This is a genomic window from Bordetella genomosp. 6, from assembly GCF_002119705.1.
Taxonomy (GTDB): domain Bacteria; phylum Pseudomonadota; class Gammaproteobacteria; order Burkholderiales; family Burkholderiaceae_B; genus Bordetella; species Bordetella bronchiseptica_F.
The window spans coordinates 4,103,923-4,215,617 of the sequence record NZ_CP021107.1 but is presented as its reverse complement, the minus strand read 5'-3'; the positions used below and the strand labels follow the sequence as shown (position 1 = coordinate 4,215,617).

103 protein-coding genes and 1 tRNA gene (2 of these 104 only partly in view) are annotated in these 111,695 nt (G+C 68.0%); 42 read left to right on the top strand and 62 right to left on the bottom strand.

The window, feature by feature from the left end; all coding sequences use genetic code 11:
- From CAL11_RS19865 to CAL11_RS19820, 10 genes are all read left to right on the top strand, one after another.
- Positions 1–795 carry the 3' portion of a tetratricopeptide repeat protein gene (locus CAL11_RS19865; protein ID WP_033466455.1) on the top strand. It extends 1,092 nt beyond the left edge of the window, so the window shows 795 of its 1,887 coding nt (coding positions 1,093–1,887); the start codon falls outside the window, past its left edge; the stop codon is at positions 793–795.
- A complete protein-coding gene (gene lolB, locus CAL11_RS19860; protein ID WP_033466453.1) occupies positions 792–1,391 on the top strand; it encodes a lipoprotein insertase outer membrane protein LolB in 600 nt (199 codons plus the stop codon). The genes CAL11_RS19865 and lolB overlap by 4 nt, the downstream gene beginning before the upstream one ends.
- A 47-nt stretch (positions 1,392–1,438) precedes the next feature.
- Positions 1,439–2,338 carry a 4-(cytidine 5'-diphospho)-2-C-methyl-D-erythritol kinase gene (ispE, locus tag CAL11_RS19855; protein ID WP_086093971.1) on the top strand — a complete coding sequence of 300 codons (900 nt, stop codon included), beginning with the start codon at positions 1,439–1,441 and terminating at the stop codon, positions 2,336–2,338.
- Between the two features lies 1 nt (position 2,339).
- Positions 2,340–2,416, top strand: a tRNA-Gln gene (locus CAL11_RS19850).
- 130 nt (positions 2,417–2,546) lie between these two features.
- The gene (locus CAL11_RS19845) at positions 2,547–3,497 is read left to right on the top strand and encodes a ribose-phosphate pyrophosphokinase (protein WP_033446928.1); all 951 of its coding nucleotides are present in this window, start codon (positions 2,547–2,549) and stop codon (positions 3,495–3,497) included.
- 122 nt (positions 3,498–3,619) lie between these two features.
- Positions 3,620–4,234, top strand: coding sequence for a 50S ribosomal protein L25/general stress protein Ctc (locus CAL11_RS19840; RefSeq protein ID WP_033456100.1), 615 nt, complete (start codon positions 3,620–3,622; stop codon positions 4,232–4,234).
- 128 nt (positions 4,235–4,362) lie between these two features.
- Entirely contained in the window at positions 4,363–4,959 is a 597-nt protein-coding gene (pth, locus tag CAL11_RS19835; protein WP_167382539.1) for an aminoacyl-tRNA hydrolase, read from the top strand.
- Entirely contained in the window at positions 4,956–5,738 is a 783-nt protein-coding gene (locus CAL11_RS19830; protein ID WP_086093969.1) for a CPBP family glutamic-type intramembrane protease, read from the top strand. Before pth ends, CAL11_RS19830 begins: the two co-directional genes overlap by 4 nt.
- A 72-nt stretch (positions 5,739–5,810) precedes the next feature.
- Positions 5,811–6,902: a redox-regulated ATPase YchF gene (gene ychF / locus CAL11_RS19825; RefSeq protein ID WP_003808511.1), complete on the top strand. Its 1,092-nt coding sequence runs from the start codon at positions 5,811–5,813 to the stop codon at positions 6,900–6,902.
- Positions 6,903–6,913: 11 nt separating this feature from the next.
- Positions 6,914–8,077 carry a transglutaminase-like domain-containing protein gene (locus tag CAL11_RS19820; RefSeq protein ID WP_244172961.1) on the top strand — a complete coding sequence of 388 codons (1,164 nt, stop codon included), beginning with the start codon at positions 6,914–6,916 and terminating at the stop codon, positions 8,075–8,077.
- Between the two features lie 55 nt (positions 8,078–8,132).
- On the opposite strand, the gene CAL11_RS19815 is transcribed toward CAL11_RS19820, so the two are convergent.
- From CAL11_RS19815 to CAL11_RS19805, 3 genes are all read right to left on the bottom strand, one after another.
- Positions 8,133–9,137 carry a tripartite tricarboxylate transporter substrate binding protein gene (locus CAL11_RS19815; RefSeq protein ID WP_086094639.1) on the bottom strand — a complete coding sequence of 335 codons (1,005 nt, stop codon included), beginning with the start codon at positions 9,135–9,137 and terminating at the stop codon, positions 8,133–8,135.
- A gap of 418 nt (positions 9,138–9,555) precedes the next feature.
- Positions 9,556–10,296, bottom strand: coding sequence for a TetR/AcrR family transcriptional regulator (locus tag CAL11_RS19810; RefSeq protein ID WP_086093967.1), 741 nt, complete (start codon positions 10,294–10,296; stop codon positions 9,556–9,558).
- A 228-nt stretch (positions 10,297–10,524) separates the two neighbouring features.
- Positions 10,525–11,472 carry a hypothetical protein gene (locus CAL11_RS19805; RefSeq protein WP_086093966.1) on the bottom strand — a complete coding sequence of 316 codons (948 nt, stop codon included), beginning with the start codon at positions 11,470–11,472 and terminating at the stop codon, positions 10,525–10,527.
- A 214-nt stretch (positions 11,473–11,686) separates the two neighbouring features.
- Between CAL11_RS19805 and CAL11_RS19800 the strand changes: the two genes are divergently transcribed.
- Entirely contained in the window at positions 11,687–12,862 is a 1,176-nt protein-coding gene (locus tag CAL11_RS19800) for an MFS transporter (protein WP_086093965.1), read from the top strand.
- Between the two features lie 54 nt (positions 12,863–12,916).
- Here the strand turns inward: CAL11_RS19800 and CAL11_RS19795 are convergent, their stop codons facing one another.
- The 5 genes from CAL11_RS19795 to CAL11_RS19775 all read right to left on the bottom strand — a co-directional run bounded on the left by CAL11_RS19795 (position 12,917) and on the right by CAL11_RS19775 (position 19,959).
- Positions 12,917–13,627: a GntR family transcriptional regulator gene (locus tag CAL11_RS19795; RefSeq protein ID WP_068925060.1), complete on the bottom strand. Its 711-nt coding sequence runs from the start codon at positions 13,625–13,627 to the stop codon at positions 12,917–12,919.
- A gap of 72 nt (positions 13,628–13,699) precedes the next feature.
- Positions 13,700–15,361, bottom strand: coding sequence for a thiamine pyrophosphate-binding protein (locus CAL11_RS19790; RefSeq protein ID WP_086093963.1), 1,662 nt, complete (start codon positions 15,359–15,361; stop codon positions 13,700–13,702).
- A 76-nt stretch (positions 15,362–15,437) separates the two neighbouring features.
- On the bottom strand, positions 15,438–16,403 hold the full coding sequence (locus CAL11_RS19785; protein WP_068925064.1) for a tripartite tricarboxylate transporter substrate binding protein: 966 nt from the start codon (positions 16,401–16,403) through the stop codon (positions 15,438–15,440).
- A 50-nt stretch (positions 16,404–16,453) separates the two neighbouring features.
- Positions 16,454–17,362 carry a TauD/TfdA dioxygenase family protein gene (locus CAL11_RS19780; RefSeq protein WP_086093962.1) on the bottom strand — a complete coding sequence of 303 codons (909 nt, stop codon included), beginning with the start codon at positions 17,360–17,362 and terminating at the stop codon, positions 16,454–16,456.
- A gap of 308 nt (positions 17,363–17,670) precedes the next feature.
- Entirely contained in the window at positions 17,671–19,959 is a 2,289-nt protein-coding gene (locus tag CAL11_RS19775; protein WP_086093961.1) for an NADP-dependent malic enzyme, read from the bottom strand.
- Between the two features lie 141 nt (positions 19,960–20,100).
- Here CAL11_RS19775 and CAL11_RS19770 point away from each other — a divergent pair, with 141 nt between their 5' ends.
- The 6 genes from CAL11_RS19770 (at position 20,101) to CAL11_RS19745 (ending at position 28,170) form a co-directional block, all read left to right on the top strand.
- Positions 20,101–21,072 (top strand): LysR substrate-binding domain-containing protein, encoded by a 972-nt coding sequence (locus CAL11_RS19770; RefSeq protein ID WP_164872505.1) that lies wholly within the window; start codon positions 20,101–20,103, stop codon positions 21,070–21,072.
- A 251-nt stretch (positions 21,073–21,323) separates the two neighbouring features.
- Complete coding sequence (locus CAL11_RS19765; RefSeq protein ID WP_033464507.1) at positions 21,324–22,265, top strand: ABC transporter permease; 942 nt, start codon at positions 21,324–21,326, stop codon at positions 22,263–22,265.
- Entirely contained in the window at positions 22,265–23,098 is an 834-nt protein-coding gene (locus CAL11_RS19760; protein WP_033464504.1) for an ABC transporter permease, read from the top strand. The genes CAL11_RS19765 and CAL11_RS19760 overlap by 1 nt, the downstream gene beginning before the upstream one ends.
- Positions 23,099–23,101: 3 nt before the next feature.
- Complete coding sequence (locus CAL11_RS19755) at positions 23,102–24,952, top strand: dipeptide ABC transporter ATP-binding protein (RefSeq protein ID WP_086093959.1); 1,851 nt, start codon at positions 23,102–23,104, stop codon at positions 24,950–24,952.
- 68 nt (positions 24,953–25,020) lie between these two features.
- The gene (locus tag CAL11_RS19750) at positions 25,021–26,613 is read left to right on the top strand and encodes an ABC transporter substrate-binding protein (RefSeq protein ID WP_033464496.1); all 1,593 of its coding nucleotides are present in this window, start codon (positions 25,021–25,023) and stop codon (positions 26,611–26,613) included.
- Between the two features lie 18 nt (positions 26,614–26,631).
- Complete coding sequence (locus CAL11_RS19745) at positions 26,632–28,170, top strand: M81 family metallopeptidase (RefSeq protein WP_086093958.1); 1,539 nt, start codon at positions 26,632–26,634, stop codon at positions 28,168–28,170.
- Positions 28,171–28,225: 55 nt separating this feature from the next.
- Here CAL11_RS19745 and CAL11_RS19740 read toward each other — a convergent pair whose 3' ends face one another.
- The gene (locus CAL11_RS19740) at positions 28,226–29,167 is read right to left on the bottom strand and encodes a LysR family transcriptional regulator (protein ID WP_033464491.1); all 942 of its coding nucleotides are present in this window, start codon (positions 29,165–29,167) and stop codon (positions 28,226–28,228) included.
- A gap of 159 nt (positions 29,168–29,326) precedes the next feature.
- On the opposite strand from CAL11_RS19740, the gene CAL11_RS19735 reads away from it, so the two are divergent.
- Positions 29,327–30,082, top strand: coding sequence for a hypothetical protein (locus tag CAL11_RS19735; protein WP_432206078.1), 756 nt, complete (start codon positions 29,327–29,329; stop codon positions 30,080–30,082).
- A 63-nt stretch (positions 30,083–30,145) separates the two neighbouring features.
- Here CAL11_RS19735 and CAL11_RS19730 read toward each other — a convergent pair whose 3' ends face one another.
- Together CAL11_RS19730 and CAL11_RS19725 are read right to left on the bottom strand one after the other, a co-directional pair.
- Positions 30,146–30,640, bottom strand: a complete 495-nt coding sequence (locus tag CAL11_RS19730; RefSeq protein WP_033464488.1) for an SRPBCC family protein — start codon at positions 30,638–30,640, stop codon at positions 30,146–30,148.
- The gene (locus CAL11_RS19725) at positions 30,637–30,975 is read right to left on the bottom strand and encodes an ArsR/SmtB family transcription factor (RefSeq protein ID WP_086093956.1); all 339 of its coding nucleotides are present in this window, start codon (positions 30,973–30,975) and stop codon (positions 30,637–30,639) included. The genes CAL11_RS19730 and CAL11_RS19725 overlap by 4 nt, the downstream gene beginning before the upstream one ends.
- Before the next feature lie 427 nt (positions 30,976–31,402).
- Here CAL11_RS19725 and CAL11_RS19720 point away from each other — a divergent pair, with 427 nt between their 5' ends.
- Positions 31,403–33,916, top strand: coding sequence for an AsmA family protein (locus CAL11_RS19720; protein ID WP_086093955.1), 2,514 nt, complete (start codon positions 31,403–31,405; stop codon positions 33,914–33,916).
- A complete protein-coding gene (locus CAL11_RS19715) occupies positions 33,913–34,299 on the top strand; it encodes an MOSC N-terminal beta barrel domain-containing protein (RefSeq protein WP_086093954.1) in 387 nt (128 codons plus the stop codon). The genes CAL11_RS19720 and CAL11_RS19715 overlap by 4 nt, the downstream gene beginning before the upstream one ends.
- 7 nt (positions 34,300–34,306) lie before the next feature.
- Here the strand turns inward: CAL11_RS19715 and CAL11_RS19710 are convergent, their stop codons facing one another.
- Genes CAL11_RS19710 through rsmD form a run of 4 tightly spaced genes read right to left on the bottom strand, consistent with a single transcriptional unit; the run spans position 34,307 to position 36,970 of the window.
- Entirely contained in the window at positions 34,307–35,518 is a 1,212-nt protein-coding gene (locus CAL11_RS19710) for a benzoate/H(+) symporter BenE family transporter (RefSeq protein ID WP_086093953.1), read from the bottom strand.
- Positions 35,515–35,766 (bottom strand): YfhL family 4Fe-4S dicluster ferredoxin, encoded by a 252-nt coding sequence (locus CAL11_RS19705; RefSeq protein WP_003808570.1) that lies wholly within the window; start codon positions 35,764–35,766, stop codon positions 35,515–35,517. The genes CAL11_RS19710 and CAL11_RS19705 overlap by 4 nt, the downstream gene beginning before the upstream one ends.
- A 53-nt stretch (positions 35,767–35,819) precedes the next feature.
- The gene (gene coaD / locus CAL11_RS19700) at positions 35,820–36,329 is read right to left on the bottom strand and encodes a pantetheine-phosphate adenylyltransferase (RefSeq protein ID WP_086093952.1); all 510 of its coding nucleotides are present in this window, start codon (positions 36,327–36,329) and stop codon (positions 35,820–35,822) included.
- A 20-nt stretch (positions 36,330–36,349) separates the two neighbouring features.
- Complete coding sequence (gene rsmD / locus CAL11_RS19695) at positions 36,350–36,970, bottom strand: 16S rRNA (guanine(966)-N(2))-methyltransferase RsmD (RefSeq protein ID WP_086093951.1); 621 nt, start codon at positions 36,968–36,970, stop codon at positions 36,350–36,352.
- Between the two features lie 69 nt (positions 36,971–37,039).
- On the opposite strand from rsmD, the gene ftsY reads away from it, so the two are divergent.
- On the top strand, positions 37,040–38,245 hold the full coding sequence (ftsY, locus tag CAL11_RS19690; RefSeq protein WP_086093950.1) for a signal recognition particle-docking protein FtsY: 1,206 nt from the start codon (positions 37,040–37,042) through the stop codon (positions 38,243–38,245).
- Positions 38,246–38,291: 46 nt separating this feature from the next.
- On the opposite strand, the gene CAL11_RS19685 is transcribed toward ftsY, so the two are convergent.
- From CAL11_RS19685 to CAL11_RS19655, 7 genes are all read right to left on the bottom strand, one after another.
- Positions 38,292–39,890, bottom strand: a complete 1,599-nt coding sequence (locus CAL11_RS19685; protein WP_086093949.1) for a CYTH and CHAD domain-containing protein — start codon at positions 39,888–39,890, stop codon at positions 38,292–38,294.
- 226 nt (positions 39,891–40,116) lie between these two features.
- On the bottom strand, positions 40,117–40,938 hold the full coding sequence (phnE, locus tag CAL11_RS19680; RefSeq protein ID WP_033464465.1) for a phosphonate ABC transporter, permease protein PhnE: 822 nt from the start codon (positions 40,936–40,938) through the stop codon (positions 40,117–40,119).
- On the bottom strand, positions 40,935–41,804 hold the full coding sequence (gene phnE / locus CAL11_RS19675) for a phosphonate ABC transporter, permease protein PhnE (RefSeq protein WP_167382624.1): 870 nt from the start codon (positions 41,802–41,804) through the stop codon (positions 40,935–40,937). The genes phnE (CAL11_RS19680) and phnE (CAL11_RS19675) overlap by 4 nt, the downstream gene beginning before the upstream one ends.
- A 17-nt stretch (positions 41,805–41,821) precedes the next feature.
- The gene (phnC, locus tag CAL11_RS19670; protein ID WP_086093948.1) at positions 41,822–42,592 is read right to left on the bottom strand and encodes a phosphonate ABC transporter ATP-binding protein; all 771 of its coding nucleotides are present in this window, start codon (positions 42,590–42,592) and stop codon (positions 41,822–41,824) included.
- 2 nt (positions 42,593–42,594) lie between these two features.
- A complete protein-coding gene (gene phnD / locus CAL11_RS19665; protein ID WP_086093947.1) occupies positions 42,595–43,602 on the bottom strand; it encodes a phosphate/phosphite/phosphonate ABC transporter substrate-binding protein in 1,008 nt (335 codons plus the stop codon).
- 148 nt (positions 43,603–43,750) lie between these two features.
- Positions 43,751–44,578, bottom strand: a complete 828-nt coding sequence (locus CAL11_RS19660; RefSeq protein ID WP_086093946.1) for an IclR family transcriptional regulator — start codon at positions 44,576–44,578, stop codon at positions 43,751–43,753.
- 5 nt (positions 44,579–44,583) lie between these two features.
- Entirely contained in the window at positions 44,584–45,381 is a 798-nt protein-coding gene (locus tag CAL11_RS19655; protein ID WP_086093945.1) for an HAD-IIB family hydrolase, read from the bottom strand.
- Positions 45,382–45,526: 145 nt separating this feature from the next.
- Between CAL11_RS19655 and ribBA the strand changes: the two genes are divergently transcribed.
- The 6 genes from ribBA to CAL11_RS19625 are packed head-to-tail and all read left to right on the top strand — an operon-like array spanning position 45,527 to position 49,873.
- Positions 45,527–46,702, top strand: a complete 1,176-nt coding sequence (gene ribBA / locus CAL11_RS19650; protein ID WP_086093944.1) for a bifunctional 3,4-dihydroxy-2-butanone-4-phosphate synthase/GTP cyclohydrolase II — start codon at positions 45,527–45,529, stop codon at positions 46,700–46,702.
- Between the two features lie 13 nt (positions 46,703–46,715).
- Complete coding sequence (gene ribH, locus CAL11_RS19645; RefSeq protein WP_003808598.1) at positions 46,716–47,243, top strand: 6,7-dimethyl-8-ribityllumazine synthase; 528 nt, start codon at positions 46,716–46,718, stop codon at positions 47,241–47,243.
- Positions 47,244–47,250: 7 nt separating this feature from the next.
- Entirely contained in the window at positions 47,251–47,715 is a 465-nt protein-coding gene (gene nusB, locus CAL11_RS19640) for a transcription antitermination factor NusB (protein ID WP_080699837.1), read from the top strand.
- Positions 47,716–47,754: 39 nt separating this feature from the next.
- On the top strand, positions 47,755–48,771 hold the full coding sequence (gene thiL / locus CAL11_RS19635) for a thiamine-phosphate kinase (RefSeq protein ID WP_086093943.1): 1,017 nt from the start codon (positions 47,755–47,757) through the stop codon (positions 48,769–48,771).
- Positions 48,768–49,310, top strand: coding sequence for a phosphatidylglycerophosphatase A family protein (locus CAL11_RS19630; protein WP_086093942.1), 543 nt, complete (start codon positions 48,768–48,770; stop codon positions 49,308–49,310). Before thiL ends, CAL11_RS19630 begins: the two co-directional genes overlap by 4 nt.
- Positions 49,307–49,873 (top strand): CinA family protein, encoded by a 567-nt coding sequence (locus CAL11_RS19625; protein ID WP_003808604.1) that lies wholly within the window; start codon positions 49,307–49,309, stop codon positions 49,871–49,873. The genes CAL11_RS19630 and CAL11_RS19625 overlap by 4 nt, the downstream gene beginning before the upstream one ends.
- Before the next feature lie 46 nt (positions 49,874–49,919).
- On the opposite strand, the gene pyrF is transcribed toward CAL11_RS19625, so the two are convergent.
- The 4 genes from pyrF to CAL11_RS19605 all read right to left on the bottom strand — a co-directional run bounded on the left by pyrF (position 49,920) and on the right by CAL11_RS19605 (position 53,515).
- The gene (gene pyrF / locus CAL11_RS19620) at positions 49,920–50,741 is read right to left on the bottom strand and encodes an orotidine-5'-phosphate decarboxylase (protein ID WP_003818873.1); all 822 of its coding nucleotides are present in this window, start codon (positions 50,739–50,741) and stop codon (positions 49,920–49,922) included.
- Positions 50,742–50,748: 7 nt separating this feature from the next.
- Positions 50,749–52,068 carry an NAD(P)/FAD-dependent oxidoreductase gene (locus CAL11_RS19615; protein WP_086093941.1) on the bottom strand — a complete coding sequence of 440 codons (1,320 nt, stop codon included), beginning with the start codon at positions 52,066–52,068 and terminating at the stop codon, positions 50,749–50,751.
- Positions 52,069–52,118: 50 nt separating this feature from the next.
- On the bottom strand, positions 52,119–52,517 hold the full coding sequence (locus tag CAL11_RS19610) for a diacylglycerol kinase (protein WP_003808610.1): 399 nt from the start codon (positions 52,515–52,517) through the stop codon (positions 52,119–52,121).
- A gap of 107 nt (positions 52,518–52,624) precedes the next feature.
- Positions 52,625–53,515: a YihY/virulence factor BrkB family protein gene (locus tag CAL11_RS19605; protein ID WP_033464444.1), complete on the bottom strand. Its 891-nt coding sequence runs from the start codon at positions 53,513–53,515 to the stop codon at positions 52,625–52,627.
- 301 nt (positions 53,516–53,816) lie between these two features.
- Here CAL11_RS19605 and CAL11_RS19600 point away from each other — a divergent pair, with 301 nt between their 5' ends.
- Entirely contained in the window at positions 53,817–56,849 is a 3,033-nt protein-coding gene (locus CAL11_RS19600; RefSeq protein WP_086093940.1) for an autotransporter outer membrane beta-barrel domain-containing protein, read from the top strand.
- Positions 56,850–56,951: 102 nt separating this feature from the next.
- On the opposite strand, the gene groL is transcribed toward CAL11_RS19600, so the two are convergent.
- From groL to CAL11_RS19560, 8 genes are all read right to left on the bottom strand, one after another.
- On the bottom strand, positions 56,952–58,595 hold the full coding sequence (gene groL, locus CAL11_RS19595; RefSeq protein ID WP_086093939.1) for a chaperonin GroEL: 1,644 nt from the start codon (positions 58,593–58,595) through the stop codon (positions 56,952–56,954).
- A 32-nt stretch (positions 58,596–58,627) separates the two neighbouring features.
- Positions 58,628–58,915, bottom strand: a complete 288-nt coding sequence (groES, locus tag CAL11_RS19590; protein ID WP_003808621.1) for a co-chaperone GroES — start codon at positions 58,913–58,915, stop codon at positions 58,628–58,630.
- Positions 58,916–59,273: 358 nt separating this feature from the next.
- Positions 59,274–59,903: a DUF4286 family protein gene (locus tag CAL11_RS19585; RefSeq protein WP_086093938.1), complete on the bottom strand. Its 630-nt coding sequence runs from the start codon at positions 59,901–59,903 to the stop codon at positions 59,274–59,276.
- Complete coding sequence (locus tag CAL11_RS19580) at positions 59,900–60,568, bottom strand: maleate cis-trans isomerase family protein (RefSeq protein WP_086093937.1); 669 nt, start codon at positions 60,566–60,568, stop codon at positions 59,900–59,902. Before CAL11_RS19580 ends, CAL11_RS19585 begins: the two co-directional genes overlap by 4 nt.
- Before the next feature lie 72 nt (positions 60,569–60,640).
- The gene (locus CAL11_RS19575; protein WP_086093936.1) at positions 60,641–61,276 is read right to left on the bottom strand and encodes a DUF4286 family protein; all 636 of its coding nucleotides are present in this window, start codon (positions 61,274–61,276) and stop codon (positions 60,641–60,643) included.
- A gap of 43 nt (positions 61,277–61,319) precedes the next feature.
- The gene (locus CAL11_RS19570) at positions 61,320–63,029 is read right to left on the bottom strand and encodes an FAD-dependent oxidoreductase (RefSeq protein WP_086093935.1); all 1,710 of its coding nucleotides are present in this window, start codon (positions 63,027–63,029) and stop codon (positions 61,320–61,322) included.
- A 58-nt stretch (positions 63,030–63,087) separates the two neighbouring features.
- Positions 63,088–64,050, bottom strand: a complete 963-nt coding sequence (locus tag CAL11_RS19565) for a Bug family tripartite tricarboxylate transporter substrate binding protein (protein ID WP_086093934.1) — start codon at positions 64,048–64,050, stop codon at positions 63,088–63,090.
- A 511-nt stretch (positions 64,051–64,561) separates the two neighbouring features.
- Positions 64,562–65,488, bottom strand: coding sequence for a LysR family transcriptional regulator (locus CAL11_RS19560; protein ID WP_347876361.1), 927 nt, complete (start codon positions 65,486–65,488; stop codon positions 64,562–64,564).
- A 134-nt stretch (positions 65,489–65,622) separates the two neighbouring features.
- Between CAL11_RS19560 and CAL11_RS19555 the strand changes: the two genes are divergently transcribed.
- A complete protein-coding gene (locus CAL11_RS19555; RefSeq protein WP_244172844.1) occupies positions 65,623–67,410 on the top strand; it encodes an FAD-dependent oxidoreductase in 1,788 nt (595 codons plus the stop codon).
- Positions 67,411–67,700: 290 nt separating this feature from the next.
- On the top strand, positions 67,701–68,477 hold the full coding sequence (locus tag CAL11_RS19550; RefSeq protein WP_244172843.1) for a hypothetical protein: 777 nt from the start codon (positions 67,701–67,703) through the stop codon (positions 68,475–68,477).
- A 71-nt stretch (positions 68,478–68,548) separates the two neighbouring features.
- Here CAL11_RS19550 and CAL11_RS19545 read toward each other — a convergent pair whose 3' ends face one another.
- The 3 genes from CAL11_RS19545 to CAL11_RS19535 are packed head-to-tail and all read right to left on the bottom strand — an operon-like array spanning position 68,549 to position 74,399.
- Entirely contained in the window at positions 68,549–70,039 is a 1,491-nt protein-coding gene (locus CAL11_RS19545; protein WP_086093931.1) for an efflux transporter outer membrane subunit, read from the bottom strand.
- A gap of 20 nt (positions 70,040–70,059) precedes the next feature.
- The gene (locus tag CAL11_RS19540; RefSeq protein ID WP_086093930.1) at positions 70,060–73,236 is read right to left on the bottom strand and encodes an efflux RND transporter permease subunit; all 3,177 of its coding nucleotides are present in this window, start codon (positions 73,234–73,236) and stop codon (positions 70,060–70,062) included.
- Complete coding sequence (locus CAL11_RS19535; RefSeq protein ID WP_279629034.1) at positions 73,233–74,399, bottom strand: efflux RND transporter periplasmic adaptor subunit; 1,167 nt, start codon at positions 74,397–74,399, stop codon at positions 73,233–73,235. The genes CAL11_RS19540 and CAL11_RS19535 overlap by 4 nt, the downstream gene beginning before the upstream one ends.
- A 265-nt stretch (positions 74,400–74,664) precedes the next feature.
- On the opposite strand from CAL11_RS19535, the gene cueR reads away from it, so the two are divergent.
- From cueR to CAL11_RS19515, 4 genes are all read left to right on the top strand, one after another.
- Entirely contained in the window at positions 74,665–75,144 is a 480-nt protein-coding gene (cueR, locus tag CAL11_RS19530) for a Cu(I)-responsive transcriptional regulator (protein ID WP_086093929.1), read from the top strand.
- A 16-nt stretch (positions 75,145–75,160) separates the two neighbouring features.
- Positions 75,161–75,499 (top strand): ISC system 2Fe-2S type ferredoxin, encoded by a 339-nt coding sequence (gene fdx / locus CAL11_RS19525; RefSeq protein ID WP_068925099.1) that lies wholly within the window; start codon positions 75,161–75,163, stop codon positions 75,497–75,499.
- 112 nt (positions 75,500–75,611) lie between these two features.
- On the top strand, positions 75,612–75,806 hold the full coding sequence (locus tag CAL11_RS19520) for a heavy-metal-associated domain-containing protein (RefSeq protein WP_086093928.1): 195 nt from the start codon (positions 75,612–75,614) through the stop codon (positions 75,804–75,806).
- A gap of 197 nt (positions 75,807–76,003) precedes the next feature.
- The gene (locus tag CAL11_RS19515) at positions 76,004–76,933 is read left to right on the top strand and encodes a Bug family tripartite tricarboxylate transporter substrate binding protein (protein ID WP_230590362.1); all 930 of its coding nucleotides are present in this window, start codon (positions 76,004–76,006) and stop codon (positions 76,931–76,933) included.
- A gap of 36 nt (positions 76,934–76,969) precedes the next feature.
- On the opposite strand, the gene CAL11_RS19510 is transcribed toward CAL11_RS19515, so the two are convergent.
- The 4 genes from CAL11_RS19510 to CAL11_RS19495 all read right to left on the bottom strand — a co-directional run bounded on the left by CAL11_RS19510 (position 76,970) and on the right by CAL11_RS19495 (position 80,126).
- Positions 76,970–77,722, bottom strand: a complete 753-nt coding sequence (locus tag CAL11_RS19510; RefSeq protein WP_086093927.1) for an IclR family transcriptional regulator — start codon at positions 77,720–77,722, stop codon at positions 76,970–76,972.
- A gap of 114 nt (positions 77,723–77,836) precedes the next feature.
- Positions 77,837–78,220 (bottom strand): carboxymuconolactone decarboxylase family protein, encoded by a 384-nt coding sequence (locus tag CAL11_RS19505; protein ID WP_033451649.1) that lies wholly within the window; start codon positions 78,218–78,220, stop codon positions 77,837–77,839.
- 15 nt (positions 78,221–78,235) lie between these two features.
- On the bottom strand, positions 78,236–79,144 hold the full coding sequence (locus CAL11_RS19500) for an NAD(P)-dependent oxidoreductase (protein WP_244172842.1): 909 nt from the start codon (positions 79,142–79,144) through the stop codon (positions 78,236–78,238).
- 295 nt (positions 79,145–79,439) lie between these two features.
- Positions 79,440–80,126 carry a hydrolase gene (locus tag CAL11_RS19495; RefSeq protein WP_003808648.1) on the bottom strand — a complete coding sequence of 229 codons (687 nt, stop codon included), beginning with the start codon at positions 80,124–80,126 and terminating at the stop codon, positions 79,440–79,442.
- A 546-nt stretch (positions 80,127–80,672) separates the two neighbouring features.
- Between CAL11_RS19495 and CAL11_RS19490 the strand changes: the two genes are divergently transcribed.
- From CAL11_RS19490 to CAL11_RS19475, 4 genes are read left to right on the top strand one after another with little or no spacing between them, the layout of a single operon-like run.
- Positions 80,673–82,304, top strand: coding sequence for an L-lactate permease (locus tag CAL11_RS19490; protein ID WP_086093926.1), 1,632 nt, complete (start codon positions 80,673–80,675; stop codon positions 82,302–82,304).
- 11 nt (positions 82,305–82,315) lie between these two features.
- Positions 82,316–82,513 (top strand): hypothetical protein, encoded by a 198-nt coding sequence (locus CAL11_RS19485; RefSeq protein WP_230590360.1) that lies wholly within the window; start codon positions 82,316–82,318, stop codon positions 82,511–82,513.
- A 43-nt stretch (positions 82,514–82,556) separates the two neighbouring features.
- Positions 82,557–84,218, top strand: coding sequence for a gamma-glutamyltransferase (gene ggt / locus CAL11_RS19480; protein ID WP_086093925.1), 1,662 nt, complete (start codon positions 82,557–82,559; stop codon positions 84,216–84,218).
- Positions 84,219–84,236: 18 nt separating this feature from the next.
- A complete protein-coding gene (locus CAL11_RS19475) occupies positions 84,237–84,698 on the top strand; it encodes a universal stress protein (RefSeq protein ID WP_086093924.1) in 462 nt (153 codons plus the stop codon).
- A gap of 7 nt (positions 84,699–84,705) precedes the next feature.
- On the opposite strand, the gene CAL11_RS19470 is transcribed toward CAL11_RS19475, so the two are convergent.
- The 4 genes from CAL11_RS19470 to CAL11_RS19455 form a co-directional block, all read right to left on the bottom strand.
- Entirely contained in the window at positions 84,706–85,203 is a 498-nt protein-coding gene (locus CAL11_RS19470) for a GNAT family N-acetyltransferase (RefSeq protein ID WP_244172841.1), read from the bottom strand.
- Between the two features lie 96 nt (positions 85,204–85,299).
- Positions 85,300–87,147, bottom strand: a complete 1,848-nt coding sequence (locus tag CAL11_RS19465; protein ID WP_086093923.1) for an acyl-CoA dehydrogenase family protein — start codon at positions 87,145–87,147, stop codon at positions 85,300–85,302.
- A 35-nt stretch (positions 87,148–87,182) separates the two neighbouring features.
- Entirely contained in the window at positions 87,183–88,409 is a 1,227-nt protein-coding gene (locus tag CAL11_RS19460; RefSeq protein WP_086093922.1) for a CaiB/BaiF CoA transferase family protein, read from the bottom strand.
- Between the two features lie 48 nt (positions 88,410–88,457).
- Complete coding sequence (locus CAL11_RS19455) at positions 88,458–89,447, bottom strand: Bug family tripartite tricarboxylate transporter substrate binding protein (protein WP_086093921.1); 990 nt, start codon at positions 89,445–89,447, stop codon at positions 88,458–88,460.
- Between the two features lie 140 nt (positions 89,448–89,587).
- Between CAL11_RS19455 and CAL11_RS19450 the strand changes: the two genes are divergently transcribed.
- Together CAL11_RS19450 and CAL11_RS19445 are read left to right on the top strand one after the other, a co-directional pair.
- Positions 89,588–90,511 (top strand): LysR substrate-binding domain-containing protein, encoded by a 924-nt coding sequence (locus CAL11_RS19450; protein ID WP_086093920.1) that lies wholly within the window; start codon positions 89,588–89,590, stop codon positions 90,509–90,511.
- Between the two features lie 90 nt (positions 90,512–90,601).
- On the top strand, positions 90,602–91,282 hold the full coding sequence (locus CAL11_RS19445; protein ID WP_244172840.1) for a hypothetical protein: 681 nt from the start codon (positions 90,602–90,604) through the stop codon (positions 91,280–91,282).
- On the opposite strand, the gene CAL11_RS19440 is transcribed toward CAL11_RS19445, so the two are convergent.
- The 4 genes from CAL11_RS19440 to CAL11_RS19425 all read right to left on the bottom strand — a co-directional run bounded on the left by CAL11_RS19440 (position 91,266) and on the right by CAL11_RS19425 (position 95,629).
- Positions 91,266–92,249 carry a tripartite tricarboxylate transporter substrate-binding protein gene (locus CAL11_RS19440; protein ID WP_086093918.1) on the bottom strand — a complete coding sequence of 328 codons (984 nt, stop codon included), beginning with the start codon at positions 92,247–92,249 and terminating at the stop codon, positions 91,266–91,268. The two genes, CAL11_RS19445 and CAL11_RS19440, sit on opposite strands and share 17 nt — an antisense overlap.
- Before the next feature lie 83 nt (positions 92,250–92,332).
- On the bottom strand, positions 92,333–93,073 hold the full coding sequence (locus CAL11_RS19435; RefSeq protein ID WP_086093917.1) for a sulfite exporter TauE/SafE family protein: 741 nt from the start codon (positions 93,071–93,073) through the stop codon (positions 92,333–92,335).
- 15 nt (positions 93,074–93,088) lie between these two features.
- Complete coding sequence (locus CAL11_RS19430; RefSeq protein ID WP_086093916.1) at positions 93,089–94,618, bottom strand: M81 family metallopeptidase; 1,530 nt, start codon at positions 94,616–94,618, stop codon at positions 93,089–93,091.
- A 12-nt stretch (positions 94,619–94,630) separates the two neighbouring features.
- Positions 94,631–95,629 carry a Bug family tripartite tricarboxylate transporter substrate binding protein gene (locus CAL11_RS19425; protein WP_086093915.1) on the bottom strand — a complete coding sequence of 333 codons (999 nt, stop codon included), beginning with the start codon at positions 95,627–95,629 and terminating at the stop codon, positions 94,631–94,633.
- A 109-nt stretch (positions 95,630–95,738) separates the two neighbouring features.
- Between CAL11_RS19425 and CAL11_RS19420 the strand changes: the two genes are divergently transcribed.
- On the top strand, positions 95,739–96,656 hold the full coding sequence (locus CAL11_RS19420) for a LysR family transcriptional regulator (protein ID WP_086093914.1): 918 nt from the start codon (positions 95,739–95,741) through the stop codon (positions 96,654–96,656).
- Here CAL11_RS19420 and CAL11_RS19415 read toward each other — a convergent pair.
- The 13 genes from CAL11_RS19415 to CAL11_RS19355 all read right to left on the bottom strand — a co-directional run bounded on the left by CAL11_RS19415 (position 96,653) and on the right by CAL11_RS19355 (position 110,668).
- Positions 96,653–97,816 carry a GGDEF domain-containing protein gene (locus CAL11_RS19415; protein WP_086093913.1) on the bottom strand — a complete coding sequence of 388 codons (1,164 nt, stop codon included), beginning with the start codon at positions 97,814–97,816 and terminating at the stop codon, positions 96,653–96,655. The genes CAL11_RS19420 and CAL11_RS19415 overlap by 4 nt on opposite strands.
- A 157-nt stretch (positions 97,817–97,973) precedes the next feature.
- Entirely contained in the window at positions 97,974–99,416 is a 1,443-nt protein-coding gene (locus tag CAL11_RS19410; RefSeq protein ID WP_086093912.1) for an NAD(P)/FAD-dependent oxidoreductase, read from the bottom strand.
- Entirely contained in the window at positions 99,413–99,721 is a 309-nt protein-coding gene (locus CAL11_RS19405; RefSeq protein WP_086093911.1) for a (2Fe-2S)-binding protein, read from the bottom strand. Before CAL11_RS19405 ends, CAL11_RS19410 begins: the two co-directional genes overlap by 4 nt.
- The gene (locus tag CAL11_RS19400; RefSeq protein ID WP_086093910.1) at positions 99,705–100,859 is read right to left on the bottom strand and encodes an NAD(P)/FAD-dependent oxidoreductase; all 1,155 of its coding nucleotides are present in this window, start codon (positions 100,857–100,859) and stop codon (positions 99,705–99,707) included. The genes CAL11_RS19405 and CAL11_RS19400 overlap by 17 nt, the downstream gene beginning before the upstream one ends.
- A 27-nt stretch (positions 100,860–100,886) precedes the next feature.
- The gene (locus CAL11_RS19395) at positions 100,887–101,936 is read right to left on the bottom strand and encodes a dipeptidase (protein WP_086093909.1); all 1,050 of its coding nucleotides are present in this window, start codon (positions 101,934–101,936) and stop codon (positions 100,887–100,889) included.
- A gap of 58 nt (positions 101,937–101,994) precedes the next feature.
- On the bottom strand, positions 101,995–103,113 hold the full coding sequence (locus tag CAL11_RS19390) for an ABC transporter ATP-binding protein (protein WP_086093908.1): 1,119 nt from the start codon (positions 103,111–103,113) through the stop codon (positions 101,995–101,997).
- The gene (locus tag CAL11_RS19385; RefSeq protein WP_086093907.1) at positions 103,110–103,883 is read right to left on the bottom strand and encodes an ABC transporter permease; all 774 of its coding nucleotides are present in this window, start codon (positions 103,881–103,883) and stop codon (positions 103,110–103,112) included. The genes CAL11_RS19390 and CAL11_RS19385 overlap by 4 nt, the downstream gene beginning before the upstream one ends.
- Positions 103,880–104,746: an ABC transporter permease gene (locus CAL11_RS19380; protein WP_086093906.1), complete on the bottom strand. Its 867-nt coding sequence runs from the start codon at positions 104,744–104,746 to the stop codon at positions 103,880–103,882. The genes CAL11_RS19385 and CAL11_RS19380 overlap by 4 nt, the downstream gene beginning before the upstream one ends.
- Before the next feature lie 97 nt (positions 104,747–104,843).
- Complete coding sequence (locus tag CAL11_RS19375) at positions 104,844–105,905, bottom strand: ABC transporter substrate-binding protein (RefSeq protein WP_033452668.1); 1,062 nt, start codon at positions 105,903–105,905, stop codon at positions 104,844–104,846.
- A 231-nt stretch (positions 105,906–106,136) separates the two neighbouring features.
- Positions 106,137–107,057, bottom strand: coding sequence for a LysR substrate-binding domain-containing protein (locus CAL11_RS19370; protein WP_033452665.1), 921 nt, complete (start codon positions 107,055–107,057; stop codon positions 106,137–106,139).
- Between the two features lie 209 nt (positions 107,058–107,266).
- On the bottom strand, positions 107,267–108,040 hold the full coding sequence (locus CAL11_RS19365) for an enoyl-CoA hydratase/isomerase family protein (protein WP_086093905.1): 774 nt from the start codon (positions 108,038–108,040) through the stop codon (positions 107,267–107,269).
- Between the two features lie 44 nt (positions 108,041–108,084).
- Positions 108,085–109,698, bottom strand: a complete 1,614-nt coding sequence (locus CAL11_RS19360) for a class I adenylate-forming enzyme family protein (RefSeq protein ID WP_086093904.1) — start codon at positions 109,696–109,698, stop codon at positions 108,085–108,087.
- A gap of 1 nt (position 109,699) precedes the next feature.
- Complete coding sequence (locus CAL11_RS19355) at positions 109,700–110,668, bottom strand: Bug family tripartite tricarboxylate transporter substrate binding protein (protein ID WP_086093903.1); 969 nt, start codon at positions 110,666–110,668, stop codon at positions 109,700–109,702.
- Between the two features lie 145 nt (positions 110,669–110,813).
- On the opposite strand from CAL11_RS19355, the gene CAL11_RS19350 reads away from it, so the two are divergent.
- A protein-coding gene (locus CAL11_RS19350; RefSeq protein WP_086093902.1) for a LysR family transcriptional regulator crosses the window boundary here: on the top strand, positions 110,814–111,695 show its 5' portion. 30 nt of this gene lie beyond the right edge of the window; the window shows 882 of its 912 coding nt (coding positions 1–882); the start codon lies at positions 110,814–110,816; its stop codon lies beyond the right edge, outside the window.

The following is a 111,695-nucleotide window of genomic DNA, read 5'->3' as shown; positions in this document are numbered from 1 at the left end:
ACGGCGCCGGGCGCCACCGACGCCGGCGCCGCCGCGGCCGACGCCCATGTGCTGCTCTCGCGCATCGCCGAGGACCAGGGCCGCTACGACGAGGCCATCCGCGAGCTGGGCCGCATCGACGACCCGGCCATGCGCTATTCGGCGCACATGCGCCAGGCCACGCTGCGGGCGCGCCAGGGGCGCATCGACGACGCGCTGGCCATGGTGGACCGGGCCGATCCGCAGGATGACGAAGAGCGCACGCTGGGCGTGCTGACCAAGGCGCAGATCCTGCGCGACGCCGACCAGGTCGATCGCGCGGTGGCCATCCTGGTGGCGGCCGACAAGGCCATGCCCGACACGGTCGAGATCAAGTACGAACTGGCCATGCTGTACGAGCGCCAGGGGCGCATCGACCAGCTCGAGCGCCTGCTGCGCGAAGTCATCGCGCTCGATCCCGACCATGCCCATGCCTACAACGCGCTGGGCTACACGCTGGCCGACCGCAACCAGCGGCTGCCCGAGGCGCTGGACCTCATCACCCAGGCGCTCGAACTGTCGCCCGAGGACCCCTTCATCCTCGACAGCATGGGCTGGGTCAAATTCCGCATGGGCGAGCCCGCCGCCGCGATCGAATACCTCAAACGCGCCTATGCGCTGCGTCCCGAGGCCGACATCGCCGCCCACCTGGCCGAAGTGCTGTGGGTGCAGGGCGAGCGCGACAGCGCCACCGAGCTGCTGCGCACCGCCTACGCCAAGGATCCCAAGAACCACGCCCTGCTCGACACGATGCGCCGCCTGGAGGTGCGCCCGTGAGCGCCTGCCCGGCGCCGCGCTTGCCCGTCCGCTGGCTGCACGCATTCACGCTGCTCCTGCTGCTGGCCGTGTTGGCCGGCTGCGTCAGCGTGCCCAAGCCCATGGCCGGCGCGGGCGAGGACGCGTTCTCGCGGGTGGGCCGGTTCGCCATCACCGTCACGGAATCCGACGGCAGGCAGCAGGCCGTGCAGGGCGGTTTCGCGTGGCGCGACGACGGCGGCAGCTATCTGCTGGACCTGACCAATCCGCTGGGCTCGACCGAGGCGCGCGTCGAAGGGCGCCCCGGCATGGCCGTCCTGACGCGCGCCAACGGCGAACGCCTGGCGGCCGAGCATCCCGACGCGCTGGCCGAGGACGCCCTGGGCAGTCCGGTGCCGGTGACGGGGCTGCGCGACTGGCTGCGCGGCCGCCTGATGGCCGGCGCGGCGCCCGATGGCCTGCAGCGCGACGCGCAGGGCCGCCCCACGGCCTTCGAGCAGGATGGCTGGAGCGCGCGCCTGAGCCGCTACGACGCGCAGGGCCCGCAACTGCTGGTGCTGCAGCGCCAGGAGCCCGGCCGCCGCATCCTGGTGCGGCTGGTCATCACCCAGCCCTAGGCGGGCGGCGGTCTAGAATAGGGGCATCCCCAGCCCTGGCTTTCGCCGTGACGCTCTACGACGTACCCGCACCCGCCAAGTTGAATCTGTTTCTGCACGTGGTGGGCCGCCGCGCCGACGGCTACCACCTGCTGCAGACCGTGTTCCGGTTCATCGACCTGGCCGATACCCTGCATTTCGAAGCGCGCGCCGACGGCGCCATCGGCCGCGCGTACGAGCTGCCGGGCGTGGCGGAATCCGACGACCTGGTCGTGCGCGCCGCGCGCAGCCTGCAGCAGGCCACCGGTACCCGCCAGGGCGCGCAGATCGACCTGCGCAAGCGCATCCCGCAGGGCGGCGGCCTGGGCGGCGGGTCGAGCGATGCCGCCACCACCCTGATCGCCCTGAACCGGCTCTGGGGCACGGGCCTGTCGCGCAGCCAGCTGATGCGGCTGGCGCTGCCGCTGGGCGCCGACGTGCCGGTCTTCGTCTTCGGCCAGTCGGCCTTCGCGCAGGGCGTGGGCGAAGACCTGACGGCCGTGGCGCTGCCGCCGGCGGCCTATCTGGTGGTGCAGCCCGACGCCGGCGTACCCACCGCCGCCGTTTTTTCCGACCCCGATTTGACAAGGGATTCTGCTTCGGTCACAATAGCGGACTTTCTTGCTTTGCCAACTTCCTGCTTTGGCAGGAATGATCTGGAGCCGGTGGTGTTGCGGCGGTATCCTGAAGTTTCAGGGTCTGTGCGCTGGCTTGTCGAGCACGGTTTGCGTGTTCGGATGTCGGGATCTGGGGCGTGTCTTTTCGCCGAATTTCCCACCCTGCCGGAAGCGGTTTTGGCACAAGAGGAAATAACCGCTACAATGCGCGTCGCTGGAAAAACAACCAGCCTCACGCATCCCGGGTTCCGGTTGGTACAGGCTAGTACTGGATTGACTGAGCATCCGTTGCGGAACTGGATTGCAAGCTAGTTGGGGAGTCGCCAAGCTGGTTAAGGCACCGGATTTTGATTCCGGCATGCGAAGGTTCGAATCCTTCCTCCCCAGCCAAACCAATACATAAAAAAGCTGTTGAACGCGCCCGTCAGACACTGGCTCCAGTTCAGCAGCTTTTTTGTTTTACGAGATTTTCAGCGCGCACCTTCGTACGTGACCTGAAACCGACCACTGCATCAACATCATGGCAAACGACAGCTTCATGATTTTCACGGGCACCGCCAATACGCGGCTGGCCGTGGACGTAGTCAACCACCTCGACATGTCGCTGGGAAAAATGACCGTCGGTCGTTTCTCCGATGGCGAGGTGATGGTCGAGATCAACGAGAACGTGCGCGGCAAGGACGTCTTCGTGCTGCAGCCCACCTGTGCGCCCACGAACGACAACCTGATGGAAATCATGGTGATGGTCGATGCCCTGCGCCGCGCCTCGGCCGGCCGCATCACCGCCGCCATCCCGTATTTCGGCTATGCCCGCCAGGATCGCCGGCCGCGCTCGGCGCGCGTGGCGATCTCGGCCAAGGTCGTGGCCAACATGCTGCAGGTCGCCGGCGTCGACCGCGTGCTGACCATGGACCTGCACGCCGACCAGATCCAGGGCTTCTTCGACATCCCGGTCGACAACATCTATGCCGGTCCGATCCTGCTGGGCGACATCTGGCGCCGCAATTTCTCGAACCTGGTGGTCGTGTCGCCCGACATCGGCGGCGTGGTGCGCGCCCGCGCGCTGGCCAAGCAGCTGGAAGCCGACCTGGCCATCATCGACAAGCGTCGTCCGCGCGCCAACGTGTCGGAAGTGATGAACATCATCGGCGAAGTCGATGGCCGCACCTGCATCATCATGGACGACATGGTCGACACCGCCGGCACGCTGTGCAAGGCGGCCCAGGCCCTGAAAGACCGCGGCGCCGGCGCCGTGTACGCGTATTGCACGCACCCGGTGCTGTCGGGCGGCGCCATCGAGCGCATCGAGACTTCCTCGCTGGACGAGCTGGTCGTCACCGACACCATCCCGCTGTCCGAGCAAGGCCAGGCCTGCGGCAAGATCCGCCAGCTCTCGTGCGCCGCGCTGCTGGGCGAGACCATTCTGCGCATTTCCAACGCCGAGTCGGTCAGCTCGCTGTTTGCCGACTGATCGGCGCCCGTATTCCCGAATTTGCGCGCCGCTGGTCGCGGCGGCGTGCAAAAACCACGCAGCGCATGTCGCGCGGCGTGTTTTAACCGGCGATTCATTCGCCAGATTGTTTGGAGTTTTCCATGAAATTCAACGCCACTGCGCGTAGCGTCCAGGGTTCGAGTGCGAGCCGCCGCCTGCGCCGCGCGGGCCGCGTGCCTGCCATCGTCTACGGCGGTACCGCTGCCCCCCTGAACATCGAACTGGATCACAACGAGATCTACCATGCCCTGCGCAAGGAAGAATTCCACGCGTCGATCCTGAACATGGTGCTCGAGGGCGGCAAGACCGAAGAAGTGCTGCTGCGTTCGATCCAATGGCACGCCTACAAGCCGCAAGTCATGCACGTCGACTTCCAGCGCGTCGATGCCAACCAGGCCCTGCACACCAAGGTGCCCCTGCACTTCGTCAACGCCGAGGTGTCGCCCGCCGTCAAGCTGAGCGGCGCGATCATCTCGCACGTGCTGACCGAACTGGACATCACCTGCCTGCCGGCGCTGCTGCCCCAGTTCATCGAAGTGAACCTGGGCGATCTGCTGGGCGGCGGTTCGATCCACCTGGCCGACATCAAGCTGCCCAAGGGCGTGACGTTCAACGCCCACGGCGGCGACACCAACCCCCTGATCGCCGCCGCGGTCGTCAAGGGTGGCGGTGCCGCTGAAGAAGGCGACGCTGCCGCCGAGCAACCTGCCGCCTGAGTGCGCCAGGGCGCGGCGGCCGCTGTCCGCCGCGGGCTCGTGCCCGACGTCCCCGAAACCCTGCGCATGCGATTTGCATGCGCAGGGTTTTGTACTTTACAAATACGCGTCCCGATGCATACGCCGCCATGTCAGATCCCATTCGCCTGATCGTCGGGCTGGGCAACCCCGGCCCCGACTACGAAACGACCCGCCACAACGCCGGTTTCTGGCTCGCCGACCACCTGGCCGACGACCTGCGCACCGCGTTCGCGCTCGAGAAAGGGTTCTTCGGGATGCTCGCCAAGGCGCGCTACGCGGGCGAGAACGTCGTGCTGCTCAAGCCCATCACCTACATGAACCGCTCCGGCCAGTCCGTCGGCGCGGTGGCGCGCTTCTACAAGCTGGCGCCCGAGCAGGTGCTGGTGCTGCATGACGAACTCGACCTTCTGCCGGGTCAGGTCAAGATCAAGCAGGGCGGCGGCCATGCCGGCCACAACGGCCTGAGAGACATCCAGGCGGCGCTGGGCAGCCCCAATTTCTGGCGCCTGCGCATCGGCATCGGCCATCCCCGCAGCCTCGGACTGGCGCAGCAAGTCGCCGACTTCGTCCTGCATCCGCCGCGCCGCGAAGAACAGCAGCAGATCGATACGGTCATCGACCGTTGCCGCGCCGTCGTGCCGGCGATGCTGGCCGGCGACTTCGCGCTGGCCACGCGCCAGCTGCACGGCGCCAACGGGGCTTGAGCGGCATGACCATGGCGCGGCAGGGCGCGGCGCGCTCCACGACGTTTCGCCAGGAGCTGGCCGATTGCTGGCGCTTCTTGCGCCGGCCCACCCTGAGCGGCCGCCTGCCCGGGCGGCGCGCCGGCAGCGGCTGGGCCAGCGACTGGCGGCCCGGCGTCGGCGCCGCGCGCCTGCTGGCCTGGGCCGCGGTGCTGTGGGCCCTGAACCTGTTCGCGCTCGGCCCCATCGCCGTCACCGTGGCCGGCGCCGGCGGCGCCATGCACCGCCTGGATCCGGCCAACATCCCCTGGCTGACCGCCATCCTGTGGGCGCCCCTGGTCGAGGAACTGCTGTTTCGCTACGGCCTGCGCCGCCCCGCGCAGGCGCTGTGGTTCTGCCCCATGGTGCTGCCCGCCATCCTGTGGGGCGCGCAGGGCTGGACGCTGGCGCTCGTCGCCCTGGCGGTATGGCTGGCATGGCTGTCGCTGCGCCGCGGGCGCGCTTCGCTCGCCGGCTGGGACACCAGCTGGCGCCGCTACTACAGCTACCGCTTCGGACTGGTGTTCCATCTGGTGGCGCTGACCTTCGCCGCGGTCCACCTGAACAACTTCTCGCTCAGCCAGACACCCGTGTGGCTGCTGCCGCTGCTGGTGCTGCCCCAATGGGCCACCGGCCTGGTGCTGGGATGGATACGGGTGCGGCGCGGCATCGGCGCGGCGATCGCGCTGCATGCGCTGTTCAACGGCGGTCCGGTGCTGATGATCTGGCTGCTGATGACACTGATGCCGGCCGGCGCCTGAAGGCAGGGCGCCGCCACAGGCGGTAAACTGCACCGTTAACGCTTTGATTACACATACTTAGACAGGATTTCCATGGCTCTGCAATGCGGCATCGTCGGCCTGCCCAATGTCGGCAAATCGACGCTCTTCAACGCCCTGACCCGCGCCGGCATCGCCGCCGAGAACTACCCGTTCTGCACCATCGAGCCCAACGTGGGCGTGGTGGAGGTGCCCGATCCGCGCCTGGACAAGCTGGCCGAGATCGTCAAGCCCGAGCGCATCCTGCCGGCCACCGTCGAATTCGTCGACATCGCCGGCCTGGTGGCCGGCGCCAGCCAGGGTGAGGGCCTGGGCAACCAGTTCCTCTCGCACATCCGCGAAACCAACGCCATCGTCAACGTGGTGCGCTGCTTCGAAGACCCCAACGTGGTCCACGTCGCCGGCAAGGTCGACCCCATCGCCGACATCGAAGTCATCGAGACCGAATTGGCGCTGGCCGACCTGCAGACCGCCGAGAAAGCGCTGCACCGCCACTCCAAGACCGCCCGCTCCGGCGACAAGGACGCGCAGCGCCTGGTCACCGTGCTGGAGAAATGCATCGCCCAGCTCAACCAGGCCAAGCCCGTGCGCGGCCTGGACCTCAGCGACGAAGAGCAGGCCCTGATCGCGCAGCTGTGCTTCATCACCGCCAAGCCCGCCATGTACGTGGGCAACGTCAGCGACGACGGCTTCACCGACAACCCGCTGCTCGAGCGCCTGGCCGAATTCGCCAAATCGCGCAACGCACCCATGGTCGCCATCTGCGCGGCCATCGAATCCGAAATCGTCGACCTGCCCGAAGAAGACCGCCAGGCCTTCCTGTCGGACATGGGCATGGAAGAACCCGGCCTGAACCGCCTGATCCGCGGCGCCTTCACCCTGCTCGGCCTGCAGACCTACTTCACCGCCGGCGTGAAGGAAGTGCGCGCCTGGACCATCCCCATCGGCGCCACCGCGCCGCAGGCCGCCGGCGTCATCCACACCGACTTCGAACGCGGCTTCATCCGCGCCCAGACCATCGCCTACGAAGACTTCATCGCCTGCAAGGGCGAGCAGGGCGCCAAGGAAGCCGGCAAGATGCGCGCCGAAGGCAAGGAGTACGTGGTCAAGGATGGGGACGTGATGAACTTCTTGTTCAACGTCTGACCGTGAGCGTGATGTCTTTTAGTCATGCACGGTGGGCCATTGCTGCCGCACTGGTCGGCACGGCGCTGGCCAGCGTGGCGCAAACCCAGGACGCGCTCCCCGCAAATTCGGTCCTCGACGCTCAGACCCGGAATACGCAGGAGCCGTCGAAGCGGCTATTGCAGAGATTGTATGGCGAGCAGTTGCCGTTCGGGGAGAAGTCGCCGGCCGAAGTCGCCAAGATACTGAACTACGCTGTTTTCAATCATTGCAGTATCGATCTGCCGCATACCGGCAGAGAGGACATCACGGAACTGTTCGACGTGTGCCGTACGTCCTGTGGCGGCTATTCGTATGTGTTGAGGGGCTTGCTGGGCGCGTACGGGATCAGGACGCGATACGCCAATCTGTACAACTTGCCCAAGCAGGGCAATCACACCATGGTGGAAGCCGAGGTCGAGCCTGGCGTATGGGCGTTGTACGATCCGACTTTCGGCGTGTATTTTTCGAAGCGGCTTGGCGATAAACCATTGTCGTTGGAAGAAGTCCGCTTCATGCTGACACCCGAGACGATCAAGCAATACGTCAACACCGCGGCGAAGGAGGGCGCGCCAGCGCGCGATGCCAAGGTCGGCGATCTGTACGCCAAGTCGCGTTTCAACTATTCCAACATGGATCTGGACTCGTACGTGACTGCCGAGGCTGGGGTTCCGGTGGGACAGAACGTCAAGGTCCCGCTCGTCATGCCGCTGCGCATGTCGGGTACCAAGGTCGTCGCGGGGAAAATCGGCGCGCAGAGCCTCGAGGAGGGGCGGGCGGCATTTCTGCAATGGACCCGGGATACGCTCAATAGCGCGGGGCGGCATGACGATGTGTCGTATCTGTTTCACATCGTTGGCAATTACAGACCGTACTACAGATCGGCCAATATCGTCCGGTTGACGAAACTGAAGAAAGGCAAGATCTACCGCATCGCGTTCTCGGGGATTGCGCCTGGCGATGCACAACTGCAGATCGTCGACATCGGACGGGATATCAAACTCAATTCGATACTTGCCGAGACGCTGGAGCCGGGGCCGTATACGGCGGAGCGACGCTTTCGCGCCATCAACGATCGGGCGGACATCTATGTCTCATTGTCCCCGTCCGCGGCGAAAACCATTTATCTCTTCGGCGTGAGCGTTCGCGAGGAGTAGCTGCCGGGTCGCCCGCCACGGCGAACCCCGGCAACGCGCCCGCCGGAAACGGCGCCTATTGCCGGGCCCCGATATCGTCGACGATTTTCTGCCACTTGGCTTCCTCGGCTTCCAGGAACTGGCCCAGTCCTTCGGGCGAGGATGGGCGCAACTCCACGCCCATGGTCACCATCTGCGAGACGAACTCGGGATTGCGCAGGACCGCCTGGGTGCTTTGGTTCAAGCGCGTGACCACGTCCGCGGGAACGCCCGGCGGGGCCAACAGCGCATACCAGATGCTGCTGGTGACGTTGGGCAGGCCGGCATCGTTGGCGGTGGACAGGTTCGGCATGAAGTCCGGCATGCCGGCCTCCCGCGTCGTGGGCAGGTCGGGCATGAGCGTACTGCGCCCGGCGCTGGTTACAGCCAGGGCACGGACTTTGCCCGATTGGACCAGCGGCGCCAGATGGCCCACCGTGCTCAGCAACAGGTGTATTTCGCCGCTCATGAGGGCAACGCTGGCTGGCGCCGCGCCCTTGTAGGGGATGCGTTGCATGTTCAGGCCCGCGGCGCGCAGCATGTATGCCGTTTCGAGATAGGTATTGCTGGCCGACGTGCCGTAGTTCAGTTGCCCGTCGTGCGCCTTGGCGTAGTCGATGAATTCCTGCAGTGTGCGGGTCGGCAGCATCGGGGCAATGGCGATCGCGACCGGCGCTTCGCCGATCATGGAAATCGGCGTGACGTCGTCGCGGACCTTGAATTTCGCCTCGCTGAACAGGCTCGGGTTGACCGCGTGCGTCGATGTGGCCAGGTAAATGGTGTAGCCGTCCGGCTTTGCGTTCTTGATGGCCTGGGAGGCCAGCAGGCTGTCGGCGCCCGGGCGGTTCTCGACCACGACCGGTACGCCGATCTCGGCGTTGAGGTACTTCGCGAAGGCACGCGTCAGCACGTCGGAGCCGCCGCCGGCGGCAAACCCCACCACCAGGCTGATCGGCTTGCTCGGATAGTTGTCGGCGTACGCGTGCAGCGGCATCAGTGCGCCGATTGCTGCCGCGGCTGCGGCAAGTAGTCTCCTGTACATCGCCATCTCCTCTGTTCCTGGATGAATGATCCAATCGCGGGCTTGCCGGTGCGCAAGGGCGCGATTCCCTGCTTGCGGATAGGGCGCGCTTCGGTTGCTTGAATAGTCATATGAGCGCGCGCTGAATTTATCATGAAATTGAATGGTTAGTCATTCAATTTGACGGCGCGAACGTAGCTGCCCATAGGCTGGGGTGGATGGCTTGCCGAATTTTCCAGAGGAAGCAGGGCGTGCGCCGCTGCGCCGTCGGGAGGGGCGCCGTCAATGTTCCATCAAGAAATTGAATGGTTAGTCATTCATATTTGTGATCGAACCTGATCATGCGCGCGCAAGGAACGAACAGGTTTTCCTGCCGGCTTGCCGCCGCAGCCGGGCGCCTGGCAGGCATGCGGCCCGCGGAGCCGGGCCGGCGGGCGGCTCAGGCGGTGCGGCCGCGCCGCGCGCGTTTCTTCGGCTTCGCACTGGCCGCGGCGGGAGCGTCGCCTTCGGATTCGCTGGCGAGATGGGCGGGCCGGAGTTCGCCGGCCCGGCGCAGTTCTTCATAGCGGCTGCTGCCGCGCGGCAGCAGCAGGTCTTTCCAGGCGGCATGGACCGCCTGGTCGAGATACTCGTCCAGGGTGACGATATGGCGCAGACGCCAGTGCTTCAGGGGCCATGCATGCGCCGCGATGATGATGCGGTACACCAGCAGTTCCACGTTGGTCGGCGCCAGGTAGCCCACGCGTATGCAATCCGTGACGCACGCTTCAATAAGCCTGTTGGTGTCGAGTTCGAGCTGCTTCATCTGCTCGATGTATTCGGGCTTGAGAGACTTGGTCTCGCGGTAGGTCAGCAGCACGGCTTGCTGGTTGGCGGCCATGACGCGCGTGTAGGCATCGATGGCGCGGTACAGGCGCGCGATGGGATCTTCGACGCCCAGCAAGGCGGATGGCACTTCTTCCTTGTTGCGCTGGACGATGTGCTGCAGCGCCAGGAAGAGCAGGTCCTGCTTGTCCGGCACGTACTGGTACATCAGCCCGGCGCTGACGCCGGCCTCGTCCGCGATGTCCTTGACCGTGGCGGCGTGATACCCCATGCGCGAGAAGAGCTTGATCGCGGCCTTTACCAGCTGTGCGCGGCGGCGTGTTACCAGGGAGGAGTCGTCGGCGGAATTGGGCATGTCGGGATGGGGCTCCTTCGGCGGCGCCCAAGGCGCCGCGGTGGGCGCTAGGGCCTGGAGTGGCGGCATGGCTGCGGAAAAACCAGCCGCCGGGCCTGCATTATGAAGCCATGTTCACCCCGCCGCCAAGTTGGGCGGGGCCTGGCCGTGGCCGCGGCGTGTTTTCGCCATGCCCGGGCCGAACCGGCGCCTGCTCGCAGGCAGGCTGTCGGGCAGGCGGCCCGCGGCCTATCTGATCTCCGAATCCACCGCGAACACCGCCTGCGAGCGGTAGCGCTGGATGACGTCGGGCAGGGACTCGCTGCCGCCGCCCTTGCGGATCAGCCAATAGTTGATGGCCGCCATGCCGACCAGGAACTCCTTGCATTGCTGCCTGGCGTCGATGATGGCCGAATAGGCGAGATAGATGACCTGGGCCTGCATGCGGGCCGGCGCGTTGTAGAAGCCGCCGATGACGTTGGAGACGACGCGCATGAGCAGGTCCTTCTCGCTTTCGAAATCGCCCTTGTCCACGCATGCCCAGTAGGCGTCTTCCTTGCCGCTGGGCACGAAGCTGTCCACCCACTGGCGATAGTCCTTGTCGGCGACGATGGACATGGCCATGCGCTGCAGCGCTTCGTGGTCGGCCTGCTCGAGCGGATGCGCGGCGCAGAAGTCGCACAGGGCGCGCACTTCCTTGAACAGCGACTCGTGGCCCCGGCCGATATTGTTGTAGCTGTCCATCAGGCGCTGCAGGTTGCGGCGGAATTCCTGGATCTGCGATTCGCCGCCTTCGATGCTGTCGAGCAGGGGGTAGATCTGGTAGTTGTGGGCGCAGATCGAATTGATGTAGTCGCTGATGGCCTGCGTGGTGTTGGCCATGGCGTCCATCAGCACGTTGGCGCGCTTGGGGTCGAGTTCCAGCGATTTTTCCAATCGTTCCAGGCCGTGGCTGACGGAGGCCTGCAGGGGGACGGTGTGTCGGACGATTTCCTTGACGTAGGCTGTCGACAGGTTGCCGAGCGCCGACTGGAATTCGTCGACGGTTACGGCGCGCACGGATTCGTCGAGCTGCCGGCGCTTGGTTTCCCTGGTCTTGAGGCGCTGGTTGATCAGGAAGGTGATGGCCGAGGCCAGAATCGCCAGGCTGGTGGCGACGTCGACACCGAATTGAATCTTCGACAAATCCATCTGCAAGAATCCTTGTTTTTATTTCATAATGTAAACACTCTCAACATATCACGTTTTTATTTCGTTCAATGGGCAAGGGCGGCCCGGGCTTGCCGGTCAGCGAGTTGTGTGCGTCAGCGGCGCGGCCCATGGCGGAGTGCCGAAAATTACCACTGGTAATATCCATATATCCAAACCGCATATTCCGCCCCGCGAGCGATCGCCGGGCACGCCGACCAACATGAATCGCAATCTCTGGCTGTTGTCGATCCTGCAGGGCCTGTTTCTTACCAACAACGTCACTTTCATCGCCATCAATGGCCTGGTCGGGTTCGCGCTCGCGCCGTATGGCTGGATGGCGACGCTGCCGGTCATGGGCTATGTGGTCGGGGGGGCGCTGTGCACGGGGCCGGTCGCGTGGACGCAGAAACGCTACGGCCGCAAGGGCAGCTTCACGCTGGGGCTGCTGGTGGCTGCCGGCTCGGCGCTGCTGTGCGCGTTCGCGGTCTATATAGGCAGTTTCTGGTTGCTGTGCGCCGCGACCGCGATCGCGGGTTATTACTCGGCCAACGGGCAGCTTTACCGGTTTGCCTCCGCGGAGCTGGCCGCGCCCGGCGCGCGCGAGAAGGCGGTGTCGCTGGTGATGGCGGGCGGACTGCTGGGGGCGGTGGTGGGGCCCAATCTGGCTTCGGTCACCAGGGAGTTGTTCGTCACGCCGTTCATGGGCGCGTACCTGGCGCTGGCCGTGGTGGCGCTGCTGGCGATGGCGGTGCTGGCGCGCATCGAGTTTCCGGAGGTGGCGCAGCGCGCCAGCGCGGATGGCGGCCGTCCGTTGTCGGTGATCGCGCGCCAGCCCGCGTTCATCGTGGCCACCGGGGCCGGCGCGCTGGGCTACGGGGTGATGAACCTGCTGATGGCGGCCACGCCGCTGGCGATGCAGCACCACGGCCTGCCGTTCGCGGATGCGGCGTTCGTGCTGGAGTGGCACGTCATCGGCATGTTTGCGCCCGGCTTCTTTACCGGCCATCTCATCAAGCGTTTCGGCGTGCTGCCCATCATGGGCTGGGGCGCCGTGCTCAATCTGGTCTGCATCGGCGTGGCCCTGTCCGGGGTGGAGCTGCACCATTTCACGGTGTCGCTGTTCCTGCTGGGGGTGGGGTGGAACTTCCTGTTCACCGGCAGCACGACGTTGTCGCTGTCGACCTATACGGCCGAGGAGAAGGACCGGGCGCAGGCCGCGATGAATTTCTGCGTGTTCGCCGTGATGGCGGTGAGTTCGCTGACGTCCGGGATGCTGGTGACGACCCGGGGATGGACCGTGCTGAACGTGGGCTCGCTGGTGCCCATGGTGCTGATCTGCGCGGGCCTGGTGTGGCTGGCGTGGCGCAAGGCCCCCAGCCGGGCGGCCGTGGGCTAGGGCCGCGCGGCAAACCCGCCGGCTCGGGCGGATTTTTTCCTGCGTGCGGCGCTTTCAGGAAGCGAGTTGTCCGCGTACGGCGCGGTAGGACGCGCCCAGCAGCAGCTTGGCGCTTTCCTCGGCGGCGGCGGCATCGCGCGTGCACACAGCCTCGAGCAGGCGCTGCCAGTCGCCCACGGACTCGCGCCGGCGCTGCTGGCTCTGAAAGCTGAGCGACTTGCCGCGCACGGAGGTTTTCCAGAGCATCTGGTTGCTCAGGCCTTCGTACATGGTGCCCAGCTGTTTCCAGCCTACTGCCTGTATCAGCAATTGCTGGGTCTCGATGGAGACCTTGGCATAGGAGGCCGGCGAGGTGGACGGTTTGTCGGCGAGCTGACGCAGGCGTTCTACCTGCTGGCGCAGTTGCGCAAGGATGTCGTCGTCGCCATGCTCGGCCACCCGGCGCGCGGCCAGCCCGAGCAGCTGCGCGCGGATGCAGAAGATTTCTTCTATTTCATCGGCGCGTATTTCGCGCACGCGCGCGCCGAAGCGGGGCACGCGTTCGATCACGCCGCGCCGCTCCAGGGTGCTGATGGCCTCGCGCACGGTGGTGCGGCTGACCGCGAATCGATCGGACAGCGTTTCTTCCTTGAGGCGTTCTCCCGGCTGGAGCACACCGGTCTGAATCGACTGCATCAGCCGGTCGGCGACCTGTTCAGGCAGCGACTTCGACGTTCGTCCCAGGGGGAGTTCTTCTATATCGGCCGACTGTGGTTGGCGAGTCATGGAGGTGCGGTCAGGAGGAAATGGCCATGATGGAGAGCGGATAGTATATCCCGCGCCCATGCGCGGGATGCCTCATGCAGCAAGGGTTGGCAGGTCGCGGCGCGCCGAGATCGCGGCGGGGTCGGTGCGTATTTCGATGAGCGCGGTCCGGCCGCTGGCGCATGCCCGTTCGAACGCCGCGGGGAAGCCATCGTGGTGCGCCACGCGTTCGGCATGGGCGCCGTAGGCTTTGGCCAGCGCGACGAAGTCGGGGTTGCGCAATGAGGTACCCGACACGCGCCCGGGGTAATGCATTTCCTGGTGCATGCGGATGGTGCCGAACATGCCGTTGTTGACGATGATGAAGACCACGGCGGCGTCGTACTGGATGGCGGTGGCCAGTTCCTGGCCGTTCATCATGAAGCAGCCGTCGCCCGCGAAGCAGACCACGGCGCGGGTGGGCGCCGCCAGCTTGGCGGCGATGGCGGCCGGCACGCCATAGCCCATGGCGCCATTGGTGGGCGCCAGTTGGCGGCGTCGTGGCGAGTACTGGAAGTAGCGGTGCACCCAACCGGCGTAGTTGCCCGCGCCGTTGGTCACGATGGCATCCTGCGGCAGATGCTGGTTGAGCCAATGCATGACCTGCGCCAGGTCGGTGTCGCGGCGGGCCGGGGCGACGGCCAGGTCGGCCCGGTAGTCGTCCGCCAGTTCGCGCAGCCAGCCGCCGCGGTGCGCGGGCGGGGTGTCGCAGGCATCCAGTTGCGCGGCGAAGGCCTGGATGTCCGCCGCGATCGGCAGGTCGGCCGGATAGACGCGCCCCAGTTCCTGCGGATCGGGGTGGACGTGGATCAAGGTCTGGCCGGGATGCTCCGGCGCGATGAGCGCGTAGCCGTCCGTGGTGGCGTCGGCCAGGCGCGCGCCGACGACCAGCAGCAGGTCGGCCTGGCGCACATGCCGCGCCAGGCTGGGCGCGATGCCCAGCCCGATGTGGCCGGCGTAGCAGGGGTGGCGGTTGTCGAAGCGGTCCTGGCGCCGGAAAGCCGTGGCCACCGGCAAGCCGGCGCGTTCGGCATAGCGTGCGATGGCGGCGCTGGCCGCTTCGTTCCAGCCGCCGCCGCCGACGATCAGCAGCGGCCGACGGGCCGTCGCCAGCAGTTCGCGCAGCCGTTCCATGTCGGCGCCGGTTGCGCAGGGGCGGGCGATGCGGTGGGGGACGCGGTCGGCGACGTGCGCCGTCGCCCGCAGGACATCCTCCGGCAGGGCCAGCACTACCGGTCCCGGCCTGCCCGACAGCGCGACCTGGTGCGCCCGATGGACGAATTCCGGGATGCGCCGCACGTCGTCGATGCTGGCCACCCACTTGGCCATCTGGCCGTACATCCTGCGGTAGTCGATTTCCTGGAAGGCTTCCCGTTCGACGACGTCGGCGCCCACCTGCCCGACGAACAGAATCATCGGGGTCGAGTCCTGGAAGGCGGTATGCACGCCTATGCTGGCGTTGGTGGCGCCCGGCCCGCGGGTCACGAAGCAGATGCCGGGCTTGCCGGTCAGCTTGCCATAGGCTTCGGCCATGAAGGCCGCGCCGCCTTCCTGGCGGCAGACGGTCAGCCGGACGGCCTGCGCATCGTCGCGCAGGGCGTCCAGCACGGGCAGATAGCTTTCGCCAGGCACGCAGAAGGCCTGGTCCACGCCGTGGACCTTCAAGGCGTCGACCAGGATACGGCCGCCGGTACGGGCGGGAAGAGTCGGATTCATGATTTTCCGGATGGGCAGTCTTGCGACAATCGGTACGGGAGGGGCGGGGCGGCCGGGGCCGCCCGCCGGACAGCCGTCAGTTGAGGTTGATGTGGGCGGCGCGGATGACCTTGCCCCATTTATCGACTTCTTCCGCGATGTAGGCGTCGGCCTGCGCCGGCGCGCGCGCGACGGCCTCGCCGCCCAGCTTGGCCAGTTGCGCCACGAAGTCCGGGTCGGCGGAGATCTTCTTCAGGGCATCGTTGTAGGTCTGCACCGTCGCGTCGGGCGTCTTGGCCGGCGCCAGCAGCGTGAACCAGCCCAGCACTTCGAAGTCCGGGTAGCCGCTTTCCGCCATGGTCGGCGTATCGGGCAGGAAGCGCGAGCGCGTCTTCGACGTAATCGCCAGCGGCCGGACCGTACCCTGCTGGATGTGCGGCAGCATCACGGCGATGTTGTCGAACATCATGGGCACGCGCCCGGCGATCAGGTCGGGCAGGGCGGCCGCGCTGCCCTTGTAGGGCACGTGCATGATGTCGACCCCGGCCTCGTCCTTGAACAGTTCCGCCGCCAGGTGCTGGCCCGTGCCCGGGCTGGCGGATGCGAACTCCACCTTGCCCGGGTTGCGTTTCAGGTAGTCGACGAAGTCGCGCAGGCTGGTGGCCTGCATGCCGGGATTGACGACCAGGACATAGGGCGTCACCGCCACCATGCCGACGGCGCGAAAACTCTTGACGGTGTCGAACGACTGGTTGGTGTAGAGCGAGGCATTGGTGGCGTGGCTGCTGGGGGCGAACAGCAGCGTGTTGCCGTCCGGGTCGGCCTTGGCCACCGTCGCCGCGGCCAGGTTGCCGCTTGCGCCGGCGCGGTTCTCGACCACGACCGAGCGGTTCAGCTCGCCGCCGAGCCGCTGCGCCACCAGGCGCGCGATGACGTCGGTCGTGCCGCCAGGGGGAAAGCCGACCATCATGCGCAGGGGGGGCTGCGCACAGGCCACGCCGGTCCAGAGGGGCATGGCCACCAGGGCGAGCGCGAGCGCCGCCTTTTCGAATATCCGCTGCATGTCTTGTCTCCGTATATAGGTGTTGTATGGCGCGGTGCGCCCGCGCGCGGTCAGGACACGGCGGCGATGGCGCTGCGCGCGGCCTGCTCGTCCAGCGGGGCGTCTTCGATCACGTAGCCGGACGGCTCGCCCAGCATGGAGCAGCGCATCATGTGGCGCGGCTTGGTCTGGTCGAAGTCCGGCAGCGCGATGTGCAAGGTGCAGCGGTTGTCCCACATCACGATGTCGTTCACGCTCCAACGGTGCCGGTAGACGAACTCCGGCGATGTGGCGTGGCGATTCAGGAAGTCCAGGATCGGACGGCTTTCTTCTTCGGTCATGCCGACGAACGTGCGGACCCGGTCGCTGACGAACAGGCACTTGCGGCCGGTTTCGGGATGGACGCGCACGACCGGATGGGCGATGGGCGGATTGCGGCGCTTGAGCGCGGCGGTCTGTTCCGGATCGCGGCGGTCGAAACCCTTGATGAGGCTGATGTCGTGCACGGCCTGCAGGTCGTCGACGAAACGCCGGAACGGCGCGCTCAGCGACTCGTAGGCCTGGTACATGTTGGCGAACATGGTGTCGCCGCCGACCGGGGGTTTTTCCTTGCACATGAGTACCGAGCCCTTGGCGGGGCGGTCGGTATAGCTGAGGTCGGAATGCCAGTTGCGGCCGGTGTTGCGGGTTTGCGAAGGCTTGCCGTCGCGCGGCTTGTTCGTCACCAGCAGGACTTCGGGGTAATCGGGGTCGCGGTAATAGGGCACGCTGTCGTTGCGCTCGACGTCGCCGAAATTGCGCGTGAAGTCGATCAGCTGCGGAGCATCGAGGTCCTGGTCGGGGAAGACCAGCACCAGGTGCTCATGCCAGGCGGCGCGCAGCCTGGCCAGTTGTTCCGGCCGCAGCGCCTGCCGCAGGTCGATGCCCGATACCGCCGCGCCGGCCGCGTAGCCGAGCGGGCGAACCGTGATGTCGTTCATGTCTGTGTCTCCTCGGGCGGCCGGGGGCCGCGATGTCTCGCGCCGGATTCGCGCGTCCGGAAATCATAACCCTCACATTGCACATTGTCGACATCGACAAAAAACAATGTGCAATGTACGAGGGGAATGAGACGGCATCGGGCGGGAAGCGGGCGCGGCCAGGGCAGTGGCGGGGATGCGCCGTGGGCCGGCGGGCAAGGGGGGCGGGGCGCGGCGGTGGCGGCCGGCGGCGCTGCGCGCCGGGCTGGCCGCGCGGTGGGATCCGGAAGGGAGGGGGGGCGGCAGCCCTGGCGCTGCCGCCCGCCGTGTTACTGCGGGCGGTTGGCGTCCAGCACGCAGAGCGCGGCCATGTTGATGATGCGGCGCACGGTGGCGCTGGAGGTCACGATGTGCACCGGCGCGTTGGCGCCCAGCAGGATGGGGCCGACCGCCACGTTCTTGCCGGCCACCGTCTTGAGCAGGTTGTAGGCGATGTTGCCGGAATCCACGTTGGGGCACACCAGCAGGTTGGCCGAACCCTTCAGGGGGGAGTCGGGCAGCAGGCGCAGCCGCAGCGATTCGTCCAGCGCGCAGTCGCCGTGCATTTCGCCGTCGATCTCCAGGCCGGGAGCCTGGCGGTTGACCAGCTCCAGCGCGTGGCGCATCTTGGCGCCCGAGGCCGAGCTGCCCGAGCCGAAGTTCGAACGCGACAGCAGCGCCACCTTGGGCGCCAGGCCCAGGCGCTGCATTTCCTCGGCGGCCGCCACGGTGTACTCGGCGATCTGTTCGGCGCTGGGGTCTTCATTGACGTGCGTGTCCACCAGGGCCACGGTGCGTTCGTCCAGCAACAGGATGTTCATCGCCGCGTAGGTGGTGGCGCCGGGCTTCCTGCCGATGACCTGGTCGATGAAGCGCAGGTGGTCGTGGAAGCCGCTGACCGCGCCGCAGATCATGCCGTCGGCGTCGCCCAGGTGCACCATCATGGCGCCGATCAGGGTCAGGCGGCGGCGCATTTCCACGCGCGCCATCTCCTTGGTGATGCCGTTGCGGCACATCATGTCCCAGTAGGTGGTCCAGTACTGGTGGAAGCGCTCGTCGTACTCGGGGTTGCAGACTTCGACGTCCTGGCCCAGCCGTAGGCGCAGGCCGAATTTCTCGATGCGTGACAGCAGCACCTGGGGGCGGCCCACCAGGATGGGCTTGGCGACTTTCTCGTCGACGATGACCTGCACGGCGCGCAGCACGCGCTCGTCCTCGCCCTCGGTGAAGACGATGCGGGCCCGTCCGCCGTCGCGCACGATCTGCTTGGCCTGCGAGAACAGCGGCTTCATGAAGGCGCCGGAGTGGTAGACGAACTGCTGCAGCTGTTCGGCGTAGGCGTCCAGGTCGGCAAGCGGACGCGTGGCCACGCCGCTTTCCATGGCCGCCTTGGCCACCGCCGGCGCGATGCGCACGATCAGGCGCGGGTCGAACGGCTTGGGAATCAGGTAGTCGCGGCCAAACGAGATGTCGTAGGTGCCGTAGGCGGCGGCCACGACCTCGTTCTGCTCTTCGCGCGCCAGGTTGGCGATGGCCAGGACGGCCGCCTTTTCCATCTCGCGCGTGATGGTGGTCGCGCCCACGTCCAGCGCGCCGCGGAAGATGTACGGAAAGCACAGCACGTTGTTGACCTGGTTCGGGTAGTCCGAACGGCCGGTGGCCATGATGATGTCGTCGCGCACCGCGTGCGCGGCCTCGGGCAGGATCTCGGGATTGGGATTGGCCAGCGCCAGGATCAGCGGGTTGGCCGCCATGGCGGCCACCATCTCCGGCTTGAGCACGTTGCCGGCCGACAGGCCCAGGAATACGTCCGCGCCCTCGATCACTTCGGCCAGGGTGCGGGCCTTGGTCTTGCGGGCGAAGCGTTCCTTGTCGGCGTCCATCAGCTTCTTGCGGCCCTCGTAGACCACGCCTTCGATGTCGGTGACCCAGATGTGCTCCAGCGGCAGGCCCAGGTCCACCAGCAAGTCCAGGCAGGCCAGGGCGGCGGCGCCGGCGCCCGAGGTCACCAGCTTGACGTCCTCGATGCGCTTGCCGGCCACGGCCAGGCCGTTGACCACGGCCGCGCACACGGTGATGGCGGTGCCGTGCTGGTCGTCGTGGAACACCGGGATCTTCATGCGCTCGCGCAGCTTGCGCTCGACCGTGAAGCACTCCGGCGCCTTGATGTCTTCCAGGTTGATGCCGCCGAAGGTGGCCTCCAGCCCGGCGATGATCTCCACCAGCTTGTCCGGGTCGGTCTCGTTGATCTCGATGTCGAACACGTCCAGCCCGGCGAATTTCTTGAACAGCACCGCCTTGCCTTCCATCACCGGCTTGGAGGCCAGCGCGCCGATGTTGCCCAGCCCCAGCACCGCCGTGCCGTTGGTGATCACCCCCACCAGGTTGCCCCGACCGGTGTAGCGGAACACGTTCACCGGATCGTCGACGATTTCCTCGCAGGCGGCGGCCACGCCCGGCGAGTAGGCCAGGCTCAGGTCGCGCTGCGTGACCAGGGGCTTGGTGGCCGTGACCGAGATTTTCCCGGGATGGGGATAGGCGTGGTAGTCCAGTGCGGCTTGGCGGTCGGTGTCTTTCATGTCGTCCTCGAAGGGTGGCGGCGCCGGTGTACGGCGCCCGGCCTGTTACGCATGGCCCATTCTAGGCACAAGATATAAGCAAACTATTTTGTTTTAAGATATAGGCATAACTTTTAAGTGATATTACTGGGTTCCGTCCCTATGGCCGATTCTCCTTCCGTCGACGCCGCCGAGATCGTCCGCCGGCTCACTTCGCGCCTGAAGATGCGCCATCTGCAGTTGCTGCTGCACGTACGGCAGCTGGGATCGCTGACGCGCGTCGCGCAGCAGTTGTCCACCAGCCAGCCGGCGGTCACCAACGCGCTGGGCGAGCTGGAGGACATGTTCGGGGCGCCGCTGTTCCAGCGCACCGCGCGTGGCATGACGCCCACGCCGCTGGGCCTGGTGGTGCTGGCCCGCGCCGAGGCCATCATCCACGACCTGCGCCATCTGGTGGACGACATGGGGGCGTCCGCGTCGGGCTACACGGCGCGCCTGCACCTGGGCGTGACGCCGTTCGTCTCCAGCCGCCTGATCGCCGCGGCCATCGGACGCGCCCAGCGCGCCGATCACAGGCTCGCCGCCAGCGTGCACGACGGCATCAGCGGCAAGCTGCTGGCCGGCCTGCGCGACCACAGCCTGGACGTCGTGGTGGCGCGAGCCGGCCCGGCGCTGGACGTCGAGGGCATAGTCTTCGAGCCGCTCTACGTGCAGCAGCCGCGCCTGATCGCCAGCCGCCGGCTGGCCGCGCGGCTGGCCCGCCGCGCGCTCGACTGGAAGGCCCTGGCCGAACTCGACTGGATCCTGGGCGTGCCGCAGACCGCCATGCGCGACCAGGTCGCCAGCCTGTTCATGCAGGCCGGCATCCGGCCGCCGGCCGCCACCACCGAATGCCATTCGGCCAAGCTGATCGGCGAACTGATCGCCGCCAGCGACCAGGCCCTGTCGATCGTGCCGGCCGACATCGCCGACGAACTGGTCAGCGTGGCCGGCGTGGCCATCGTGCCGTTCTCGTTCACGTGGCACTTGCCGCCGATCGCCGTGTTCATGCGCCACGAAAGCCAGGGCAGCGCGCCCCACCGCCTGTTCGCCGAGGCCCTGCGCGAAGAGTGCCGGCACGCCCGGGCCGGCTGAACAGGGCGCCATGCCGCGCCGCGCGCCTAGGGGGATACCCTAGGCGGCGGCCGACCCGTATCCGCGTGCGCCCAGCGCTGGCAAGGCTTTGCGTGATGATTCTAATAAAAGCAACGCTTTTTTAAGAATATTGATATGGTTGGAATGCTCACCCCTATCTAGAATGCGCCGCAAGTCGTCGCGGCCCGGCGTGCCCGGCTCGCGCCGACAGCGGCCGGGCCGGTGGCCCGTTCTCACTGGAAGGGGATTCAATGCTTTCGTACACATTGCGGCGGCTGCTCATGACCTTGCCCGTCATGCTGTTCGTCGCGCTGTTCGTCTTCGGCCTGCTGGACCTGGCGCCCGGCGACCCGGCCGCCCTGCTGGCCGGCGAGGACGCCACGCCCCAGGACATCGCGCGCATCCGCGCCACCCTGGGCCTGGACCAGCCGTTCCTGCAACGCTTCGCGGGCTGGAGCTGGGACGTGCTGCATGGCGACCTGGGCACCTCGCTGTTCACCGGCCTGCCGGTCAGCCACATGATCGGCCAGCGCCTCGTGCCCACGTTCTCGCTGATGCTGATGACGCTGCTCGTCTCGGTCGTGATCGCCATCCCCATCGGCGCGCTGGCGGCCTGGAAGCACAACCGCCTGCAGGACCGCGGCATCATGGTGCTGGCGGTGTTCAGCTTCTCGGTGCCGTCGTTCGCGGTGGGCTACCTGCTGGCGTGGATCTTCGGCCTGCAGCTGCGCTGGTTCCCGGTGCAGGGCTACGTGCCGCTGGCCACCGGCTTCTGGGCCTCGGTGCACACCCTGGTGCTGCCCGCCCTGGCGCTGGGCAGCGTCTATGTGGCGCTGATTACCCGCATCACGCGCGCCACGCTGCTCGAAACCCTGTCGCAGGATTACATCCGCACGGCGCGCGCCAAGGGCGTGGGCAACCGCGGCCTGCTGTTTCGCCACGCGCTCAAGAACGCGGCCGTACCCATCATCACCGTCATCGGCAGCGGCGTGGCCCTGCTGATCAGCGGCACCGTGGTGACGGAAACCGTGTTTTCCATCCCCGGCCTGGGCCGGCTGGTGGTCGACGCCATCCTGCGGCGCGACTACCCGGTCATCCAGGGGGTGATCCTGCTGTTCAGCTTCATGTACGTGCTGGTCAACCTGCTGGTCGATCTGCTCTATCGCGCCTTCGACCCGAGGATCAAATACTGATGCGCAATATTGCCGGCTTTCTCAAGCGCCACCCGACCACGGCGGTAGGCGGCGGGCTGCTCCTGCTGCTGTTCCTGATGGCGGTCTGCGCGCCCTGGCTGGGCACGGTGGATCCCACCGCGCTCTCGCCCATCCACCGCACCCGCGCGCCGAGCGAGCAGTTCTGGTTCGGCACCGACCTGCTCGGCCGCGACGTGTATTCGCGCGTGATCTACGGCGCCCGCGTCTCGCTGATCGTGGGTTTCACCGTCGCCGCGCTGTCCACCGTGATCGGCGTGGTGATCGGCCTGGCTGCGGGCTTCGTGCGCTGGGTCGACGCCGTGGTCATGCGCATCATGGACGGCTTCATGTCGATTCCCACCATCCTGCTGGCGATCGCGCTGATCGCGCTGACCCGCGCCTCGCTGCAGAACGTGATCATCGCGATCACCATCGCCGAAGTGCCGCGCGTGGTGCGCCTGGTGCGCGGGCTGGTGCTGTCGCTGCGCGAGCAGCCGTATGTCGAGGCGGCGGTGGCCGCGGGCGCCAGCCGCCTGCGCATCGTCGCGCGGCATATCTTCCCCAACACGCTGGCCGCGCTGATGGTGCAGGCCACCTACATCTGCGGCGTGGCCATCCTGGCCGAGGCCAGCCTGTCGTTCATCGGCGCGGGCGTGCCGCCGTCGGTGCCGTCGTGGGGCAACATCATGGCCGAAGGCCGGGCGCTGTGGCAGATCAAGCCGCACCTGATCGCCTTTCCCGCGGTGTTCCTGTCCATCACGATCCTGGCGATCAACATGCTGGGCGACGGGTTGCGCGATGCGGTCGATCCGCGCATGGCCAAGAGGATCTGAGCGATGACCACAACGACGATACAAAGCCGGCGCGTGCTGGAGCTGGAAAACCTCTCGGTCGCTTTCGGCCGCGGCGCCAATACGTTTCATGCCGTCAAGTCGCTGAGCCTGCACGTGGATCGCGGCGAGACGCTGGCCATCGTGGGCGAATCGGGTTCGGGCAAATCGGTGACCTCGCTGGCGGTGATGCGCCTGGTCGAGTTCGGCGGCGGACGCATCGAAAGCGGGCGCATGACCTTCTACCGCGGCGCGGGCGAGGCCGTGGACCTGGCGGCCGCTTCCGAGGACAGCATGCGCGCCATGCGCGGCAACGACCTGGGCATGATCTTCCAGGAGCCCATGACCTCGCTCAACCCGGTGTTCACCGTCGGCGCGCAGATCGTGGAGGCCATCCGCCTGCACCAGGCCTGCGACGCCAGGACGGCCCGGGCGGCGGCCAAGCGCATCCTGGATCAGGTGCGCATCCCCGATTCCGCCAGCATCCTGGGCCGCTACCCGCACGAACTGTCGGGCGGCATGCGCCAGCGGGTCATGATCGCCATGGCCCTGTCCTGCAAGCCGGCGCTGCTGATCGCCGACGAGCCGACCACGGCGCTGGACGTGACGATCCAGGCGCAGATCCTGCAGTTGATCCGCGAACTGCAGCGCGAGATGGACATGGGCGTGATCTTCATCACGCACGACATGGGCGTGGTGGCCGAAGTGGCCGATCGCGTGCTGGTCATGCGCAAGGGCGACGTGGTCGAGAACAACGACGTGCACGGCCTGTTCAACGCGCCCAGCCATCCCTACACCAAGGCGCTGATGGCGGCGGTGCCGCGCCTGGGCGCCATGCAGGGCACGACGGCGCCGGCGCGCTTCGCGCTGCTGAGCGACGCGCAGGCCCGTCCCGCGGCCGAGCCGCCCGCCGTGGCGCCGTCGGACAAGGTGGTGCTGCGGGTGCGCGACCTGGTGACGCGCTTCGATGTGCGCGGCGGGGTCTTCGCACGGGTCAGGAAGCGCGTGCATGCCGTCGAGCAGGTCAGCTTCGACCTGCATGCCGGCGAGACCCTGTCGCTGGTGGGCGAGTCGGGCTGCGGCAAGACATCGACCGGGCGGTCCCTGCTGAGGCTGGCCAGGACCACGCGCGGCCAGATCGAGTTCGAGGGCAAGCCGGTGCGCCAGGAGGATCCCGCCTCGCTGCGCGCCCTGCGCCGCAACATGCAGTTCGTGTTCCAGGATCCGTTCGCCTCGCTCAACCCGCGCATGCGCGTGGGCGATTGCGTCAAGGAACCCATGCTGATCCACAACCTGTACAGCGGAGCGCAGGCCGACCGCAGGGCGGCCGAGCTGTTCGAGCGGGTGGGCCTGGACGCGGCCATGATGCAGCGCTGGCCGCACGAGTTCTCGGGCGGGCAACGGCAGCGCATCTGCATCGCGCGCGCGCTGTCGGTCGACCCCAAGGTGCTGATCGCCGACGAGTCGGTGTCGGCGCTGGACGTGTCGATCCAGGCGCAGATCGTCAACCTGTTGATCGACCTGCAGCGCGACCTGGGCGTGAGCTATCTGTTCATCTCGCACGACATGGCGGTGGTCGAGCGGATCAGCCACCGGGTGGCGGTGATGTACCTGGGCCAGATCGTCGAGATCGGCCCGCGCCAGGCCATCTTCGAGAACCCGCAGCACCCCTATACGAAGAAATTGATGCAGGCCGTGCCGATCGCCGACCCCGGCGCGCGGCGCAGCATCACGCTGGAATTGAGCGAGTTGCCCAGCCCGGCCCGGCCGGTGGGCGACGAGCCCATCGTCAAGCCGCTGGAGCAGGTCGGAGCGGGGCATTTCGTGGCGCGGCACCGCATCGGCGGCGCGTATTAGGGCCGGCGGGCGTCCGTCGGGACGCCGCCTGGCCCGGGATCGTTTTTCCTTTATCTGGGAGATAGACAATGGATCGTAGAAGTTTCCTGCTGGCTTCCTCCGCTACGGCGGCCGCCTGGGCCTTGCCCGGCATGTCCTGGGCCGCGCCGGGCAAGAGCACGTTCCGCTGGGTCCCGCAGGCCGACCTGGCGCTGCTGGACCCGATGTTCACCACCGTGGCGATGACCCAGGTGCACGCGCAACTGGTGTTCGACACCTTGTTCGGCCTGGATTCGCAGTACCAGCCCAGCCCGCAGATGGCCGCCGGCCATACCAGCGAAAACGATGGCCTGCTGTGGAAGATCACCCTGCGCGACGGGCTGACGTTCCATGACGGTTCGCCGGTGCGGGCGCAGGACGCCGTGGCCAGCATCAAGCGCTGGTCCAAGCGCGACCTGATGGGCCGTTCGCTGATGCAGGCGACCGAGTCGCTGACCGCGCCGGACGACAAGACGATCCAGTTCAAGCTGAGCAAGCCTTTCCCGCTCATCCTGCATGCGCTGGGCCGCCAGTCCGGCAGCATGGCGTGCATCATGCCCGAGCGCCTGGCCTCGCAGCCGGAAACCGAGGCGGTCAAGGAAATGGTGGGCAGCGGCCCGTTCACCTTCGCGGCCGCGAAATGGGTGTCCGGCTCGCGCGTGGTGTACGAGAAGTTCGCCGGCTACGCGCCGCGCAAGGACGACCGCAAGCCCGACTTCACCGCCGGGCCGAAGATCGCCCATGTCGACGAAGTGCACTGGCACATCATTCCCGATCGCGCCACCGCCATCGCCGCGCTGCAGGCCAACGAGGTCGATGGCGTCGAGATGGTGGACAGCGACTTCCTGCCCATCCTGACCCAGGATCCCAACATCAAGCTGGTCAAGCGCAGCCTGCCCACCATTGGCGTGATGCGCTTCAACCACCTGCAAGCGCCGTTCAACAACGTGGAAATCCGCCGCGCGGTGCTCAGCGTGGTGAACCAGACCGAGTACATGACCGCCATGAACGGCGCCGATTTCCCGGAGTACTGGAGCGACCGTTGCGGCGTGTTCGTGCCCGGCTCGCCGATGGACAGCGACGCGGGCATGGAGAAGCTGACCGGCAAGCGCGATATCGAGAAGGCGCGCGCTGCCATCAAGGCCGCCGGCTACAACGGCGAGAAGGTGGTGCTGCTCGATCCGGTCGATTTCCCCACCTGGCACGCCGCCGCGCTGGTGACGGCGGACCTGTTCAAGCGCCTGGGCTTCAACGTGGACCTGCAGACCATGGACTGGGGCACCGCCGTGCAGCGCCGCAACAGCCAGGAGCCCGTGTCGGCCGGCGGCTGGAGCGTGGCGTTCACCGGCAACACCGGTCCGAACAACCTGGATCCGGCCGGCCACCTGCCCATGCGCGGCAACGGCAAGCAGGCCTGGTTCGGCTGGCCCACCAGCGAGCGCCTGGAGCAGCTGCGCATCGACTGGTTCAACGCGCCAGACCTGGAAGCGCAGAAGAAGATCTGCCGCGAGATCCAGCTGCAAGTGTTCGAGGACGTGCCGTACATTCCGCTGGGCGCCACCTATCCGGTCTCGGCCCTGCGCAGCGAGTGGAAGGATTTCCAACCCCAGATGTCGCTGTTCTACACGCTGCACAAGGCTTGAGCGGAAGCGGAGATTCACATGAGCAGTAACGCCCCGAAAGTGGCCATCCTCGGTTTCCACCTGGAGTCCAACGCCTTCTCCCCGCTGTCCGTCGAGGCGGACTTCCTGGCGCAATGCTGGGAGCAGGGCGAGGACATCACGCGGCTGGCGCGCGGCGCCAGCCGCTTGCCCAGCGAAGTGCCGGGCTTCTATGCCCGCATGGACGAGCTGGGCGCGTGGACGCCGGCGCCCCTGATCGTGATCGGCGCGCCGCCGGGCGGTCCGGCCAGCGCCAGTGTGTGGCGCGCCTTCCTGGAGGAGGTCGAGACGCGCCTGCGCGCGGCATTGCCGGTCGATGCCGTGTACGTGGCCAACCACGGGGCGTCCTCCGCCGAAGGCCAGGACGATACCGAGGGCGAGCTGATGGGCCGGCTGCGGGCCATCGTCGGACCGCAGGTGCCGATCGTCGCCAGCCACGACCTGCACTGCAATGTGTCCGAACAGACCGTCGAGGCGCTGGACGGGCTGATCTCCTATCGCACCAACCCGCATGTCGACCAGCGCGAGCGCGCCGCCGACGCCGCCGACATGATCCACGAGATCCTGGGCGGCACGCGCATGGTGTCGGCCTATGTGCGGTTGCCGCTGACGCCGCCGTCGGTCACCCTGTCGACCGCCAGCGGACCGTATGCCGACCTGGTGGCGCTGGGCGCCTCGCTGATGCAAAAGCCTGGCGAAGGTCCGATCGCCAATGTGTCGGTGTGTTCCGGGTTCGTATTCTCGGACCTGCCCAAGTGCGGGCTGACGGTGACCGTTACCGCGCGCGGCGACCTGCAGGCCGCGCGCCGCGCGGCGCTGCGGCTCGCGCGGGCCGGCTGGGCCGATCGCAAGCGCTACGTGGCCGACACGGTCGAGGTGGCGCGCGCGGTCGAGCTGGCGGGCGCCGCCAGCCAGCCCCTGCTGTTCGCGGACGTGGCCGACAATCCGGGCGGCGGCGGCGGCGGCAACACGACCTGGCTGCTGCGGGCGTTCCACGAGGCGCGCATTCCCGGCGTGGTGCTGGGCGTGTTCGTCGACCCCGAACTGGCCGCGCAGGCCACGCGGCTGGGCGAAGGCGCCGAGTTCGACGCGGTGTTCAATCGCGTCGAAACCGACTATGCGCGACGCTACCAGGCGCGCGCGCGCGTGCTCAGGCTGACCGACGGCGAGGGCATGGGGCGGCGCGGCATTCTGCGCGGCCGCAAATTCTCGCTGGGCGCATCGTGCCTGCTGGAGCTGGTGGATTCGGGCATGCGCGTGGTGGTGGGCAGCCTGCGCCGCCAGCTGGCCGAGCCGGCCATGCTGGAGATGCACGGCATCGACATCGCGCAGGCCCGGCATGTGGTGGTCAAGAGCCGCGGCCACTACCGCGCCGGATTCGATGAATTCTTCCCGAACGACCGCATCCACGACGTGGACAGCCCGGGCCTGACCACGCCCAATCTCAAGCAGATCGCCTTCAGGCGCCTGCCGCGGCCGGTCTGGCCGCTGGACGACGCGGCCGCCTGGCAGGAGCCGGACTGGGCCGAGGGGCTGTAGCGGCGCTTGCGCCGCGGGCGCGAAGGCTGCCTGTCCCCGCGGGGACAGGCACCTTTCACAGCGCGCCCGAACCGCGTCCGGCGGCCAGCCAGGCCGGATCGGCGTACGAGGCGTCGATGCGCGAGGCCAGCGCCTGCACGAAGCGCCCGACGCTGGCGGGCAGTTGCCGGCCGGCCATGGTCTGGATGTGCATGATGCGCTGGTGCAGCTCGCTGTTGGCCATGGGGATGGACACCAGCTCGCCGCGCTCGGTGGGCGTCATGACCGTCAGGTCGCCCGAGAAGCTGATCGCGCCCCATTGCTGGCAGCAGGTCTGGATGGCGCCCTGGTTGTTGCACGTCATCGCGATGTTCAGCTCGATCTTCTCGTGCATGCAGCACAGGTCGATGAAGAAGCGGTTGGTGCTGCCCGGCCCCATCAGTACTACCGGATAGTCGCCGATGTCCCGCATGGACAGCATCTCGCGGCCGGCCAGCGGGTGGTGCGGCGCCATCACGGCAAACAGCGGCATGCGGCGCGCGTATTGCACGTGGACATCCTGCGGCGGGGCCAGGTTGTAGCTCAGGCCGATATCGTCCTCGCCCTCGCGCACGCGGCGGTTGATCTCGGACGACTGCAGGATATTCAGCTCGAAGCGCACCGTCGGTTCGATTTCGCGGAACTCGCCGATGACGCGCGGCAGCAGTTCGCGGCCGAACGCCTGGTTGGCCGAGACGCGGATCAGTTTCTGTCCGATCTGGCTCAGTTCGCGGATCTCCGCGCGGGCCCGCTCGGCGTCCAGCGAGGCGCGCCGCGCATAGGCCTTGAGCAGCTGGCCGGCCTCGGTCAGCACCATGCCGCGCGCGTGGCGGTCGAACAACTGCGCCTGGTGCTCGTCCTCCAGTTTGCGCACCATGCGGCTGACCGCCGAGGGAGCGACGTGCAGCTTCTGCGCGGCCAGGGTCAACGAGCCGGCGTCGACGACTTCCAGGAAATAGCGTAGGGCGGTATTGAGCATATTGGACGCATATTATGCGGATACCCGTTTCCGGTGCAGTAAACTTGCCGCGGAATTCATGCCGAAATGCGGTTGCGCTGGCGTCCGCGCCCTATGCGCGGGCTTGCCGGGCCGCGATGCGAGACCAGAAGATATACAGGGATGATCAGGAAGCGATATTTGGCCATTGTGTTCGTGGCGCTGGCCGGGGGGGGGGGGGGGGGGGGGCTTGCCCTGCAGGCCCGCGAGGACCAGCCGGAGCGTTTCGACGAAATCGTGTTGCAGTGCCTGGACGAGCAGGCGATGGGCACGGTACGGCGAACCGGCAGCGTCGACGGCATACTGCCTGCGTGCCAGCCCGAATTGACCGAGGTGCTGGGCGAGGATTTCGGCGTGGTCGACGAACCCACGCTGCGCGCGGTTCTGGCGACGGTGGCCGCGGCCAATTTCGCCGAATACGGCAGCTCGTCCGCGGTCGCCTATGACGCGATCGAGAAATCCCAGTACCTGAATTGTGGGAACCTGGTGTTTCTGATGGGCTATCTCTACGGCGGCTTGAAGGAAAAAGGCATCCGCCCGATCGGCATGGACGGCGGCGCGGTAGGCAACCACGCGCAGATCATGTACAAATCCGGCAATAACAGATTGCTGCTTGATCCGACAACGGGCGTGGTCGCGGCAACCACCTTCAACAAGCTGATGAGCGGCCAGCCGGTGCCCGAGGAACAGGTCCGGGTGTTCCGGGTCAAGGCCAGGACCATCGAGCCTTTCCGGGACAAGGTCTATCGCGCGGTCGTGGACGGCGGTTATCTGCCTTCCGATTTGATGTACATGCACGAATCGCTCTGGGAAATGAAAACCAAGGGCAGCAGTTCGGTGTACTTCACGCCCGGCGGCATCACGGTACGAAAGAAATTGAGCGAACGCGCTGGCTGATGCCCGGTTGTCCGGAACAAAAGCCCTCCACCGGAGGGCTTTTTTCGTGGTGGCCCAGGATGGCTACATGCTCCGGGCGTGCGCCACCAGCTGGTCCAGCGCCGCGCCCCAGCCGTCGTGGAAACCCATGTCGCTGTGCTGGCGACAGCCGGCCTCGGTGCCGTGCATGGCGGTAGCCGTGTAGCGCGTACCCTGGGCGTGGGGTTCGATGCGGATGACGGCGGTGAAGGCCGGTACGTCGCCGCCGCCGCCGGCCGGCCGGAAGCCGGGCAGCAGGGCGTTGGTCCAGACCAGCCTGCTGCCTTCGGCGATTTCAAGGTAGCAGCAGTCGTGCGTGTGTTCTTCGCCTTCGGGCGAGCGCATCACGAAACGGAAGCGCCCGCCGGGGCGCAGGTCGACGTCGCAGCGGATGGTTTGCCAGGGCGCCGGGGTGAGCCAATGCTTGAGATGCTCGGGCTGGGTCCAGGCCTGCCAGACCAGGGCGGGCGGCACATCGACGATGCGCTCGAGGACGAGGTCCAGCTTGGGGTCGGGTTGGGTGGAATGCTGTCGGGTCATCGCTTCTGCTCCTTCAGATCCTGCAGATACAGGTCCAGTTGGTCGAGGCGGCGCTCCCAGATCGCGCGTTGCCGGGTCATCCAGTGTTCCGCCATGCCCAGCGGTTGCGGCGCAAGGGTGTAGATGCGCACGCGGCCGCTTTTCCGGGATCGCACCAGGCCGCAGCGCTCGAGCACGTCCAGATGCTGCGAGAACGAAGGCAGGGCCATGTTGAATGGCCGCGCCAGTTCGGTCATGGCGGCGGAACCCTGGCACAGGCGCTCGAGTACGGCGCGCCGGGTCGGGTCGGACAAGGCCTGGAAGACCTGGCTGAGCTGGGCAGCTTGGTTGGGCATGGCGCCAAGTTTAGGGCCGCCCGAATACTTAGGTCAATACCTAAATAATGAACCGCGGGCGATATCCAATGTCGTAGAAAGGTGCTTTCTTCTCGTCTGAAATACCAGCAAGAGCTTACTTTCGAGCGTGGCGGGATTCCCTTATGCTCGAACCGGTCGCGCGGCCACGCGGCGCGACCGCGGGTTCGCTCCCTGATTTGTTACGATAGCGGTATTCCGGCGCACTGCGTCCGGACCTCAGGCTCGCCGACGTTCCACCCCCAATCGAGATCCTGCCCCGGCCATGCGTGGCCAGGGCGGGCGCCAGCCACCCGCCGCGCGGAGCAGGCGGATCGGGCAGGGCGGCGCGGGCGCGCATGCGACTGCCCGCTTCGGCGCGGCAGGCTTTTTCAGGAACATTCCAAGTCGAGGTCTCGACGGGGCAGCAATGAAAACGTGGTTCAAGCGAATTGTGATTGGCCTGGTGGTGTTGGTTGTCGTGGCCGTCGTCGGCCTGGCCATCTTTTTGCTGACATTCGATCCCAACGCCTACAAGTACAAGCTGGAAGAGGCGGTGCAGGCGCGTTATGAGCGCACGCTGAACATCGAAGGCGAGATCGAGCTGTCGCTGTTTCCGCGCATAGGCCTGGCGGTGCAGGGGGTGTCGCTGTCCGAGCCGAACAGCCCCGACGTCTTCGCCTCCATCGACAGCATGCGCCTGGCGGTGGCGGTGTGGCCGCTGCTGTCGAACAGCCTGGTGGTCGACCATGTCACCATCAACGGCTTCAAGGCGCGCGTCATCCGCGGCAAGGATGGCCATTTCAATTTCGAGAACCTGGTGGGCGGCTCGGTCCAGAGCACCGATGTGCCCGGCAACGCCGCCGAGGCCACCGCCGGCGCGATCACCGGCACGGCGCAGGCCATCGTCAACGGCACCGTGACCACGCCCAAGAGCATGCAGATCGATATCGCCGGCCTGGACCTGAAGGACGGCGAGATCCAGCTGCAGGACGCCATGAGCGGCATGGCGGTCGCCATCACCAAGCTGAACGCGGCCACCGGCCGGGTGACCTATAACCAGCCTTTCGACGTCAGCCTGTCGGCGCGGGTCGAGGGTGGCAACCCGCGGCTGGATGCCGGCCTCACGGGCCAGGCGCAACTGACGCTCGATCCGCTGGCCAAGCGCTACGCGGCGCAGAAGCTGGACCTGCGCATGGAAGGGCGGCTGCCCGGCGCGCAGGCCAAGAGCCTGGCCGCGCGCGGCAACGTGGCGTTCAACGGCATGACCTCGTCGCTCGACGTGGCCGGCCTGGAGATCCTGTTCCAGGGCGATATCGTCGATACGGCCACCAAGCTGACCAATGTCGAGGCCAGCGTGGCGATGCCCAAGCTGGCCGTGGACCCGCACAAGACCGAACTGCAGATCGACAAGCTGGCGGTGCGCGCCAAGGGCGCCATGCCCGGCGGTCCCTTCGAGCTGGCGGTCGACGCGCCCGCGCTGAACATCTCTCCGACCAACGCCAGCGGCGACGCCCTGAGCGGCCGCGTGCGCACCCAGGAACTGGATGCGAGTTTCGGCCTGAACGGCATCAGCGGCAACGCGGGCGAGCTCGACATCAAGGAGGCCAAGCTGGACAGCACGCTCAAGCAGGGCGAGCGGGTGGTCAAGTCGACCTTCGCCTCGCCGGTGACGCTGAACCTGCTGCAGCGCAGCATCGGCCTGTCGGCGCTCAAGGGCGACGTCAACATCACCGACCCGGGGCTGCCCAAGGGCAGCCTGCAGATCCCGGTGATCGGCAGCGTCGGCGCCAACCTGTTGAAGGACCAGGCCAATGCCAGGATCAACGCCGTGCTCGAGGGCGGCAAGTTCGACCTGAGCGCCGATATCGCGGCGCTGTCGGCGGTGCCGCGCGTGACCTTCGCGCTGGCCGTCGATACGCTGGACCTCGACAAGCTGGCGCCGCCGGCAGGCGCCAGCGCGCCGCCCAAGCCGGCCGGCGACGGCAAGCAGGACGAATCGAAGCCGCCGGCCAAGCCCCAGCCCGCGCCGGCCGCGGCCGATGACAGCATCAACCTGTCGGGCCTGGTGGGGCCGACCGCCAGCGGCACGATCAAGATCGGCCAACTGGTGATGCGCGGCCTGAAGGCCGAGCAGGTGGCGGCGAACATCAAGCTGGAAAAGGGCAAGCTGGACATCTCCACCCTGACCGCGGCGCTGTATGGCGGCAAGCTGGGCGGCGTGATGTCGGTGGACGCGGTCAACGGCAACCAGCTGGTGGCGAAGATGTCGCTGGCCGGCATCGCGATCCAGCCGCTGCTTTCCGACCTGGCCGGCAAGGACACCCTCAGCGGCACGGGCAGCCTGGCGTTCGACCTCAAGACGGCCGGCGCCAATACCTACGCCATGAAGAGCGGCCTGGCCGGCACCATGCAGGTGCGGCTGCGCGACGGCGCCATCAAGGGCATCAACGTGGCGCAGACGCTGCGCGAACTGAAGGCGATGTTCCGCGGCGAAGCGCACGACCCCACCATGCAGGACGACCAGACCCGCCAGACCGATTTCACCTCGCTCGAAAGCGACCTGGTGTTCAACAAGGGCGTGGCCACCGTCAAGCGCCTGGACATGGCCGCGCCGCTGCTGCGCGTCAACCAGGGCAACCCGGCGAACATCGATTTCGTGCGCAGCGAGCTGGATTTCGTGGCGCGCGTGCGCGTGGTCAACACGTCGACCGGGCAGGATGGCAAGGACCTGGCCGAACTGCGCAACCTGACCATTCCGCTTCTGGTCACCGGCCCGTTCGACAAGCCGGTCTATACGCTGCAGTGGCGCGAAGTGGCCGGCGAAGCGCTCAAGCGCGGGCTGGAAAAGCAGCTCAAGGAAGCGCTGACCGGAGGCGACGGCGCCGCCGGCAGTCCGGCGAAGAATATCGACAAGGCACTCAAGGGGATCCTGGGCAAATGAGCACCATCGCTTATCAACCCATCGCCGAATGCGGCGCAACCACGCAGCCCGACGCGGCCGCCTATCAGAAGCGCTGGCTGGTGGCCAACGACGCGGGGCAGTGGCTCAACCGCGACCTGTGCCCGCGCCTGGCCGAGGTGTCGGTCGAGCTGCGCATGGGCTACCTGGTCCTGAAGGCGCCCGGCATGCTGCGGCTGGACATCCCGCTGGACGTGATCGAAGACGACGACAGCGTGCGCTACCAGATGCTGGTGGGCGAGCAGACGGTCGATGTCGTGGACGAAGGCGAGCTGGCCGCGGCATGGATATCCAACCATGCGGGGGTGCCGTGCCGGATCCTGAAGGTGCACCCCGACATGGCCGAGGTGCGCTGGCCGTCGTAGGCCGCGCTCAGGCGCGGCGCGCGCGACGCCAGGCCAGCGCGCCGTGCGTCGCCAGGCCGGCCGCCAGGCCCCAGAAGGCCGAGCCTATGCCCCAGAAGCTGATGCCCGAGGCGGTGGCCAGCAAGGTCACCAGCGCGGCTTCGCGCCGCTGCGGGTCGGCCATGGCGGTCGTCATGCCGCCCATGATGGCGCCCAGCAGCGCCAGCCCGGCCAGCGCGGCGATCAGCGCGCCCGGCAGGGCCTGGAAGAACACGGCCACGGCGCCCGCCGCCACGCTCAGCAGCACATAGGTGAGTCCGTAAGTGGCCGCGGCTACGTAGCGCCTGCCCGGATCGGCATGGGCTTCGGGGCCGGCGCACAGCGCCGCGATGATGGCGCCGAGCGTCACGCTGTGGGCGCCGAACGGCGCCGCCAGCAGGCCGGCCAAGCCCGTGAGGCCGACCAGCCGCGAGGCAGGCGGCCGATAGCCGGCCGCCTGCAGGATGGCCAGGCCGGGCAGGTTCTGCGAGGCCATGGCCACCACGAACAGCGGGATGCCCAGGCTGATGGCGGCCTGCCACGTGAACGACGGCGTGGTCCAGACGAATTCGGTCCAGGCCCATTGCACGTGGCCCAGGCGCAGCAGGCCCAGGCTGCTGGCCGCGGCCAGGCCCACGACCAGCACCGCCAGCACCGCGAAGCGCGGCGCCCAGCGCCTGCCCGCCAGGTAGGCCGCGCACATCGACAGGACCAGCACCGGCTGCGCTGCAATGCTGCCGAAAATGCCCAGGCCGAAATTGAGCAGCACGCCGGCCAGCATGGCCGCGGCCAGTTCGGCCGGAATGCGCCGCACGATGGGATCGATCCAGCCGAATACGCCGCAGGCCAGCGTCAGCGCCGCGGCCAGCATGAAGGCGCCGACCGCCTGGTCGAACGGCACGCCCACCAGCCCCGTGACCAGCAGGGCCGCGCCCGGCGTGGACCAGGCAAACACGACGGGCATGCGGCTGCGCAGGCTGACCAGCGCCCCGCCCACGCCCAGCGCCAGGCAGATCGAGCCCAGCCACGATCCGATGCGGGCGGCGTCCAGCCCGGCGGCATGGCCGGCCTGCACCATCAGCACCGCCGTGCCGCCGAAGCTGACCAATACCGCGACCAGCCCGGCGACGATGGCCGATAAGGAAAGCGCGCCGGTGACAGGCCGGCGCGCCGCGAGGGTGGAGGAGTCGGCGCCGTTCATGCGGCACCGGTGAGGCGGCGGTACTTGGCCATCAGTTGCTCCTGCCCTTCCTGCCATTGGGGGTGCAGTTCGATGCACTCCACCGGGCAGACTACCTTGCATTGCGGTTCGTCGTGGTGGCCGACGCATTCCGTGCAGCGGTCAGGGTCGATGACGTAGTAGTCCGCGCCCATGGAAATCGCTTCGTTCGGGCACTGGGGCTCGCAAACGTCGCAATTGATGCATTCTTCGGTGATCTTGAGGGCCATGGCGGGTAAGGCGGGGGCGGACAGGCCGATTGTAGCCCGCCCGCGCGGATGCCTCAGGCGCCGTCGGGCGAGGACTGCTCGCGGCGTTCCTTGGCTTTGGCCTGCAGCCAGCGCTCGACGGACGGAAAGACGAACTTGCTGACGTCGCCGCCCAGCTGGGCGATCTCGCGCACGATGGTGCCCGAAATGAACTGGTACTGGTCGGACGGCGTCATGAACATGGTTTCGACGTCGGGCAGCAGGTGGCGGTTCATGCCGGCCATCTGGAACTCGTACTCGAAATCGGATACCGCGCGCAGCCCGCGGATGATGACGCGGCCGTTCTGGTCGCGCACGAAATCCTTCAGCAGGCCGCCGAAACTGTGCACCTCGACGTTGGGATAGTGGCCCAGCACCTCGCGCGCGATGTCCACGCGCTCGTCGATGGTGAAGAACGGCTTCTTGTTGCGGCTGTGCGCAATGCCCACCACGACCTTGTCGAAGAGCGTGGCCGCGCGGCGGACCAGGTCTTCGTGGCCTCGGGTCAGCGGGTCGAACGTGCCGGGGTAAACAGCGATGATCATAGGGGCTCCGTACCTTTTGTTCAGTGGCTTGCACCATCCTCCAATGCCGGATTATTCATCGATTTGCGCATTGCAGCAAATTGGAAGAGACGATAGTGCACGGCGCCGGCCTTGCCCTCGCGCAGCAGCTCGAATCCGGCCGGCGGCGCGGGCGCGGTTTCGGACTCGACATAGACCAGTCCGTCCTCGGCCAGCACGGCGGGCAGCAGCGCCCACAGGCGATCCAGCCAGCCCTGGCCGAACGGCGGATCGAGCAGGACCAGGTCGAAGCGCGAGGCGTCCATGCGCTCGATCACCTGCATGGCGTCGCCGGCATGGATGCGCACCGCGCCTGCCCGCAGCTTGTCGCGCAGCGTCCGCAAGGCGGACACCGCGCCGCGGTCGCGCTCGACCATCTGCACCTGGCCCGCGCCGCGCGAGGCGGCCTCGAAACCCAGCGCCCCGCTGCCGGCGAACAGGTCCAGCACCCGTTTGTCGGCGAACTCGCCGCCCCACAGGTGGTTGAGCCAGTTGAACAGGGTCTCGCGCACGCGATCGGGCGTGGGGCGCAGGCCTGGCGCGTCGGGAACGGGAATGAGGGTGCGGCGGTAAAGGCCGCCCACGATGCGGATGGGTTTGCTGCCCGGGCGGGATGGTTTCAAGAACGGGGACCTCCTGGGCGCAATAGTAGCGTCCCCCGCGGGGACGGATGTGGGGAAACGAATATACTTTTGCCCATGTTCAGCTTCTTCAAGAAAAAATCCCCTCCGCCCGCCGCGCCGGCCCAGCCCGCGCCGCCGCCGGAGGCAGTGGACGCAGGGTCGGACGAACCTGCGCAACCTCAACCCGCCGAGCCGCAACCCGCCCCGGCGCCTGCCCAGCAACCGGCCCCCGCGCCGGCTCCGCAACCCGAGCCGCAGCCGGACCCGCAGCCGCAACAGCCGCCCGAGCCGGCGCCGCCGGCCGTGGCGCCGCCCGTCGCCGAGCCGCAGGCCCCGGCCCCGGCCGCGCCCGAGGCGCCGCGCAAGGCTTCGTGGCTGAGCCGGCTCAGGCAGGGCCTGTCGCGCACCGGCCAGAACATCGGCGGGCTGTTCGTCGGCGTGAAGGTCGACGAGAACCTGTTCGAGGAGCTGGAGTCGGCGCTGATCATGGCCGACGCCGGCATCGAAGCCACCGAAAAACTGCTGGCCGCGCTGCGGGCGCGCGTCAAGAAAGAGCGCATCGACGATCCGGCGCAGGTCAAGACGGCGCTGCGCCAATTGCTGGCGGACCATCTGCGGCCGCTGGAGCGGTCCTTCGACCTGGGGCGCGCCCGGCCCCTGGTGGTCATGATCGCCGGCGTCAACGGCGCGGGCAAGACGACCTCGATCGGCAAGCTGGCGCATACCTTCCAGCGCCAGGGCGCCAGCGTGCTGCTGGCGGCCGGGGATACCTTCCGCGCGGCGGCGCGCGAGCAATTGGTCGAGTGGGGCAGCCGCAACAATGTGACCGTGATTTCCCAGGATGGCGGCGATCCGGCCGCGGTGGCGTTCGATTCGGTCAACGCCGGACGCGCGCGCAACGCGGGCGTGGTGATGGTGGACACCGCCGGCCGCCTGCCCACGCAGCTCCACCTGATGGAAGAATTGAAGAAGATCCGCCGCGTCATCGGCAAGGCCGAGGCTACGGCGCCGCATGAAGTGCTGCTGGTGGTCGACGGCAACACCGGCCAGAACGCGCTGGCGCAGATCCGCGCCTTCGACGCCGCCATCAACCTCACCGGCCTGGTCGTCACCAAGCTGGACGGCACCGCCAAGGGCGGCACGCTGGCGGCCGTGGCCGCCGGCAGCCAGGGCGTGCGGCCCATCCCCGTCTACTGGATCGGCGTGGGCGAAGGGCTGGAGGACCTGCAGCCCTTCGTGGCCGACGAGTTCGCCGCCGCCCTGCTGGCCGACTGAGCGGGGTTCGCGCCTGTGTGCAACGCCGCCCGCCCGGGCGGCGTTGTCATTTCCAGAAAGGCTTGGCGCGCGCGAGCTGGTCGAACGCTTGCTGCGCCTGCGGCGTCAGGCCATCGAGCCGGGCGCCGATCCAGCCCACCGCGAACCAGGCCTGCGGGTGCGCCTGCAGCGCCGCCTGGTAGTAATCGCGCGCCACCGCCAGGTCGTTGATCTCGCCCAGCAGGTCCTGCACGCGCGCCAGTTGCTTGCGATAGGCGCGCAGCCGGGTTGCCGGCAGCAGGGATTCCGCGAACGACAGGCCATAGCGCAGGCGCTTGACCCGTTTGCGCAGCTCGTGGCGGGCCTCCAGCTCCAGCGCGCCGAAGCGCAGGCCTTCGTCGATCACCTTGAGGTGCCAGCGGCGCAGCCGGTCGGTCAGGCGCTTGCGCAGCGCGGGCGGCGCGCGCTCGGCCGGCGGCGCCAACGGAATGATGGTGGGGCTGGCCGGCGCGGCCTCGGCCGTGGCGGCCGGGGCGGGAGGGGGCGGCACGTCCAGGCTCCAGGCCAGCAGCTCCAGCAGCCAGCCCTGGAAGGCGCGATCGGCGGCCAGCGACTGGGCATTGTCATTGGACGGCGCGCCCTCGGCGGGCAGCGCCGGCATGCCGGCGCGCGCCAGCAGGGGCAGGATGGTGTCGGCCAGTACGTCCTGGTCGCGCGCCGTGCCGAATGCGCTGAAATGCGTACGGGCGCCCAGCGCCAGGGTTTCGGACGGGTCGGCGATCCAGCCGTCGAACAGGCGCCAGGCCGAGCGCAGCCGCCGCACGCCCACGCGCAGCTGGTGCACGTGTTCGGGGGTGCCGGCGCGATGGACGCCCAGGGTGTCCACCTCGGCCAGCACGGCGGCGTTGCGCGCGATGTGGTCCACGCATTCGGCCGCTACCGCGGCCATGGCCTGCATGGGAGTCATTGCTTCGTCCAGCTTGACCGGGCCGGCGTTGCGCGGCGCCCAGAAGCCGGCGACGGCCTGCTGGTCGCGCGTCGCCCGCGCGGCGTCGTCGGCCTCGCCCGGCGCGGCGGCCAGGTCGTGCGCCAGTTGCGCCAGCGCATCGCCCCGTTCGGACTTGCTGCGCGCATCCAGCACCAGCCCGTGGCGTTGCAGCCAGCCGCGCGCCATGGCGAAGATGGCCGCGGGCCGGCCCGAGACCAGTTCGAATTCCAGCTCGGAGATCGGCAGCTCGAGCGCGCCGGCGCGCAGCACGCCCGTGTCGTAGGCGAGCTCGACGGTGCCGTGCCGGCCGCGCACCTTGCAGAACAGCCGTTGCACGTCGGTTTCGTAGCGCAGTCCCAGCTCGCCCTTGATGGCCGTCAGCGCCGCCTCGACTTCGGTGCCGGCATAGACGGACAGGTCCAGCACCGGCCCGGGGCGCGGGTGGTTGATCTCCACGCGGCTGATGGCATTGGCGCCCGGCATCTTCAGCGTCTGCACCCAATCGCGCCCTTCCTGGCGCAGCCGGATCGCGATGCGCGCGCGCGCCAGCTCGCGGCCGGGGGTGTCGAAATACAAGGCGTGCAGGCGGATACGCGTGGCCTGCCGCTGCTGGATCTGCTGCTGCACCGCCGCCCGCGCCGCCGCCGGGACGTGGAGCTTCAATTCTTGTTCTGACATGATCGGACCCGCCGAGCCGAAAGCCTGGGATAGTACCCAAGGCTAACCCGAAAATTGATGACGGGTCATATTCCGGTCATGGGGCTGCCTGCCCCCGCTGGGACGGATACCGTCCTGGCCGTCAACCGTTCATGGCGTAGCGCCGCGTGCCTGTCCCAGCGGGGACAGGCACGCGGCGTGGAAGTCAGCCGGTGCCAGCCCCCCGTCCGGGGACAGGCACGCGGAGTCAGAGGATGCGCTTGCGGGCCTGGGTGATGACGATTTCGGCGGCGACGACGACGACGAAGATGGCGGCCAGCACCAGGGCGACGCGGTCCCACTGGAACAGGTTGAGCGCGGTGTCCAGCGCCATGCCGATGCCGCCGGCGCCCACCAGGCCGAGCACGGCGGATTCGCGCACGTTGATGTCCCAGCGCAGCAGCACGATGGACCAGAACGACGGGCGGATCTGCGGCCAGTAGCCGTACCACAGCACGGCGGCCTTGCTGGCGCCGGTGGCGGTCAGCGCCTCGATCGGGCCGCGTTGGGCCTCTTCGATGGCTTCGCCCACCAGCTTGCCGACGAAACCGATCGAGCGGAACGCGATGGCCAGGGTGCCCGCCAGCGCGCCCGGACCGAAGATGGCGATGAACAGCAGCGCCCACACCAGCGAGTTGACCGAGCGGCTGGACACCAGGATCAGGCGCGCCAGCATGTTGATGGTGCGGCTGGGCGTGAGGTTGTTGGCCGCCAGCAGGCCCACCGGCACGGCCATCCCGACCGACAGGATGGTGCCCAGCGTGGCGATGTGCAGCGTTTCGACCAGCGCGGCGTGCACCCCCTCGGGATAGTACGACCAGTCGATCGGCCACATGCGCCGCAGCAGGTCCGCCATTTGTTCGGGCGCGTCGTACAGGAACTCGGGGATGACCTCCACGCTGCGCACGGCCTGCACGATGGCGGCCACCAGCAGCAGGTACAGCATGAAGCGCAGCGCCTTCTGGCCGCCGCTGTAGCGCTGCCAGGTGCGCGGATGGCCCGGTTCCAGGCTCGTCACGGAGGTGTTCATTCGTCCACCTCCCCTTTGCGCGCCAGCGGCGTGGTCGTGCCCAGGCCCCGGGCCGCGGTGAAGCGGCGTTGCAGGATGCGTTCGAAGCCCATGTTGTCCAGGAATACCTTGCGCACGAAGCCCGCCAGGATTTCACCCAGCATGATGATGGCGATCAGGGTCAGCAGGATGGCCGCCACGAAATCGTAGTCGAAGCGTTGGAACGCCGAGAACAGCGTGCCGCCGATGCCGCCGGCGCCGACGATGCCGACCATGGTCGAGTTGCGCAGGTTGGAGTCGAACTGGTAGGTGGCAAAGCCCACGAAGCGCGCGAACACCTGCGGCAGCACGCCGAAAATGATGACATTGCCGAACGAGGCGCCGGATGCCCGCACGGCCTCGACCTGCTTGAGCGAGATCTCCTCGATGGCCTCGGTGAACAGCTTGCCGATGAAGCCGATGGAGGCCACGGTCAGGGCCAGGATGCCGGCCAGCGCGCCAAAGCCCACGGCCTTGACGAACAGGATCGCCACGATCACCGGGTGCAGGGCGCGGCACAGCGCGACCAGGGCGCGCGCCGGCCAGGAGGCCCAGGCCGGCATCAGGTTGCGCGCGCCCAGCAGGCCGATGGGCAGCGACAGCAGGATGCCCAGCACCGAAGCCAGCACGGCGATTTCCAGGCTTTCGGCGATGCCCTTCCAGAGGGTGTCGGGTTTCTCGAAATTGGGCGGGAACATGCGCGCCAGGAAGGTCGCCGCATGGCCCAGGCCGGTTTCGAAGCGCGCCCAGCTGAAATCCAGCTGCGCGGCGGCGTAGAAGGTGTACAGCAGCACCAGCAGCACGCCGGCCTTCGCGCGCCACGACAGCGTGAAGGGGCGGCGCGCCATGCCTGCCGTGCGCGCAGTCACTCCAGCCAAGACTCGCCTCCGTAGATGGTCTTGAGCATGGCGGCGTCCAGCCCCTTGCCGTCGCCGTCGTACACGACATGGCCGCCCGACATGCCGACGATGCGGTTGGCGTAGCGCCGCGCCAGTTCGACATCATGGATGTTGACCAGCACGGGGATGCCGTTGACGCTGCCCTGTTCGGTCAGCAGCTCCATGATCTCGACCGAGGTCTTGGGGTCCAGCGACGAGGTCGGCTCATCGGCCAGCAGCAGTTGCGGCCGCTGCATCAGCGCGCGCGCGATGCCGACGCGCTGGCGCTGGCCGCCCGACAGCGCGTCGGCGCGCTGGTCGGCGAAGCCGGCCAGGCCCACCGTGTCCAGCAATTGAAAGGCGCGTTCGATGTCGGCCGGCTCGAAGCGCCGCATCCAGGCATTGAGCGCCGAGGTGTAGCCCAGCCGTCCGGTCAGCAGGTTTTCCATCACGGTCAGGCGCTCGACCAGGTTGTATTCCTGGAACACCATGCCGATGCGCCGGCGCGCGCGGCGCAACGACTGGCCGCGCACGCGGGCCAGGTCCACCGTGCCCTCGGCGTCCTTGAGCACGATTTCGCCGCTGGTCGGCTCGATCAGGCGGTTGATGCAGCGTAGCAGGGTACTTTTGCCGGTGCCCGACGGCCCGATGATGGCCGTCAGGCCCTGGCCCGCGATATCGAGATCGATGCCGTTGAGAACCGGCTTGCCGGCCCGGTATTCCTTCACCAGGCCGGTGATGCGCAGAGACGTCGCCATGCTTACTGCTTGCCCTTGCTCTTGGCGGTTTCGCGGTCGTAGGCCGCGCGGTTGAACTTCTCGCCGCCGGATTCGGCCACTTCGCGCACGATGGCCCAGTCCTTCTGGTAGGTCACCGGATAGAAGCGGTCGGCCCCGTCAAACGCTTTCTTCATTTCGTCGGGGAAGCGGTAGTCGTAGAAGCACTTGAGCATCTTGTCGCGGAAGGCCGGCTCCAGGTCGTGCGCGTAGGCAAACGACGAGGTCGGGAATTTCTCGCTGCGATAGATCACGCGGAAATCCTCTTCCTTGACCTGGCCGCGCTCGGCCATGCGCTTGAACACGTCGGAGGCGACCGCGGCGGCGTCGTAGTCGCCCGAGTTCACGCCCATGACCGACTGGTCATGCTTGCCCGAGAAAATGACCTTGTAGTCCTTGTCGGGCGTCAGGCCTTCCTTGGGGAACAGGGCGACCGGCGCCATGTGGCCCGAGTTCGACGAGGGCGCGGTGTGCGCCAGCTTCTTGCCCTTGAGGTCGGTCAGCTTCTGGTACGGGCTGTCCTTCTTGACGATGACGATCAGGTTGTAGCCCTGGAATTCGTCCGCGTAGCCCTTGACCGCGAACGGGACCGCGCCGGCGATGTTCACGGCGAAGGCGGTCGGGCCGGTCGAGAAGCCGCCCACGTGCAGCCGGCCCGAGCGCATGGCTTCGATTTCGGCCGCGTTGCTCTGCACCTGGTAGAACACCACGCGCTTGCCGGTGCACTCGCTCAGGTGCTTGGTGAAGGGCTTGAAGATGTCTTCGTAGACGGCCGGGTCTTCCACCGGGGTATAGGTGAAGACCAGCGTCGATGGCGTTTTCAGCTTGGACTTGTCGGTCGGCGTATCGGCCACCAGGTCCTTGTTCGCATCGCAGTACATATCGTCCAGATCGCCGCGATTCGAACATGCGGCGTCGGCCGCCTGCGCGGTGTGGGAACCGAAAATCAGGGCGGTCACGGCGGCGGCTTGCAGCAGGCGCTTGGCTTGCATGGGCGTCTCCTCGGAGTGCGTTTGGTATATGAATTGTCACGTTATTCAAACACAAACGAGCCCACCCGCGCACTCGGTGAAGTCCCTGTCTTTCTTTTCGTCTTTTGTTCGTTTTGTTCGTTTTGTTTTCTTTTTTGTTTCGAACGCTTCAGTTGCCGCGGTAACCCAGCTTGCGCGAGATTTCCTGGGCGCAGGCCAGCAGCGGCCGGGCGATGGCGCCGGTGAAGGACGCGTCGAACAGGCCGGTCGGCCCGAGGCTGGTCAGCGCCAGCACGATGCCGCCGGTGTGGTCGAACACCGGCACCGACAGGGCGTCCACGCCGGGCAGGGGGTTGCCCAGCGCCCGGGCCATGCCGTGCACGCGGATGTCGGCCAGCATGGCCTCCAGGTTGGCGCGGGTGGTCTTGCGCGGCGTCAGGCTGGCGATGACCGCGGCGTCGCCGTCTTCGCGGGCGATGTAGTGCTCGGCCACCTTGGGGGGCAGCCAGGCGGCGAACACCTGGCCGGTGGCCGTGTGCAGCATCGACATCACCGTGCCCTTGCGCATGTTGACATGCACCGGGTAGCTGGCTTCGGTGATGTGGATCATGGTCGGGCCGTGCGAGCCCAGCACCGCGATGCCCAGGGTGTGGCCGATCTCGGATTGCAGCTTGTCGACTTCGGGCAGGGCCACCCGCACGGGATCGAGCCGCTGCAGGCTGACCAGGCCCATCTGCAGGGCGAACGGCCCCAGTTCATACTGGCCGGTGACGGTGTCCTGCTGGACCAGGCCGACCCGGGTGAAGCTGACCAGGTAGGGGTGGGCCTTGGCCGAGGTCATGCCGGCGGCGCCGGCCAGGTCGCGCAGCGTCAGGGGGCGGCCGGCGTCGACCAGCGCGGCCAGCAGCGGAAAGCCGACCTCGACCGACTGGATGCTGCGGCGGCCGTCATTGCCTGGCGCGGCGGCGGGCTTGGCGGTGGATCTGGCGGCGGACATGGCGCTTATCCCCGGCTCGCCAGCAGGCGCTCGGCCATCTCGACGAAGCCGTCGCCGCCGCGCGCGGCCGCGACGAACGCCGGGCGATGCTGGATGCGATGCAGCTGCGACTGGATGTTGGCCACGCCCACCGAGATCGGGAAGAACTTGAACATCGGCTCGTCGTTGGGCGAATCGCCGATGAACAGGGTGTGTTGCAGGGCCGAATCGATGTCCAGGCCGAACTCGCGCTCGAACAGGGTGCGCGTCATGGTCAGTTTGTCGTAGTCGCCGAACCAGCCGTTGACGTGGATGGAGCTGACCTTGGCCTGCGCCCCGGCTGCGTGGAAGATTTCGACGATGCGCCCGACCGCGCTGTCGGGCAGCGCCGGGACGTCTTCGCAGAAATCGATGGCCAGGTCCGCCACCCGGTAATCCTGGTCGCTGGCCACGGCGGTGCCCGGCACTTCGCGCAGCACCCGTTCGCGGATGGCCTGCAGCGCCTGCCGGTTGGCCGCGCGGGTGGCGCCGTCGGCCCAGTAATGCGCGTTCATGCGGCGCGCCGAGCGGTCATAGGCGTAGTAGAACGCGCCGTTCTCGCCCACGACGGCCCGCACGGGCCACATCCGCGCGATGTGGTCGCACCAGCCGGCGGGCCGGCCAGTGATCGGCACCACTACGATGCCGGCCTGCTCAAGGCGTTCCAGCGCCGCGTAGGCGCCGGCCGGCAGGCGGCCTTCCGTGGTCAGGGTGTCGTCGATGTCGGTCAGTACGATGCGTACCGACGCGGCTACCGGGGCTGGCATGGCCGCAAGCGCTTGCATGGGGCTCCTCGAGGGGATTTGTCGTTATCGGGGCGCGATTCTCAAGCGCGAAGTTTACCGTGCGCGCGCGGCCCGCCGCCGCGCGGGGCGCGACCGCGCCAAGGGCGCTAAAATTGCAGCTTTCCAGCCTGGACGCGCCCGATTCATGTCTGCCCAGATTTCCCCGCTCAACGCCGGCGCCGCGCCGGAGTCTTTCGGCATCGCCTCGGTGCCCGAGATCATCGCCGAATTGCGGGCAGGCCGCATCGTCATCCTGGTCGACGAAGAAGACCGCGAGAACGAGGGCGACCTGGTCATGGCCGCCGAGTTCGTCACGCCCGAGGCCATCAATTTCATGGTGACCCACGGCCGCGGCCTGGTGTGCCTGACCCTGACCGAAGAGCGCTGCCGGCAGCTGGACCTGCCGTTGATGGCCAGCCGCAACGGCACTCGATACGGCACCAATTTCACGCAATCCATCGAGGCCGCCGAAGGCGTGGAAACCGGCATTTCGGCCGCAGACCGCGCCCGCACCATCCAGGTCGCGGTGGCGCGCGACGCCCAGCCGTCCGATCTGGTGCAGCCCGGCCACATCTTCCCGGTGCGCGCGGTGCCTGGCGGCGTGCTGGTGCGCGCCGGCCACACCGAGGCCGGCTGCGACCTGACCGCCATGGGCGGGCTGACCCCGGCGGCCGTGATCTGCGAAATCCTCAAGCCCGACGGCACCATGGCGCGCCTGCCCGACCTGGTCGAATTCGCGCGCGAGCACAACCTGAAGATCGGCACCATCGCCGACCTGATCCAGTACCGCAGCGAGCACGAATCCATCATCGCGCGCATGGGCGAGCGCATGATGCAGACCCCCTGGGGCGATTTCCGCTGCATCGCCTACCGCGACGACGCCACGCGTTCGCCACATCTGGCGCTGGTACACGGTAATATCGATCCCGAGCGCGAGACATTGGTGCGGGTGCATGAACCCGCCTCGCTGCTCGACGTGCTGGACACCGGCGCCAGCCCGCACAGCTGGAGCGTGGGCCAGGCGCTGCACGCCATCGCCGCCTCGCCGGCCGGCGTGCTGGTGCTGATGAACTGCCAGTCGTCCACTGAACACCTGTTTGGCCAGATCGCCAACTGGGACGGCCCCGCCGAGCGCGCGGCCACCCAGGAAGGCGACCGATTCGGACTGCGCACCTACGGCATCGGCGCGCAGATCCTGCGTGATTTGAACGTGGGCCGCATGAAACTGCTGGCCCGTCCCCGCAAGATGCCCAGCATGGCGGGCTTCGCCCTCACCATTACGGGTTACGATTGCGCCCCTCCGAACCTACGCAACGACTGAACAAGGCCGACACATGAATCCCTACATCCTTACCCCCGACCTGAACGGCGAAGGGCTGCACATCGGCATCGTGCGCGCCCGTTTCAACGAAGAAATCGGCCAGGCCCAACTGCAGGCCTGCCTCGAGGAACTGGGCAAGCTGGGCGTGGACGAGCGCGACGTGATGGTGGTCAGCGTGCCGGGCGCGCTGGAACTGGGCGTGGCCCTGGCGCGCATGGCCGAAAGCTATGAATTCGACGCGCTGATCGCCCTGGGCGCGGTCATCCGCGGCGAAACCTATCACTTTGAAGTGGTCAGCAACGAGAGCGCCGCGGCCATCAGCCGTATCGCGCTCGAAACCGGCATCCCCGTGGCCAATGGCGTGCTGACCGTCGATACCGACGAGCAGGCGCAGGCCCGTGCCGCCGGCAAGGGGGCCGATTGCGCCCAGGTGGCCGTGGAGATGGCCAACCTGGCGGCGGCGCTCGAGCCGGAAGAAGACGACGAAGACGAAGACGACGAGGACGAAGATTTTGACGACGAAGAAGACGACGGCCGCTGATAACGCGGTGCAGGCCCGCGCCAACGCGCGCAGCGCGCGGCGCCGCGCGCGCGAGTTCGCGCTGCAGGGCGTGTACGCGTGGCTGTTGCGCGGCGGCGAGGGCACCCAGGACGCCGGCGAAATCGACGCCCACCTGCGCGATGCCGAGGATTTCTCCGAGGCCGACGCGCAGTGGTTCAAGACGCTGCTGCACGGCGTGCTGCGCGAGGCGCCGGTGCTGCGCGAGCGGTTCCTGCCGTACATCGACCGGCCGCTGTCCGAGCTGTCGCCGGTCGAGCACGGCATCCTGCTGATCGGCAGCTTCGAGCTGGTGCACCATGTCGAAGTGCCGTACAAGGTTGCCATCAACGAGGCGGTCGAGCTGGCCAAGTCGTTCGGCGGCACCGACGGGTTCAAGTTCGTCAACGGCGTGCTCGACAAGCTGGCGGCCGACGTGCGCACGGCCGAAGTCCAGGCGGCGCCGCGGCGCTGACCTTCCGCGGACGCGCCGGCGCGGCGCGTCCGTTCGCGTTTGCTGGCAGGAGTCGCCTTGGCGTCCGAGTTCGACCTGATCGCGCGGTATTTCACCAGGCCGGCTCCCGATGGCGTGCTCGGCGTGGGTGATGACTGCGCGCTGTTTCCGGTGCCGCCCGGCCAGCAAGTGGCCACCAGCACCGACCTGCTGATCGAAGGGCGGCACTTCTTTTCCGATGTCGATCCGCAGGCGCTCGGCTACAAGGCGCTGGCCGTCAACCTTTCCGACCTTGCCGCCATGGGCGCGCGTCCCATCGGCTGCCTGCTGGGGCTGGCGCTGCCCGGCGTGGACGAAACATGGCTGGCGGCGTTCGCGCGCGGCTTCCAGGCCCTTGCCGATACGCACGCCTGCCCGCTGATAGGCGGCGACACCACCCGCGCCCCGCAAGGGCTGCTGGCCATCAGCGTCACCGTGTTCGGCGCCGTGGCGCCTGGCCAGGCGCTGCGCCGCGCCGCCGCGCAGCCGGGCGACGACATCTGGGTGTCCGGGGAGCTGGGCGCCGCCGATATCGCCTACCGGCTGCTCGATCGCCAACTGCCCGCCGACCCTTTGCGTCTGGCCGCCACCCGCGCGGCGCTGGAGTGGCCGCGGCCGCGCGTCGAGCTGGGCCTGGCGCTGGCCGGTCTCGCCCGCGCCGGCATCGACATTTCGGACGGCCTGCTGCAGGACCTGGGCCACATCCTGGCCGCCAGCGGCGTGGCGGCCGAATTGCGTTACGACGCGCTGCCCGTCGCGGCCGCGCTGGCGGGCCTGCCGTCCGAGGCCGTGCGCCGCGCCGTGCTGGGCGGCGGCGATGTCTACGAACTGTGCTTCACCGCCGACCCGGCGCATCGCCAGGCCATCGCGCAGGCGGCGCGAGACGCGGGCGCGCCCGTCAGCCGCATCGGCCGCATCCAGGCCGGACAAGGACTGCGCGTGCTGGACGCCGACGGCGCGCCGCTGGGCGACTTGCCGGGCGGTTTCGATCATTTCTCCGACACAACGGACCAGCCGGCCCCAGGCCGCCGACCATGAGCCCGCCCGATACCCCCTCCGACCCGACTTCGATGCAGGCGCGCGCGCGCGTGTCCTATCCCGGCTGGAGCTGGGTGCGCGCCCGGCCCGCGCGCCTGCTGGCCTTCGGCCTGGGCAGCGGCCTGCTGCGCCCGGCCTCGGGGACCTGGGGCACCTTGCTGGCCTGGCTGAGCTGGTTCGTCTTCGCGCCGCTGGCGCCCGACTGGGCGCTGGGCATGGGCATTGCCGCGGCGTTCGCCTATGGCTGCCGGGCGTGCGGACAAGCCGGCCGGGAACTCGGCGTGTCCGACCACGTCGGAATGGTATGGGACGAAATCGTGGCGTTCTGGCTGGTGCTGTGGCTGGTGCCGCAGACCGTCGCCGCCCAGGCGCTGGCGTTCATCCTGTTTCGCGTGTTCGACATCGCCAAGCCGCCGCCCATCAAGTATTTCGACGCACGCATCAAGGGCGGCTTCGGCGTGATGTGGGACGATATCGTAGCCGCCGCCTATACCTTGCTGGTCATGGCGATCCTAGTCCGCATGGGAGCATTCGCATGAGCTTGCACGACACCCAGGGGCGCGCCGGCCTGGCGCCCACGCCGCTGACGGCGGCCGCCATCCAGGGATTGGCGGAAATGGTCGGAGAGGCGCTGCTGCGGCGCGACTGGATGATGGGCACCGCCGAGTCGTGCACCGGCGGGCTGCTGGCCGGCGCGGTCACATCGGTGGCGGGCTCCAGCGACTGGTTCGAACGCGGCTTCGTCACCTACAGCAATGCGGCCAAGGTCGCCGAACTGGGCGTCTCGGGCGAGACGCTCGATCACTATGGCGCGGTCAGCGAGCCCGTTGCGCTGGAAATGGCCAACGGCGTCCTGCTTGCCACGCCGTCCGCGCAAGTCGGGGTGTCCACCACGGGCATTGCGGGCCCGGGCGGCGCCACGCCGGGCAAGCCCGTCGGCATGGTGTGCTTCGGCTTCGCCATGCGCGCCCATGGCGGCATCACCTCGCGCGCCATCACCCACGTCTTTCCCGGCGACCGCGCCCAGGTGCGCAACGCCTCGGTCGAGTTCGCGCTGCGCGGCATCCTGGAATTCCTGGGGGAGCCGGTCAATCGAGGCTGACTTCCTCGGGTGCCTGTCCCCCTTCGGGGACAGGCACACGGGGGGGTCAGGTTCTTACCGCGTTGATGGCATCGCGCAGGCCGCGCGCGGCTTCGCCGGCGGCCTGGCGCCAGTCGTCGCCGGTGCTGGCGTACAGGATGGCGCGCGACGAGTTGATCATCATGCCCGCGCCGGCGCTGTTCGCGCCGGCCTGCACGGTGGCGTTGATGTCGCCGCCCTGGGCGCCGATGCCCGGCACCAGCAGCGGCACGGCGTCGCCGATGCGTTGGCGCACCGCCGCCAGTTCGTTCGGGAAGGTCGCGCCGACCACCAGGCCGCACTGGCCGTTGGCGTTCCACTTGTCGGCCACCAGGCCCGCCACATGCAGGTACAGCGGCTGGCCGTCGGCCATTTTCAGGAACTGCAGGTCCGAACCGCCGGGATTGGACGTGCGGCACAGCACGATCACGCCGCGGTCGCCCCAGGCCAGGTACGGCTCGACCGAGTCCAGGCCCATGTAGGGGCTGACCGTCAGCGCGTGCGCCTGGTAGCGTTCGAAGGCCTCGCGGGCGTAGTTCTCGGCGGTGGAACCGATGTCGCCGCGCTTGGCGTCCAGCACGATGGGCAGGTCGGGGTGCTGCGCGCGGATGTGCTGGCACAGGGCTTCGAGCTGGTCCTCGGCGCGGTGCGCGGCGAAATACGCGATCTGCGGCTTGAAGCTGCACGCATACGGCGCGGTGGCGTCGACGATGTCGCGGCAGAACTGGAAGATGGCGTCGGGCTTGCCTTCGAGTTCGCGCGGAAAGCGCTTGGGGTCGGGGTCCAGCCCCACCTGCAGCAACGATTGGCTGGCGCTCCAGGCGTGTTCGAGTTTCTTCAGGAATGTCATGGCGAGGTCAGTGCAGTTTGACCCTGGGACGGGTGCGCCGCATCAACAGGCGCGCCAGGGCAAGCGTGGCGGTCCGCGAAATACCGAGCACCGCGCGGTGGTGCATCAGGTGCAGACTCATGTACATCAGGCGCGCCAGTGTACCGCTTACGAACAGGCCGCGTCCGGCCAGCTTGCCCATCAGGCTGCCCACCCCGGACCCCTGGCCCAGCGAAACCAGCGAGCCGTGGTCGTGGTAGGCGTAGGCGTCGGTGGGTTCGGCGGCATTGCGCAGGCGGGCCGTCAGCTTGCGCGCCAGGTAGTCGGCCTCCTGGTGCGCCGCCTGCGCCCGGGCCGGCACGGTGCGCCCGTCCTTCCAGGGCGCCGCGCAGCAATCGCCCAGCGCCAGGATGTGGGGGTCGGGGCTTTCCAGGCGTTCGTTGACTTCCAGCTGGCCCAGGCGGTTGAGCGGCAGGCCCAGTTGCCGGAACAGCGGCGGCCCCTCGATGCCGGCGGCCCACAGGCACATCGTGGCCTCGAAGCGCCGGCCGTCGGCGGTGGCCACGTGGTCGGGGCCGACTTCGGCGACCCGGCAATCGGTTTCGACGCGCACGCCCAGCTCGGTCAGGCGGGCGTGGGCCGCGCGCGAGATCTTCTCGGGCAGGGCCGACAGGATGCGCGGCGCGCCTTCGACCAGGGTGATGACCAGGTCGCGGTCGGCGCGGAAATTCGGCAGCCCGTAGGCGCTGACCACATGGCTGGCCTCGATCAGTTCCACGGCCAGCTCGACGCCGGTGGCGCCGCCGCCCACGATGACCAGGTCCAGGCGCGCGGAGGGGTCGTGGACCTTGCGCAGGTCCACCTGCACCATGGCCTTGAGCATGGTCAGGCGGAACTGCTCGGCGTTCTCGGTGGTGTCCAGGGTGACGGCGTGCTCGGCCGCGCCCGGCGTATTGAAGAAGTTCGACGTGCTGCCCAGGGCCAGCACCAGCGTATCGTACGCGAGCTCGCGCGGCGGCAGGACCTGCTGGCCGGAGGGATCGGCCACCGCGCCGACCTGGATCTGGCGCCGCTCGCGCTCGATGCCCCGCAATTCGCCTTGCGCGAACGTGAAGTTGCACATGTTGGCCAGCATCAGGTAGGACAGGCCTTCCTGGTGGATGTCCAGGGTGCCGGCGGCGGCTTCGTGCAGCGAGGGTTTCCAGATATGGAACGGGCGGCTGTCGACCAGCGTGACGCGCTCGCGCCCGTGGGCGCGGCCCAGCTTGGCGGCCAGTTCGAGGCCGCCGGCGCCGCCGCCCACGATGACCACGCGATGAGGGGAACCTGTATTCGGGGTCTGCGTCATGCGCCAAGTATAGAGTGGCCCGGCGCGCTTGGATACGGCGCCGCCGCGGCTCAGTCCAGGACGAAGCGGCTGATCAGCACCGCCACCCAGACGGCCAGGGTGAACAGCAGCATCAGCATGACCGCCGCGCTGCCGAGGTCCTTGGCCCGGCCCAGCAGGGGGTGGGTCTCCACCGACAGCGCATCGGCCAGCGCCTCGATGGCGGAATTGAGCAGCTCGGCCACCAGCACCAGGATGACCGAGGCGATCAGGATGAAGACTTCGTCGGTGGTGCGGCCCAGGAAGAACGCCGCGGGCACCAGCAGGATGGCCAGGACCAGCTCCTGGCGGAATGCCGCCTCGTACTTGATGGCGGCCTTCAGCCCCTGCAGCGAGTAGCGCAGCGCATTGAGAATGCGGCGCAATCCGCCTGTGCTCTTGAAGGGGGAGGGATGAGGGGTATGGGCCATGTTCGGAGTGTGAGGCGTCCAGGGTGGGCTGGCCGCGTTTTTAACAGATATGTGTTGCCCGCGTGAGCCCGACGACCGTATGCCGCCCATGGGGCGGGCGGCGGCCTTCAGGCGGGTGCGGCCCGGCGCAGGCTGCCGAAGCGCTCGGCGAACTGCCGGGTGAAGACGGCGCCGAAGAAGAAAATCTGCGCCGAATAATAGATCCACAGCAGCAGCGCGATCAACGAACCCGCCGCCCCGTACGCGGATACCGCCGCGCCGCGTCCGAGGTACAGGCCGATGCCCCATTTGCCGGCCAGGAACAGCGCCGCGGTCACGATCGCGCCGGGTATGACGTCGAGCCAGGGGATGCGCTTGCTGGGCAGCAGCTTGTAGACCACGGCGAACAGCGCGGCCACCACCGAGAACGAAAACAGGTTCGACAGCCAGTCGGCCGCCACCGCGAAGGCCGACGTGCTCCACAGATCGCCGTAGTAGCCCTTGGCCGCGCCCAGCGCCGCGTTGATGGTCAGCGAAAGCAGCAGGAACAGCGCCAGCACCAGCACCAGGCCGAACGACAGCATGCGGCTGCGCACCAGCCCCTGCAGCCCGCTCTTGTCTTCCTTGACGTCCCACAGCTCGTCCAGGCTGGCCTTGAGTTCGGCGAAGGCCGTGGTCGCGCTGAACACCAGCACGCATATCGACAGCAGCGCGGCCAGCCAGCCGCTGCCCGATTCGTGCGCGCTGGCCAGCACCGTCTGGATCACCTCGGCGCCGCGCTCGCCGGTGAGGTCGCGCACCTGGCTGAACAGTTCCGAGCGCACGGCCTCTTCGCCGAAGAAGGCGCCGGCCACCGCGATCACCAGGATCAGCATCGGCGCCAGCGAGAACACCATATAGAGCGACAGCGCCGCTCCCTTGCTGGAAGCGCGGTGGCGCGACCATTCGCGCGCCGAATCGGCCAGCAGGGCGCCGATGTCACGGAGGTGGGGCAAGCGGATCTGGCGTGGCAAGCGCATGGCCTCGGGTTGGATGGGACAGCGTGGTGGCGGAAGTATCGGCCGCGGCGGGCCGCGGTTCGAGGAGATTTTCCCGGCCTCATGGCGTCGTGCATGACTCTCGCAAGAAAGCACGGCAATTCAGGAAAGCTCTTGTGGAGTGTCGGACATCCTCCGGCATTCATTATGACGTGGGCCTCGGATACTGCGCAAATCCCCGCATGGCCCGTGCCTGATTCCATCGGGACGCGGTCGTTTCCTTGGCGTCGCCGGCTTCGTGCGACAGGCGGGGCGGTTTGTTCAACTTCCCTTTTGGTGGCACATGTATCTAGATAGACTCCGTCAATGTCCGTCTGCCTTGCAGATCCCGCGTTCAGCGTGGCGCCTGCATGCGTTGGCCGCGGCCCTGGCGCTGGCCGGCCTGACCCGGTTGGCCCCCGCGGCCGCGCAGGCGCCGCAGCCGCCCGTGGCCGGCGCCCCGCACGCGCGGGACGCCGGGCAGGAAGGCGGGATCGATCACCGGGACCGTTCGCACATCATCGTCTTCGACAGCGGAGTCGGCATCAATATCGACGACGATCCCGACGAGTTCGGCGATACGGCGCCCCCCACGCTCAAGGAGGTCCACATCTCGCTGGAGCACGCGATTCCGGCGAATACGCCGGCCATCGGGGTGCGCGTCAGCGGCGCGGGCAGTGCGCTGACGCTGGCCGGCTCGAGCATCGATGCCGCCGAGGGCGGCATCCCCGTGGTGGTACGGCGCGGCGGCACGCTGGAGCTGGCCGGCGTCACCGTGGCGGGCGGGGAGGGGATGGACCCGATGACGGTCTCCGACGCCGGCAGCCGCCTGAACGTGCGCGGCGGCGTGCTGAGCGGCGAAGCGCCGGGCGTAAGCCTGGTCCGGGCCGCGCAAGGCGGCCAGGCGAGCATCGCCGACGCGACGCTGCGGACCATCCTCGGGCCCGCGCTCATCGCCGACGGCGGCTCCATTTCCGTCGCTGGCGGTTCGATCGATATGGACACGGGCCCGGGGTTCCCGCCGCCGCCTCCACCGCGTCCCGGGGCGCCGCTGGCGGCGCATCCGGCGCTCGATCGCGTTGCCGCGGTGCAGGCCGGCCAGGACGGCAAGGTGGCGCTGCGGGATGTCGCGCTGCAGGTTCGCGGGCCGCAGGCGACGGGCGTCTACGCGTATATGCCCGGCAGCGAAATCGCCTTGCAGGGAGGCGCCGTCAGCGTGCGGGGCGAGGACGGGGCCGGCGTGGTCGCCGGCGCGGGCCTGCTCGAAGCCCTGCCGCCCGGCGGCACGGTGCGGCTGGACGGGACCACGGTGTCGACCGACGGCGCCAATACCGATGCCGTGCTGGTGCGCGGCGACGCAGCCCGCGCCGAGGTCGCCAACGCCGTGCTGCGCACCGCCAAGAGCCTGGCCGCCGGCGTATCGGCCCAGCATGGCGGACGCGTCACGTTGCGGCAGACCCGCATCGAGACCGCGGGCGCGGGGGCCGAGGGCATCTCCGTGCTCGGCTTCGAGCCGGAGGCCGGCTCCGGCCCGGCCACCGTCGACATGCAGGGCGGCGGCATCGTCACGACCGGCAACCGCGCCGCCGGCATCGCGGTTACCCACGGCAGCGCCCGCCTGGCAGGCGTGGCGGTACGCGCCGAGGGCAGCGGCTCGAGCGCCGCGCAGCTGGCCAACGGCACGCTGGTCGTCAGCGCCGGGTCGCTGGTCTCGGCCCAGGCCGGCGCGATCAGCGTGACCGGCGCGCCGCTGAAGCTGATGCCGGACGCCCTTGCCCGCAGCAAGGTCTCGGTCCGGCTGACCGACGGCGCCACGGCGCAAGGCGGCAATGGCGTGTTCATCCAGCAGCGTTCCACCATTCCCGTGGCGGTTGCCCTCGAGAGCGGCGCCCTGGCTCGCGGCGATATCGTCGCCGACGGCAACAACGCCGTCGATGCCGGGATCTCCCTCACCGTGGCCAGCGGCGGCGCCTGGCACGGAGCCACCAAGGCGCTCGAGTCGGCCACGCTGCGCGAGGGCGGAACCTGGGTCGTGCGCGCCGACTCCCAGGTGCAGAACATGTCGATGCGCGGCGGGCGGGTCGAGCTCCAGGCGCCCGCCCCCGGCGCCTCCTACAAGACCCTGACCCTGCAGACCCTGGACGGCAGCGGGGTGTTCGTGCTGAACACCAACGTCGCCGCAAGGCAGAACGACCAGTTGCGGGTCACCGGCCGTGCCGATGGCCAGCATCGCGTGCTGGTGCGCAATGCCGGAGGCGAGGCCGACAGCCAGGGCGCCCGTCTGGGCCTGGTGCATACCCAGGGGCAGGGCAACGCCACCTTCCGGCTGGCCAACGCCGGCGAGGCGGTCGACCTGGGTACCTGGCGCTACGACCTGGTGGAGGATCCGCAAACGCGCGTCTGGAGCCTGCAGCGCGCGGGCCAGGCCCTGTCGGGGGCGGCCAATGCCGCCGTGAACGCGGCGGACCTTTCCAGCATCGCGCTGGCCGAATCCAACGCGCTGGACAAGCGCCTGGGCGAACTGCGCCTGCGCGCCGACGCCGGCGGGCCATGGGCGCGTACGTTCAGCGAGCGCCAGCAGATCAGCAACCGCCACGCCCGCGCCTACGACCAGACGGTCAGCGGGCTGGAAATCGGCCTGGATCGCGGCTGGAGCGCGCCGGGCGGGCGCTGGTACGCCGGCGGCCTGCTTGGCTACACCTATGCCGACCGCACCTATCCCGGCGACGGCGGCGGCAAGGTCAAGGGCGTGCACGTCGGCGGCTACGCCGCCTATGTCGGCGATAGCGGCTACTACCTCGACACCGTGCTGCGCCTGGGCCGCTACGACCAGCAATACAACATTGCCGCCACCGACGGCGGCCGCGTCACCGCCGACTACCGCGCGCGCGGCGCCGCATGGTCGCTCGAAGGCGGACGGCGGTTCGAGCTGCCCAACGACTGGTTTGCCGAGCCGCAGGCCGAAGTCATGCTGTGGCGCACGTCAGGCAAGCGCTATCGCGCCAGCAACGGTCTTCGCGTCAAGGTGGACGCCAACACGGCCACCCTGGGCCGCCTGGGCTTGCGCTTTGGCCGGCGCATCGCCCTGGCCGGCGGCAACATCGTGCAGCCCTACGCCAGGCTCGGCTGGACGCAGGAGTTCGACAGCACTGGCGATGTGCGCACCAATGGCATCGGCCATGCCGGCGCGGGCCGCCATGGCCGCGCGGAGCTGGGCGCGGGCGTCGATGCCGCATTGGGCAAGGGCCACAATCTGTATGCCTCGTACGAGTACGCGGCGGGCGACCGGATCAACATTCCGTGGTCGTTTCACGCCGGCTACCGCTACAGCTTCTGAGCGAGCGCCATGAAAAAACCCCGCCAGGCGAACCTGGCGGGGTTTTTTTCGGGAAGACCGGCCGCGGCAAGCCGCGGCGGTTTCGGCCGGGAAAGGCGGAACTTAGAAGTCCATGCCGCCCATGCCGCCCATGCCGCCGGGCATGGCCGGAGCAGCAGCGGGCTTGTCTTCCATCAGCTCGACCACGGCGGCCTCGGCCGTCAGCAGCAGGCTGGCCACCGAAGCGGCGTTCTGCAGCGCGGTGCGGGTGACCTTGGTCGGGTCCAGCACGCCTTGCTCGACCAGGTCGCCGTACTCGCCGGTCGCGGCGTTGTAGCCGTAGTTGCCCTTGCCGTTGAGCACGGTGTTGACCACCACGCTGGCTTCGTCGCCGGCGTTGGTGACGATGGTGCGCAGGGGCTCTTCGACAGCGCGCAGGATCAGCTTGATGCCGGCGTTCTGGTCAGCCGTGTCGCCCTTCAGGCCGGCGATGGCCTGCTTGGCGCGCAGCAGCGCAACGCCGCCGCCAGGAACCACGCCTTCTTCCACCGCGGCACGCGTGGCGTGCAGGGCGTCTTCGACGCGAGCCTTCTTTTCCTTCATTTCGACTTCGGTGGCGGCACCGACGCGAATCACGGCAACGCCGCCGGCCAGCTTGGCCACGCGCTCTTGCAGCTTCTCGCGGTCGTAGTCCGAGGTGGCTTCCTCGATCTGGGCGCGGATCTGCTTGACGCGCGCTTCGATCGACTTGCCGTCGCCGGCGCCGTCGATGATCGTGGTGTTTTCCTTGGCCACTTCGATGCGCTTGGCCTGGCCCAGGTCCTGCAGCGTGGCCTTTTCCAGCGACATGCCGGTTTCTTCGGAGATCACCGTGCCGCCCGTCAGGATGGCGATGTCTTCCAGCATGGCCTTGCGACGGTCGCCGAAGCCCGGGGCCTTGACGGCGGTGGTCTTCAGGATGCCGCGGATGTTGTTCACGACCAGGGTGGCCAGCGCTTCGCCTTCGACGTCTTCGGCGATGATCAGCAGCGGACGGCTCGACTTGGCGACTTGCTCCAGCACGGGCAGCAGGTCACGGATGTTGCTGACCTTCTTGTCGTAGATCAGGACATACGGATCGTCCAGCGCGGCGACTTGCTTTTCCGGGCTGTTGATGAAGTAGGGCGACAGGTAGCCGCGGTCGAATTGCATGCCTTCGACGACATCCAGTTCGTTTTCCAGCGACTTGCCGTCTTCGACGGTGATCACGCCTTCCTTGCCGACCTTGTCCATCGCGTCGGCGATGATCTGGCCGATCGAGGCGTCGCTGTTGGCCGAGATCGAGCCGACCTGGGCGATTTCCTTGCTGGTGGTGACCGGCTTGGACAGCTTCTTCAGCTCTTCCACGGCGGCGGCCACGGCCTTGTCGATGCCGCGCTTGAGGTCGATCGGGTTGAAACCGGCGGCGACGTACTTCAGGCCTTCCTGAACGACGGCCTGGGCCAGCACGGTGGCGGTGGTGGTGCCGTCACCGGCGTTGTCGGAGGTCTTGGACGCGACGTCCTTGACCAGCTGGGCGCCGATGTTCTCGAACTTGTCCTTCAGTTCGATTTCCTTGGCGACGGACACGCCGTCCTTGGTCACGGTCGGGGCGCCGAACGAGCGCTCCAGCACGACGTTGCGACCCTTGGGGCCCAGGGTGGTCTTGACGGCGTTGGCGAGGACGTTCACGCCGCGCACGATGCGCACGCGGGCTTCGTCGGCAAACAGAACTTGCTTGGCAGCCATTGTTAGCTTCCTTAGAGAATTCGGTTACGCAATTACTGGATCACGGCGAGGATTTCGTCCTCGCGGATGACGAGCAGCTCTTCGCCATCGACCTTGACGGTCTGGCCGGCGTACTTGCCGAACAGGACCTTGTCGCCAGCCTTCAGGTCGACCGGCAGGATCTTGCCGTCTTCGGTCTTCTTGCCGGGGCCGACGGCCACGACTTCACCTTGATCCGGCTTTTCGGCGGCGCTGTCGGGAATGACGATGCCCGAGGCAGTCTTGCGCTCGTTGTCCAGGCGTTTGACGATCACGCGATCGTGCAGGGGACGCAGGGCCATGAGGAACTCCTGTTTCTAAAGAAAAGAAGAAAAAATGATCGGTGTTTGGCGCGGGGAGCCTGTTGTTAGCACTCACCGGCGACGAGTGCTAATTATAGGGATGCTTCCGCAGGGTTCAAGGGGGGAGGGCGCACTTGTTACATATTGGACGGGGGCGAGGCCCGCCCGAGGCCGAACGGCCGCGCGCCCGGGATTGGACCATCCGTCATACGCAGCGCCATGCCCGGCGAGGCTTCGAGGCCGCTGTTCGGAGAGAGGGCCTCCGGCGCTCGCTGGATGGCGGCCGGCCATGGCCGTACTGCGTTTCCGCCCGCGCCAATCGCCAGCCATGGGGCGTCGTCGTGGCGCCCGACGGGTTTCAACGCTCGGGATACACGCCGTGCAATTGCCCGCGCGTCCAGTACGGGGCGTATTCGTTCAGGATGTCCAGGTGCCTGGCGTAGGGGCCCAGCGCCGAGGTCTGGTCCTGGTGCGAGAACGGTTCATGGCTTTCGATCAGGGCCAGGAATCGGGGGCCGGTATCGGTGGGCTCGCGATACACGCGCAGTTGCTGGACGCCGGCCCGGTCCGAAAAGGCGTTGCAAAGCACGCTGGTCAAGTCGGCCTCATGTTGCAGCGTCAGGCCCACGAATCTCAGCAGCAGCAGCCTCGGCGCGCGTTGCGTGACGGCCTGCCGGGGATAGACCTGCTGCGCGGCCATGCGCGACTGGCCGCGCACCCGGTTGAGCACGCGTTTGCTCCATGGGCTGAAGCGTTCTCCCGATACGTCCTGGTAGGGCTTGTCGTCCAGCACCTCGATATTCGAGAGGTCATACAAGGCCAGGTAGCGCGGCCAGCCCGCCACGCACACATATCGCAGGGCGGTCTCGAACCCCGGCAGGCCGGCGCGTTCCGGCAGGTGCTCGGTGTCGTACCAGTCGTTGAATTCCGCTTCCATGCCGGCGGGCGGTTCCATGGAAACAAGCAGCAGGGCTTTGGAGTGGGTCATGGCGCGAGTGCTCGAATTTGCGTTGCCAGTGCCTGGATCGACGAATAGACCGGTCGGCCGAATTCGGTTTCCAGCTGGCGCAGCACGTCAAAGGTGGGCAGTTGGGCGCAGGCGATGAACATCGCTTCGCAATCGTCGTTCATGGTCTGCCTGGCAATATGCGCGACGGCATGGGCGCTGATTCTGCCCAGCTCATCCACATTCCTGGCGTACAGGCTGTCGAAGCCGGCGATCTCGATGCCGGCATGTGAAATAAAGCCTTTGAGCTGGGCATTGACGGCATCCGAGTACGGGGTCACCACCGCGACCTTGCGTATGCCGTCCCGGGCCAGCACGGACGTCATGGCGCTGGCGATGGTCGCGACGGGCTTGCCGGTGTTTTCGCGCAGTTGGCGCGCCAGCTCCTGGTCGCCCACGGGGCCCAGCAGGAATCCGGCGGCCGTGCACGCATAGGCGACCACATCGATATCGCCGGCACCCAGCTGCCTGGCCAGGACCAGCGCGTTTTCCCTGTAGGCCGGCAAGGCCGCCGCATCCAGCAGGCCCTTGCCGCGCGGGATTTTCACGACTTCAAGGCGGCTGCCGGGCAGCCAGAGCGGCAGTTCTTCCGCGACCCGGGTGTTGTTCTCTGGAATCAGGACGCCTGTGCGTATGGAGGTGGGCATGATTGACCTTTGGCGGTGTTCCTGGTGCCGGCCCGCGCGCCCGGGGCGGCGCGCGGCTGGCGGGCAGGGGATTTACTGGGCCTCGAAGACCGAAGGCACGTAGCCTCTGCGCCAGTACGGGATGTAGAACGTCAGCAGGTCCAGATGGTCGGCCGCCGGACCGATGGCGCTGGCGGTGACCGGAATCCGCGGGTCATGCGCGCGGCACTCCACCAGCGCGATGTAGTCGCCCTGCAGTTGTCCGGAACCCCTGAAGATCCTGGCTTGGAGCAGCTCTTCGGACGCGTCCACGATGGCCCGCAGCCCCTCGGTGAGCGCGGCCTCGTGGGACTGCGGCATCTCGCGAAAGCGCAGCACCGCGACTTGCAGCGGCCGGCCCTGATCGCCCATCAAGGCGGAGCCGGGGTATATCTGGTCGCCCGAGAAACGATACTGGCCATGCAGTTTGGTCAGGATGCGCTGCGCCCAGGGCGAGAAGCGCGGGCCCGGAGCGCGCGTGTACTGGGGGTGTTCAAGGGCATCGGCCGACGCAAGGTCGTACAGGGCCACATACTTGGGCCATCCCTTTACCGCGACATAGCGCGACGACCGATCGAAGCCGGGAACCGTCGACAGGCGCGGAAAGTGTTCGGTGTCGTACCACTCGTTGAACTCTTCCTCGAGATCCCCGGGCGGGGTCATCATGGCAAGCAGCAGGGCCTTCGTCATAGGTCATCCTGGTAAGGTGGTTTTCTCAATGGCTGGCGCCGCGTCACTGTTTCGAGAGCGACTGGACGGCAAGGTAGGCGCCCACGATCGCGGGTCCCAGTGTCGATCCCCCGCCGGGGTAGAAACCCCGGAACGGCGAGGCCTGGTCGTTGCCGCAGGCGTACAGGCCAGATATGGGCTGCCCTTCGGCGTTCAGGACCTGTCCGGACGCGCTGGTCTTCAGGCCCATCGCGGTGCCTATCGTCGCGGGGAGGATCCGCAGGGCGATAAAAGGCGGCGTTTCGATAGGCGCGAGATTGGGGTTGGGCCAGGAGGTCTTGTGGCCGAACATTCGGTTGTAGGCCGAGGCCCCCTTGTGGAAGTCGGGGTCCAGCCCCGTGCGAGCGCTTTGATTGTGGCGCTGCACGGTGGCGGCCAGGGCGGCGGGATCGATGCCGATCTTCGGGCCCAGCTTGTCGAGCGTGGCGGCGGCGGTGATATAGCCGCGGCGGATCCAGGGGCGCAGCGAGCGGTTCCAGGGCCAGGGCCGTATGAGCCCCAAGCCGTGCCGGCGCACGAACGCGCGGTCAGTGATGAAGTGGAACGGCTTTCCGTCCGCCCCGCCGTTGGCAAAGATCGCGCTGACGATATCGTGATAGGAGTCGGCCTCGTTGACGAAGCGCTCCCCTCGTTCGTTTACCGCGATCACCCCGGGCCGGCCGCGATCGAGATAGCCGTAGATGACGGGGGTGTCGGCGCCATTCTTTTCGCGGCTGGCTGAGGCGGGGGTCCAGAAGCCCACGCTGCTGAGCGCGCGGTCCACCGAGGCGCCCGCGTCCAGCGCCGCCTGGATCCCTGCGCCCGTGCAGGCGGGGTTGCACAGGCTGAAGCGATGCGGCGTCGCCGGGCCGTAGCGCCGCAGCATTTCCTGGTTGTGCGCGAACCCGCCCGTGGCGAGCAGCACGGCTTTCGACGCCCGGATGCGCCTGGGCACGCCGTCGACGACCACGGTCGCGCCGACCACCCGGCCGTTGTCGATCGCCAGGCCTTCAAGACTGGCCTGGGTCAGGATTCTGCAGCCGAGTTTGTCGACGCTGTAAAGAAGGCGCGCCACCAGGGCGTTGCCCGAGCGCAGGTCGGTGCCACGGGCATACCGGATACGGTCCATTCCATACCGCAGCAGCTTGCGCAGCACGCGCCTGAGCGCCCGGAGCGATGAGAACGGGCGCAGAAAGTCAGGGACTTCGTCGGGGCCGAGCATCAGCCCGCCCAGGATCATCAAGCGGTGCAAGGGGGGATGCAGCAAGGAAAAATTGCGTCCCAGCCTCTTGCCGTCGAAGGGTTGCGGAAACAGCGAGCGTCCGCGTGCCGCGCCGCCTGGAAGGCTGGACCGATAGTCCGGCCAGCTCGCAAGGTCGAACTTCACCTCCGTATTTTCATTCAGGAAGTCGATGACCTTGCCTCCCGTGGCAAGGTAGGTGTCTATCACGTCTTCCTGGTAGAAATCGCCCAGCAGCTCCTTCAGGTATGTCCTGGCCGCCTCGATCGTATCGCCCGCGGCCAGGCCGGCCTTGGTGCCAGGCACCCAGATGCCGCCGCCCGAGGTCGCGGTCGTGCCGCCTACATGGGCCAGCTTTTCGCAGACCAGTACGCGCAGGCCGGCCTGCGCGGCAAACAGCGCGGCGGACAGGCCGCCGGCCCCGCTGCCTATCACCAGGACGTCGGTCTCGTCGTCCCAGCGTCGTGGACTCGCTTCGGATACTACGGGGCTCATCGCCGCACTCCTGGCAGGAATCTCTCGGTGTCCATTTGCATGCCGCAACCCGGCGGCCCTATTGCTGCCGGGCGCCCATTTCGTCGACCGTAGCCGTCCATCTGGCCTCTTCCGCTGCCAGGAACCGGCTCAGCGCTTCGGGCGACGAACCTTGCTGTTCCACGCCTTGCGCCGTCAGCTTGGCGATGAGTTCGGGATTGCGCAGCGCGGCCGTGGTGCTTTCGTTCAAGCGCTTGACGATGTCCGGCGGAACGTTCGCGGGGGCCAGCAGCGCATACCACACCGTGCTGGTAAAGCCGGGCAGGCCGGCCTCGATGGCGGTGGGCAGGTCGGGCAGCAGCGCGCTGCGTTTCGCGCTGGTGACGGCCAGGGCCCGGATCTTCTGCGACTGTACCTGCGGCACCATGGGGCCTATGCCGCTCATCATGAGCTGCACGTCGCCGCTCATGAGCGCGACCGCCGCGGGCGCCGCGCCCTTGTAGGGAATGCGCTGCAAGTTCAGGCCGGCGGTTTTCAGCATGAGCGCGGTCTGAAGATAGGTGATGCTGGCCGTGGTCGCATAGTTGAGCTGGCCGTCGCGCGCCTTGGCGTAGTCGATGAATTCTTTCAGCGTCCTGGCCGGCAGGTCGGTCGGAATGGCGACGACGTTGGGCACTTCGCCGATCATCGAAATGGGCGTGAAGTCGTCGCGAACCTTGAATTTCGCGTCCTTGAACAGGCTGGGATTGATGGCGTGCGCGGACGAGGCCAGGTAAATGGTGTAGCCGTCGGGCTTGGCGTTCTTGACGGCCTGGGAGGCCAGCAGGCTGTCGGCGCCGGGGCGGTTTTCAACCACTATCGGCACCCCCAGCTCGGCGGCAAGCTGCTGGGCGAAGGCGCGCGCCATGACATCGGTGGGACCGCCGGCGGCGAATCCGGCTATCAGGGTGACCGGCTTGGAAGGGTAATCGGACGCCACGGACGGCATGGGCATCAGCGCGCTGGCGGCCGTGGCCAGGCCGGCAAGCATAGATTTGATCATTTTGTCTCCTTGATAAGTTATTTGAATCTGCATGATCAATAATCAGAATGAGCATTTTCTGAATATCGGCGCTGCCGGCGCCGTGTTTATTATCGGCATGGTGTGAATGCTCATTCAATATTATTTTTCGGCGAATGAAGGCCCCGTCCCGGCGGCGGGTGCCGGGCCGCCGGGATGTGATCAGTGCGGAACGATGCTGGTTATTGCCGGGCGCCGATGCCGCGTGCGGAATCCGGCATTTCGGAACCGGCCGCCGGAGGCGCGCCGGGCTGCAGCGGCGCCGGTGCGGCAACCGCCGCGCCAGACCCGGCGGCGATTTCCCTGGTCATTCTGTCTCCTTCATTATTGAAGTGAATCGACCTGATTGCGAACTTGAATAATGCGAAGCACGTGCTTCACGGCATGCGCATGGGCAAACGGGGTGATCGCTTCAAACTGCAGATCAATATGAATGAACGTCCATTTAATCTACAGAACTTGCAAGGGCAAGTCAACGCGCCGTGCTGGAAATTTATTTTTCCGCGGGGTTTGCGGTAGGAGGCATTAATAATTCCGAAACAGGCAATACCGTGGCCAGGCCGCGCAGCAGGATCTGGATCAGGGGGTCTGTCTCGGCGCTGCGCGCGTAGGCGAAACGCATGGTGGTGCGGTGCACGCTGATCGGGACGATGAAGCACGCGCCGCGCGCCTGTTCGGTTTCCGCGAACTCGCGGCGGGTGAAGCCGAGGCCGACCTCCTGGGCCACCATGGCGCGCAGCAGGCGCTCCGTGTTGACTTCAAGCGCGGGGCGGATGGCGATGTTGTGGGAACGAAAGAGCTGGGCGGTGATTTCAGAATGCGCGCTGCCCGTCGTGGTCATGACCCACGGCAGCGTGGCGAGTTCCGGCCAGGTTGCCGTGGCGACACGTTCGCGCCAGCTTTGCGGGGCCACCACCACCAGTTCGCGCTGCCCGATTTCGTGCTCGCGCAGGTTGGCTTCATCCGTGCACGAAACATAGAAGCCCGCGTTGATTTCCCCGGCGAGGATGCCCTGGCGCACCGAGGACGAGTTGCGCGACTCGATACAGAGTTCGATCAACGGGTAGTGCTCGTGAAACCACTTGACCAGCGATGGCAGGGCCGCGTGCACCGTGGGGTCTTCTATGGTGCTGATGGCGACCCGGCCCGAAGTGCTGCCTCGCAGTTCGCTGGCGGTGCTGAGCAATTCCAGCGACGATGCAAGCAGCCGGGCGGCCTGTTCCGATAGCTGCAATCCTGCCGTGGTGGGCACGACTCCGCGCGGCGTGCGTGTGAACAGCGGCAGGCCGAACTGCTGCTCGAGAGAGCGCAGATGGTGGCTGGCGGCCGGCTGGCTGATGCGCAGGCGTTCGGCGGCGCGCGTCAGGTGACCCTCCTGCACCACCGCGACCAGCGTTCTCAGGTGCGTGAGGTTCAGCATGCCCGACGCGCGAGATTCGGCCGGGGAATCGTGATCATTCGAGTTCACTATTGGACGCCCGTTGTTTTGGTGAATAGTATTCGGCGTCACTCTAGCAGAGGCGATGCGAGGCGGACCAGGTGGAAACCACAGGAATGAAAGACGCTACCCCGGCGTTTGCCGGCTACCCATGGGATGACGAGCGCGACGTCATCGTCATCGGCAGTGGATGCGCCGGCCTGAGCGCGGCGCTGCTGGCCGCAAAGAAATCGTTGGACGTGGTGCTGTGCGAGAAGTCATCGCAAGTCGGCGGCACCACCGCCAGCGCAGGCGGGGTGATGTGGATTCCGAACTCCCGCGAGGCCCGCGCCGCCGGCGTCGATGATGCACCGGAGCAGGCGCGCGTGTATTTGCGCGCGCTGATGGGGGCGTATTACCGCGCGGATCTGGTCGATACGTATTTGGCGTCGGCGCCGCTTGCCGCCCAGGCGATCCAGGAGGGGACCCAGGTCCGGTTGAAGCTGATGCCGGCCATGTCGGACTACCACGCGTCGCTGCCTGGCGGCAAGGCGGGCGGGCGTTCGCTCGAGCCCGAACGCTTCGATGGCCGGCGGCTGGGTGCCGACTTCGAACTGGTGCGCGCCCCGATCAAGCGCCTGATGCTGCTGGGCGGCCTGTACGTCGACAAGCGCCGCATCGACGAATTTCTGAATCCGTTTGGCTCGTTCAGGAATTTCGTCGGCGTCATCGGCACGCTGGCGCGTTATGCGATCGACCGTACCCGGTTTTCCCGCGGCACCGATATCGGGGCCGGCAACGCGTTTGTCGCGAGCGCCCTGCTCAGCCTGCGCGAGCGCGGCGTGCCGATATGGCTCGACTCGCCCATGGTGTCGCTGGTGCGCAGCCCGCAAGGAGGCGTCGCCGGCGTGGAAATATGCCGCGACGGCAAGCTGCAGCGTATACGGGCGCGCAAGGGCGTCATCCTGGCCGCGGGCGGGTTTCCACACAATGCGGCCTTGCTCAAGGAACTGGCGGGCGGTTTTCCGCACGACCAGAGCGTGGGGTATGAGGGCAATGTCGGCGATACGCTGCAAGCCGCCCGCCAGGCCGGCGCGGCCATCGACACCGACCTGGCCTCGCCGTGCTGGTGGACCCCCACGTCCAGGAACAAGGAGGCCGACGGCAGTACGTCGACAGTGCTGTACGGGTATCTCGATCGCAGCCGCCCGGGCATGATCGCCGTGAACGCGGCGGGGAACCGGTTCGTCAACGATTCGGACTCGTATCATGACATCGTGTATGCGATGTTCAAGGACGGCGTCACGCCGAACAGCCGCTTCTATCTGATTTGCGACCGCCGGTTCGTATGGAAACGGGGCTTCGGCAACTTGATCAAGCCGTATTGCCTGTCCCTGCGGCGTTACGTGCGCAGCGGCTACATCAGTACCGGGCGCACCATACGCGAACTCGCGGCCGCGATCGATATCGACCCGGACGCACTGGAACATACGGTCAAGCGGCATAACGGCTTCTGCGCGACCGGCGTGGACCTGGACTTTGGCAAAGGGGGCGATCCGTACAACCGGATGTTCGGCGATCCGCGAGTCAAGCCGAATCCCAATCTGCTGGCGATTCGCCATGCTCCTTTTTTTGCGCTGCGCATCTACCCGGGCACATTGGGCACGATACTGGGTCTGAAGGCGACGGCCGACGCGCAGGTGGTGGGCCAAGACGGCCAGGCGATCGCCGGTTTGTACGCGTGCGGGAACGATATGTCGTCGGTGTTCCGCGGGTTCTATCCGGGGGCGGGCGCCACGCTGGGGCCGGGCCTGGTCTTCGCGTACCGCGCCGTCGAACACCTGGCGCGCGCCCAGCCGCCGTCGCCGCCCCGGCGCCAGGCGCACGCGGCATCCGCGCCGCCCGGTGCTTTCTTGCGCCCCTGAACCTGGCGGCGCAATTCCCGGCGTCACAGTCACGCGGGGCGCTGTGGCTTGCAGGAAACAGCAGGACGGAAATTGCGGGCGGTTTTCCAAGCCCGGGCGGAAATGGGAATACACTGATCAACGTTCGATGCTGGCGCTTTGCCCGGGGCGTACAACAGGTTTTCCGGCGGCGCGCTGCGATGAACGAGGTTGGCCGCATGCCCACGCTGCGTCGGGGCATGCCGGCGGCGCCACCTTTCTGGCGGCCGCCGTGCTCCGTACTGTTTCCATGACCGGGGTACCCCATGCGCATGCTCGCGATCGCAGGCCTGGCATTGATGGGCGCCGTTCTTGCGACGGCCCGCGCCCAATCGGCCGACGACGCCAACAAGGCCAACAACCCGCTCAATCTCGCCGCCTCGCTGGGGCTGCAGAATTACTACACCCCGCGGCTGTTCGGAACGCGGGCGCATACCAATGATTTCATGCTCAGGCCGACCCTGCCGCTCGGGCCGGGCGACTGGATCGGCGTGCCGCAGATCCTGCGGCCCACCGTGCCGGTCTCGACCCGGCCCCAGGCCGACGGCAGTCATCGCACCGGACTGGGCGACATCAGCGTGTTCGATATCTTCCTGCTCAAGCAGGGCGAGGTCGACATCGGCGTGGGGCCGTTGCTGACCATGCCGACCGCGACGGACCGCCTGCTGGGAACCGGGAAGTGGTCGGGCGGGCTGGCGGCCGTGGCCGTGCACAGCAGCCCGCGCGGCCTGCTGGGCGGCCTGGTGCAATGGCAGCACTCGTTCGCCGGCCAGAACGACCGCGAGACCGTCCATACCGCCACGCTGCAGCCATTCGTGATCCATAACCTGCAGCAAGGCTGGTATCTGCGCTCCACGGCCATCTGGACCTTCGACCTGCAGCGCAGCCAGTATTACATCCCGCTCGGCGCGGGCGCCGGACGCGCCTGGCGCGTGGGCAAGACCATCGTGAACGCCTTCGTGGAGCCGCAGTGGACGGTGGCCCACAAAGGCGAAGGCTTGCCGCAGTTCACCGTTTTCGCGGGTTTGAATTTCACGTTCGGGCATTGAGGGGGGAGCGCATCGCGGCCGCCTCGGAATCCTGGAGAGGGCCTTGGCGCCTGGCTTGCCTGCTTCCGGGTTCATGGCCCGGAAGCGGCGGTTCGCGCCTGCACTGTCGTCTCGGTCCAGCCGCCTCCCACGGCCTTGTACAGGTCGATGAGGTTGGTCAGCCGGGCCAGGCGCGTGCGCACCAGGACCTGCTGCGTGCCGTACAGCGTGCGATGGACTTCCAGCACGGCGAGATAGTCGTCCGCGCCCTCGCGGAAGCGCTGCTCGGCCAGCTTGTGGGCGTCGCTGCCGGCCGCCACCGATAACTGCTCCGAGCGGATCTGCGCATCGAGCGTGCGCTTGCCCGCCAGGGCGTCGGCGACGTCGCGGAAGGCGGCCTGGATGGTTTGTTCGTAGTTGGCGATTTCGATGCGCTTGCGCACATGCGCCACGTCCAGGTTCGCCCGCAGCGCCCCGCCGCGGAAGATGGGCAGCGTGACCTGCGGCAGGAAGCGCCAGGTCCGCGAACCGGCGCCGAACAGGTCTTCGAGGGAGGCGCTGGCGCTGCCCGCCGCGCCGGTCAGGCTGATCGCGGGAAAGAAGGCGGCGCGCGCGGCGCCTATGTTGGCGTTGGCGCCTTGCAGCATGCGCTCGGCCGCGCGGATGTCGGGGCGGCGCGCCAGCAGTTCCGACGGCAGGCCGCTCGGCAGCCCGGCCGGCACGATGCCGTCGGGCAGCGTGTCGGCCTGGTCCAGTTGCCGCGCCAGCGCCGGGGCCAGGGGTTGGCCCAGCAGCAGCACCAGGGCATTGCGGTCCCTGGCGGCCTGCCGCGTATAGGCGGCGTGGCTGGCCTCGGCGTCGCGCAGCGCGATCTCGGCCAGGCGCAGGTCGAGCCGGGCGGAGTGGCCGGCCCGCACGAGCTGGGCTGTCAGTTCGTACGAGCGCCTTTGCGCGGCCAGCGTGTCGTTGGCCAGGCGCAGGAGTTCCTGGTCGGCCCGCAGCGTAAGGTAGGCATTGGCGACCTCGGCGACCAGGCCGATCTGGACGGCGGTACGGGTTTCGGCCAGTGCCAGATAGGTGGCCAGCGCCTGGTCGCTCAGGCTGCGGATGCGGCCCCAGAGGTCGAGTTCCCAGGCGGCCGTCACCGCCGCGGCCTCGTAGCGGCGGGCAATGTGGGACTGTCCCGAGGCGGCGAGGTCGGCCGGCACGCGCTCGGCCGCGGCGTCGGCGGCCGCGTCCAGCCCGGGCAGCATGCCGGCGCGCTGGATGCGGTAGAGCGCCTGCGCGGCCTCGACGGCGAAGGCCGCCTTGCGCAGGTCGCGGTTGTTGTCGAGCGAGATCTCGATCAATTGCCGCAAGAGCGGGTCGCGGAAGAAATCGCGCCAGCCGATGTCGGCGGTAGCCGTCGCGTCATCCAGGCCGGCGGCATCCTGCATCGCCGGGGCTTCCGCAGGGTAGGCCGCGTCGATGGGCGCCGCCGGACGCTCGTACCTGGGCGCCATGGAGCACCCGGCCAGCGTGGCCGCGAGGGCGAGCGGCGCCAGCAGCCGGGCGCGTGGCGAGCGTGCAAAAGCTGTTTTCATGTCCTGGGTTCTCCTGTTCGTCATGCGGTTTGGTCGCCCGCGCCGAGTCGGGCCTGGCGGGCTTTGCGGCGCAGCGCCAGCTTGCGCACGACGACATAGAACACCGGGGTCAGCAGCAGGCCGAACAGCGTCACGCCCAGCATGCCTGCGAACACGGCGATGCCCATGGCATGGCGCATTTCGGCGCCGGCGCCGGTGGCCAGCACCAGCGGCACCACGCCGGCGATGAAGGCAAACGATGTCATCAGGATGGGGCGCAGGCGCAGGCGGGCCGCTTCCAGGACGGCCGCCAGCGGGTCGGCGCCTTCGCTCTCCCTGGCGCGGGCGAATTCCACGATCAGGATGGCGTTCTTGGCGGCCAGGCCGACCAGCACGACGAAGCCGATCTGCGTGAAGATGTTGTTGTCGCCGCCGGACAGCCAGACGCCGGCAATGGCCGAGAGCAGCGCCATGGGGGCGATCAGCAGCACGGCGAACGGCAGCGACCAGCTGTTGTACTGGGCCGCCAGGATGAGGAAGGCCAGCAGCACCGCCAGCGGGAAGATGTACAGCGCCGAGTTGCCGGCCTGCTTTTCCTGGTAGACCAGGTCGGTCCACTCGTACGTCATTCCTTCGGGCAGCGTGTCGCGCACGATGTTCTCGATCGCGTCGGTGGCCTGGCCGGAGGAGTAGCCCGGCGCCGGGCCGCCGCTGATGTCGGCCGAGGGGAATCCGTTGTAGTGGATGATCCGGTCCGGGCCGGATCCGCGCGTGATGGTCACGAACGCGCCGAGCGGGATCATTTCGCCGGCCGAGTTGCGTACCTCGAGCAGGCCGATGTCCTCGGCCTGCATGCGGAACGGCGCGTCGGCCTGCGCCATGACCCGGTAGGTGCGGCCGAATCGGTTGAAGTCGTTGACGTAGAGCGAGCCGAGGTTGATCTGCAGGGTCTCGAACACGTCGGTCAGCGAGACGCCGAGCGACTTGGCCTTGACGCGATCGACGTCCACTTCCAGCTGGGGAGCGTTGGTCTGGAAGCTGGCCAGCATGTTCGCCAGTTCGGGCGCCTGCGAGGCCTTGGCCATGATCCGGCCCTGGGCCTGCGCCAGCGCCTCGAAGCCCAGCCCGGCCCGGTCCTCGATCTGCAGCTTGAAGCCGCCCATGGCGCCCAGGCCCGGAACGGGTGGCGGCGGGAAGATGCCCACGAAACCGTCCGGGATCCGGCCGAACTTGCCCATCAGCCTCGTCGCGATGGCATTGGCCGAGAGCGATGGGTCCTGGCGTTCGTCGAACGGCTTGAGCATGGCGAACATCAAGGCCGAGTTCGGCACGTTCACCGGGCCGTTGACCGACAGGCCGGGGAAGGCGACCACGCTTTCCACGCCGGGCTCGGCCAGTGCGATCTCGGACATCTGCTTGACGACGGCCTCGGTGCGATCGAGCGACGCGCCGCTGGGCAATTGGGCGATGCCGACCAGGAAGTATTTGTCCTGGGCAGGCACGAAGCCGTTGGGCACCTGATGAAAGCCCAGCCAGGTCAGGCCCACGAAGCCGGCGTACAACAGCAGCACGATGGCGCTGCCGCGCACCGCCCGGCGCACGGTGCCGACGTAGGCGTTCGAGGCGCCGTCGAAGAAGCGGTTGAAGCGCCGGAAGAATCCGCCCAGCACGCTGTCCATGACGCGGGTGAGCCAATCGGCCCTGGCCGCTTGCCGATGCGGCTTGAGCAGGATGGCGGCAAGCGCGGGCGACAGCGTGAGCGAGTTGATGGCCGAGAGGATCGTCGAGATGGCGATGGTCAGCGCGAACTGGCGATAGAACTCGCCTTGCAGGCCGGAGAGGAAGGCCGAGGGAATGAAGACCGCCGCCAGCACCGAGGTGATGGCGAGAATCGGCCCCGTGACTTCGTCCATGGCCTTGCGCGCGGCCTGCTCCGGCGGTTCGCCCAGGGCCATGTGGCGCTCCACGTTCTCGACCACCACGATGGCGTCGTCGACCACGATGCCGATAGACAGCACCAGGCCGAACAGCGACAGCGTGTTCAGCGAAAAGCCGAACCCGTGCATCACCGCGAAGGTGCCCACCAGCGACACGGGCACGGCCACCAGCGGAATGATGGAGGCGCGCCAGGTCTGCAGGAACAGCACCACCACGATGACGACCAGGAAGATGGCCTCCAACAGGGTGATGGCCACCGATTGCAGCGACGCGCGTACGAAGACCGTGGGGTCGTACGCGATCCGGTATTCGATATCCTGCGGGAAGTCCTGCTGCAGGGTCTCCATCCGGGCGCGCACCGCATTGGAGACGTCTATGGCGTTGGCGCCCGGGCTCTGGATGATCTGCAGCGCCGGCGCCGACTCGCCGTCGATCAGGCTGCGCAGGGTATAGGCATCGGCGCCCAGCGAGACGCGCGCGACGTCGCGCAGGCGGGTGACCTGGCCGTCGGCGCCGGTTTTCACCACGATGTCGCCGAACTGCTCGGCGCTGGTCAGGCGCCCCAGCGTATTGACCGTCACCTGGAAGGCGGCCGACGTGTCCGGCTGCTGGCCCACCGAGCCAGCGGCCACCTGAACGTTCTGCTCGCGCAGGGCCGCGACCACGTCGCTGGCGGTCAGTCCGCGGGTGGCGACCTTGGCGGGGTCCAGCCAGATCCGCATGGCGTACTCTCCCGCGCCCCAGACGAGCACGTCGCCGACGCCGGGCAGGCGCGCGAGTTCGTCGCGCACCTGCCGGATGGCGAAGTTCGACAGGTAGAGCGAGTCGTACCGCTTGTCCGGCGAGACGATGTGCACGACCATCAACACGTCCGGCGAAGTCTTCTGCGTGACGACCCCGATGCGCTGTACTTCCTCGGGCAATCGCGGCAAGGCGCGCGCGACCCGGTTCTGCACCTGGATCTGCGCCATATCGGGGTCCGTTCCCTGCTTGAACGCAATGGTGAGCACCATCCGGCCGTCGGTGGCCATCTGGGAATTCATATAGAGCATGCCCTCGACGCCATTGACCACCTGCTCCAGGGGCGCGGCCACGGTATCGGCGATCACGTCGGGGTTGGCCCCCGGGTAGCTGGCCGTGACTTGCACCGTGGGCGGCGTGACGGCGGGATACTCGCTCAGCGGCAACTGCCAGAAGGCGAGGGCGCCGGCCAGCAGCATCAGCAGGGACAGCACGACGGCGAAGATCGGCCGTGCGATGAAAAAGTGGGGGAATTTCATGGCCGGACCTCCGTCGCGTCGCCGGCCGGGTTCCGGGCCTCGGGCTGCATGGCCACCAGGTCGGGCGTGACGGTCATGCCCGGGCGCACCAGGCCCTTGATGATGATGCTTTCACCGGCCTGCAAGCCTGCGTCGATGACGCGCAGCCCGTCCGCCATCGGGCCCAATTGCACGGGGCGGTACCGGGCCTGGTTGTCCTGTCCCACGACCAGCACGTAGTTCCTGCCCTGGTCGGTGCCCACGGCCTGGTCGTCGATGAGCACGGCCGGGCGCGCATCGCCGGTGGCCAGCCTGACGCGGACGAACAACCCCGGAACCAGTTGCCCGTCGGGGTTCGGCACCACGGCGCGCGCGCGGATGGTGCCGGTGCCGCGGTCGATGCGGTTGCCCACGAAGTCGAGCACGCCGCGATGGGGCGTGCCCTGGTCCGTGGCCAGCCCCAGTTCGACCGGCATCGACGAGGCGCCGCCGGCGTCGGGGCGGTTGTGTCTTACCGCGGCGAGGTAAGTGGCCTCGTCGATGTCGAAATACGCATGCAGAGGGTCGACCGACACGATCGTGGTCAGCAGGGTGGCGGCGCCCGCCGTGCCGCCGCTGACCAGATTGCCTTCGGTCACCAGCACGCGGTCGACGCGTCCGGAGATCGGGGCCGTGATGCGCGCGTACGCGAGATCGAGCCGCGCGGCGGCGACCGCCGCCTTGGCCGCCTGCGCCTGGGCCAGGCGCGCGCGGCGCATGGAGGCCGCATCGTCGTAGGTCTTGCGCGAGACGGCGCCGGTGGACACCAGCCGCTGGGCGCGGTCGAAATCGGCCTGGGCCTGGCTGGCCAGCACGTCGGCCTGGCGCCACTGCGCGGTGGCGGTGTCCAGCGCCACTTGAAACGGGCGCGGATCGATCTGGAACAGGGTTTGCCCTTTGCGCACGAGACTGCCTTCGGGAACGCTGACCGCATCGACGGCGCCGCCCACGCGCGAGCGCAGCTCGACGGTCCTGGGCGCGGCCAGGAAACCGGTGAACCCGGCCGATGGCGCAACGCCGCGCACGACGACCTCGGCCACCGGCACCCGCGGCGGCGCCGGCGCGCCCGCCGCCCGGCCCGCGCTCTCCGGAGTTTCGCCGGCCGCGAACGCGATGGCCGCGACTACCGCGACGGTACCTGCCATTACGGCAATCTTGATTTTTCGACGCATGGACATGCCCCTATCTGTGCAGCAGGGCTTCGGCCCGTCCGAAGCGTCTCTGCAGGAATTTTGGGCGAGGCTAGGCATTACAACGACGGGAAGGTCAAGCGCGCGCCGCGCGCGGCCGAAGGCGCTTGACCTTCCCACAATGGGAAACCCCAGGCTTGTCCTGCACTGCATTTCAACCACGGCAAGGCATCGGATTGCCCACACGTCCGGTGCGCCCGCTTGAGCAAGGAGGACAGTCATGAACATCGGCGTTGCATCCCGGCAGTCCCGGGTTTCGGCCAAGATGATCCGCTACTACGAACAGATCGGCCTGATCCCCGCCGTCGGCCGCACCGATGCGGGCTACCGCGCCTATACCCCGGCCGACGTCCATCGGTTGCACTTCATCCGCCGCGCCCGCAACCTGGGCTTCTCGGTGCCCGAGATCGGCGACCTGCTGAGCCTGTGGAACGACCAGTCGCGCCAGAGCGCCGATGTGAAGCGCGTGGCCCTGGCGCACATCGCCGAGCTGGACCGGCGCATCGAGAGCATGCAGAAGATGGCCGAGACGCTCAAGGTGCTGATCCGTTGCTGCGCGGGCGACGAGCGGCCCAACTGTCCCATCCTGCATACGCTGGCGCAGCCCGACGATGGCGAGCGCGAACCCGAGGCGCGCGCCGGCGCCGTGCCGCGCCGGCGGCGCGGCACCGGGCGGGCGCAATGCACGCGCTCGCATTGAGCGGCGGGAGCGCGCCATGCCCAGGATCACGGTTCTTCCCCATGCCGATCTGGCACCCGAGGGCGCCGTGCTGGACGTGCCGGCCGGCACCTCGATCTGCGCGGCGTTGCTGGAGAACGGCATAGACATCGAGCACGCGTGCGATATGAGCTGCGCTTGCACGACCTGCCACTGCATCGTGCGCCAGGGTTTCGACTCGCTCGGCGAGGCCGGCGAGAACGAGGACGACCTGCTCGACCGGGCCTGGGGGCTGCAGGCGCAGTCGCGCCTGAGCTGCCAGGCCATCGTGGCCGAGGCGGACCTGGTGGTCGAAATCCCCAGGTACACGATCAACCATGCCAAGGAGGATCGCTGAGGCCCGGCGCCGCGTCGATGCCCATGCCGCCGGGGCCGCTCCACGCTGCAAGCGCAACAGTGGCCAGCCTGGTCACACCCACCCACCAACCCTCCAACGAAAGGAGTCTTCCATGCAGTTCCATCTTGATGGCATGACCTGCGGCGGCTGCGCCCGCACGGTAACCAGCGCGATCCAGGCGGTCGATCCCGATGCGCGCGTCGTCGCCGATCCGCCGACCCGCCGGGTCGAAGTGCAAACCTCGGCATCCGAGGCGCAGGTCGTCGCGGCCCTGCGCGAGGCGGGTTACCCGCCGCGCGCCCGGTAGCGGCCGGCCGCGGCCGGTCCTCGTGCGTGGCCGGCCGCGGAATCCGCTTGACAGCGCGCGCGGGTCTCATTTAAAAGTATTCACATGTATAAAATAAAATTCATGAGAGTGAATAAATAACAGGCCCGGCTTCGGGACCTGCCCACCACCAGGAGACCATCGTGAGCTTCTTTGGCCGTCTAGGCATGGCGTGCGCCATGCTGACACTTGCTGTGCCTTTGGCTGTACGTAGCGCATATCCGGAAAAGCAGGTCCGCATCATCGTGCCGTTTGCCTCGGGCAGCCTGACGGACGTGGTGTTTCGCAGCCTGGCCATGGAACTGGAGCGCGAGCTCGGCCAGCCGGTCATCATCGACAACAAGCCCGGCGCCAGCGGCATCATCGGCACCCGGGCCGCGCTGAGCGCCGCGCCGGATGGCTATACCCTGGTGTCGGTGGGCGTGACCAACGGCGCCAGCAACAAGTCGCTGTTCAAGGACCTGCCCTATGACCCGAGCACGGACTTCACGCCCATCGGCAAGGTGGCCGATTCGCCGTTCGTGCTGGTGGTCAAGGCCGACTCGCCGATCAACTCGCTGGCGGACCTGTACAGGCAGGCCCGTGCCGAACCCGATTCGGTGCGCTACGGCTATGCCTCCGGCAGCGCGCAGGTGTCGGGCGCCATGCTGGCCAACGCGGGAGATGCGCGGTTTGCGCTGATTCCGTACAAGAGCTCGCAGCAGATCCTCACCGATATCGTCGGGCAGGTGGTGGACGTCACCCTGAGCGACTTCGCCGGCGGCATGGCGCTGGTGCGCGGCGACAAGCTCAAGGCGCTGGGCGTCACCTCGCGCAACCGCTTTCCCCTGGCGCCGGAACTGCCCACCTTGATAGAGGGCGGCGCCCAGGACTACGAGATCACCGTCTGGTTCGGGCTGGTGGGGCCGGCGCAGCTGCCGCAGGACGTGCAGCGGCGCCTGTCCGATGCGCTGGTCAAGGCGCTCAAGCGCCCGCAATTGATCGAGCGCTTCACCACCCAGGGGCTGACGGCCACGCCGAGTTCATCGCAGGAGTTCAAGACGTTCCTGGACAAGGAAATCCTGGTCTGGGGGCAAATGATCAAGTCGGCCGGCTTGACGCCCCAGTAGCGGCGAGGCGGCGGCGGATCCGCGGCGCGCGATCCGCTACTGCCCTTCGTGCACGGCGATGGCCTGGCGCAGCCGGGCGCCTGTTTTCAGCAAGGTTTCGACGTGCGCGTCCCAATTGCGCTCCATGCGGTCGTATGGGCCGACGATGGAAACCGCATACCATTCCGAGGCCAGCTGGAACGGCAGGGCGACGGCGGCCAGGTCTTCCACGCTCTCGCCCACGTTGCTGGACCAGCCGCGCGCCCCGGTCCGCGCCATGTCCTGCAGGAAGGCCTCGCGCGTGGTGAGGGTGCGCGAGGTCAGGGCGCGCCAGTTCGCCTTGGCCAGCAGCGCCTTCCGTTCCTTTTCTTCGAGCATGGAGATGATCGCCTTGCCGATCGAATTGGTGTGCGCGGCACGGCTTTCGCCGACCAGGGCGTGGTAGCGGATGGGTTGATGCGACAGCACCACGTCCAGGTAGACGACCTGCCCATCCTGGCGTTTGCCCAGCACGGCCGTTTCCTGGCTGATGTTGCGCAGTTCCTCCAGGAAGGGGCGCACGAGCTCGAGCACCTGGTCGGCCGCATCGATGGACTGGCAGACGAGCAGCATCTTGCGCGTGGGGAAGTAGCCGCCGCGCTTGCGGGTCTCGTAGAGATAGCCTTTGGACACCAGGGTGCGAACCAGCGCCAGCGTGCTGGACATCGGCACGTCCAGCGCGCGCGCCATGTCGGTCAGCGACAGGGGCTTGCCTTCCTTCGAGAACAGTTCGAACACATCGAGTGTGCGGACAACCAGCTTGACTTCCATGGCAGACCATTCGTAGCAAAAAACCGCTGCCGCCGGGCGGACCGGCGGACAGTTCGAAGGTGCGTCAGTTTACCCGAAGCCCCGCGCCGTTCCGGGCCGCGCCGCCCGCGCCGCTCAGTCGATCAGCTTGCGTTCGCGCAGCACGCCCTCGGCGGTGCGCGTGCCTTCCACGCCAGCGGGGATGCCGCAATAGATGGCGACCTGCATCATGACGGCGCGGATCTCCTCGGCATTGCAGCCATTGTTGACGGCGCCGCCCACGTGGGTCTTGAGTTCCTGCACGCGGCCCATGCATGCCAGCAGGGCGATGACCAGCATGCTGCGCTGCTTGGGCGTCAGCGTGTCGTCGCCCCAGACTTCGCCGAAACAGTATTCGTCGGTCAGGTGCCGCAAGGTCCCGTTGAAACTGTTGGTGGTGTCGACCCGTTGCGCGTAGTACTCGTCCCCGAGCGTCTGCTTGAGGATGTCGCGTCCGACTTCAAGGCGTGTCTTGGCCATGTGGCGCTCCGTGCGTCAGTGTTGGGGTTGCGGTTCGCTGCCGAACTGGGTGCCCGCCCAGGCTTCGTAGCGCTTGATGACGTTGCCGTAGTCGACCGGGCCATCTCCCTGCGAGATGGCGAACTGCAGCATCTGCCGCGCGGCGTCGCTGACCCACATGGGCACGCCTTGCCGCGCGGCCTCGTCCAGGCACAGCTTGACGTCCTTGTGCAGCAGCGTGGTGGTGAAGCGCAGCGGGAAATTCCGGTCCACGACGCATTGCGGAATCTTCACTTCGGTGGAGAAGTTGCGTCCGCTGGAGACATTGATGATGTCCAGCATGACGCGCGCGTCGATGCCGGCGCGGCTGCCCAGCACCAGGCCCTCGAAGCTGGCCAGTGTCGCGGCGGCGCAGATGGTGTTGTTGATCACCTTCATCAATTGGCCCTGGCCGGGTTCCTCGCCCAGGTAGAAGAGGTTGCGGCCGATGACCCGCAGGATGCCGGATACGGCTTCGTATGCCTGGGGCGCGCCGGAAACCATGATGCTCAGGCTGCCGTCGGCCGCGCCGGAGGTCCCCCCGCTGACCGGCGCGTCCACCAGCCGGATCGACCGCCCGGCCAGGCGCTCGGCGGCCCGCTTGGAGACTTCCGGGCCTGTCGTCGAGGTGTCGACGATGAACTTGACGGCCGTGCCGTGGATCAGCCCCTGCTCCCCGGTCAGGACCTCTTCGACCACGGCCGGCGTCGGCAGGCTGACCACGACGGTCGAGGCCTGGTCGGCCATGGCCTGGGGGCTGTCCGCCCAGCTTGCGCCGATGGCCTCGAAGGCCGCGCGCCTGGATGCGTCGACGTCGAACACCGCCGGCGCGTAGCCCGCCTCGCACAGGCGCCGCGCCATGTGCGCGCCCATATTGCCCAGTCCGATAAAGCCGATCTTTTCCACCTTGCGCCCCTCCCTCGATCAGTGTTGGGTAATCGTCCGGTTCCGGCCCGGCTGTCGGGGCGGAACGGGTTTTCCGGCATGAAGGCGTCGACGCGGACCCTGTTGCTGGCCGTCCGGGCCAACCGGCGCCCGCCGGGCAGGCGGCGGTTGCGCCGCATGGCCTCGCGGGTGCGATGAGTGATTCTACGTATTTCCTGTACGAGAATCAATATTCGCTATCATGAATTTATGGGCGGGCATGGCGAGGGCGAACGCCTGCCCGCGCCGCGCCGGGGCCAGCGCGGCGCGCGGCACTTCAGCGCTGGGAGTCCAGCTGTTCCTTGTTGGTCACGACGGCCTGCGCCTTCAGGTAGCTCTCGATGAGCAATTGGTAGTCCGGGAACACAGCGCTATAGGCTTCGGCCCATTTTTCGGCGTCCGGGCGGTTCCAGGTGCGCTGGATTTCGGAGCACACGGCCGCGGTGTCCATCGGCACGACGCCGGCCTGCACGACCCGGGCCAGGGTGATTTCCTGCGCCATCTTGGAATAGGTTCCCGAGGCATCCACGACGGCGAATACCTGGTAGCCCTCGGCGACGGCGGCGATGCAGGGAAACGCCATGCACACGCTGGTGATGGTGCCGGCGATGATCAGCTGTTTCTTGCCCGTCGCCTTGACGGCCGCCACGAACTCCGGATTGTCCCAGGCGTTGATTTCCCCTTTGCGGGCGACGTACTTGGCGTGCGGCGCCGATTCGTGGATCTCCGGGATCAGCGGGCCGTTGGGGCCTTGCGGCACCGAGGCGGTGGTGATGACCGGCATCTTCGCCAGGGTGGCAATCCTGGCCAGCGTGGTGGCGTTGGACCGCAGGGTGGGCATGGGCATGTCATGCACGGTCTGGAACAGCCCGCTCTGATGGTCGATCAACAGCATGACGGCGTTGTCAGGGTCGATCCTTGGCACCTGCCCGTTGAAATTCGCTATTTGCGCAAAGACGCTCATCGAAATTCTCCTTGAGGTTGTCGTAGCGGCATCGGCCGCTACGCGGCGTTCGCCGCGCCGGGCCTGGGTGGTCGCGACGCCGCGAGCAAACAGCTTATTCCTGTGCCGGCAGCGCCAATAGTCTGGAAAACGCGCCGCAGCGTCCTGAATCGGGAACGGCGGCAATATCGCCGGGGCGCCGTGCCGCAGGTGCGGCAGGCGCGCCGCATGCGTTGCCGCAAGAACGTTGAAACCGCCGCGGGATTGACCTGCATCAATGCAGACTATGGGGGGCGGGAGTTAGGATGTTTCTGGCAATCTCAAGAGCGCTCGTGCGCGCTTTCGAGAGCCCCGCCACGGCAATGGTTTGCCGCGCTGTGCCCGCATCGACGGCCACGACAGCCCGGGCAATGACCCGCGCACCGCTGTCGCGCCACGCCGCGTCAGCCCGGACCGAACGCGTCCGCGGCTGGCGGCATGTGTCCCGTAGACCAGCAAGGCGAGTCCCGATGGCATGGGGCCGATCCGCCATTCATTTCTCGACCGCATGAAGGAGAGCTTGCGCCCATGGATTCCACCCCTGGCTTGATGCATTGGTTGCTTGCCGCGTTGCCGATCGCCGCGCTGATCGTCCTGATGGTGGCCATGCGCTGGACCGCGCAACAGGCCGGCACGACCGGGATCTTCATCGCATCGGCCGTCGCGGTCCTTGCGTTCGCGACGCCGTTCGATACGCTGGCGGTGGCGTCGGCCAAAGGCGTCTGGGACGCGCTGTTCATCCTGTATGTCATATGGCCGGCCCTGTTGCTCTACCACGTCATGAGCCATTCGGGCGGATACGACGCCCTGCGGCGCGGCATCGAGCTGATGTCCCGCAACGAGCTGTTCGTCATCGTGGCGCTGGGCTGGGTGTTCGCGTCCTTTCTGCAGGGCATAGACGGCTTCGGTACGCCCATTGCCGTGGTCGCGCCCCTGCTGGTCGCGTTCGGCATGCGTCCGGTCTACGCCGTGGCGATACCGATCATCGCCCATATCTGGGCCAAGTTCTATGGCACGCTCGGCGTCGGCTGGCTGGCCACCTTGCAGGTCGTCGATATCGACGCGGCGACCACGGCGTCGACCGCCTTGCAGGCGGCGTTGCTCATCAGCATCCAGGCTGTCCTGGGCGGATTCACGATCGTGTGGCTCTATGGCCGCTGGGCGGCGGTGCGATCCGGGTGGCCGCTGGTGCTGGCGATCGCCGCCATCCAGGGCCTGGGGCAGGTGGCGGCCGTATATGTCGATCCGGTGCTGGCGGCGTTCCTGCCGGCCACGGCGGCCCTGGTGGCGCTGGTGCCGCTGTCGCGCTGGTCGCGCTACCGCGAGCCGGACCCTTCCATCGTGGACCGTCCCGCCATGCTCGACCATGCGTGCCGGAAGCGGGTCGACGCCGAGCCGCCGATGGGGCTGTGGACCGCGCTCGCGCCGTATGGTCTGCTGACCGTGCTGGCCCTGTGCGTGTCGATGATCGACCCGCTGCACAGCCGCCTGGATTCCGTGGCCTGGGGGCTGGCATTTCCCGAGGTCGCGACCGGCCTGGGGATGAGCACCGCCGCCGATACGCAGTACTCCGCCCTGCGTCCGTTCAGCCATCCTGGCGCCTACATCCTGTTGACCGCTCTGCTGACCTTCGCGGTCTTCCACCGGCGCGGCTATTTCCGCAAGTGGGCCGAGCAGCACGGCGAGCCGCCGACGCGCATCGTGCCCGCGCTGCTGGAGGGCGCGGTGCCCGCCTCGATCCCCATCATCGCGTTTCTCGTGATGGCTTCGATCATGAAGCACTCGGGCCAGAACCTGACGCTGGCCATGGGCATCGCGGCGGTGGCGCCCACCTACGTATTCGCGTTCCTCTCCAATGCGATCGGCATCCTGGGCGCCTTCATGACATCGAGCAGCACCTCCTCGCAGGTCATTTTCTCCGATGTGCAGATGCGGCTGGCGCAAGCCAAGGGCCTGCCTGTTTCCACCATCCTGGCGGCCCAGAGCGCGGGCGGGGCGATCGGCAACGCCATCGCGCCGGCCAACGTGGTGATGGGCGCGAGCACGGCGGGTATCGCCGGGCAGGAGGGCGAGATCCTGCGCAAGACGCTGCCGTGGACCGTCCTGGCCTTCGTCCTGACCGGCCTGGCCACCGTGCTGCTCGCCTTGTTCATGCAATGACGGAGCCAACCATGATCAAAAGTTTGCTGCAGAACCGGATGTCTTATCTGGGCCTGTCGTTCGCGCTGTTCATCGCGGCGTTGCCGCTGATCAGCATCGGCGCGGCGGGTCCGTCGCGGGGGCTGTTCTGGCTCGGGTTCGTGTCGATGGGGGTGGCGGCCGCCATTCCGCCGGTGCAGCGGCTGCTGTATCCGCCGAAAACGTCCTGAGCCGGCAGCCAGGTCTTCGCTTGCTATCGAAAGGAGTGTTCTCATGATTCATGCCAATGGGCCGCGCACGGGGCGTCCGCCCGCGCTGGGCCGCCGAGGAATGGTCAGTTCCCCCCATTACCTGGCCAGCGGTTCGGGCCTTGACGTCCTGCGCCGCGGGGGCAGCGCGGTCGATGCCGCCATCGCCACCAACGCGACGCTTTGCGTGGTGTACCCGCACATGGCGGGATTGGGCGGCGACGCATTCTGGCTGATCGCCGGGGGCACCGCGCAGGGCGTGCAGGCGCTGCAGGCGTGCGGGCCGGCGGGGGCGCTGGCCGATATGGATTTCTATCGCGGCAAAGGCCATGCCGAGGCGATTCCCGCCCGCGGCGCGCTTGCCGCGCTGACCGTGCCGGGCGCGGTGGACGGCTGGCGGCTCGCCCACGAGCGCTATGGGAAGCTGCCCTGGGAAAGCCTGTTCGCCGACGCCATCGAGTACGCGCGGCAAGGCGCGCCCGTCAGCCGGTCCCTGGCGGACTGGCTGGCCGCGGACGCCGCCATCCTGGCCGCGGACCCGGGCATGGCGGGCATCTACCTGCCCGAGGGAAAACCGCAGCGCGAAGGCAGCTATCTGGTCCAGGCCGATCTCGCCCGGACGCTGCAAACCCTGGCCCGTCTCGGGCCGCGCGAGGGATTCTACGAGGGCGAGGTCGCGCGCGAGATCTGCCGCCATCTGGAAGCGGCCGGCGGGCCGTTGCGCGCCGCGGATTTCGCGCGCTATCGCGCCGAGTGGGTGCAGCCGATTTCGGGGACCTATCGCGGCTACGAGGTGTTCCAGATGCCGCCGCCGACGCAGGGGTTCGCGGCGCTGCAGATCCTGAAGCTGCTCGAGCAATGCGACGTCGCGGCCTGGGGCGCCGAGAGCGCGGACTACTACCATCACGTGGTCGAAGCCATCAAGATCGCGTTCGCCGACCGCGACGAATGGCTGTCCGACCCGGCCTATGTCGATGTGCCGCTCGCCACGCTGCTCTCCAGCGAATACTGCAGGCAGCGGCATGCCCTGATCCGCGGCGACGCCGCGCTGGCGCTCGACCGGATCGAGGCGGGCGTCAAGTTCGGCGGCGCCGCGTCGCGCAAGAGCCCGGATGGTGATACGGTGTACTTCTGCGTGGCCGACGCCGACGGCCTGGTCGTGTCGACCATCCAGTCGATCTACCATGACTTCGGCGCTGCCGTGGTGGGCGGCAACACGGGCGTGATCATGCAGAACCGGGGCTCGTTCTTCTCGCTGGATGCCGAGCATCCCAATTGCCTGCAGCCCGGCAAGCACACCTTCCATACGCTCGTGCCGGCCATGCTGACGAAGGACGGGCAGCCCGTGCTTGCCTACGGGACGATGGGCGGCGAAGGCCAGCCGCAAACGCAGGCCGCCTTGCTCACCCGCATGGTGGATTTCGGTTATGACGTGCAGCAGGCGATCGAGGCGCCGCGCTGGCTGATGGGCCGGACCTGGGGCATGACTTCCCGCGACCTCTGGCTGGAGGCCCGCATCGCCGATGAAACATTGCGGGAACTGCGCTTGCGGGGGCATCCGGTGAAAACCGTGCCGAACTGGGACGGGACCCTGGGCCACGCCCAGGCGATCCGGATCGATCCCGTGACGCGCGCATTCGAGGGCGGCGCGGATCCCCGCGGGGATGGCGCGGCGCTGGGCTTTTGACGACAGGAGTACACAAGCATGTTCAAGAAGATTCTGATTCCTACCGATGGGTCCTCGCCGGCGACCCAGGCCGCCCAGGCGGGCATCGATTTCGCGAAGTCCATCGGCGCCGAAGTCGTGGTCGTGAGCGTGGCCCAGCCGTTCGCGGCGGCCTTCGCCTATGACGGGCTGGGTTCCGGCTATGCGTTCAGCGAGGAGGACATCGACAAGTCCATGCTGGAGCAGGCCGAGGCGTACGTGCGGCCGATCGCCGAGCGCGCCCGGGCAGCCGGCGTGCAGGCGGATGGCCGCGCGGTTTCGCATATCAATGTGGCCGAGGGCATCGTGCAGGCAGCCACCGATTCGGGCTGCGACCTGATCTTCATCGGCAGCCATGGCCGCAGCGGCCTGTCGCGCCTGTTGCTGGGCAGCGTAACGGCGAAAGTGCTGCCCCAGGCCTCGATGGCGGTCCTGGTGCACCGCGCCAAGGAAGAGCAGTAGCAGGCCGCTAGCCAGGCTGGAGCGCCAGGGCCCAGAACTCCTGGTCGAAGGTCTGGCCGTAGGCGCGCCGGCCCGGCGCCACCATGGTCGCGCGAAACCCCAGGCGGTGATACAGCGCCCTGGCGTCGACCAGGCAGCTGTAGGTTTCGAGCTGCACCTCCCTGGATCCATGCGCGCGCGCGTGGGCCAGGGCCGTCTCCATCAGGGTGCGGCCGGCGCCCCTGCCCCGGTAGCGGGGCAGGACCAGCACGAAGTTGAGGAAGGCGATGCCGCCGGGCAGTTCCGAGACGGCGATCGAGGCCGCGCGCTCGTCGTCCACCCAGCCTACCCAGATGCGGTCAAAGGCGCTCGGGCGCCGCCGCAGGGCGGCCATCTTCGCGGCGATGCCGTCGCGAAACCGCCGGTCGAAGCCGAACTCGGCTGCGTACACCTGCGCGTGCGCGGCGACGATCCATTGCAGGTCGTCCTGTCGGGCGGTTCTTAGCGCCAATTCGCTGGCCGTCACGGGTGGTCCTGGTTCGCTGGGGTGGGCATGGCATTTTCCGCATGCGCAGCCAACGATACACAACCCGCGGCGCCGCGTCACGCCGCGCCGCGGGCCTCAGGCGTCGGCGGGCGCCGTGGCGCCCTCCCGTGCCTGGCGGCCAGGCGCGGCGCCGGCGTCTTGCGGCGCGAGCAGGTCGGCCGCCTGCCGCAGGCTCAGCCGTGCGTCCCGCAGCATGGCCTGGTCGCGAGCCAGCATGGCAGCCGAAGGCGCGGCCATGGGGTCGCGCGGCAGCAGGCGCGTGCGCAGCATGGCGTCGGCCAGCAGCAGCCGGCGGCCGTCCACCCCTTCCTGTGTGGCTTCCCAGGCCATCAGCACTGCCGCCGTGGCGTGATAAAGGGCGGACGCCGCCCGGCGTACCTCGGACTCGTGCCGCGGGTCGCCGGCGACGCCTTCGGCAAGCCGGCAGGCCGCCGCGACCGCCTCGGCCAGAGGGCCGGCGATCACCGGCGCCTGGGCGCGCACGGCCCGCAGTCTTTCCAGCAGCAGGGCGCGCAGCGCCACATGTGCCCGGTCTTTGCGCACCGCACGCCCGATGGCGTCGAGCGCGTTGATATTGCTGGTGCCTTCCCACAGCACGCCGATATGGGCATCGCGCACCAGGCGGGCGTTGACGAAGTCCTCGATATAGCCATTGCCGCCGCGCGCTTCCATCGCGCCGGTCGCCACGGTGACGTTGTCGCGGCACGCCCGCAATTTCAAGAGCGGGGTAAGCAGGCGCAGCGCCGCCTTGCATTGCGCGTCGCCGCCATACGCCTTGGCCATCATGTCGGCGGTTGCCATGGTCATGGTCAGGGCGGCCTCGGTCGGCACGAGCAGCTTGAGCAGCTGGCGCTGCATGAGCGGGTAGTCGGCGACCTGCCGGCCGAAGGCCTGGCGATGGCGGGCCGCCTGCATCGATTCGTTCAGGCAGCGGCGCATCATGGCCGCGGCGCGGACCGCGTGCGACAGGCGGGACAGGTTGACCTGCTCCATCATCTGCTTGATGCCCTGGGTCGGGTCGCCGACGAGATAGGCGAAGGCGCCGTCGATGCGCAGTTCCCCGCTGGCCATGCTGCGCGTGCCCAGCTTGTCCTTGAGGCGGACGATCCGGTAGCTGTTGCGGCTGCCGTCCTCGCGGTACCGCGGCATCGCGAACAAGGCCAGTCCCCGCGTGCCCGCCGGGGCGCCTTCCGGGCGCGCCAGGATCAGCGCGATGTCGGCGTCCACATGGGACGAGAACCATTTTTCCCCATGCAGATGCCACTGGCCATCGACCTGCCGGGCGGTGGTCTCGACCTGTCCCACGTCCGAGCCGCCCGATTTCTCCGTCATGAACTGCGTGCCCTTCCAGAGATCCTGCAGATTGTCGGCCAGCATGCGGGGCAGCAGCCTGGCCTTGAGGGCCTCGCTGCCGAACTTGCGTATCAGATGGATGGAGGTGTCGGTCACGCTGATCGGGCACATCTGGCCGAATTCGGACTGCACGAACAAGTACTGGAAGACGTATTTCGTGACGGGCGACAGGGTGCCGGCGTAGCCCATGGCCCCCGGCCGGTGCGTCATGGCATGGAACTGGAATTGCTCGAACGCAATATGTTCCATCTCCTGGTAGGCGGGGTGGTACTCGATCCAGTCCTCGTCCTCGCCCCAGCGCGAACGCGCATGCAGCACCGGGCCGTGCTTGTCGGCCACCATCGCCAGTTCATTGAGCCGGCCGCCGGCCAGCTTGCCCATGCGCTCGAAATGCGGCCGGAAGTATTCCAGCTCGGCGCTCGGCACATAGACGGACAGGAGCTGTTGCAAGCTGGGGTCGATGGCGAAGAAGTCCAGGCCGGCGCAGTCCGGCGCCAGTTTTTCCGAGCTCTGCGTCGAGCGGGCGGGCCGTGTCCGGGCGAAGGAACCATAGTCGGGTTGGTAGGCCATGAGCGGTCTCCGTGTTGTCGAAAAGGGGGCGGGGCTCAGATCACGCCGGCCTGGCGCAGGCCGGCCTGTTGCGCCTCATCCAGGCCCAGGCGCTCGCGCAGCACATCGGCGGTGTGCTGGCCCAGCGTGGGCGGGCCGGCCAGGTGGTCGAGCGGCGTCTCGGAGAACCGCAGGGGGCTGGCGATGGTGCGAAAGACCGCGCCGTCTTCCAGCTCGATATGGGTCTCGATGTCGCGCGCCTTGACCTGCGGGTCCGCCAGCGCCTGCTCGAAGTTGTTGATCGGGGCGCAGGGAACGCCCGCGGCGTCCAGCAGGGCGAGCCATTGCGCGCTGGTCTTGCGAGCCATGAGGGCGGCCAGCTGCGAGAGCAGCTCGTCGCGGTTCTGCAGGCGCCCGGACACGGTTTCGAAGCGCGCGTCGGCGCACAGGTCGGGGCGTTGCGCGGCGCGGCAGTACGCGGCGAACAGGGCGTCGTTGCCGACGGCCACCACCACCTGGCCGTCGCGGGTGTCGAATACCTGGTACGGCACGGCGTTCGAGTGGGCGTTCCCGTACCGGCGGGGCATGCTGCCCGAAGCCATGTAATTGACCGCCTGGTTGCTGTTGAACGCCATGGCGCAATCCAGCAGCGCGATGTCCAGGTGCTGGCCCCGGCCGCGGCTTTCGCGCTCGAGCAGCGCGGCGAGCACGGCCACCGTCGCATACATCCCGGTGGTGATGTCCGCGACGGCGATGCCGACTTTCTGCGGCCCGCCGCCGGGCAGGTCATCGCGTTCGCCGGTGATGCTCATCAGCCCGCTCATGGCCTGGAACACGAAGTCGTACCCGGGCTTGTGGCGGTATGGGCCGGTATGGCCGAAGCCCGTGACCGAGCAATACACCAGGCCTGGGTTGACGGCCTTCAGGTCCTCGTACCCGAGGCCGTAACGCGCCAGGGTGCCGGTCTTGTAGTTCTCCACCAGGACGTCGCAGTCGGCCGCCAGCTTCCTGACCAGGGCTTGCCCCTGCGCGGTGGTGAAGTCGATGGTGATCGATTTCTTGCCGCGGTTGGCCGAGCCGAAGTAGGCGGAGTCGCGGCGCTTGCCGGCCGCCCCGGTCGGGATCCAGGGCGGTCCCCAGCCGCGCGTTTCGTCGCCGACGCCGGGGCGTTCCACCTTGATGACCTCGGCGCCCAGGTCGGCCAGGTTCTGGGTGCACCAGGGGCCGGCCAGCACCCTGGTCAGGTCCAGTACGCGATATTTCTGCAGTGGCTTGTTTGACATGGTGTTCGCTGTATCTCGCATTCTTCGCCGCCCGCTCCGGCCGGGCGCTCACTCGGCCCTGATGCCGGCCTGTTCGATGACGGTCTTGTAGCGGGCGCTTTCGTCGCGCATGTACGCGGTGAAATCCTGCTGGTAATAGCCCACGGGCTCGGCGCCGCTGCCGGCCAGCTTGGCCTGTACCTCCGGGTCCGCCATGACCTTCCTGATTTCGGCCGCCAGCCTGGCCACAATGCCTTCGGGCACGCCAGCCGGCGCGACGAAGCCTACCCAGGCCTGCATGTCCATGCCGGGGTAGCCCACCTCGGCCACGGTGGGCACGTCGGGCAGGGCCGGGGAGCGCTTGTCGCCCATCAGCGCGATGGGCTTGAGCTGGCCGCTCTTGATCAACGGCGCCGCCGTGAACGCGGGCTCGAACGTCATGGAAACCTCGCCGGACATCGTGGCGGTCTTGGCGGGCGCGCTGCCGCGGTACGGCACGTGCAGGACGGCGATGCCGGCGCGGCTGCGCAGCATCTCGCCGGCCAGGTGGGCGCTGGAGCCGTTGCCGTACGAGGCGTAGCTGAGGCTGCCCGGCTTGGCCGAGGCCAGCTCGACCAGTTCGGCGATATTGTTCGCGGGCACCTTGGGGTTCACCACGATCACGCTGGGCGCCTTGGCGACCAAGGCGATCGGGGTGAAACTCTTTTCCGCGTCGTAGCGCAGGTTCTTGTAAAGCCACGGGTTGATGGTGAGGGTGGTGTTGGTGGCCACCAGCAGCGTGTAGCCGTCCGGCCTGGCGCCGGCCACGAAGTCCGTGCCGGTGATCGTCGAGGCGCCGGGCTTGTTCTCCACCACCACCGCCTGGCCCAGGCCCTCGCCGAGTTTCTGGCCGACGATGCGCGCCACCAGGTCGGTCATGCCGCCCGCGGCATACGGCACGATCAGGCGGATGGTCTGGCGTGGATAGTCGGTGTTCGCCGGGCTGGCGGCGGCGGACGCGGCGCAGAGGGAAAGCGATGTTGCAAGAACTGCGGCCAGCTTGGTGGTATCGAGGCCCATGGCTTGTCTCCTGTTTGAATGTGCGGATCTGGTGTCCGGGCAGGCAGCAGCCATTCTTCTTGACTCAATCTATATCGTCCAATACATTTTTTCGAGAAATTTATCTAATCCGTATATCAATTGGCGAGGGCGGTTTCGCAATGGAATTGAGACAACTGCGCTATTTCGTGGCCGTGGCGGAAGCGCTGCATTTCGGGCGGGCCGCGCGACGGCTTTCGATTTCCCAGCCGCCGCTCAGCTTCAACATCGCGAGGCTGGAGGAATCGCTGGGATATGCGCTGCTGCGGCGCAGTACGCGCGCGGTGGAGCTCACGGCGGCCGGCAAGGTTTTCTACCAGGAAGCCTGCCGGATCCTCGCGCTGGCCGACCAGGCGCGGGCGCTGGGCCAGCGCGCGGCGCGCGGCGAGGTCGGCAGCCTGCGCGTCGGTTTCGTCGGCGCGTCGCTGCTGTCGCCGATGGCCAAGGTGCTGCGGCAATTCGAGCAGGACCGTCCCGGCCTGATGCTGTCGGTGCACGAGCTCAACAGCTTCGAGCAGATCCACGCGCTGCAGCGCGAGCAGATCGACTTCGGCATCATGCACCCGCGCAGCATCCCGGACGGCATCCTGGCCCGGCTGCTGCATCGCGAGCCTTTCGTCTGCGCGCTGCCGGACAGCCATCCCCTGGCGGCCCGGGAACGCATCCGGCTGCAGGCGCTTCGGGATGAGCCGTTCGTGCTGTTTCCCCGGCACTTCTCGCCGGAATACCACGACCAGATCATCGCCCTGTGCATGGATGCGGGTTTCACGCCCCACATCCGCTACGAGGTGCGTGCCAACGCCACGGTCGTCGCGCTGGTGGCGGCCGGATTCGGCGTCGCCATCGTGCCCCGCTCGGTCAGCCGCGTCGCCATCGACGGCATACGGTTCCGGCCGTTGACCAAGGCGGGAGTCGAATCGCAGCTGCTGGGCGTATGGCGCGACGACGGGCACGACAGCCTGATCCAGCCGCTGCTCGCCGCCATGGCGCCCTTGCTGCCGGCCGCGCGCTCCAGCCGAGCGGGCCCGATCATTGCCAAATGGTAATGAGCGGGTAATGCCGCCGGTGCGCCTTTTGGCTACGATCTGCCCATCGGCGCGGCAATGGCGGCGCCATTCACGAAATGGTTTTGCATCATGCAAGATGTCGATGTCAGCCCTGACCTGGACCGCGGCCTGGGCATCTTCAGGCGCGTCAGTTTCTACGAGCTGATGGAGATCCTGACATTCAGCCGGCTGCCCTTCGAGCCCGCGGCGGGGCGGCGCGGCGCGGATGTGGTCGACCTGTCGTGGCGCTTTCTCGACGGCGCCGGCCGCTTGCGCGCGGCGCCGCGCAAGCGGGGCGAACCCTGGATATGCCTGGTTTCCACCGTCGACTCGCTGGCCGCGTCGCTGTTCACGCAAGGCGACATGGCGGTGCGGATGGAATCGGCGGGCCGCGCCGCGGCGGCGCTCGAGCAGGCGGCTCCCGCGTGCCAGGCCAGGCCGGGCGCGCTGGCCGTGGTGCTCAGCGCGGCGGACGAGGCGGGCGGTACCGCACCGCGCGGCCATGGCGTGCGCCTGCTGGTGGACCTGGGCACGATGCTGTCGGGCGTGCTGGTGTCGCCGGCCGCGCCGGCGTCGTTCGTGGGGCTGGTGGGCGAAATCGTCCAGCGCAATACCGGCGCATGGGTGTCGCGCGGCCCGCTGCGCAAGGCAGCTGACGCGGGCTTGCGCGCCCGCGGGCCGGGCGCGCGGGAGCCGGCGTTCATGCCGGCCAGGCAGCCGGCGCGCGGGCGCCGGCCGGCCGTCTGGAACATGCCTACTGCAGGGCCTTGAAGCCCGATGCCTGCACCACGGGCTGCCACGCCTGGCGCTGCGCCTGGATCATGGCGGCCAGTTCGGCGCCCGGCTTGCCGGTCGAGACCAGCCCCACCTGGGCGACGCGGGCCGAGAACGCCGGATCCTTGACGATCCTGATCAGGGCTTTTTCCAGCTTGTCCGTCACCGCCTTGGGGGTGCCGGCCGACACGAACGCGGCATACCAGCCGGAGGACTGCTCGAACCCCGGGGCGCCGCTCTCGCCCAGCGTGGGCACGTCGGGCAGCAGGGCGGAACGCTCGGTGCCGGTCACGCCCAGGTACTTGATCTTGCCAGCCCGGGCCAGTTCGCTGGTGGCCGCCACGGTGTCCATGCCGATGGGCAGTACGCCGCCGATTTCGTCGGTCAGCATCGCCGGCGCGCCCTTGTAGGCGATGGGCATCAGGTTCAGGCCGCTGTGCTGGTTCAGTTTCAGCAGGCCGAAATGCAGCGCGCCGCCCAGCGAGACCATGCCCACGCCGACGCTGTCGGGGTTCTTCCGGACCCAGGCCAGGTATTCGCGCATGGTGGAATAGGGGCTGTTGCTCGAGGTCGACGCCACCAGCGGCGTATCGGCCAGATGCGCCACCGGGACCAGGTCCTTGTCGGCGTCGTACTGCAGTCTGTCGTAGGTCAGGGGAAACAGCACGAAAGGCGGCGCCGGGGAGATCAGGATGGTGTTGCCGTCCGGCGGCGAGCGCTTGACCGTCTGCAGGGCGATCTGGGTGCCGGCGCCCGGCTTGTTCTCGACGATGACCGATTGTCCCAGCTCGGCTTTCAGTTGTTCGGCGATGGCGCGCGACATGTTGTCCAGCGCGCCGCCGGCCGAGAACCCGATCACGATCCGGACCGGGGCATTGTCTTGCGCGTGTGCCGTCAAGGCGCCGCCGGCGAGCGCGATCGCCAGCGCCATCGGCGCATATCTGGATAGGTTCAGTTTGAACATGGTCTCCTCGCTGATCGAGTTTTCTTGTGGGGGGCTATGGCGTCATCGTGCGTGTCGCGCGGCCAAGGGGTTTGCGGGCGGGGCTAGCCCGGTTGCAGGGTATGGACGACCAGGGTCAGCCCGCTGACCACCAGCAGGCCGCAGATGAGCCTGCGCAAGGCCGCCGGCGATACATGGCGGGCCCAGCGATGGCCCAGCAGCACGCCGCCGGCCGCCACGCCGGCCAGCGCCAGCCAGCGCGTCCACAGCTCGGGCTGCGACAGGCGGCCCGCCCAGCCCATGGCCAGCAGCACCGAACAGGCGCTGACGGTGATGACCAGCGGCGTGCTGGCGCGCAGCGCGTGCACGTCGGACAGGCGTCGGCTCAGCCAGGCGACCACCAGCGGCCCGGCGGTGCCGAACAGCATTTCGACCACGCCGATGGCGCCGCCCGCGGCCAGGGCCCAGGGCGCGGCGGCCGGCGGGCGTGGCTGCGCCGGCCGCGGCCGCAGCGCCTGGGCGCCTACCGCCGCCACGTACAGACCCAGCACCAGCAGGGGCCAGCTGGCATCCAGCGAGCGCGACAGCCACAGGCCGGCCAGCGCGCCGGCCACCATGCCCGGCAGCAGGCGCCGCAGTTCGGCGAAGTCGACCTGCCGCAGGTTCAGGCCGCCCAGCAGCAGGGAGGCCATCACGTCCAGCAGCAGGGTCAGCGCCACCACCTCGGGCAGCGGCCAGCGCCAGGCAAGCAGCGGCACGACGACCAGCGCCGAGCCGAAGCCGGTGATGCCCAGCACCACGTAGCCGAGCAGTACCGCGCAAGCGGGAAAGAGCAGGTCGATCATGGCCGGGACCGGGGGTCAGCCATTGCCGGCCAGCCAGCTTTGCGCGTGTTCCAGCGTGGCGTCGGCGTCAAGCGGATAGATGGGGCGGCTCAGGTGCTTGAACGGGAAGATCCCGTAGTCCGAGCTGCATACGCCCGGGCCGCCGACCAGGACGATGTGCCTGGCGAACGGCTCGAAGCCGGCGCGGAAGTGCTGGCGCGACTTGAGCAGCACGTAGCGGGACTGCGCGGGGTCCACGCCGGCATGGGTGAAGACGCCCGTGTCGTAAGGCTCTTGCGGACGCTCGGAGATGAAGACGCGCACGGTGCCCACGCGCAGCACCGCGGTGCGGCCCAGGCTCAGGCGCACGCCCGTGAACATCGGGCCGGTCACGGTGTATTCGCCGTCGGTCAGGCGCTCGACCACGCCGGTCAGGCGCAGCGGCCGGCCGGCCAGGCCCAGGGCGGGCATGTCCGTCTTGCCGCCGACCTCCAGCGTGACTTCGGCGCCCACGCCGTGCTCGAACAGGGCCGCGACCGCGGCCGGATCGCAGAATGGGCCCGCCACCACGTCCTGCAGCCCCTGGCGCAAGACCTCCTCCAGCACGTCCATCACGTCGGTGGTGCCGCCGGCGCCGCAGTTGTCGCCGTGGTCGACCAGGATGACCGGTCCCTGTTCCAGCGTGCTGGCGTGGGCGATCGAGTCCGCCACGGGTTCGGACGGGAAGACGAAGTCGGCCCGGCGCGACCAGGCCAGGCCGCACAGTTCGTCGAGCAGGCGCCGCGCCGCGTCGACGCGGGCGCGCTCGGCGACGATGACCACGGACAGGCCGGCGCATGCGATGTCGGCCAGCGGAAAGCCGCCGAACACCGAGGCGTTGCAGACCTCGCCCTCGCGCTCGGCCTGCATGGCCCGCTCCATGATGTCCTTCATCGGTTGCATGGCGGGAGTCTGGCGCAGCATGTGCGTGAGCATCGGCAGGCGGCGCCACAGCACGACGGGCTGGCTGCGGCCTTCCAGCAGCGCGCGGATGGTGCGGCCGACGCGCGCGCCGGTCTCGTACACGTCCACGTGTGGATAGGTGCAGTAGCCGGCGATGGCGGTGGCGTTGCGGACGAGCTCGTCGCTGAAGTTCGCGTGGAAGTCCAGCGCCACGCCGATGGGCAGGCCCGCCGGGGTGCAGGCGCGCAGGCGGCGCAGCAGTTCGCCTTCCGCGTCGGGATAGCCGTCGACCACCATGGCGCCGTGCAGGTCCAGCAGGATGGCGTCGCACCCTTGCCGGGCGCTGTCGACCACGGCCTCGCACAGGGCCTCGAAGGCCGCGCGGCTGACCAGGCCGCTGGGCACCGCGCTGGCGTAGACCGAGAAATCGACCTCGGCGCCCATCTCGCGCGCCAGGTCCAGATACGCGGCCGCGGCGTTGTTGGTGCCTTCGCAGGCAAGGCGCGCGGCCTCGCCGTGGGCCGGACCGTTGCCGCCGGTGCCGCGCCGGAAATCGCTCAGCTCGGTGCCGACGGGCGAGAAGGTATTGGTTTCGTGGCGAATCAGCGCAATGACAAACTTCATGAACAGGCTTCCTTATTGCTTTTCCAGGCCGGATTGTTCGACCAGCGCGCCGTAGCGCTGGGTTTCCCGCGCCAGGAAGGTCTTGGCTTCGGCAGGCGGCAGCAGGACGGTGTCCAGGCTCAGCATGTCCAGCGTCCTGGCGAAATCCTCGTCCTTGACGCCTGTCTGCAGGGCGGCAAACATCCGCTCGAGCACGGCGGGCGGCGTGCCGGCGCGCACGACCACCGACAGGTTGGACTGCACCGCCAGGGCCTTGGGGTCCTTGCTGTCCTGCGCGACCGCCTGGGGAAACTCCGCGAGCGGCGTGTCCTGCAGGACGGCCACGGGCAGCACGCGCGCGCCGCGCGCATGGGCGATCGACGAACCCACCACGTCCACGTGGGCGTCCGTATGGCCGCCGATCAGGTCGGCCACCGCCGGGGGCGAGCCGCGGTACGGAACGATCTCGAATTGCAGGCCGTTGCGCCGGCGCCAGTTGTCCAGGGCCAGGTAGGCGGCGCCGCCGACGGTATTGACGCTGATGGATATCTTGCCGGGATGGGCGCGAATCGCCTGGACCAGCGCGTCGAAGCTGCGGTAGGGCCCCTGCGGATTGACGATCAGCCAGTGCGGATAGGTGTTGAGCACCGTCACCGGCGTGAAGTCCCGGTCGCCGTCGTAGCGGGCGTCCTTGAGCAGCCAGTGGTTGAAATTGAGCGTGTTGTCGCTGGCCATGAACAGGGTGTGGCCGTCGGCCGGGTCGCGCAGGACCGCCATGGCGCCGGGCACGGTGGCGCCGCCCGAGATGTTCTCCACGATGACGTTGGCCTGGGGGAAGGCCTTGGCCAGCTTGCTGGCCACCATGCGGCCCATGACGTCGGCGGTGCCGCCCGCCGGGTAGGGGACGACGACCTTCATCGTGCGGGCCGGCCAGTCGGCTTGCGCCAGGGCAGGGCCCAGGCCCAGCAGGGGGGCCAGGCAGGACGCGATTGCCAGGCCCACGACCCGGCGGCGGATACGACGCATTTCCATGTCTCCTGTGGCAGCGGGATTGCTGCTCGCTAGTTCTATGCGTAGGAGTCTAGAAACCCCGTTGATTAATGTCTAATATATATAAAATCTATTTCTATATAGTTTGTATATGGACGAGCACCGTCTCAAATGCTTTGTCGCGGTCTACGAGGAAGGCAGCGTGTCGGCCGCGGCGGTGCGCCTGCACATGACCCAGCCGCCGCTGAGCATCCTGCTGCGCAAGCTGGAAGACGAGCTGCGGGTCGGGCTGTTCGATCGCGGCGGGCGCCGGCTGGTGCCCACGGCGGCCGGCGAGCTGTTCTACCTGCGCGCCAAGGCGATGCTGGCCAATCTGCAAACCATCCGCCGCGAGCTGCGCGAGGTCGAGCAGGGCGCGCGCGGGCTGGTGCACATAGGCTGCTCCACCGCGGCCAGCCTGTTCATCGTGCCGCGCGTCATGGAAGACCTGGCCGCCGAGGGCCTGGAGATCATTCTCCATGTGCACGAAGGCGAAATCGGCTACATGCTGCAGCAGCTGCGCGAGCGCAGCCTGGACCTGACCATCTGCCGCAGCCAGCACATGGCCCCGGACCTGGAGAGCCAGGTCATCATGGAGGAGCCGTTGTTCGTGGCCCTGCCGCCGGGCCACCCGCTGGCGGGCCGCGAACGCGTGCGGCTGGCCGATCTGCGCGACGAGCGCTTCCTGCTGCACCGCTCGCCGCTGGGCACCGGCATTTCCGATATGGTGCTGCGGGCGTGCAGGAACGCGGGCTTCGCGCCCAACGTGGTGTACTGGGGCGGGGAGACGCTGCCCATGCTGCTGATGGCGCAGCGGGGCCAGGGGGTCGCGTTCGCGCCGCAGAGTTTCGCGCAACTGGGCGTGCAGGGGCTGGCCGCCCTGGTGCCGGTGGCCGATGCGGAATTCAGGACCCACCTGAACATGGTCTGGCCGCGCCAGCAGGCGCTCTCGCCCATCGCCAGCCGGGTCAGGGAACTGATCATGAAGCGCTTCGGCCCCGCCGCCGGCGAGCCGCGCGCCGCGTCCTAGGCGGCGCCGGCCGCGACTTCCAGGCGGTTGCCGCCCAGCGATTTGGCGCGGTACATGGCGCGGTCGGCGGCCATGAGGCTGGCGGCCAGCGTCGCGTCGCCGGGTTCGATGCGCGCCAGGCCGATGCTGACCGTCACCGGCAGGCTGATGTGGGCGAGTTGCCCGGCGACCGTCTCGGCAAAACGGCCGGCGACCGCCTCGCCCAGGGCCTGGGCCTTCAGGGCGTCGTCGCCGCGCAGCAAGGCCGCGAATTCCTCGCCGCCGAGGCGCGCCAGCACGGCGCGCGGCCCGATGACGTCCTGGGCGGCGCGCGCGAAGGCCTGCAGGACTTCGTCGCCGGCGTGGTGGCCGTACCTATCGTTGATGGCCTTGAACTGGTCCAGGTCGAAGGCCAGTACGGCCAGCGCGGGCGAATCGGCGGGGCGGTTCTCCAGCAGGCGCGCGCCCTCCTCGAAGAACCAGCGGCGGTTGCCCAGGCGGGTCAGGTAGTCGGTTTGCGATTCGCGCAGCAGCTCGCCGTGCATTTCCTCGCGCAGCAGGCGCAGCAAGGCCATGGGCAGAATCACGGAATACAGCACGCCTTCATAGATGGTCAGCTTGCCGGCGAGCGCCTGCACCGGCAGCCCGTGCTCGCGCACCAGCCAGGGCAGCGCCAGGGCCCGGCCGGCGTAGATGAGCGCGTGCAGGCCGGTCATGGCGATCACCAGGCGGCGCGCCGGAAACGGCCGCATGGCCTGGTTGCGGTACATGGACAGCGCGGTCATGGCGCTGATGAGGGCAATCGGCAAGGAGCTGACGTGGGACCAGGTGGCGTCCACCCTGGCGGGGTCGCTCAAGGCCCAGACCGCGGCCATGACGGCCACCACGGCCGCGCCGAAGGCGCCGTAGCGCGACCCTCTGAGCGCGCCCACGCCTTGCAGGACGAGCAGGTAGGCGCTGATCATGATGAGGTTGCCGAGCGCCGACCCCCAGACGCCGGGCAGGTCGCGCCGATACAGGGCCGCGACGCAGCCCAGCGCCAGCGTCGCGAAGCCGGCCGCGAACAGGCCGAGCGATCCGCCGCGCCGGGGATTGGCGCGGTATTCCCAAAGCATCATGCCGGCGCTGGCGATGAGCGTGCCGGTCGCGAGGAGGTAAAGAGTGATGAGGTCGACGTTCATCCCTGACGCAGGGCATTGCGCCGGAGCAGCGCGGGGAGCACGGGATTTTACGATGAAAGCATGACGCCAACGTGGCGCGCTGCGCCGTGCTGCGGCATGGCTTGCGGCCCCCATTTCCCCGTGCGCGCGGGCCGCGCACGGGGCGACGCGGCTCGCCTCAGGCTGTTTTCTTCAGGCGCACCACCGCCTGGCGCGAGGCGTCGGTCTGCGGCAGCGAGGCCAGTTCGCCCAGCGTCACCGGCTTGGTGGGAAAGCGCAGGCGGTAATAGCCGACCTCGGGCAGCGGCACGCCGCGTACGTCGGCGATCAGTTCGCTGACGGTCAGGCCGCAGAGCCGGCCCTGGCAGGGGCCCATGCCGCAGCGCAGGAAGGCCTTCATCTGGTTCGGCCCGGAACAGCCCAGCCGGACGGTCTCGCGTATCTGGCCCGCGGTGATTTCTTCGCAGCGGCAGACGATGGTGTCGTCGCCCGGGCGGCGATAGGCGTCGGCGGGGCGGTACAGCACGTCGAAGAAGGCGCGCCCGCGCATCGCCCGCGCCAGGGCCCGGCGCGGCGCCCGGGCCTCGCGGTCGCGCTGGGCGTCGTCGATGCGGCCGAGCGCGACGGCGGCCTGCAGGGCGGCCAGGCGGCCGCGATGCTCGGCCGCCACGGCGCCGCCGATCCCGGCGCCGTCGCCGGCAATGCCGATGCCCGGCGCCGATGTCGCGCCCCAGTCGTCCACCCGCGGCTGCCAGCAGGTCTGGGTCGGGTTCCATTGGTGGTCCACGCCCAGCGCGCGCGACAGGTTCAGGTTGGGGACGACCCCCTGGTGCAGCATCAGGTGGCGCGCCGGCATGTCGTGGGTGTGTCCGCCGGCGCGATAGCTCAGCGATTCCAGCCGCTCGCGTCCCTGCGCCCGCAAGTCCTGCACGCCTCGCGTGATGGGCACGTTGGCCCGCACCGCGCGCATCAGCTTCAGGCCTTTGGCCAGGTAGGGCGAACGCAGGAAATCCAGGGCGTGCGGCAAGGCCCGCGCCAGCCCGCCCGGCGCGGTGGTTTCGAGCAGGCGCTCGATCCTGACGCCGGCATTGAGGTATTGCCATGCCAGCAGGTACAGCAGCGGTCCGCCGCCGGCCAGCACCGCGTGCTCGCCCGGCACGATCGCGGCGGTCTTGAGCAGGATCTGCGCCGCGCCGGCCGTCACCACGCCGGGCAGGGTCCAGCCCGGGATAGGGAAGGGACGCTCCAGGGCGCCCGTGGCCAGCAGGATGTGGCGCGCACGCAGGATGTCGGCCTGCCCGCCGACGGAAAAGGCCACCTCGAAGGCGCCGCCGTCGCCGGCATCGGCGGTGCGCGACACCGCCCATACCGTCGCGCCGGACAGGTAGGCGGCCCCGCTGGCGCGCAACGGTTCCAGCAGGCTGGCGCCGTGCCAGTAGTCCGGCCCGAGGATGCCGGGGTCGGTCAGCGCGGTCGTCGTGATGGCGCGGTAGATCTGTCCGCCTGGCGTCGGCTGTTCGTCCAGCAGCAGCGTATCCACGCCCAGCGCGGCGGCCTGGGTGGCCGCCGCCATGCCTGCCGGGCCGGCCCCCACCACCAGCAGTTCGCAGCGGCGCGTCATGGCAGCACCTGCCGCGCGCGCTGCTGGCGCTCCACCCGCATGCCATCGCGCACCGGCGTCATACACGCCTGGCGATTGGGCTGCCCGTCGATGGTGACCAAGCAGTCGTAGCAGACGCCCATCATGCAGTACGGGCCGCGCGGCACGCCGCCGACCACGCTCGCCCGGCAGGCGTCATGGCCGGCCGCCAGCAGGGCGGCGGCCACGCTGTCGCCGGTCCGGCACGGCACGGCCACGCCGTTGACGTCGATATGGACGAGCGGCCGCGCCGCCTGTCCGGGCCCCGCCTCAAGCCTCTTGAACATGAAACCTCCGCGCAGAGAAGGGAGCCATGTCGTCGGCGAGCGCGCCGTCGGCGATCATGGGGGCGAGCACCAGCGCATGGGCGCCGGCCAGGGTGACGCCGCTGTGGCAGGTGGCCACGAAGGCGCCGGGGCAGGTCTCGGATTGCGCGTAGATGGGAAAGCCGTCGGGCGACATCACGCGCAGCGCCGACCAGGAACGCACCACGTTGACCTCGCGCAGCGCCGGCAGGGTGCGCACGGCGCGGTCGGCCAGCGTGCCGAGAATGGGGAGGCTGACTTCGTCGTCGGCGTAACCGGCTTCCTCCTGCGAGTCGCCGATCAGCCAGCTGCCCTCGTCCATCTGCCGCAGCGTGCTGATCGGCGTGCGCAGCACCCGATGGGTGCGTTCCAGCACGATGATCTGGCCGCGCTGCGGCCGCACCGGGATGTCCAGCCCGACCTGCGCGCCCATGGCCTTGTTGCCCAGCCCGCACGCCAGCACCAGGCGCGGCGCCTGCAGGCGGCCGCGCGGGGTGTCGACGACGAACATGCCGTCGGCGTGCCGGCTGATGGCCTGGGCCGGGCAGCGCGGCAGGTAGTCCACGCCGTTGCGCTCGAAGGTGGTGTGAAAGGCGCGCAGCAGCTTGAGGGGGTTGGCGATGCCGTCGACCGGCGTCCAGCTGGCGCCGCGCACCTCGGGTCCGATGCCGGGCACCAGGTCGGCGAGCTCATGGCGATCGAGCAGCTTCCAGGCGTAGTCGCTCATGCCGGGTTGAGCCAGCAGCCGCGTCATGAAGTCGATGCGCGCCTGCACCTCCTCGTCCGACAGCAGCACGTGCAGGCCGCCTTGCTGCTCCAGGTGCACGTCGATGCCGGATTCCTCGAGCAGCCGCGCCGCCAGCTCCGGCCATGCCCGCTGCGAGACCATGGTCCACACGCCGTAGCGCGGCATGCCCATGCCCTTGCTCTGCACCCATATCAGGCCGAAATTGCCGCGCGAGGCGCGGTAGGCGAGGTCGCCCTCGTCCAGCACGGCCACGCGATCCAGGCGGCGGCGCAGCCCATAGGCCAGCGCCGAGCCCACCAGTCCGCCTCCCACGACGATGACATCGTGGCCGGAGAACCTCGGCGCCGCATCCGCCGCTGCACTGATTGCCATGTCCGTTCCTCCCCGCCGCGCGGCGCCTCAATCGCGGAAAACCGCCTTGACCACCCGGTTGGCGTTCTCGCCCAGCACCTTGCGGATCTCGTCGTCCTTGAAGTCGCGCTTGACGAGATAGGCGATGACGTAGTGCAGCGTGCCCGGGCCGACGTCCTTGGGGTGCATCAGGTCGGTGCGCAGCCCGGGGCCGATGATGGCCACCTCGGGGTGGCGGGAATGGAACTCGGCCATCCGGTCCGGGCTGTACTTGCGCAGGTCGCCGACGTCGGTGCCGATGCCGACGTGATCGATGCCCACGAGGTCGGCGATGTAGACGACATGGTCGATCATGTCGTTGATGGTGCTGCCCGTCTCCAGGCCGTCCTTCTTGAGAAAGCCGGATTTTCCGGCGATGCCGATCACGCCGCCCTTGGCCGCGATGGCCTTGATTTCGTCGTCCGTCTTGTTGCGCGGCGTATCGACAATGGCGCGGGCGGCCGTATGCGTGGCCATGATGGGCCGACTGGACATGTTGGCGCAGTCGATGGTGGTGCCGATGCCGACGTGGGAGGTGTCGATGACGATGCCCAGCTCATCCAGCTTCTCGATGAACTTGATGCCCAGCTTGCTGAGCCCGGACTGGAAGCGCTCGCCGCAGCCGTCGCCGAACAGGTTGCGGTCCTGGTAGGTGGGTTGCACGAAGCGGATGCCCAGGTTGTAGAACACCTCCATCCGGTCCATGTCGTCCTCCAGGGCGGTGACGTCCTGGAATCCCATGAAGATCGCGGTCCGGCGCTCCTTGCGGGCCCGTTCGATGTCGGCATACGTCTTGGCGATGAAGCCCACGTCCGGACGCCCATCGTAGAGCCGCGTCCAGTGGGCGACGTTCTTCACGCCTTCGGCGAAGTCCACGGTGTAGCAGACCGTGTGGTTGATGGCGGTGACGTTGGACGCCTTGACCTGCTCCAGGTAGGTTTCGTCGCCGCACTCGCGCGTGGTCGAGTCGCACAGGTTCCAGTAGACGAAATCCTGGCGGATGCGCGCCACCCGTTCCTGCTCGGTCTCCGAAAGTTCGAGTCCAAATGCTTTGCTCATTTTGCTTTCCCTCTGGTTGATGGAATGACGTCACGCATGGGGCGCGAGGCTTGCCGGTTCACAAGGACAGCACGAGGCTTTCTTCCTCGGGCCAATAGAGATAGATGACGGCGCCGGCGGCCAGGTCCGGCGGCACGCAGGCCGACGGGCGCAGCACGGTCATGGTCTGGTCGCCCGCCTGGCATTCGACCTTGGTCACATGCCCCAGGAAATGCACATCCGCGACGCGGCATTGCATGGTGGAGATGCCCGGCCGGTCCCGCAGCGCGAGAAACTCCTCGTGGGACAAGGTGTAGCTGACCCGGTCATGCTTGACGGACAGGAAGACCGGCTGCCGCGCGTCGAAACGCAGGGCCGAGCGCCCCTTCAACACCTGGCCGGTTTCGGTGGCGCTGACTGCGCAGCCGGTGTGATCCGGCGTCTGGCTGATCAGGGTGGCGGCGATGAAGTTGGTATTGCCCAGGAAGGCGGCGGCGAACGAGTTGGCCGGGTTGTCGTAGATCTCGCGGGGCGAGGACAGCTGGGCGATGGCGCCGTCCTTCATCAGCACGATCCGGTCGGACAGGAACATCGCCTCTTCCTGGTCGTGCGTCACGAACACCGAGGTAATGGACAGTTCGCGCAGGATGCGCTTGAGGTCGCCGCGGATTTCGTGCCGCAGCTTCGCGTCCAGGTTGGACAGGGGTTCGTCCAGCAGCAGCACGCGCGGCTCCATCACCATGGTGCGCGCGATGGCCACCCGCTGCTGCTGGCCGCCCGAGAGCTGCCGGGGCTTGCGCTGGGCGTACTGTTCCATGCCGACCAGGGCCAGGGCGCGCATCGTGCGTTCGCGGATCTCGGCCTTGGCGACGGACTTGATGCGCAGGCCGTACGAGACGTTGTCGAACACCGACATGTGGGGAAACAGCGCGTACCCCTGGAATACCATGCCGACGTTGCGCCGGTTGATCGGAACGTCGGTCTGGTCCACGCCGTCGATGACGACCGAGCCCTTGCGCGGCATGATGAGCCCGGCGATGGCGTGCAGCGTGGTCGTCTTGCCGCAGCCGCTGGGGCCCAGCAGCGACAGGATCTCGCCGCGCCGCACGTCGAGGTTCAGGCCCGAGATGATGTCGCGCTCGCCGTAGGCCAGCGTCAGGTCCCTGAGCTCGATCGAGTAGTCTTGGCGTGCCTTCATTTTCTTGGTCCCATGTTGTCCAGGCCGGAGACCCTGCTGATGATGGAAACCACCACGCAGGAAAGCAGGATCAGGATGGTCGACAAGGCGGCGATCGCCGGATCCAGGCTGAATTCGACATAGTTGTAGATGGTGATGGGCAGCGTCATGGTCGAGGCGTCGACCAGGAACAGCGAGATGACGGTGTTGTCGAAACTGGTCAGGAAGGCGAACAGCGCGGCCGCCACGATCGAGTTCTTCATGAGCGGCAGGGTCACCCGCACGATGGTGCCGCCCCGGCTGGCCCCCAGCAGCAGCGAGGCGTTCTCCAGGCTCTCGTTGATCGCGCTGACGCCGTTGTAGAGCAGCCGCACCGTGTAGGGCAGGCAGATGACCGTGTGGGCCAGCACCAGGGTGAGCAGGTCGGTGGCGACATTCATCAGCGTCAGCATCTGCAGCAGCGCCAGGCCGATCACCAGCTCCGGGATCACCAGCGGCGAGAGCAGCAGGCCCAGGATGGTCTCGCGGTAGCGGCCGCTGCCGCGGGCCAGGGCGTAGGCCGAAAGCAGGCCCAGCACCACCGACAGCACGGTCGCCAGCACGCCGACGATCAGGCTGTTGCTCGCCGCATCGAGGAACGCCGGGTCCTTCAGCACCCGTCCGAACCAGGTCAGCGACACTCCGTGGGGCGGAAACCTCAGGATCTCCTGCGGCTCGAAGGCCGCGCCGACCACGATGAGCAAGGGGCTGCACATGAAGACGATGTACAGCGCGCTGAGGGCTTTTTTCATCGGGCCTGGCCCTCTTGGACGGGGCTGGAATCGAAGTTCAGGCGGTTCCTGATCGCGCCGATCAGGCCGAAGATCAGCATGGTGAACACGAACAGGATGACGGCCAGGGCGGCGCCGGCGGGGACGTTGCCGACGATCATCACCTGCTGGTAGATCATGGTCGCGATCATCTTGATGTTGATCGAGCCGAGCATCGCGGGCAGGACGAAGGTCGCCAGCACGTGCAGGAAGACCAGCAGCGAGCCGACCACGAACCCGGGCGAACAGAGCGGGATGATGACGTGCAGGAACACGTCGCGGCGCCGCGACCCGAGCACCATCGCGGCGTCGATGATGCTTTTGTCGATGGCCCGCAGGCTGGCCAGCACCGGCAGGATCATGAACGGCAGCAGCAGGTGCGTGAGCGCGATGATGACGGCCGCCTCGGTGTACAGCACCTGGATGGGCTGGCTGACCAGGCCGGTCCACAGCAGCAGCGCATTGAGCGGCCCCTCGCGGCCGAACACGATGATCCAGCCGAAGCCGCGCACCACGACGCTGACGAACAGCGGCAGCACGGTCACGACGGTCAGCGTGGCGGCCAGGGCCTTGCCGGAGACCGAGATGATGTAGGCGATGGGAAAGCCGATGACCAGCGTGGCCACGGTCACGGTGGCGCCGATCCGAAAGGTGTTGAGGATGCTTTCCCAGTAGATGGGGTTGCTGAACGCCTCGACGTAGTTGCCGAACCCGGGCAGGGCCGGCCCGCCGTACAGGTAGTCCTGGTCCATGAAGCTGAGGTACAGCAAGTACAGGAACGGCACGAACAGCAGCAGGGTAATGAACAGCAATGCCGGCGACAGGAACAGCACGCGTTGCTTCATGGTTCGACACTCCACGGCCGTTGCGCGCGCGGCGCATGGCGGACGAGATACGTGGTTCGCGTTTGGGACGGGGCGGCCCCGCGGGCTCAGACGGGCTTCAGCTGGCGATGCGCTTGTTCCACAGGTCCAGCAGGGCGCTCATGTTCTTGATCAGCAGCGCGGTGTCGACGAGCTGGACGGAGTCGATGCTGGGCAGGCGGTGCTTGAGCTTCTCGCTGTATTGCACCTTGCGGTTCACCGCGCCGTAGTACATGGCCTCGCAGAATGCCTTCTGCGCCTCCTCGCCCAGGGCGTAGTTCATGAAGGCCTTGGCCAGGTCCTCCTTGCCGCCCTTCACCACGGCCATGACCGGGCCGCTGGAGACCGCGCCTTCGGCGGGGTCGACCCACTTGACCATGCCCTTGGTCGAATCCTCGGCGATGAACGTGCGTCCGTCCCAGCCCGGGCCGATGGCGCCCTCGCCGCTGGTCAGCAGCACGACCGGATCGTTGAAGGCCGTGAAGAACTTGAAGATGTGCGGCTTCATCCGCTCCAGCGTGGCGATGGACGCCTCGATGTCGCCGTATCCGCTGCCGTAGATCTTGCCGAACATGGACAGCACTTCGGCGCCGCGCACGTTGGAGCTGAGGTTGTTGAAGAAAACCTGCTTGCCGAATTCGCCCGCGGCGGTGCGTTCGACGAACTCCTTCCAGGATTTGACGCCGCCCTGGATCTTGTCGGGCCGGTAGGCGATGCCGACGCTGCTGTAGTCGTACAGCGACCCGCAGCCCTCCCAGTCGGCCTTGAATTTTTCGGGCACGTCGGCCAGGCTGGGCACGCTTTTCTCGTCGACCTGGGCCAGCTTCTTCGCCCGTATCAGCCGGTACATGTCGTTGCCGCCGAAGGCCGCCACGTCATAGGGAGGCGTGCCGCGGCTCGACAGTATCTTGAGCGCGTGGGCCGGGTTGGTGCCCGGCACCAGGGTCACCTTCACCCCGGACTGCTTCTCGAAGGGCTCGGCCATGTGCTTGCGCACGTTCTCCAGGAACGAGCCGCCCGAACTGGTGACATAGATGTGATCGTCCGCCGTGTGGCCGATGCGCAGGTAGCTGCCGCCGATGGTCGCCAGGCCGATGCCGACCGATCGCTTGAGGAAGGTGCGCCGGGTTGCCGTATCCATGATGTTTGTCCTGTCCAGTGTGCGTCCGTGCGCGGGGGCCAAGGGCCGCCCGGCTGCCGGGTACTACCTGAAAGTCAACTACCACGTCTTCCGGCACTGGCTGATCGCCAGGCGCCGGCCTGCTCGTTCTTGTGTCCTATGGTGTTTCACGCCCCGTGCAGCGTCAAATCAAAAAAAACGCAGCCGCCATAAATTATTTATATGCAGGCGGCGCGGCTTGCGGCGGGCGCGTCAGTCGCAGACGGCGAGCTGGGAGGGCGTGAAGCGCTGGTTGAGCACCTCGCCCAGGCAATCGATGAAGGCGGCCACCAGCAGGCTGCGGGGCCGGTGGCTGGATCGAAGCAGGGTGATGGGGAAGTGGATGGCCGGGCGGAACTCCTTGACCACCAGGCCGTGGCAGCGGAAGTCCTCGGCGATGACGGCGTTCAGCACGCTGACGCCCAGCCCCTGCGCCACCAGATGGCAGATGGTGGACGCGTTCTCGGCCTCGACCTCGATCCTGCGCGTGACCTTGGCCTTCTCGAACAGGCTGTCCACGTGCTCGCGGCTGCCGTTCTGGCGCGCGATCGAGACGAACGGCTCGCCTTCCAGGTCGCGCGCGTGGATCACGTCGCGCGCGGCCAGCCGGTGGGCCTGGGGCAGCAGGCAGACGCCGCGGATGCTGGCGATGCGCTCGGCCTCCAGGCCGGGTTCGGTGACGTGCCCGATGAACGCGGCCAGGCCCAGGTCGCATAGCTGGGAGTTCACCAGCTGCTCCACCATGTACGAGTTACAGGTGCGTATGGACAGCGTGACCCGGGGATGGCGCTGCGTGAACGCGGTCACGGCGCTGGCCAGGAACCCGTGGCTGAGCGCCGGCGCGACGGCGATGTGCAGCCTGCCGCCGCCCAGCTGCTTGATGGTGCGGGCCGCGTCCTTGAGCGCGCGCAACCCGGCGTAATGCTGCTCGACCTCCTTGAAGAAGGCGGCGCCTTCGTCGGTGACGTGCAGCTTGTTGCCTTCGCGGACGAACAGCTTCAGATCGAGCTCGGCCTCCAGCATGGAAACCAGGCGGCTGATGTTCGGCTGGGTCGTGTGGATGATGCGCGCTGCGGCGGTCATCGAGCCCGTGCGCATGACGGCGCGGAAGGCTTCGAGTGCCCGGACGTTCATTGGCCCTTTCTCGGCGCCCATGAGCCATTCCCCCGATCTTTTTCGTGGCGCGAACCCGGTGAACGGCCTTCACGCCCTGCTTCGCTTGCCGCGAGCCGCGCCCAGACATGGCGGGCCTCGGGTACGAATCGGGTTTTAGCTTACTGAGATCGCCCGGACGGGTCAATGCGCGGTCCGGGGGATCGGGGGACGGGGCCGCGGCGGCGGTTCTAGGCCGTGGGCGCGGAGAACTGCCGGCGCGCCTGGACGGCGGCCGCGCTCATGCCGCACAGCACCGCCTGGTCGACGTCCATGTGCGTGGACAGGTGCGCCAGGGCGTTGGCGTAGTTGTTGACGCTCTGCTTGGTCATGGTGATGACCAGCCGGGGGTTGCGGTTGACGTCGCGGGCGATTTCCAGCGCCGCTTCCAGGGCGGTTCCGGGCGGCACGACCAGGTCCACCAGCCCCAGCTCCAGCGCGGCCTGGCTGTCGAGCTCCTTGCCGCGCAGGATCAACTGCTTGGCCTTGGACGGCCCCACCAGGTTGACCAGGCGCGGGACGGTCTGCCAGCTCAGGGGGATGCCGATCTGCGCCTCGGGCAGGCGCAGGCGGGCGGTTTCCGAATGGATGCGCCAGTCGCAGCACAGCGTCAGGGCGATCCCGCCGCCGACGTTCAGGCCTTCGACCGCCGCGATGGTCAGCTGGGGGATGCTCTCCCAGGCGCGGCACATCCGGGCGCCGCGCTCGGAGGCCATGCGGATCCCCTCGATGTCGGCGGCGTCGATTTCCCAGCGGGCCGGGTCTTTCAGGTCGACGCCGGCCGAGAAGATCTCCTGGGTGCCGGTCAGGACGACCGTGCTGATGTCGCGCTCGCCGCGCAGCCCCTCGGCGACCTCGGTCAGTTCGGCCATGACGGCCTGCGACAGGGCGTTCCTGTTCTGCTTGCGGTCCAGCGTGACGATGGCGGTCGCGCCATCGCGGCGTATGCTTACTGCTTGGTTCATGCGGGGATCCTCCGCGCGATTGCGCGTATGCGTTGAAACGGTGCTCAGCCGGCCGGCGCGGCGGCGTCGCGGGCGGCCGCCTCCTTGAGCGCGACCTTGTCCACTTTGCCTATGGCCAGCATCGGCAGCGCGGTGCGCAGCTCGATGCGCTTGGGCACCTTGTAGTTGGCCAGCCGCTCCTTGCTCCAGGCCGTCAGCTGCTCGGCGGTCAGCGGGGTGCGCGGCTCGACCAGCACGTAGGCATGGCCGACCTGCTGGAACATCGGGTCGTCCACCGCCACGACGGCGGCCATCTTCACCTGGGGGTGCGCCTCCAGGGCAAGCTCGACTTCGCGCGGATAGACGTTGTAGCCGCCCGACTTGAACATCTCCTTGATGCGCCCGGACAGCTTGAAGCTGCCGTCGGGCAACAGGGCGGCCAGGTCGCCGGTCTTGTACCAGCCGTCCTCGGTGAAGGCTGCGCGCGTGGCGGCCGGGTCGTTCAGGTAGCCCACCATGCAATAGCGCCTGCGGATCTGCAGTTCGCCCTCGACGCCGGGGCCGGCCGGCTGGCCCTGCGCATCGGCCACGCGCATTTCGTCGCCGGGGATGGGGCGTCCGATGCTGTAGGCGACCGCATCGAACGAGTCGTCCAGGCTGGCATAGGTCACGGTCGAGCAGGACTCGGTCGAGCCGTACACCGACCCGACCCGGGGGCAGTTGGCCGCCAGCAGCTTCAGGGCGGGCACGGGCAGGGCCGCCCCGGCCGAGATGTACCACTCCAGCTGCTGGAAGATGTCGACGTCGAAATCCTCGTGCGCCATCAGCATGTTGAGCATGGTGGGGCCGAGCATGAGCATGTTGACGCGGTGGCGGCGGATCAGCGCCAGGGTTTCGCCGGGCTGGAAGCGTTCCTGGAAATGGATGGTGCCGCCGGCCGCCAGCTGGACCAGCGAACGGAACTGCATGCCGCCCACGTGGTTGATGGGCGAGAAGTTCAGTATGCAGGGCGGCCGGCTGGTGGCGAAATAGTCTTTCTGCACGGTGGCGCGAAACAGCGAGGCGAACTCCGCCAGCAGGACGCCCTTGGGGCGCCCGGTCGAACCCGAGGTGTACACCAGCATGCAGGCCTGGCCGGATTGCGCGGACGCCGGCTCGGGCAGGGCGCCGCCATCGAGCCCTTGCGCGGCCGCCTCCAGCGCGGCGAACAGATCGTCGTGCGTCGGCTGCCCGCGGTCGAAGAACACCGTGGCGATGGCGTGGCCGCTGTCGCGCCCGATGTCGGCGACCGCCTGCTCGACCGTCCGGACATACCCGGTGTTGTCGAACTCGCGCACCGACATCAGCAGCGTGGGCCGGGCATGGTCCAGGATGTAGTGGATCTCCGGGGCCTTGTACTTGGGATTGAGGGCGAGCCAGACCGCGCCCAGCCTGGTGCAGGCCAGGAACGTGATGATGGCCTCGGGCCTGGGCGGCGAGAGCAGGGCGACGCGGTCGCCGCGCCGCACGCCCAGCCGCGCCAGCAGCGCCGCCGCCTCGTCGACGACGGCCAGCAGCCGGCTGTAGCTGAGGGTGTGGCCGTCCAGCCCCAGGGCGGTCCGCTCGGGCGTGGCGGCGGCGTGCCGGCCGACCACGTCCAGCCATGTCGGGCCGGCCGGCTTGATGTCGCGGATGTCCATGTCAGTTGAAGGTGATCTTGCGCTCGACGATGATGCGGCGAAAGCGCTCGGCTTCGGCATCGATGTAGGCCTTGGTCTGCACCGGCGTCATGTGCATCGGCATGGACTTCGTCTGCTCGATCTTCTCGATGATGGCGGGCTCGCCCATCACCTGGGAGAACGCCTGGTACAGCTTGTCGATGACCGGCTGCGGCGTGCCCTTGGGCGCGGCCAGGATATAGGAGATGGTGCTGGTGCTGGCGTTGGGATAGCCGATCTCCGTCAGGGTGGGCGTATCGGGCAGGAATTTCGTGCGGGTGTGCTGCAGCGTGACGAGCGGGATGATCTTGCCCGCCTGGATCATCGGCGTGGGGGAGTTCACGCCATCGACCATGGCATCGACCTGGCCGCCGGCCACCGCGGTGACCGCCTCGAAGCCCTTGTATGGCACCTGGTTGAGCTTGATGCCCATGTCGCCCATCAGCACCTCGGCGGCCAGGTGGGTGATGCCGCCCACGCCATAGGTGGCGTACGAGTAGGCGCCCGGCGATTGCTTCACCTTGGCGATGAACTCCGGGAAGTTCCTGGAGAACCCGGGGTGGGTAGTCAGGATCAGCGGCGTTTCGCCCAGCGCGGTGATGTATTCCAGGGTCTTTTCCGGATCGTAGGGCTGCGGCGACTGGGTATAGGGGATCAGGCTGTAGCTGGTGTTGGTGGACAGGGCCAGCGTATAGCCGTCGGGCTTGGCGGCGATCACTTCCTTCATGCCGATCACGGTGCTGGCGCCAGGCCGGTTGAGGATGATGATGGGCTGGCCCAGCAGCGCCGACACCTGGGGCGCGACGATGCGCAGCACCTGGTCGGTGCCGCCGCCCGCCTGGTACGGCACGACGATCTTGATGGGCTGGTTGGGAAAACCTTCGGCCGCATTGGCGGCGCCGGCCGCCACGGCGGCGGCGGTCAGGGCGATGGCGCCCAGAATCTTCTTCATTGTGTCTCCTGCCTGCGTCTGCTTGGTTCGAATCGTGCTGCGGGCAGTCTAGCGGCGCCCGGGCGCCGGTTTGATTCTTTCTCTTCGATGATATATTGAGAAACTACATATATGGGAATGGCGCTGGAGCCGTCGCCAAGGCAACATGAAGATCATCAAGCTGAATGTCACGCTCAGGCAGTTGCGAGCGTTCTCGCTCGTGAACCACCTGGGCAGTTTCGGCAAGGCCGCCGAGGCGCTGTCGATGACACAGGGCGCGCTCAGCCACCTGGTCCAGGAGCTCGAGCGGCAGATCGGCTTCAGGCTGTTCGACCGCACCACCCGCCGGCTGGCGCTGACGCCGGAGGGGCGCACCTACCTCACCCACGCCGAGCAAGTGCTGATCGACGTGCACCGCCTGCATGACGCCGCGGACGACCTGGTGCAGCGCAAGAACAAGCAATTCCGCCTGGGCGCCACCGGCGCGCTGATCGCCTCGCGCATGCCGGCCTGGCTGCTCGAGTTCTCGCGCCTGCACCCGGACGTGCGCATCGACCTGAAGGACGTCAACCCGGACGTGCTGCCGGTGCAGATGGCCGAAGGCACGGTGGACCTGGGCATCGGGCCGATCCGGCATCGCATGCCGCCGGCCGTGGCCTGCCAGCATCTGTTCAGCAGTCCCATCATGCTGGTCGTGGCTCAGCACCATCCGTTCGCCCAGCGGCGCGCCGTCACCTGGGAAGAGGTGGCGCGCGAGACGCTCGTGCTGTCGCACCGCAGTTCACTGGAGCAGTTGCATGCCGACACGGGCCGCGACTTCTCCCGCATGCCGGTCATCGAGCTTTCCCAGTTGCACAGCATCCTCTCGGTGGTCGAGTCGGGCGACGGCGTGACCATTTTCGCGGAGTACGCGCTGAAGTACCTGCGCATCCACAAGGTCGTGGCGATCCCGGTGGCCGAGCCCGAGGTGATGATCCGGGTCGGCCTTTACACGAACCGCGGCGTGGCGCTCTCGGATGCGGCGCGCAGTTTCCACGACTTCATCGCC

What these genes read in the sequence shown, in the direction of transcription:
- CAL11_RS19760 (WP_033464504.1), top strand. Translation starts at nt 22,265, where the DNA reads ATGCGCAATATTGCCGGCTTTCTCAAGCGCCACCCGACCACGGCGGTA.
- CAL11_RS19490 (WP_086093926.1), top strand. Translation starts at nt 80,673, where the DNA reads ATGGATTCCACCCCTGGCTTGATGCATTGGTTGCTTGCCGCGTTGCCG.
- CAL11_RS19410 (WP_086093912.1), bottom strand. Translation starts at nt 99,416, where the DNA reads ATGACGCGCCGCTGCGAACTGCTGGTGGTGGGGGCCGGCCCGGCAGGC.
- CAL11_RS19370 (WP_033452665.1), bottom strand. Translation starts at nt 107,057, where the DNA reads ATGAACGTCCGGGCACTCGAAGCCTTCCGCGCCGTCATGCGCACGGGC.
- CAL11_RS19550 (WP_244172843.1), top strand. Translation starts at nt 67,701, where the DNA reads ATGCTCGCGATCGCAGGCCTGGCATTGATGGGCGCCGTTCTTGCGACG.
- CAL11_RS19810 (WP_086093967.1), bottom strand. Translation starts at nt 10,296, where the DNA reads ATGCCCAATTCCGCCGACGACTCCTCCCTGGTAACACGCCGCCGCGCA.
- CAL11_RS19385 (WP_086093907.1), bottom strand. Translation starts at nt 103,883, where the DNA reads ATGAAAAAAGCCCTCAGCGCGCTGTACATCGTCTTCATGTGCAGCCCC.
- CAL11_RS19400 (WP_086093910.1), bottom strand. Translation starts at nt 100,859, where the DNA reads ATGGCAATCAGTGCAGCGGCGGATGCGGCGCCGAGGTTCTCCGGCCAC.
- fdx (WP_068925099.1), top strand. Translation starts at nt 75,161, where the DNA reads ATGCCCAGGATCACGGTTCTTCCCCATGCCGATCTGGCACCCGAGGGC.
- CAL11_RS19520 (WP_086093928.1), top strand. Translation starts at nt 75,612, where the DNA reads ATGCAGTTCCATCTTGATGGCATGACCTGCGGCGGCTGCGCCCGCACG.
- CAL11_RS19610 (WP_003808610.1), bottom strand. Translation starts at nt 52,517, where the DNA reads ATGGCCCATACCCCTCATCCCTCCCCCTTCAAGAGCACAGGCGGATTG.
- CAL11_RS19430 (WP_086093916.1), bottom strand. Translation starts at nt 94,618, where the DNA reads ATGAAGTTTGTCATTGCGCTGATTCGCCACGAAACCAATACCTTCTCG.
- CAL11_RS19425 (WP_086093915.1), bottom strand. Translation starts at nt 95,629, where the DNA reads ATGGAAATGCGTCGTATCCGCCGCCGGGTCGTGGGCCTGGCAATCGCG.
- CAL11_RS19440 (WP_086093918.1), bottom strand. Translation starts at nt 92,249, where the DNA reads ATGTTCAAACTGAACCTATCCAGATATGCGCCGATGGCGCTGGCGATC.
- CAL11_RS19585 (WP_086093938.1), bottom strand. Translation starts at nt 59,903, where the DNA reads ATGACCCACTCCAAAGCCCTGCTGCTTGTTTCCATGGAACCGCCCGCC.
- CAL11_RS19475 (WP_086093924.1), top strand. Translation starts at nt 84,237, where the DNA reads ATGTTCAAGAAGATTCTGATTCCTACCGATGGGTCCTCGCCGGCGACC.
- CAL11_RS19780 (WP_086093962.1), bottom strand. Translation starts at nt 17,362, where the DNA reads ATGAACGACATCACGGTTCGCCCGCTCGGCTACGCGGCCGGCGCGGCG.
- CAL11_RS19415 (WP_086093913.1), bottom strand. Translation starts at nt 97,816, where the DNA reads ATGAACGTCGACCTCATCACTCTTTACCTCCTCGCGACCGGCACGCTC.
- CAL11_RS19505 (WP_033451649.1), bottom strand. Translation starts at nt 78,220, where the DNA reads ATGGCCAAGACACGCCTTGAAGTCGGACGCGACATCCTCAAGCAGACG.
- CAL11_RS19705 (WP_003808570.1), bottom strand. Translation starts at nt 35,766, where the DNA reads ATGGCCCTCAAGATCACCGAAGAATGCATCAATTGCGACGTTTGCGAG.
- CAL11_RS19765 (WP_033464507.1), top strand. Translation starts at nt 21,324, where the DNA reads ATGCTTTCGTACACATTGCGGCGGCTGCTCATGACCTTGCCCGTCATG.
- CAL11_RS19380 (WP_086093906.1), bottom strand. Translation starts at nt 104,746, where the DNA reads ATGAAGCAACGCGTGCTGTTCCTGTCGCCGGCATTGCTGTTCATTACC.
- CAL11_RS19605 (WP_033464444.1), bottom strand. Translation starts at nt 53,515, where the DNA reads ATGCGCTTGCCACGCCAGATCCGCTTGCCCCACCTCCGTGACATCGGC.
- CAL11_RS19840 (WP_033456100.1), top strand. Translation starts at nt 3,620, where the DNA reads ATGAAATTCAACGCCACTGCGCGTAGCGTCCAGGGTTCGAGTGCGAGC.
- cueR (WP_086093929.1), top strand. Translation starts at nt 74,665, where the DNA reads ATGAACATCGGCGTTGCATCCCGGCAGTCCCGGGTTTCGGCCAAGATG.
- CAL11_RS19785 (WP_068925064.1), bottom strand. Translation starts at nt 16,403, where the DNA reads ATGCAGCGGATATTCGAAAAGGCGGCGCTCGCGCTCGCCCTGGTGGCC.
- CAL11_RS19420 (WP_086093914.1), top strand. Translation starts at nt 95,739, where the DNA reads ATGGACGAGCACCGTCTCAAATGCTTTGTCGCGGTCTACGAGGAAGGC.
- CAL11_RS19845 (WP_033446928.1), top strand. Translation starts at nt 2,547, where the DNA reads ATGGCAAACGACAGCTTCATGATTTTCACGGGCACCGCCAATACGCGG.
- CAL11_RS19750 (WP_033464496.1), top strand. Translation starts at nt 25,021, where the DNA reads ATGGATCGTAGAAGTTTCCTGCTGGCTTCCTCCGCTACGGCGGCCGCC.
- CAL11_RS19745 (WP_086093958.1), top strand. Translation starts at nt 26,632, where the DNA reads ATGAGCAGTAACGCCCCGAAAGTGGCCATCCTCGGTTTCCACCTGGAG.
- CAL11_RS19740 (WP_033464491.1), bottom strand. Translation starts at nt 29,167, where the DNA reads ATGCTCAATACCGCCCTACGCTATTTCCTGGAAGTCGTCGACGCCGGC.
- CAL11_RS19655 (WP_086093945.1), bottom strand. Translation starts at nt 45,381, where the DNA reads ATGCAAGCGCTTGCGGCCATGCCAGCCCCGGTAGCCGCGTCGGTACGC.
- CAL11_RS19510 (WP_086093927.1), bottom strand. Translation starts at nt 77,722, where the DNA reads ATGGAAGTCAAGCTGGTTGTCCGCACACTCGATGTGTTCGAACTGTTC.
- CAL11_RS19725 (WP_086093956.1), bottom strand. Translation starts at nt 30,975, where the DNA reads ATGCCCAACCAAGCTGCCCAGCTCAGCCAGGTCTTCCAGGCCTTGTCC.
- CAL11_RS19365 (WP_086093905.1), bottom strand. Translation starts at nt 108,040, where the DNA reads ATGAACCAAGCAGTAAGCATACGCCGCGATGGCGCGACCGCCATCGTC.
- CAL11_RS19575 (WP_086093936.1), bottom strand. Translation starts at nt 61,276, where the DNA reads ATGACGAAGGCCCTGCTGCTTGCCATGATGACCCCGCCCGGGGATCTC.
- CAL11_RS19710 (WP_086093953.1), bottom strand. Translation starts at nt 35,518, where the DNA reads ATGAACGGCGCCGACTCCTCCACCCTCGCGGCGCGCCGGCCTGTCACC.
- CAL11_RS19535 (WP_279629034.1), bottom strand. Translation starts at nt 74,399, where the DNA reads ATGGCAGGTACCGTCGCGGTAGTCGCGGCCATCGCGTTCGCGGCCGGC.
- CAL11_RS19730 (WP_033464488.1), bottom strand. Translation starts at nt 30,640, where the DNA reads ATGACCCGACAGCATTCCACCCAACCCGACCCCAAGCTGGACCTCGTC.
- CAL11_RS19405 (WP_086093911.1), bottom strand. Translation starts at nt 99,721, where the DNA reads ATGTTCAAGAGGCTTGAGGCGGGGCCCGGACAGGCGGCGCGGCCGCTC.
- CAL11_RS19685 (WP_086093949.1), bottom strand. Translation starts at nt 39,890, where the DNA reads ATGTCAGAACAAGAATTGAAGCTCCACGTCCCGGCGGCGGCGCGGGCG.
- pth (WP_167382539.1), top strand. Translation starts at nt 4,363, where the DNA reads ATGTCAGATCCCATTCGCCTGATCGTCGGGCTGGGCAACCCCGGCCCC.
- CAL11_RS19775 (WP_086093961.1), bottom strand. Translation starts at nt 19,959, where the DNA reads ATGAAAGACACCGACCGCCAAGCCGCACTGGACTACCACGCCTATCCC.
- phnD (WP_086093947.1), bottom strand. Translation starts at nt 43,602, where the DNA reads ATGCAAGCCAAGCGCCTGCTGCAAGCCGCCGCCGTGACCGCCCTGATT.
- CAL11_RS19560 (WP_347876361.1), bottom strand. Translation starts at nt 65,488, where the DNA reads ATGCTGAACCTCACGCACCTGAGAACGCTGGTCGCGGTGGTGCAGGAG.
- CAL11_RS19720 (WP_086093955.1), top strand. Translation starts at nt 31,403, where the DNA reads ATGAAAACGTGGTTCAAGCGAATTGTGATTGGCCTGGTGGTGTTGGTT.
- CAL11_RS19360 (WP_086093904.1), bottom strand. Translation starts at nt 109,698, where the DNA reads ATGGACATCCGCGACATCAAGCCGGCCGGCCCGACATGGCTGGACGTG.
- groL (WP_086093939.1), bottom strand. Translation starts at nt 58,595, where the DNA reads ATGGCTGCCAAGCAAGTTCTGTTTGCCGACGAAGCCCGCGTGCGCATC.
- CAL11_RS19445 (WP_244172840.1), top strand. Translation starts at nt 90,602, where the DNA reads ATGCAAGATGTCGATGTCAGCCCTGACCTGGACCGCGGCCTGGGCATC.
- CAL11_RS19540 (WP_086093930.1), bottom strand. Translation starts at nt 73,236, where the DNA reads ATGAAATTCCCCCACTTTTTCATCGCACGGCCGATCTTCGCCGTCGTG.
- ggt (WP_086093925.1), top strand. Translation starts at nt 82,557, where the DNA reads ATGATTCATGCCAATGGGCCGCGCACGGGGCGTCCGCCCGCGCTGGGC.
- CAL11_RS19555 (WP_244172844.1), top strand. Translation starts at nt 65,623, where the DNA reads ATGAAAGACGCTACCCCGGCGTTTGCCGGCTACCCATGGGATGACGAG.
- ychF (WP_003808511.1), top strand. Translation starts at nt 5,811, where the DNA reads ATGGCTCTGCAATGCGGCATCGTCGGCCTGCCCAATGTCGGCAAATCG.
- CAL11_RS19800 (WP_086093965.1), top strand. Translation starts at nt 11,687, where the DNA reads ATGAATCGCAATCTCTGGCTGTTGTCGATCCTGCAGGGCCTGTTTCTT.
- CAL11_RS19355 (WP_086093903.1), bottom strand. Translation starts at nt 110,668, where the DNA reads ATGAAGAAGATTCTGGGCGCCATCGCCCTGACCGCCGCCGCCGTGGCG.
- CAL11_RS19390 (WP_086093908.1), bottom strand. Translation starts at nt 103,113, where the DNA reads ATGAAGGCACGCCAAGACTACTCGATCGAGCTCAGGGACCTGACGCTG.
- CAL11_RS19755 (WP_086093959.1), top strand. Translation starts at nt 23,102, where the DNA reads ATGACCACAACGACGATACAAAGCCGGCGCGTGCTGGAGCTGGAAAAC.
- CAL11_RS19515 (WP_230590362.1), top strand. Translation starts at nt 76,004, where the DNA reads ATGCTGACACTTGCTGTGCCTTTGGCTGTACGTAGCGCATATCCGGAA.
- CAL11_RS19450 (WP_086093920.1), top strand. Translation starts at nt 89,588, where the DNA reads ATGGAATTGAGACAACTGCGCTATTTCGTGGCCGTGGCGGAAGCGCTG.
- phnC (WP_086093948.1), bottom strand. Translation starts at nt 42,592, where the DNA reads ATGGCGACGTCTCTGCGCATCACCGGCCTGGTGAAGGAATACCGGGCC.
- phnE (WP_033464465.1), bottom strand. Translation starts at nt 40,938, where the DNA reads ATGAACACCTCCGTGACGAGCCTGGAACCGGGCCATCCGCGCACCTGG.
- CAL11_RS19715 (WP_086093954.1), top strand. Translation starts at nt 33,913, where the DNA reads ATGAGCACCATCGCTTATCAACCCATCGCCGAATGCGGCGCAACCACG.
- CAL11_RS19790 (WP_086093963.1), bottom strand. Translation starts at nt 15,361, where the DNA reads ATGAATCCGACTCTTCCCGCCCGTACCGGCGGCCGTATCCTGGTCGAC.
- CAL11_RS19565 (WP_086093934.1), bottom strand. Translation starts at nt 64,050, where the DNA reads ATGATCAAATCTATGCTTGCCGGCCTGGCCACGGCCGCCAGCGCGCTG.
- CAL11_RS19435 (WP_086093917.1), bottom strand. Translation starts at nt 93,073, where the DNA reads ATGATCGACCTGCTCTTTCCCGCTTGCGCGGTACTGCTCGGCTACGTG.
- CAL11_RS19815 (WP_086094639.1), bottom strand. Translation starts at nt 9,137, where the DNA reads ATGTACAGGAGACTACTTGCCGCAGCCGCGGCAGCAATCGGCGCACTG.
- CAL11_RS19625 (WP_003808604.1), top strand. Translation starts at nt 49,307, where the DNA reads ATGAGCTTGCACGACACCCAGGGGCGCGCCGGCCTGGCGCCCACGCCG.
- pyrF (WP_003818873.1), bottom strand. Translation starts at nt 50,741, where the DNA reads ATGACATTCCTGAAGAAACTCGAACACGCCTGGAGCGCCAGCCAATCG.
- CAL11_RS19580 (WP_086093937.1), bottom strand. Translation starts at nt 60,568, where the DNA reads ATGCCCACCTCCATACGCACAGGCGTCCTGATTCCAGAGAACAACACC.
- CAL11_RS19820 (WP_244172961.1), top strand. Translation starts at nt 6,914, where the DNA reads ATGTCTTTTAGTCATGCACGGTGGGCCATTGCTGCCGCACTGGTCGGC.
- CAL11_RS19460 (WP_086093922.1), bottom strand. Translation starts at nt 88,409, where the DNA reads ATGTCAAACAAGCCACTGCAGAAATATCGCGTACTGGACCTGACCAGG.
- CAL11_RS19465 (WP_086093923.1), bottom strand. Translation starts at nt 87,147, where the DNA reads ATGGCCTACCAACCCGACTATGGTTCCTTCGCCCGGACACGGCCCGCC.
- CAL11_RS19795 (WP_068925060.1), bottom strand. Translation starts at nt 13,627, where the DNA reads ATGACTCGCCAACCACAGTCGGCCGATATAGAAGAACTCCCCCTGGGA.
- ribH (WP_003808598.1), top strand. Translation starts at nt 46,716, where the DNA reads ATGAATCCCTACATCCTTACCCCCGACCTGAACGGCGAAGGGCTGCAC.
- ribBA (WP_086093944.1), top strand. Translation starts at nt 45,527, where the DNA reads ATGTCTGCCCAGATTTCCCCGCTCAACGCCGGCGCCGCGCCGGAGTCT.
- CAL11_RS19455 (WP_086093921.1), bottom strand. Translation starts at nt 89,447, where the DNA reads ATGGGCCTCGATACCACCAAGCTGGCCGCAGTTCTTGCAACATCGCTT.
- CAL11_RS19545 (WP_086093931.1), bottom strand. Translation starts at nt 70,039, where the DNA reads ATGAAAACAGCTTTTGCACGCTCGCCACGCGCCCGGCTGCTGGCGCCG.
- CAL11_RS19570 (WP_086093935.1), bottom strand. Translation starts at nt 63,029, where the DNA reads ATGAGCCCCGTAGTATCCGAAGCGAGTCCACGACGCTGGGACGACGAG.
- coaD (WP_086093952.1), bottom strand. Translation starts at nt 36,329, where the DNA reads ATGATCATCGCTGTTTACCCCGGCACGTTCGACCCGCTGACCCGAGGC.
- CAL11_RS19770 (WP_164872505.1), top strand. Translation starts at nt 20,101, where the DNA reads ATGGCCGATTCTCCTTCCGTCGACGCCGCCGAGATCGTCCGCCGGCTC.
- CAL11_RS19630 (WP_086093942.1), top strand. Translation starts at nt 48,768, where the DNA reads ATGAGCCCGCCCGATACCCCCTCCGACCCGACTTCGATGCAGGCGCGC.
- CAL11_RS19375 (WP_033452668.1), bottom strand. Translation starts at nt 105,905, where the DNA reads ATGGATACGGCAACCCGGCGCACCTTCCTCAAGCGATCGGTCGGCATC.
- CAL11_RS19495 (WP_003808648.1), bottom strand. Translation starts at nt 80,126, where the DNA reads ATGAGCGTCTTTGCGCAAATAGCGAATTTCAACGGGCAGGTGCCAAGG.
- CAL11_RS19600 (WP_086093940.1), top strand. Translation starts at nt 53,817, where the DNA reads ATGTATCTAGATAGACTCCGTCAATGTCCGTCTGCCTTGCAGATCCCG.
- CAL11_RS19660 (WP_086093946.1), bottom strand. Translation starts at nt 44,578, where the DNA reads ATGTCCGCCGCCAGATCCACCGCCAAGCCCGCCGCCGCGCCAGGCAAT.
- CAL11_RS19485 (WP_230590360.1), top strand. Translation starts at nt 82,316, where the DNA reads ATGATCAAAAGTTTGCTGCAGAACCGGATGTCTTATCTGGGCCTGTCG.
- CAL11_RS19615 (WP_086093941.1), bottom strand. Translation starts at nt 52,068, where the DNA reads ATGACGCAGACCCCGAATACAGGTTCCCCTCATCGCGTGGTCATCGTG.
- phnE (WP_167382624.1), bottom strand. Translation starts at nt 41,804, where the DNA reads ATGGCGCGCCGCCCCTTCACGCTGTCGTGGCGCGCGAAGGCCGGCGTG.
- groES (WP_003808621.1), bottom strand. Translation starts at nt 58,915, where the DNA reads ATGGCCCTGCGTCCCCTGCACGATCGCGTGATCGTCAAACGCCTGGAC.
- CAL11_RS19395 (WP_086093909.1), bottom strand. Translation starts at nt 101,936, where the DNA reads ATGAGCAAAGCATTTGGACTCGAACTTTCGGAGACCGAGCAGGAACGG.